Genomic DNA, 115,343 nt, shown 5'->3' with positions numbered 1-115,343 from the left:
AGGAGGAATGGAGACGCGAGCTGCCTGAGGGAGCACGACTCTGCGCAGTGCTTGCCAGTAGGTCATCCCCATGGAGTAGGCTGCTTCCCATTGCCCTTTGTGAATGGACAAGATCGCGGCACGTACCACCTCGGAGGAATAGGCACCGACGCTGAGAGAGAAGCCGATGATTGCCGACGGTATCGGATCGATCATCAAGCCGATGCTCGGCAAGCCATAAAAAATGATGAATAATTGGACCAATAAAGGAGTACCGCGAATGATCGATACATAAAAGCGGGCGATGGCAATCAGCGGCTTTATGCCGGATAGACGTGCCAGCGCAGTGAGAACCGCAATGATCAGACCAATGAAAAAGGACGCGATGGCGATTGTCAATGAATAGAGCAAGGCTCCTTTCAACAGAGGAAGAAAGGAGCTTTGCGCGATATCGATCCATCGGTTCAGGCGTTCTGGGTTTTCAAAGAAGCTACTTAGAGACATCTGCACCAAACCATTTCTCTGATATTTTTGCGAGGGTACCATCTTTCGTCATGTCGTCCAGTGCTTTGTTGAATGCATCAACCAGCTCTGTGCTGCCCTTGCGGAAGAGGAAACCGTTTTTCGCTACGTTCGGATCTTTTGCGATAATTTTGATAGGAACATCAGGCTTTTGCTTCATGAAGTCCAACAGGGAAATCCCGTCGTTGATCGTAATGTCTACACGCTTGGAAACAAGCAAATCGATCGCTTGGTTAAAGCCTTCCACACCGACGATTTCCGCTCCGTTTTTCTTCGCGATATCTGTGAGGTTGCTCGTCAATGTTTGGGCTGCTTTCAGACCTTTGATATCCTCGAAGCCTTTTACGGTCGTGTTGTCTTTATGGGTGACAAGGACCGCTGTGGATACGGTGTATGGATTGGAGAAATCGTATTTTTCCTCACGATCAGGGCGGATGCCTACCTGGTTCGCTACGACATCAAAGCGCTTGGAGTCGATTCCAGCGAACATCGCATCCCATTGTGTTTCTTGAAAAACAGGCTCTACTCCGATGCGCTTCGCTACCTCTGTCACGACCTCCACATCATAGCCCGTCAGCTTGCCAGACTGATCGTGGAACGTAAAAGGCGCATACGTGCCCTCGGTTCCAATCAGAATTTTTCCGTCGGCTTTTACTTTTTCCAACAAGTTTTGTTCTTTTTTCTCTTCTGTTGGGGCAGGAGTGGCACTATTTTGCGGTGGTTGTCCCGTTGAAGACGACCCGCAGCCTGCCAATGCGACTAACAGAGTGGAAGCGAGAAGGGAAAAAAATAGTTTTTTCATAAATTAACCCCCACTAAACCGATGTGAATTTGAATAGGAACATACTAAAAGGGACAGACAATTTTGTCAATGACTAAGAATTATTTCGTGATATCTTCGCCGAACCATTTGACGGAAATCTTGGAAAGGGTGCCGTCCTGCTGCATCTCATCGAGCACCTTGTTAATCGCGTCAGTCAGTTCTGTGCTTCCTTTACGGAACATAAAACCGGTTGGTTGGCCCTCTGCATTTTTCGCCACGACTTTGATGGGCGTATCAGGCTTTTGTTTCAGGAAATCAAGTACTGACAAATTATCGTTGAGCACAACGTCCACGCGTTTTTGTGCAATCAGGTCAATGGCTTGATTGAAATTGTCTACACCGACGATTTCTGCCTCATTGGCGCGTGCGAGGTTAGCGTAGTTGCTAGTCATGGATTGTCCGGCTTTTAACCCTTTGATATCCTTGAATTCTTTGACGGTGTCATTGTCCTTGTGAGTAACCAAAACCGCACGGGAAATCGTATATGGCTTGGAGAAATCGTACTTTTCCTGACGATCAGGACGGATTCCTACTTGATTGGCAATGACGTCAAAGCGCTTGGAGTCGAGTCCCGCAAACATGGCATCCCACTGGGTTTCCTGGAACACAGGCTCTACACCGAGCCGCTTGGCAACTTCGGTGATAACCTCCACATCATAGCCGGTTAATTTGCCCGACTGATCATGGTACGTAAACGGAGAGTATGTACCTTCCGTACCAATGACGAGTTTTTTCTCGGCTTTCACTTTTTCTAGCAAATTTTGCGAAGCTGCTTGATCAGCAGGCGGAGTCGTAGGATTCGGCTGAGAAGGAGAACCGGAAGTGCCGCAGCCAGCCATTCCCAGTAGCAGGCAAGATAGTAAGGTAGACAGAATGACTTTTTTCATGTTGTAATCCCCTTTATGTTAATCGGATTTCATGGATTCATAGTAGTGGTCGTTCATGCCTTTGTCAATCTTTAAATTGTTAAATCCTATTTGATTACTTTGAATTGGAGGGGACAAGGTTCTATGTAGCTGCGGTGGGGGGAAGAATATTTCCAGTCTAGGCTCCAGGCTCCGTCCTGCTGGGGGCTAAGACTGTTCGCTCTGAAGGGATTCGCGGGGAAACGCAAAAGTGGTAGCCGCTACGTCGCGTGGGCACGGTTGCGTTTCTGTTGCCCGCGAATCCCTTCTCTGCTCGGTAGGACTCCACAAGTCGCTACGTCTGGAAATATTCTTCTCTGTCGTAACCGATGACATTCTTCAATCTTTTAATGCTTTTAAGACCCGTTTAAGCACGGAAAACTCGTAGAGGAAACAGGAGAAAACAGCGAAGATCTTTGGTACACCGACCGAGACGGAATGCAAAAAGGGAAACATGCCCTTAAGCGTCCACCTCTGAATTACATCCTGAAATGACCACTTTGGACGCGGTTTCGCTTTTTGCATGGAGGCGGGCAGTCAATCCCACAGCGGGTGGGACAAGAAGCTGAGCGTTTTCTCCTGTTTCCTCCCCACCACTACAGTAACGTTTACACTTGTTATCTCTTTTAAGATTCTCCATTCATGCGGGGGCTATGTGCATGAGACGAAAACTTGGCGCAGAAGTAGTGGTTGAGGTTCCTCGTCAAGAAGCGTACAATTAGTACGAATTGAAAGGCCTACAAGCAATGACGTGCTTGTTCTTCATAGGAGAGCGCACCGATAAAAGGAGTCAATCAACATGTTAAACGACTGGCGTATGTATACAGATGGAAGTGGAATGGAGCAAAAGCATGTAGCTTGGCATGAAGTGCTGAAGGAAATCGCTCAATTGGACGGAGTAACGCGGACGTTGGTACACGCAGCGTATGGAGACCATGTGGATTTGGTCGTAGCAGGCGGGAACAACGGAAAAGTATTAGTGCAATGGAAAGAACACGAGCCGGTTGAGCAGCACTTTGTACTTGCGGCAGACAAGCAATCGGCGGTAATGTCCACGCTCGTCATCGAGGGTAGTGAAGTTGCCTTTCCCCTTTCCTGGTGCGTTCCGCTTGAGCAAGTTGTTCCTTTGTGCGGAGATTTGCTACGAACATGTGAAAAAGGGGAGCCGACCGAACTCGAATGGCTTCCGGTAGAAATGTAGGCAGGAGGGCAGCATGGAACTACAAACGTTGCAGCAGTCCATCCTCATCATGGCCGTCATCATTGGGATCGGTAGCTTAATCGGCTACCGGCAACCCTTGACTGCGGACTCCCGCCAACTCGTCATCACGATTATTGTAAATGTTGCCATGCCGTGCATTATTTTAGACGGGATCTTTCAGACAACCATTGATCAACAAATTTTATACCAAATTTTTGCAATATTCTTCATTTCAATTATCCTAAACTGCCTGGGCATTTTCATCGGCTGGCTAGGTGCGCGTGCACTTCCGCTTCCGGTGAAAAAACGTCGGGAGATCGCGCTCTTGTCCGGCTTGGGGAATACAGGCTTCATCGGTTTACCGCTTTGTGCGGCATTGTTTGGACCAAAAGGGGCGCTCTTGGCCGCTATTTTCGACGCAGGCGTGGATGTTGTGCTATGGACAGTGGGTGTGATGATGCTCCAGGAAAAAGGAAGCTTCTCCTTAAAAGGGCTCAAGACACTCATCAACATCCCGATGATTGCAATCGTTTTTGGACTCGGTTCTGCCATCATCGGGTTTGTGCCACCTGAGCCTGTGAAGCAACTGTTTGGAACGCTGTCCAAGCTTGCTTCTCCGTTAGCTATGATGTACATTGGTATGCTCTTGCCTATGTTTTTGCGCAATAAACCGCAAGTGTCATTAAAGCTTTTGAGTATGCCACTCACGTTTAAATTAGTTGTTTTTCCGTTGATGACGGCGTTTCTTTTGTCCGTTTTTTCAATCGACAGCGATATCGTCAGCGTTTCCCTTGTGCAAGTAGCAATGCCCACCCTGACATTGGCCTCGATCTTGTTCGGGCGCTACGCGGCAGATGAGGAGATGGGTGCCATGACGACGGTTTGTTCTACCTTGCTGGCGCTCTTGTCCATCCCGGTTGTTCTGGTCATGGGAAATTGGCTCTTGCACTAATCTCTCGCCAATCTCAGTCATAGTGAAACGAATCAGAGGTAACCTATGTCTAACAAGTAAAGAATGACGAAAATGATGATCAGGGATGGAGGAACAACAATGAAAGGCAAATCGATTTTGGCAGTTGCACTGACACTCCAGATGTTGGCGGTTTACCCTGTGCAGGCAGCAGGGGCTAGCACAGCACAAACAGCGACAACAGCGATCTTAGTAAACGGAGAGCAATCTACCTTGGCAAAAGCACCGATTCTCGTCCAGCAGCGTACGTATGTCTCTGCCGAGGATGCGAGCCGGATTTTAGAAGGCACTTGGAAACAAGACGCAACGAATGGAGAAATGAAGCTGGCAAAAGGTACGCTGACGTTTCAACTGGCTACAGGAAAAGTAGCGTTGAATGGCAAGTCGCTGCAAGATGGGCAGGGCGCAATCGTGCGTGACAAGCAAGTGTATTTGCCGTTGAGATGGATGGCAGAGCAGGCCGGACATCAAATCACGTGGAATGCCGAGAAAAAGGCGGTGGAAATTGTGATGGCCGGAGAAGAGAGTGGTTTTACGCTTGTCGATGCCGATAAGCTGACGGAACAGGAACGTACATTTATTGACTCGGTAAAAGAACAGCAAGGCATTCACAAGCAGGGAGATCTTTATGTCATCGCACGCGGGTCCTCACCGAATCCTGGCTACGGACTGCAAGTAACCAAAGTCGAGCAGAGCTGGGAGCAGCTTTTTGTGTATGTCAAACAAACGCTGCCTGATCCGGGGAGAATGTACCCGCAAGTGATTTCCTATCCGTACTTGGCGGCAAAAGTGAAGCTGCCACCTTACACGACGATTGTCTTCTTGGATGCAGAGACGAAGAAGCCGCTGTTTGCCACAGACGGCAACGGAAGTCGATAAGAAAATCGGGCAAACGACGTAGAGGATCTGCTATAGCAGGCCCTCTTGTTTTTGTGTGACTCCTGATGTAAGATATGGTTGTGATTTCCTATCCCTTGAGAAATGGAGGTGTGTGTACGTGTTCGGAACTCTGCAAGCATGGTTTGTGGTAGAAACTTCCAGTATGACGCATGATTTTGTATTCAACGGGACCAGTCTGTCCTTTTTTGCGCATACAACTGAACGGAGTTTCCATAGGCGTACCATGCATCGATCAGGGACGGTTTGTTCTTGTCTATAATGGGTAACTGACGTAAGGTCGGTCCCTTTCACGATGCCGCAGGTAATGGCCTGCGGCTTTTTTGCGTCCACTCGCACGTGCGGGGTGGTCTCAAAAATTGTGCCGGGGCCACCAGGAAATCCATTATTTTGAACCGTTACCAACATCCCAAGGAGGAAACAATCATGATTATTGTCGCGACGCAGCAATTGCAGAAATCGTACGGAGCAGATCCGGTTTTACAAGATATCACGTTGGAAATCAAGGCAGGAGAACGCGTTGGGATCGTCGGGCCGAATGGAGCAGGCAAAACCACATTGTTCAAGCTGCTGGCAGGTATCGAAGGTCCCGATTCGGGTGAGCTTTTTCGGGCAAAAGGAACGATTTGGGCGTACTTACCGCAAACGCCGCAGTATCCGGCTGAGTGGACGGGGACGGATGTTGTAGCCAGCGCGTTTGCCGATGTCATCAAGCTACAGGAGCAGATGCGCGAGCTCGAGCAGCAGATGGGGGTGCTTTATGAAAATGAACAAGAGCTAAACCGCCTCATGCTACGCTATCAAAAGCTGCAAGATGAATTTGAACAACGGGATGGCTATCAGTGGGAGACGAAAATGACCCAGGTGACACAGGGCTTGGGCGTTAGTGCAGAACTGTTAGCGACACCGTTTGCCCAACTCAGCGGTGGGGAAAAGACAAAGGCTGGCCTTGCAAAGCTACTCTGCCAGCAAAGCGATGTTTTGCTCTTGGATGAGCCGACCAACCATTTGGATGTGGAGTCGATGGAGTGGCTAGAGGAGTTTTTAAAAAATTATCAGGGTACGATCCTGATTATCTCCCATGACCGTTATTTTTTGGATGCGGTCGTCACGTCTGTCTATCATGTGGACGGAGGAGAAGCCGAATTCTATATTGGCAATTACAGCGCATTCGCTACGGAGCGTGAAGAACGATTGCTGCGCCAGTTTGCCGCTTATCAGGAACAGCAGAAGCAAATCAAGAAAATGAAAGAAACGATCAAACGGCTCAAGGAGTGGGGCAATCGTTCCAATCCGCCGAACGAGGCTTTTCACCGAAGGGCAAAAAGCATGGAAAAGGCGCTGGCGCGGATTGAGCGTATCGAGCGACCGAAAATGGAAGCGGATCGCATGGGCTTGCAGTTTATGAAAACCGACCGAAGCGGGCAGGATGTGCTGAAAGCGACGGGGGTACAGAAAACATTTGGCGGAAAACAGTTGTTTGCGGACGCTAGCTTTTTGTTGCGCTACGGGGAGCGAAAAGCGCTGCTTGGACCAAATGGCTGCGGGAAATCTACGTTGATTCGCATGCTACTAGGAGAGGTTGAGCCAGACGTAGGTACGCTCAAAATTGGCAGCAGCGTTAAGGTGGGTTACTTGTCACAGCAAGCTTTGGAAGGGGATCAAAATCAGCGGCTGATTGACGTTTTCCGTGAGGTAGCCAGAGTGACAGAGCCGGAAGCACGACATTTACTGGCACGGTTTATGTTTTACGGCGAACAAGTTTTCAAGCGGATCGGGCAGTTGAGCGGCGGAGAGCGGATGCGACTGCGCTTGGCCCAAATGATGCATCAGGAAATCAACCTGCTCATTCTAGACGAACCGACCAACCATCTGGATATTGAAGCGCGAGAAACATTGGAGGAAGCGTTGGCGGATTTTCACGGATCGTTGTTTATCATCTCGCATGATCGCTATTTCCTGCAAAAGATGGCAGATGGTGTGTTTTGGGTGGAAAATAAGCGGCTGGTTCACGATGTGGGTACCTATGAGGAAGCAAGGGAAAAGCAAAAGCAGCGGATCGCAGCTCGTGCCAGTAAGCTGGAGGAACTAGAGCGAAAGCAGCCAGCAGTCAAGCAAGTTCAAGAGACGGCCGTGACGAATGCGACAGCCAAACGTCCGAATCCATACAAGCTGGCAGAGCTTGAACAAAAAATAGCTTTGTTAGAAGAAAGAAAAGGTGAATTGACAGCCTTGCTCCAAAGTGAAGGGGCAGATTATGAGCAGTTAGTGGCTTGGCAACAATCGATCAATCAGGTGCAGCAGGAGATAGAAGGAACCTTTTCGGCTTGGATGGAGCTACAGGAACAGTAGGCTGCAATAAAAATAGCACCGCCAGCAAAGTGTTGAATGCTGGCGGTGCTTCATTTTGTATCGCTTACGATTGTGCTTGAGTGCTTGGTTCTGGCAGGCGACGATAGCCGCTGACGAACCAGAGAAGGAGTAATACCATCAAGACTCCTCCGAGGAAGAACGGACCGCTGTGGGAGACCTGGTAAACCGCTCCACCAGCTAATGGACCCAAGATTCGTCCAAGGCTGTCCATCGAGCTGATTGCCCCACTCGTTACGCCTTGTCCTTGCGTCGTCCGTTGGGTGATCATCGCTGTGGCTGTCGCTCTGATCATTCCTTGTCCCGCTCCGAATAACGAGAGGATCAGCGCCAGCACCCAAAAATTACCCGACAACGGAATGGCAAAAAATCCAATACCGTAAAGAATCATCCCAATGACGAGGACGCTTGCTTCCCCTAGCTGCTTGACCATTCTTCCGATGAGCCCGCCTTGTACTGCGGCAGCGATCAAGCCCATGACGAGAAACATATAGCCGAGGTCTTTGGAGGTAAAACCGTACAAATCACTTATGTACAGGGCAAAAGTCGTTTCCAGTCCGGAAAAAGCAAAGGAGACGGTGAACAAAATACCGTACAGCAAGGACATGGAACCAAACAAAGAGACAAGCGGATTTTGCCGCTGTTCTTTTTGCAGATTCGCCCGCTTTTCTTTCGGCAAGCTCTCCGGCAAGGCAAACAGGATCAGGAAAAACGTAAGCAACGCCACGATACCCGAAGCGTAGAAGGGAACGGCAAAGCCGAATTCACTGAGCAGTCCACCAATTACCGGACCGAAGACAAAGCTCAGTCCAATCCCGGCGCCAATGATTCCCATCCCTTTTGCACGTTCTTCTGAAGGGAAGAGATCCGCCACCATAGCGGTTACGGTTGGCAATGCGGCAGCCGAGACGATTCCACCCAAAATGCGATACAGGAGCATTTCCGTATAACTGTCAGCTAGTCCAAACAGGATAAAGGTGATGGAAAAGCCGAACAGCCCGAATGATATGAGTGGCTTTCGCCCGATTCTGTCTGAAAGTGCTCCCCAAATCGGTGCAAACACCAGCTGCATAATATTGTAGCTGGCAAAAAGCACGCCGATTTGAAACGATGTCGCACCCAATTTTTCCGCGAAAAAGGGAAGAATGGGGATAATGATGCCAAAACCGAGCATGATGAAAAAAGCAATAAAGAACAAGAGGGCAAGGTGCTTCTTATTCACTACGTCTACCTCTTTTCGCACAAAAATCTTTTCAAGCGGATTGTTTGCTTTTTCCACCTTACGTGAAGGAAAAGGTGAAGTCAAGCCAGCAACGTGGGCAGTTCTGGCGAGACGTGCTATAATAGAAAAGAAATAAGAATGGCTACTTATATTGTCAAGTATATATCCATGAGGTGTTTGTTACATGTCTACTGCGATGCTTTACTACCTAGCCTGGCATGAAGATGATTGGCTGGATGAAGTGCTCGATCGTTTTCCTGAGATCAACGCCCTTGTGCCTTCGGTCAAAACGTTTGAGTTGCTGGCTAAACAAAGAGAGTCCGGAGAAGTTGAGCGAGCTGTCCTCGTCCTGAATGCGGCTGTCGAACAGGAGAGATGCAAGGAGTTTTTACGCTTGTGTCAAGAACACCCACAGTTGTCCGTGGACCCTTTGTATATCGTCGGATTGAAACCGGAAGAGGAGGAGGCGTGGCAAGAAGCGTATCCACACGCGAAGATCATCGTCATTACCGGCTTTGCTGTCGAGTTTGATTACGATGCCGTCCTCGCCAGGATGGAAATCGATCTGGAGGGAGCTCATTGAAAATAAACCCGAATGAATTCGATTTGAAGGCGTTTCTGCACCGTTTCGGATTGGTTATTTATACTGGCGATCCTGAAGGGGATTTGCTGTTGATAGAAGATGAAATTCGGGAGCTATATGAGCTGAATGTCATTGACAAGGAAGAGTTCATAGAAGCCATGTCAGCGTTGCGCAGCAAGCGAAAGGTTGAGGGAATAGAATAAAGAGTAAGAACGTGTTTGCCAAGCCGTGTGTATGCGGGAGATGGTAAGCACGTTTTTTTATTTTCGATACCCGTTAGTGAAATGTAATTTCGCAACTTTCTACCTATTTTTTCTGATTAGTCCAGTTTCCGATATCTATTATGTGGGCATTATTTCCTTATTTATATATAGATTGGATTTCGGTCGTCATCTCTTAGCACAAGCATCTTCCATCTGTATAGGACCCTTACAGAGAGGAGGAGACTGTATGCCCAATATTGAAGGTATCTCCGTCCAGAAATCGAATGCGGAACGTAAGAGTTATGTGGTTGTTGGTGCCATTTTATCATGCAGCAGCGGAAGTCAGTTAAGTCGGCTGAAAATGCCGTTCAGTCATGGTGTTTTTGTAAAAGGGAAGCCGCAAATGAACATCATGGACTTTGTTCCCAACATTAATATCATGCCATTTGGAAAGTGCAGCAACTTGAAGAATCCCGCTGTCGCTTCTGCTACCGCAGCAAATAACGGTGTACTAACACCGATGCCGTGCACACCTGTGATGACCATGCCATGGATAGATGGCAAGCCGGATAAAGTGGTCGGTGGACACCCCGCATTGCTGAACAAATCCACGAATATGTGTTTCCATTGCGGACTGATCAAGATTGAAGATGATGGGCAGGATTTAGGTGGTGTAACGATAGGGAATCAGTCGTCAGCAAACAGTGGACCTTCAGATGTCGGTTTTGGACAAGGACCTGCTTGCGAGAAGCCACAGGAAAAGCCAACCATGTGGGACAACTTCGTCAAAGGAATATCAAAGCTGGGAGATGTTCCTGCTGCAATGCAAAAAGCGGCAAGTGAGCTGCCAGGAGCTTTGGAGAAAGCCGCAAATGATTTGCCGAAAGGTTTGCAAAAGGCGGCAGAGGATTTACCTAAGGGTGTAAATCTGTTTGTGCAAGAAAGCTATGTTAAGCCAATACAGGAAGACTTGGATACGTTGCGGGATGATCAGCTAAACCTCGCCGATGCAGATGCAGTCGGTGGGATTGTTTTTGCGGCACTTACGGTGGGAAGAAGTAAAAATGCTGAGGATTTATGGGATGGGTTAGCGAATGTAAATAAGAGGAAGGGTGATATTAATAAGAATACTAAATTTTCCGAGATGGGTGAAGAGCAACAACTGAATATAGCAAAAGAGTATAGGAAGAATGCACCGATCGAAATACCTGAAAATGCAAATATGAAAGCAAAGTCAATGAACGATGGCTATGAACAAATAACTTACAAGTGGAATGACGGGACATATAAGTATGAAGTCCGGTGGCATACAAGAACCTCTGGAGCGCCGGTTGATCAAGGAAACACCTGGGTAATTCAGAGAACTATACCTGGTAGTGGAGGACAAAAACCAAAGTCATTTTACAAAACTGGAGAAAATGAATGGGTGGAAGGGTACAAATGGTATGAAGCAATAGCTGCTAGAAAAGCGGGAACCGCTACACCTGAACAAGTAAGAATATTAGATCAAGGTCATTGGAAGGAGTAATATTATGAAATCAGAAGCGATAAATGATTTATATTATGTTGGATTTGAAGGAGAGCCTGAGATAATCTTTATGTATGAAAAATCAAATGAAGTGCAAGTGCTCAAACTTTGGAATGGGTATTTTGAATCATTGCTAGATTGCTTGGTCCAACAGGCTCCCGTTCAAGATGGAATATTACATGAATATTACGTTCATGAAGGATGGTATGAAGAAAGTCCTTGGGAAATCACAAATGTTGAAAAAGCAGTACAATTGTTTAAATCATTTGATGTTAAGAAAGTTACAGAAAATGAATCAAGTAATATTATTCCAGTGCTCCCGGCTATTACAATGGATATTATTATCTTTTTAGAGCAAGCAATTCAAAGTGGAAATAGAGTGTTTATTGTGTACGAATAAGTGCTTGTGCAGACCAGTTTCCAATTTTAATAGCTAGATCGTACAATACAATCCAAACCAAACAAAAAACTTGACAACCAAGCATGATTCATTTTCAAAGCTCATTCTACTTTAAACACAAAGGAGGAATGAGCTTTTTTGCGCACTTCGTAAGAAATTCTTCAGAAATCCTTATTCATTTCTTAAGGAATTCTGTCTTCTTTTGAAAGGTTTACCCGTTAGGATAGAGTGCAGAGAGAAAGGAGGCGGCACAGGTGGAGTTTACAGGGTATTACGAGCTATTCTGGGAGATGGTTACAGGCATGCTGGGAAAATTCATTCCTGATGAGATTACGGTCATGACCGTGGGGGCGCAGATTGCCAATACAGGAGCGGACTTTTTTACAGCATTTGCGGTCATATACCCCGTTTTTTTCCTTGTTTCTTACGCGGGGTACTTACTGGGAGCGAAGGCATTTAGCTGGATGGTCCGGAATCTGGGCTTGCGTGCTGATTTCCTGTCGGCATTGCGCGGGTCAATGGGCTGGCTACTTGTTTTTGGTATCTTTCTTCCGATTATTCGTCATATCGTGCCTATTCTCGCCGGTGGCAGCCGAATGCCGTTTCGGCAGTTCCTTCTATTCTTTTTGCCGAGCAGTATCGTTTGGACCTTGCATTACTTTGTCGCAGGCTATTGGTTCTCCGATCAACTGGAAATAATGGTTGCGGGAGTTTATCATTATAGCAAAATTACGTTGACGATCGTTTGTTTCGCAGGGTTTTCGTTCCTCATGATTCGCCAGTTGCAGCGTCTTGGTGGAATGAAAGAACCTCGAACGAATAAGCAACCACCTGTTTCGTAATCGATACGAATTCCTAGAGTATGGCGTCTACTATCCACGAACTTTTCGGATGGCAGGCGCCTTTTTGTTAGGTAGATTTATTTTCTTTATGTTCTGACGTTTTTAAAAGTTTGTAAAAAAAGAAGTTTACATATGGTAATAGTGGGGTAGATTACCAAATGTCGTCGTGTCATGAATTTCCATTTTTTCAATTTGTGTGATTGGAGGCTTTTGCATGAGGAGCATAAAAAATGTGCTGGTAACCATTTTGGCTGCCATCACCATCGGTATTTTTATTCTTCAGCTAGTGTTTGGTTTTCTCCAGTTTGAGCAAATTATCTCGAATGAAGTAGAAGCAAAGCTACAAATGCAGGTAGCCAAAGAGGCGGCTTATCTGAATGGTATGCTGGACAAGACAGGCAAGCTCTCGGAAACACTCACTTATTCTGTCTCTCATGGCTCGAAGGAAACCATCAAGCATCTCGAAGGGACGCTGGTCGATGTCGTAGCGTCTGAGCCGTTGATTGTGGGCGGTGGATTTTGGATGGAGCCATACAGCTTCGACAGCTCGCAAAAGCTGTACGGCAGGTACGCTATCCGCAATAACGACAAAGTAGAGCTCGATCCGGCTTACAGCGACGGTAGCTATGATTATCTTGCGCAGGATTGGTACAAAGCGGGGATGGTTGACAAACCATATGTGTGGACTGAGCCATATGCCGATCCGATTTCCAAAGTTCCTATGGTTACAGCCATTGCGCCCATTAAAGTGGGAGGCAAGATCAGCGGTACGACGACATTGGATATCGGACTTACGGAGCTTAACAAAAGCGTCGAAAATCTGAAGGTTGGCGAAACAGGTTACGGTTTTATCGTTTCCAAATCGGGCATTTACGTTTCCCATCGCGATGCACAAAAGAACTTGCAAGTGAAAATGACGGACGAGTCTGAGACGGGGCTTAAGGACATTGCCCAAAACATTACCGAAGCAACCGCAACGGGGATGATCCAGGCTACCATAGGTGGGCAAAAGCAATACGTCACCTTCGCTCCAATCGGGGAAACGGGCATGACGCTAGCTACTGTCATGCCCGCAGCAGAGATTAATGGGCCGATTACCCAATATCTTTACATCAGTCTGATTATTTTTGGTGTCTCCATCAGCATTTTCCTCGTGTTCTTGTACTGGTTCATTAATCGTCAGGTAGCACGTCCACTGCTGCAACTGAAAGCAGGCATCGTTAATTTGGTGGAAAAAAAGGATTTAACCCAGACGATCCCAATCCGGAGAAAGGATGAGATTGGCGACGTAGCGACTGCAGTGAATGCATTCATTGAAGATCTGCATGGAATGATGAAAAATATTAGCGGCTATACCGGTCAAGTAGGAACAGTCTCGGAAACCTCCACAAAGAAGGCTCATGAAGCAAGACTTGCCTTTGGCCAGGTGGCCTCGTCGTTCCAAGAAGTAGCAACCGGCACGGAGAATCAACAGCATAGTGCCGAAGAAAGTGCGCGGGCTATGGAAGAGATGGCGATCGGTATTCAGCGGATTGCCGAAGCCTCCTCCACGATGGCCGAATCATCGAAACATATGGCAAACGAAGCGGTGGCAGGCAACCAATCCGTAGAAAAGGTGTCAGGACAGATGGATTCGATTAATCGATCCGTAAGCCATTCTGCCGATGTCGTTCGTTCGCTGGATAGCCGCTCAGCAGAAATCTCACAGATCGTGGAAGTAATCGCAAGCATCGCATCCCAGACGAACCTGTTGGCACTCAATGCGGCGATAGAAGCTGCTCGTGCAGGTGAACAGGGCAGAGGTTTCGCTGTGGTAGCGGATGAAGTGCGCAAGCTGGCAGAGCAATCCAACGACTCGGCCAACCAAATTGCCAACCTGATTACCGAAATCCAGCGGGAAACGACGTCAGCGGTACAAGCTATGGATGAAGGAACACGCGAGGTTGAAACGGGAATCCAGATCGCCCATGAAACAGGGGAAGCATTCCGCCGAATCATGGATTCTACCCAGGATGTAGCGGATCAGATTCAGGAAATTTCCTCGGTTGCAGAGCAAATGTCAGCAGCTACGGAACAGGTGACCGCATCCATTTTGCAGTTGTCTTCCATTGCAAAGGAATCTGCCGCAAGTGCATCGAATGTGGCTGCTTCAACGGAAGAACAGCGCATCTCGATGAACCAGCTCTCTACATCCGCAGAGCAATTAAACCAGATGGCAAAGGAATTACAACAAATGATCAACCGTTTCACAATCTAACCACTGTTTGCAAAAAAATGCAAAATGATGAGCTGCTGCTATCATACGATGGGAGCAGTTCGTTTATTGACAGAAAAATACAAGTCAGAATATAATGAATACGAAATAAAGCAAACAAAAGCAATGTTTTGCAAACAAAAATCCGAGGTTGGTGGAACAGAATGCAAAACCATAAGTACGACGTTGTGGTGATTGGTGGTGGAGTAGTCGGTACAGCCATATTACGCGCCCTTTCGTTTTATCAACTGAAACTGCTTTTAATCGAGAAGCAGCCTGACGTTTGTGAAGGGACAAGCAAGGCGAACAGTGGGATTGTTCATACCGGGTTTGATGCAAAGCCAGGCACGGTTGAGGCAGAGTGCCTTCGCCGCTCCCGTAGCTTATGGCCGATATTGGTTGAGAATCTGAGAATCCCCTTCATTCCATGTGGCGCCGTAATGGTGGCGACAAACGAAGAAGAAAAGCAGATAATCGAAACCACCTATGTTCCCAATGCAAAGGCGAATGACGTAGATGTTCACTGGATGTCTGCTGAGGAGATTCTCGAGATGAATCCCGCTGTGACAGCCGAGGTAACAGGCGGATTGGCAGTGCCAGGTGAAGCGATCTGCGATCCATTCTGGGCCACCAGAGCCTTCGGAGAGATAGCAGTGCTAAACGGTGCGGAGGTTGTTCTTGGGCAAGGCGTCTCCGACATCGAGACAGTACCGGATGGAGAGGACTTGCGCCTTACGCTGGAAAATGGTGAAACGGTCACGACCCGATATGCGGTGAATGCTGCCGGATTATGGTCCGATGAAATTGCCCGGATGGTGGGAGATGAGAGCTTCTCGATTTCACCGCGTAAAGGCCAGTTTATCCTGACCGAAGAGGCGATATCCATCTCCTCGATCATCCTGCCTGTTCCTACGAAAACCTCCAAGGGCGTGTTGGTTTCACCAGTCGTGTTCGGCGGTTTTCTACTTGGGCCAACGGCGGAGGATCAAGAGGACAAATGGGATCGTTCCACCTCTCATGCCGGCATGGAATCGGTACTGGCAGGCTGTGAGAAGCTGGTTCCCGACTCTCGGCAGTTCTCTACGATTCGTCAGTTTGCCGGAGTCAGGGCAGTTTGCAGCGAAGGAGATTTTGTCATCCGTCCATCCGCTGTACAGCCACGCATGATTCATGCCGCCGGGATTCGTTCCACTGGACTCTCTGCTTCGCCTGGCATAGCAGAGCTGGTAGCGGCAACTCTCCAGAAAGCCGGGCTTGAGCTGCAAACAAACGAACAGGCACAGCATGCCCTGCCGGATCTTTTTTCAGAAGAGCAGGAAACAGGAGAAATCATTTGTCTGTGCCGCTCCATTACCCGGAGTGAGATCGTCAATTCCTTAAAGCGTCCACTCACCCCACAGACCATTGATGGAGTGAAGCGACGGACGGGCGCCACCTTAGGAGAATGCCAAGGAAACTGCTGTATTCCCAAAATCATCGATGTTATGGCCGAGACCTATCCTGAACACACCGGGAAGCAGCCTTTAAAAGGAGTAAGAAACTCCTATCTAGCTGTAGCACAAGGAGAGAAGCAGGCATGATGTATGAATTGGTGATCATTGGAGCAGGAATCTCGGGATTGACAGCAGCCCTTTCAGCGTGGGAAAGAGGAGTCAGCTCTGTTCTGATGATCGATTACCAGAAGAGAAGAGGTGGCTTCACCTTACCGTATTGGAGCTCTGATGAGTTTGCTCCAGAACGGGAACTGCTGGAAAAAGCCGCGTCCCTTCCCTACGAGATTCACGAACAATCAACTGTCGTCGGTTTTTTCCCAGGGGCAAGCGGTCAACTGCACCAGTTGTACGTCCAATCGCCGATGGGCACCTATTCTATTGAGGCAAAAAAGGTACTGATCGCCTCAGGCTCGCTGGAAAAACCGCGTGAGGCGCACAAAATTCCGGGGACACGTCCAGCAGGAGTCATGACGCCGATGATGGCGATGCAGTTGATCGAGCGAGGATATCAGCCGGGCCGCAAGATTGTGTTGATCGAGAATGGCAGAATCTCTCGCAGTACAGCGGTCCTTCTGGAAAAAGAGACGAGCAATCTAGTCAAATATGCTGAATCAGATTGGGAGCTTACCTCTATCAAGGGATTGTCCCGTGTAGAAGGAGTACAGCTGCGAAATCGGATGACGGATGAGATAAACGAAGTGGCGTGCGATACGCTCATTTTTGCAAAAGGTCGGGTGCCCTGCACGTTTTTCTTGAAAGGAGCGCCAATCGAGCGTGATCAACACGATGCCATTATCGTAGATGCCACGGGGAAAACGAATTTGCCAGATATTTATGCAGCAGGGAGCTGTACCTGCCTTGGCGACGATGATCACACCAATTCGATGGAATTGGCTAAAGAAACAGCCAAGCACCTCTTTTAAAGCGATCATCAGAAGGGAGAGTTCATGATGAAGCTATCCGACTCGTTTACCATTCAGGCAAGCAAAGCGGATGTATGGTCCGTCTTTATGGATGTTGAAAAGCTGTCAGGCTGCGTACCAGGCTGCAAAGAAGTAAAAATGAGTAGCCCCACCCGTTATGAAGCGAACATGGAAGTGAAAATACAGTTTATGACGATTCAATTCCGCGTCACGGGGGAATTAAAAGAAGCGGTAGATGGAGAAGCCCTGCAAGTGGAGATGACTGGTCAACCGGTAGCGTTGGCAGGATTGTTCCGCAATCAATTGTACCTTCAGCTAAAAGAGGAACAGCCGGGAACCACACGGGTGCAATATGAGATGGATTTGCAAATGACAGGACGACTGGCATCATTAGGAGATATACTAATGAAAGGGACTGTGAAGAAAAAGGCAGAAGAATTTGCGACGAACGTCCAGACCCTGTTCCAGTCTAGTCAGGAGATTTACAATTAAGAGAAGATGGTGATCATCCATGCTACAAGAAGAAAGACAGCAGTTGATCCTGCAAATGCTACAAGAAAATCAATCCGTTCGTATTGCGGAGCTATGCAGCCGATTAACGGTGACGCGCGAAACAATCAGGCGTGATTTGTATGAAATGGAGCAGCAGGGACTACTCAAGAAGGTGCATGGTGGCGCTATTCTGAATAAAACCAACGTGGAACCTCCTTATGCCAAGCGTAGTGGATTAAACTTGGCGGAGAAGGAGGCGATTGCGGTCGCCGCTGCCTCCTTGGTGGAGGACGGCGACGCGATCTATATTGATTTGGGCACGACGACACAATTGTTCGCCAAACACCTTTACCATAAAAAAGGAATTACGGTGATAACCAATGCGCTACTGGTGGCATTGGAACTATCTCATCACCCGGATGCGAAGGTGATCATGAGTGGGGGTGAATTGCGCGCAGGGGATCTAGCCATGTCCGGTCCGATCGCAAGGAAAAGCCTCGAGGGTTTGTTTGTAGACAAAGCGTTTATTGGTGTGGGGGGATTGGCAGCAGAAACTGGTTTTACGGATTACCATGTGGGCGAGTCAGACATCAGGCAGCTGATGCTTACAAACGCCAAAGAAACATATGCACTGATTGATCATTCCAAAATAAATGTAACCGCTTTTATGAGGGTGGCAGAGCTATCCGACATCGACGTAGTCATTACAGATGAGGAACTACCCCAATCTCTTGCTGGGCGACTCGCTCAGGAAGGATTGCAAGTCATCGTTGCTAAGACATCCGTGTAAAGCAAATGGTGAGGGAGGCAATCAATGGTGAAACAATCGGTACAAGCAAATGATTCGCAAGATATGCAAACGTATCATTATAAGCAAGAATTGAGACGGACATTAAAACTGTTCAGTTCGTTTGCCGTCGCGTTTTCTTTCATTTCCATTACCACAGGCATTTTTAGTAATTATGGATTTGTGCTTAGTACGGCAGGGCCGGCTGGTATCTGGACCTGGCCGATTGTAACCATTGGGCATTTGTTAGTTGCCATTATTTTTGCAGAGCTGGCTGGACGCATTCCATTGAGCGGTTATTCCTATCAATGGGTGACACGTCTTGCTAACCCGGGGCTTGGTTGGTTTGCTGGCTGGATTGCCTTTTGCTTTCTCGTTATCGTGGTTCCAACCGTTGACTATGCGCTGGCGCCCATCATTGCCGAGATGTTTGGCTGGGATTCAGGCGCAAAGACGCTGGTCTGGATCGTGATTGGTACACTGGTCGTACAAGCTTTATTAAACATTTATGGAGTGAAACTGGCTACTCGTATTAATGATATCGCGGTATACACCGAAGTGATCGGTATGGTTGGGATCGTTGTGGTGCTGGGGGCAGTGGTGATGTACAACGGGGCAAATTGGAGCATGCTGACCGATATCGGTACCGCTGCGACTCAATCGGACGGTTCATACCTAGGCGCTTTTATCATGGCTGCCCTGATGGGTTCCTTTACATTAGTAGGTTTCGAGGCTGCTGCAAATCTCTCTGAGGAGACGATCAATGCAAAGAAAACGGTTCCTCGTGCCATGATTTTATCCGTATTACTAAGTGGTATGATCGGTTTCTTGCTGTTGATCGTCATTTCAGTTGCCATCACGGATCTACCGGCCGTGCTCGGTGTAGCGAATCCGATTCCGTACATTTTGCAAACAAGTCTTGGCTCTGCTGTATCCAGCTTCTTTTTGGTGCTTTGCCTCATCTCCATCTTCGCGTGCGGCTTGATCATCATGGCTTCCGCTTCCCGACTCATCTATGCGTTGTCACGCGACAATGTATTCTTCGCTTCCTCCATCTTCAAGAAGGTATCACCCCAGACTTCCGTACCAACAAACGCAGTTTTACTCGTTTTAGTGCTAGGCATTCTCGCTGTGTTATTCGCAGATTCCCTAACCCTTCTGGTAGGGGCCACCTCGGTTCTACCTGCCCTTCTCTATCTGACAACGATTGCTGCTTATGCTTGGAAACGCAAGGAACTGCCCAAATCGAAGTACTTTGACCTGGGCAAGTGGCGCACACCGCTCACTTTCCTTGCTATCGCTTGGTTGATCTTTGAAATTGGCATCTTGACCATTCCGAAAAATTTCCATAGCGTAGCGATCGTCGCAGCTACCTTGCTGGCTGTTGGCGTCATTTTGTATCATCTGCTGTTCCGCAAAGGGATTATGGAGGGCCGTATCGGTATTAAAGACAGAACATTCCGATTTGATGAAGAGAAAGAAGATCATTCAGCCTAGAATAATGAAAAAGGAGTCTGCTGTATGGAGAAGTATTTGCTGTCGATCGATCAGGGAACAACTGGGACCAAGGTGCTACTGGTAAATCACCTTGGAAGGGTTGCTGCCGAAAGCTATCAGAAGCACACGCAATATTATCTACAATCCGGATGGGTGGAGCATAACCCGGAGGAGATATGGGAAAAGGTCTTGATGGGTGTCGCTGACGTGCTGCTCAAGGGACGTATCGAACCTGAGCAGGTGGAAGCGGTAGGCTTAGCTAATCAGGGAGAAACGGTCGTCTTCTGGGATTCGGTCAGCGGAGAGCCGCTTTATCCGGCTGTCGTCTGGTCGTGCCGCCGCTCCGATCAAATCGCCGAGCGTTGGAAGGCGGATGGTGTGTGGGCACAGAAGGTAGCTGAGAAAACCGGACTTTTGATTGACCCGTATTTTTCTGCGACTAAGATTAGATGGATGATGGAGGAAGTGCCTCTGGTGCAAGAAAAGATCCGACAGCGGCAGGCTTATTGCAGCACGCTTGACTCTTGGCTGATCTGGCAGATGACAGGAGGTGCCTCGTATGTAACCGATGCTTCCACCGCTGCCCGAACGCTGTTGTTTGCTCATCGGCAGGGGAATTGGGATGAGGAAATATTGCGGTATTTGGAGATAGAGGAAGACTGGTTACCGCAGGTTCGTCCAACAGTTGGCTCGTTTGGCCGTACAGATCCGGTTACATTTTGCGGCATTCAAGCACCGATTCTCGTCAGCCAGGTGGATCAACCAGCCGCCCTTTACGGTCATCTCTGCATAGAGCCGGGTATGTCCAAATGCACGTATGGCACGGGCTGCTTCGCTTATATGAACGTGGGAAACGAACCGCCTGCTACGAAAGAGAGCGGACTCTTGACGACGCTTGTCTGGAAACGCGGGGCCAAGCATACTTATGCGCTGGATGGAGCGATTTATGCGGCGGGGTCTGCTGTCGAATGGGGCAAGGAGCAGCTTGGGCTGTATCAGGATATAGACGAGCTGCAACGATGGTCGGAGCAGTGGTATGAAGAACTGCACAAAGGAGAAGCCCCAACCAATCTTTTATTTATCCCGGCATTGAATGGGATCGGCACGCCATACTGGAACTCGGAGGCGAGAGGGGTGTTTCTCGGACTCTCCCAGCATACTGACCGACCGCTGATGGCAAAAGCGATGCTGGAAGGGATCGCTCACCGTGTAGCGGATGTGTTTGTCACAATGGAACAGGCAGTCGCACAAAAGATTTCACTCTTGCGTGTAGATGGCGGCTTGACGGACAATCCGTATTTGATGCAGTTTCAGGCAGACCTGCTGGGTGTTCCGATTGAGGTGCCCCAGATCAATGAAACAACAGCGATGGGGATTGCGTTTCTACTCGGGGAAGAGTGCGGTTGGTGGTCGGTGAAAGACTTGGAAGCGCGAATGAAGGTAGGGCGTCGCTATGAGCCGCAGATGGACGAAGCGGTGAGGAAAAGACTGCGTACTCGTTGGAACAAGGCGGTTCACCTTCTGTTACAAATAAGCGAAGGATAATGTAAAAAAGCAACCAACTGCCAATGCGAGCACAATGCTTTTGGCGGATTGGTTGCTTTTTATTACTTCTTCAACTCGAATGCAGGCTCCCAGCCAAAGCTGTCAAACCACTGCTTTCGTCTAAAGTTCGAGAGAGCTTGTCTCACATAAGGAATGACGTTCGGGGGTAATTTATCCATGTCCGCCCATACGAGCTCATCGCATTTATTCGGCTCGGCATTGATAATTTCTCCGCGCCATTTTGTGGCAGCGACAAAAAAATCGATGCGCTCATCATTGGAGCGACGATGCATGACGCCTACCATCTCCAAGCTCGCTGGATCGATGTCAATTCCGCATTCTTCTTTTGCCTCGCGGATCGCGGCTGTCTTCACTTCTTCTTTCCCATCCAGATGTCCAGCGGGAACACTATAATTGCCGTCTTCGTAGCCGGTATTGTAGCGGCGTAATAACAGGACTTGCGCACCCTTCACTAGGAAAAGGTGAACGGCTACCTGCATCGCGAAGCGCTCTATCTGCATGCGAATTCTCCTCTATTAATGATATTCTTCCGGGCGATGATTCTCGGCAGCCTGTCTACGGCGTTCCAGTCTGTTTTTTTTCAATATAGGTGAGCTGGTCAAGCCCATAAGCAGCATAATAATTCCAGCAGCACCCAGGACGATTCCGATTATAAGATAAAGCCAATTCATTGAAAAAGACCTCCTTTATTCATGCAAAGCGAACATGATTCTAAATGGGAACTATGCTATAATGGCACAGTGTGTTTTTACCCGATACTCGGTAGTTATTTCTAGAAAACGCAGGGAGGATTTTGCGAGATGACTCAGCATACGTCTGTTGATCAGCTATCCATTAATACCATCCGCACGTTGGCGATTGATGCCATCGAGAAGGCGAATTCCGGTCACCCGGGAATGCCGATGGGGGCAGCCCCTATGGCACATGTACTGTGGAGCCGCTTTATGAAAGTAAATCCGAGCAATCCAAAATGGATTGACCGTGACCGTTTTGTCCTCTCAGCAGGACATGGCTCTATGCTATTATACTCGATGTTGCATTTGATGAAATACGATGTTTCACTGGAAGACCTACATAACTTCCGTCAATGGGGCAGCAAAACGCCTGGTCACCCTGAGTTTGGACACACGGCGGGTGTTGACGCGACAACGGGTCCTCTGGGACAAGGGATCGCGATGGCTGTCGGTATGGCGATGGCTGAAAAGCACATGGCAGCTGTTTACAACCGCGACAATTTTGACATCGTTGACCATTACACATACGTAATCTGCGGCGATGGTGACCTGATGGAGGGTGTATCCAGCGAGGCTTCTTCTCTGGCTGCTCACCTGAAACTGGGCAAAATGATCGTGCTCTACGATTCGAACGATATCTCTCTGGATGGGGAGCTTTCCCGTTCCTTCTCTGAAAACGTAGCGGATCGCTACCAAGCGTATGGTTGGCAATACATTCGCGTAGAAGACGGCAATGATCTGGCTGCTATTGACGCGGCTATCGCAGAAGCGAAAAAAGATTTGGATCGTCCTACCTTGATCGAAGTAAAAACCGTCATTGGATACGGAAGCCCGAACAAAGGCGGCTCCAGCTCTTCTCACGGCGCTCCGCTTGGAAAAGACGAAGTGAAGCTGACAAAAGCAAACTACGAGTGGCACCATGAAAGTGAGTTCCACGTACCACAAGAAGTGACTGACTTCTTTGCAGGCTTGGCTGATGCTGGAGAAAAAGCAGAAGCTGCTTGGCGCGACCAGTTTGCTGCTTATGCAAAAGCGTATCCGGAACTGGCGCTGCAATTTACGACTGCACAAGAAGGTCATCTGCCTGCTGGTTGGGACAACCATATGCCGACGTACGAAGTTGGCGCGAAGCTGGCGACACGCGTTGCTTCCGGTAATGCGATCAATGCATTGGCAAACAGCGTTCCGTTCTTCCTGGGCGGATCTGCTGACTTGGCACATTCCAACAACACGGTGATTAAAGAAGCGGGCAACTTCCTGCCAGGCTCTTACGATGGCCGCAACATTTGGTTTGGTGTTCGCGAATTCGCAATGGGTGCAGCCCTCAACGGTATGGCTCTCCACGGTGGTGTAAAAGTATACGGCGGTACGTTCTTCGTATTCTCCGACTACGTGCGTCCGGCGATTCGCCTCTCTGCACTGATGAAGCAGCCAGTTGTGTACGTATTTACACATGACTCGATCGCAGTAGGTGAAGACGGACCGACGCATGAGCCGATTGAGCAGCTCGCTTCCTTGCGTGCGATGCCAGGCTTGACCATTCTTCGTCCGTCTGATGCAGTAGAAACGAACGAGGCTTGGAAATATGCTGTATCCCGCACAGATGAGCCAGTTGTACTGGTGCTGACTCGTCAAAACCTTCCAGTCCTGCCTGAGACCGTTGAGAAAGCGTCAGAAGGCGTGAGCAAAGGTGCGTATGTTCTCGCAGACGCGCCAAGCGGCAACCCGCAGCTCATCCTGTTGGCAACTGGTTCTGAGGTATCCCTCGTGATGCAGGCGCGTGAACAACTCCTCGCGGAAGGTATTGAAACACGCGTTGTTTCCATGCCGAGCTGGAACCTGTTCGAGCGTCAACCGAAAGAGTATCGCGACGCTGTAATTCCACCGGCTGTAAAAGCACGCGTGGCGGTAGAAATGGGCTCTCCAATGGGTTGGGAGCGTTACGCTGGTGATAGCGGTACGGTCATCGCAATCGATCAGTTTGGCGCATCTGCACCAGGTGAGCGCATCATGAAGGAATACGGCTTCACGGTAGAAAACGTTGTGGCTGAAGCAGAAAAACTGCTGAAATAATCGTTAACCTATAGGAAAAGCCTATCTTCTGTTTCAGGAGATAGGCTTTTCCAGTGACAAACGGAATTTTGTATGGAATGATAGACTACAACCCAAAACAGAAACTTTTTTGAAATGGGACCGTCTATATAAGATGTGGGGGAGAGAGAGAAGACCAGGAGGTAAATAATGGCAGCAAAGGCCAAGAAGAAAGTCAGGAAGAAAAAGAACAACTTGCTGATGATTGCCGTATCGTTTGCAATATTCCTTTTCCTTAGTGTAATTGGGGGCTACTTCGCCCTGTTGTATGCGGGAGATCGGATGATTGAGCAAAACGTACAAAAGCTACAGGACTTAAAAGCAGAACCAACTGTCATTTACGACAAAAACGGGAAAGAAATGACGAGTCTGATTCGTCAGAAGAACCGTATATACAAACCGATTAATGAAATGCCAAAGACTCTGATCGATGCTTTCCTCGCCGTAGAGGATAAGCGCTTTTATGAACACAAAGGCGTCGATATGGTCCGGATCGGTGGCGCCATCGTCAATGACATCAAAAAAGGATCGTTAGCTGAAGGGGGAAGTACCATTACCCAACAGCTGGCAAGAAACGTCTTTCTCACCCTAGACCAAACGTTCTGGCGTAAAACAAAAGAAATGAGTATCGCGATTGGCTTGGAGCGCAAATATTCGAAGGATCAAATTTTAGAGATGTACTTGAACCGCGTTTATTTGGGCGAAGGGGAATTTGGGGTAGAGGATGCTGCCCAGTATTACTTCGGCAAGTCGGTAAGCGATGACAAGTTTACCGTTGCGGAAGCAGCGATGCTGGCGGCCATTCCAAAAGCACCGACCACTTATTCACCTTTTAACAATCCGGAAAAAGCGAAACTGCGTCGAGACACCGTTATTCGTCTGATGTATGAGCAAGGAATCATTACCGATGAGCAAAAAGAGGCAGCGCAAGCAGAGGCGTTGCCGACCGAACCGCATGAAGTGGCGGGTGCGAGCTTGAAAAAAGGCTATCGTGCGTTTTTTGACCATATGGTGGAAGAATCCGAAGCTACGTTTGGCGTGACAGAAGAAGAACTGTACCGCGGAGGCTGGAACATTTACACGACCTTCGATCCGAAAGTACAGGATGCCATGGTAGAGGAATATGCCAACGCCAAAAACTTCCCGAAAGACGGCGCCAAGCGCGGTGTAGAATCATCGATGATTGTCATCGACGCGAAAACGGGCGGAATTGCCGGGATGGTGGGCGGACGCAACTATGCGGCAAAAGGCTTTAACTTTGCGACAGACATGAAGCGTCAACCGGGCTCCAGCTTTAAGCCGATCGCGGTGTTCGCTCCAGCAGTCAATAAAGATATCAACAAATGGAACGCGAACTCGCAACTGAGCAACAAAAGGCAGAGCTTCAATGGCTACGAGCCGCGCAACTACAATAACCGATACACGGAAACGGTGAGCATGAGCCGGGCGATGATCGACTCTGCGAATATCCCGCCAGTATGGTTATTAAATGAAATTGGCGTACCAGCAAGTTTGGAATACCTCAAGAAAGTCGGCATTGAGCTGACTCCGAACGATCGAAACCTGGCAATTGCCCTCGGGGGCTTGAGTGTAGGTACGTCCCCGCTGGAAATGGCTCAGGCATATACACCTTTTGTGAATGCAGGGGTAGTGTCCGAGGCGCACTCGATCGCCAAGGTTGAGAACAAGGATGAGGGTGTCGTCCGAGAATACCAGCCAAAACAATCTGAGGCACTGAAGCCTGAAGCAGCGTGGGAGATTCACACTATGCTGGAGAAAGCGGTTCAGGAAGGCACAGGGAAGGCAGCGCGTATCTCTGGCCGCCATGTTGCAGGTAAAACCGGTACGACCCAATCGATAGCAGGCGACAGCAAAGCAAACAAGGATGCTTGGTTCGTCGGATATACACCGGAATACGTCGGTGCAGTCTGGATGGGCTTCGATCCGGAGGACAAACAGCATTTGATGCACCAAGGAAGTAGCATGACGGCGCAAATGTTCTCCAAAGTGTTGGGAACAGCCTTAAAAGGTGTGCCGTCATCGGACTTCGTTCGACCAGAAGGCGTCGTACAACATAAACAAGAGGAAGTTGAACCGGAAATCCAATTGGCTGCAGACATGACATTGGATAATAACCAATTGAAGGTAGTGCTTAGCTGGATTGGCGGAGCTGAAGGTGGTACGTACGATTTGTACCGCATTAGTGAAAACGGCGAAAGACAACTCATCTCTGCGGGTATGAAGGAAACCTCGTTCGTAGATGTGCTGGATAGTCCAAGACAATATCGTTATCAAGTTGTTCCGAGAAATGCGCAAGGTGAGGAAGGGACACCATCAAAAGAAGTCCCGATCAACTCCAAGAAGCTGGAGAATCTGATTAATCAAGATCCAGGTCATAACGAGGAAGGTAACGATCAGGGACAAAATCCGGGTGGTACGGAAAATGGCAATGGTGAAATTCCACCTGACCAAGGTACCGGAGGAACTGGTGAGCATACAAATAATGGAGATGGTGGGCAATCGCCAAATCCGGGAACAGGTGAGGTTCCACCGGATATCGTGAATCCAGAACCTAGTCAGACAAATGGTTCCTCCAACGAAATCCAATTACCGCCACCTCCACAAGAGGAGGGGCAGAACCAGTTCCCAGATGCATCAAACGGCTAAAGATTAGCCCAGCAAGAACGATTCAAAACCGATTCGACTATTTGCACAGGTTCTTTCGCGTGGTACAATACCAATAAATCGGGAGACAGGGGGGACAGTCCATGTCTGGCTACGCACAAAGAGATCTACCCACATTTTTCAAAGAACAGTTACGCCAAACCAAGGTGAATTTTGAGCGAGCTCTTGACTGTAAACACACCGATTTCGATGATCTTTACCCATACATGAACGAACAGCCACAGTTCTTCTGGTACAAACGTTACGTGGCTTGGTCAGAATTGCTGACCGTCGTACGTCTAGCTGAACAATTGGGTATTGAGTGGACAGAGGATTTCAGTGAGCAGCAGGTAGAATTCATTCAAGGCAAAGTTCTGCAAGGAAAAGTGCTCGATTATTGGAACCCAGAAGAAGAGCAAGAAGAATCGATGAGAGAATTGGAAGAAGAAAAATAGATGTGAAAGTAAAACATGGCGCGTTCCCACTTCCGGGAACGCGCTTTTTTGCGTGTACAAAGCAAAGTTCGCTTTTCATAGTAACGGTGTCCAATAATACATACATGTTTATGAATTTATGTAAAAAAATGTATACACACTCACTCTTCTTTTCTGTTATATGTATTGGCACCATAATTGCAATATTAACAGCGTGTATGTTATTGCGTTCCAAATGGAGAGAAGGTGAATCTGCACAAAACAAAATACAGTTTCCTCGCAACAAACAAAAATACGGTTACCATTCAAAGGAGGTTTGCTCATTCATGAAGAAAAAGCGTGACACGGTACACACTACTCGCATGATGGCTGGTGTCCTTCTCTCGACATCATTTCTATTGGGGACGGTTGGTAGTCCTGTCCAGGCCTTGGCAGTCAACGATTATGCAAGTACGATCGGTAGGGATGGGAGTCAAAACGTTCCGCCTTCTGGAAAATATGTGGAGAGAAAGCTGGACCCGATCACCTCGTTTCAGCATCAATCCAGTGACGAAGCAGGAGAATATCCGCATCCAGTGGAGCCGACCTGGAATGTAGAGGAGCAAGAGCCTTCTAACGAACAGCAACGGAGCATGAAGGCAAATGTCGAAAAGTACGCGATGTCCGATTTGAACAAGCTCAGCTACGACGAATTGGTCAATGTACTGGTGACGATCAACTGGGAGCAGATTCCTGAATTATTTGATTTTACCCCCGATTCGTATGCCTTTTACAACGATCGTCAGCGCGTTCAAGCCATCATTGACGCATTGCAAGTCAGAGGCACACAATACTCCAGCAGCGATTCCAAAGGAATTGACACCTTGGTTGAGGTGCTTCGCTCTGGATATTACCTCGGCTACTACCATCAGGAATTATCCTATCTCAATCAGAGAAGCGAGCATCAAAAAGTGTTCCCTGCTTTGCAAGCCATTGCAGACAATCCGAATTTCAAATTAGGGACAGATGCTCAAAATGAGGTAGTAGGTGCATTTGGTGGACTTATCGGAAACACTTTTGTAAGCGCTTCCCTCGTGGAGAAAGCTGCACCGATCATCCGTCAATACGAAGAACAAATGGATACTTTCATTACGCAGCGGAGTGCGGGTGATGCTGTTTTCCGTATCATGAGCCAGTTTAGCTATATTCTGATGTGGAGAGTGGATGAATCAACCAAGCAACAGGAGTTTTACGGCAAAATAGATACGTATCTGAACGAGTTGGGAAATCTCGCCTTGCATGGCGATACAGATGAAGCGAAAGAATGGGTCCTCGACAATGGTTTTTATCACAGTGCTTATTTGGGAGAATACCATTCCAATCCGAATAAGGGTAACGAGGTCCTCACAGAAGCGTTAGTGCTTTATCCGTATGTGGGACTACAGTATATGCAGGTAGCGAAGCTGATCCAGACGGTCTATGGCGGAAAAGATGCGCAGGGAAGGGACATCCAGTTTAACAAGATTCGTGAGGATGCCATCGAAAAATATCTGCCCAAAGAATATGCGTTTGATGACGGAAGCATCGTCATGAAAACAGGTGGAGATGTCACAGAAGAAAAAGTGAAACGGTTATATTGGGCGGCAAAAGAGGTAAAAGCTCAGTTTCATCGGATGGCAGGACGAGATGAACCGATGGAAGAAGGGAACCCCGACGATATTTTGACCATCGTCCTTTACAATAGTCCTTCAGAGTACAAGATGAACAACCCCCTGTATGGCTATGAAACAGACAACGGGGGGATGTATATCGAAGGGAGAGGAACTTTCTTCACTTACGAACGAACACCGCAGCAGAGTACGTACACACTAGAAGAATTGTTCCGTCATGAGTTCACGCACTATTTGCAAGGGCGCTACGCTATACCTGGTCTGTGGAATGAAGGCCCGATTTACAGAGACGAGAGACTGTCGTGGTTTGAAGAAGGAGGGGCGGAACTCTTTGCAGGCTCCACGCGAACAACAGGTATTCTGCCTCGAAAATCCATGGTCAACAATCTGATTCGCTTTGGACAAAAAAATTGGTACACGGCGTCTCAAACCTTGCACGCACGCTATGGCTCGTGGGACTTTTATACGTATTCATACGCCTTGCAGTATCACATGATGAAAGAGGACTGGAACAAGCTCGATGATATCATGGACTACATAGAGGCCAATAACGTTGACGGTTATGACCAGTTAATCCGCACGCTTAGCAATGATTCAGAGCTAAATCGGGATTACCACCGTACCATGGAATCGTTGGTAGACAGCTATCCTGATCTGACCGTGCCGCTGGTGTCGGATGATTATCTGGTAACGCCGGCCCCAAAAGCAAGTGCGGAAATCTTCCAGGAAATTGAAGATGTCACCGGATTGCAAAATGTGTCTAACAAAAGGCACGATTCAGGGTTCTTCCAAACCTTTACGTTAACAGGGACGTACACGGGTACGCAGGCAGAAGGGGAGAAGAAAGACTGGGAAACGATGAGTCGCATCACAGACGAGTTTCTAACCACACTTACTTCCCATCCATGGAACGGCTACAAAACCGTAACCGCCTACTTTACCAACTACAGAGTAAATGCGTCCAATCAGTTTGAATATGATGTCACCTTCCACGGGGTACTTCCAGAACAAGGAGATGGGGAGAATCAGCCGCCTGTTATTGTCATGAACGGTCCGTCAAAAGCAGCCGTAAACGAGGAGGTTGCATTCAGCAGTAACGGAAGCTCCGATCCGGATGGTAGCATCGTATCCTATCTGTGGGAATTTGGAGATGGCACAAGCAGCAGTGATGCCAATCCTACGCATGTCTACGAAAATAAGGGAGAATATACCGTGAAACTGCGAGTAACGGATGACAAAGGAGCGGTTACTGCGAAATCGATGAGCATCACGATCGAGGAGCAGGGTGGAGAAATTGGAGAAAAGGAACAAGAGCCAAACAACAGCTTTTCAGAGGCAAATCTGTTGAAAAGCAATGTGGAATTGAGTGGTCAAACAAGCAAACAAGACGACAAGGACATTTTTGCTTTGAAAGTATTGGGCAACGGAACAGTGAAAATCAACGTATCGAGTGAGCATGATTCTGGTTTGAACTGGGTCGTTCACCACGAGGATGATCTGAATCAATATGTCGCTTACCCCAATACCTCAGGAAAAAAGCTCTCTGGTGAGTTTGAAGCATCTCCGGGTACCTATTATTTGTCCGTGTACAACTTTAACGGTGAAACCATTCCATACAAAGTAACCGCTGAATTGCCAGAAGAAGAATCAGAACCATCCGAAACGGAGCCAAACAATTCATTCGATGAGGCTAATGTGCTACGATTGGGCGAAGAGATAAGTGGTCAAACCGATCGTACAGATGACAAGGACACGTACCTCATTCAGGTTAAAGAGGAAGGGATCGTTCAAGTTACGGTAAGTAGCGAGAAGGACGAAGGCTTAAACTGGGTGGTGTTCCATGAAGATGATCTCGATACGTATCTGGCCTACCCCGAAAACGCAGGTAAGAAATTGACTGGAGAATTTGAGGCAAAACCAGGGAAATATTATTTGTTAGTCTACAACACGAACAACACGACGATTCCGTACAGAGTTATCGTAAACGCAGAGTAATCCCCCAATCAAACGAAAAAAGCCCTTTCTCCCCCTTTTTTAGATGGGATAGAAGGGCTTTTTTCGTCTAATAAACGTCTGGTAAAAATCAGCGCGTAACGGGATAGCGTTCCGTACGTCTTTTCTTTACGTAGCCTAAAGAATCAATGGAGCCAATTGTAAATGACTTGTGGTGTCTCTTCCTCAGGGCCAGCCGGGAGAACGAATGGAACAGGGTTGCTCCAAGGCTGGGCAGAGGACGGGGCATTGGAGATAATGAATTCTGTCCCTAATGAAACAAAGCTGTACAGCTCCTCGACAGCGGCATTGTACAAGCGAACACATCCGAGCGAAACAGATGAGCCGATGCTCTCGGGATGGTTTGTCCCGTGGATGGCATACCCGTTCTCCTGAAAGACCATGCCCCTCGTTCCATAAATATTGTCATGTCCGCGGGGCTGATTGATTTTTTGTTGAATGGTATAGTAGCCTTCGGGTGTAGAACCGTTTTTGCCTATGGCTACGGGATAGCTGCGTACCAGATGGGAACCGCTGATGAGCTTCATCGTATGTGTCGAGGTAGTCAAGTGAAGCTGTAACGGTTCGAAAGGCGCCACTGGCTCCGGATAGCCGGGAAGCGGCAGCACATTGCGCAAGCTGTCCCATGCGGACTCTGGCAAGAAAGCTTTGGGATGATACGGATAGCTTTTGAGCAAAAGTCTCTTTGGTGGTACTGGAATTTGCGGCAAATAATTGCCTGGATAAGCGCCAGCCAGATCAGACAGCTGGGCAGGCAACGTACCCGTTTGCTGATAATAGCGATACAAGGCGTTTCGCAAGATCAGTACATGCTGGAGGGTTAGCTGCTCATCCGTGAGTTCTGTCTTACCTGTGGCAAGTGTCGGTTCTCGTTCCAACTGCACAGGTTTCTCCCACCATTTTTCACTGAGAACAGTCCGACTCGTCGGATTGTAACGCAAGATGCCTCGGACTTCGCGTGGCTGATAAAACAGCAAGGGACGAAACAACGGCGAACCAGGCACTTCTGGGACAACCATCACTGTAAAAGGCTGCGTAAGAGCAGGACGACGTGACTCTACATAGCGCCGGACCTGCTCAGATAGCTCACGGGCACTGAGTGTTGGAGGAACTGCGATGATCTCAACATGTGGCTGCGTTTGTGCAGTTGTCGGTACGGGCTGTTTGGCAGCCTGTGGCGTTGTCTTGGTTGACGCATCTCTCAACGGTCCTGGTGAAAAAGCGAATTGAAAATAGAGAAACAAGAGTGACGCCAAGAGTAAACGTGTTCGATGTCCCAACGTATTGCGTTGTCTATCCCGCAGTAGTCGTTGATAAGCATCACGGGTCTCGGTGTAGTACGAGCCTTGCTTGGATACCAGACCACGCCTGTACGCTTCGAGAGCCTGTTCTGTATTTCCTTGTGCCTCCCGTTCTTGGCCAAGGTGAAACCAGCCGATGGCTTCGGTTGGATACTGAGTCGTATACCACCGGTAAAAGGCGAGGTCGCTCTGATCCGGATATTTCATATGAAATGTACTTTTTTCCTGAAGAAAGGAAACCTTGTCCACGGATACTTCTCCCCCAAATAAATGAGCGTTTAAAAAGGCGCCCTTATAAGGATGTATCGGCGTGAGTCGGGAAAATAATGAGAGTGGAGGTAAAAATGGTTTATTTACGAACGATCAAGCTGCTGCGAGAAAAATTTCCCAACGCGAAAGAATATCCGTTTCACCTGCCCTCCTTGCGCAAGCTGGAAGAGATCGAGCTTGCGAGCAGTGTCACTTTTTTTGTAGGAGAGAATGGCTCGGGCAAATCGACCTTATTGGAATCAATTGCCTATCAATGCGGTTTTAACACGGCTGGAGGATCGCGTCACAACTTTTATGAGGTGCATCGCTCGGAGGCGATTCTGGGTGACTACATACGCCTTTCCTGGTTGCCCAAAATAACGAATGGCTTTTTCCTGCGAGCGGAGAGCTTCTATCAGTTTGCCAGCCATATCGATGAGATGGGCCCGAAAAGCTATCAACATTACGGCGGACGCTCGCTGCATGAGCAATCACACGGAGAATCTTTTTTCTCACTGTTTGCCAATCGCTTCAACGGCAGGGGCATCTACCTGCTGGATGAGCCCGAGGCTGCTCTTTCACCGAAGCGTCAAATCGCTTTTTTGTACTTGATGCGCGATTTGGTGGAAGAAGGAGCACAATTTATCATTGCGTCGCACTCGCCGATTCTATTGGGCTATCCGGGAGCGACTATCCTCAATTTTGACGAATCGCCGGTACAAGAGGTGAATTATCGCGATACGGAGCACTATCAATTGACGCGCCGTTTCCTGGAGAAGCCCGATCTATTTTTAGATGAAAAATAATTTTCATTCTTCCTGTCACAAAAATCGCCTTGGCGGTTTCTATTAGATTAACGAAGCAGTAGAGGCATTCGTCAATGGCGCACGCAGGAAGGAGGAATCCAGTGGAGGTGCAAGCAAACCTGGTGATGAACCATGCTCGAGTAGAGGATCAAGCAGATTCCTTTCAAGAAATGTTTACAACCTATTATCCGTTTGTGGTCAGACAGATCATGCGAATTGTGAAAGAGCAACAAACGGCAGAAGATATTGCACAGGATGTATTTCTCTCCTTTTACCATACGGATCGCTCGGTGATCGAACATATCCCGGCATGGCTGTCCAAGTCCGCGCTCTACGCAGCGTACAACTATCTTCGTTCAGAAAAACGCAGGTACGCAAGACAAGAGCGAAGTGCATCCGAGCAAGAGCATGTCAGCCCTTCTACAGAAGAGATGTGGCTTGCAAAAGAGTCCCAGAGTATCGTCCGCGATGTGCTAGAGGAGCTAGACGAGCGGGAACGAACCTTGCTGGTCATGAAGTATTCCGGATTTCCTTATGCGGAGTTGGCTAAAGCGACTGGCACGCAGATCAGCTCGGTGGGGACACTCCTTGCGAGAGCGAAAAGTAAATTTCGTACCATCTATGGCCGGATGAGGGGGGAAGAGGAATGAAATGTGCTGATACAGGCTTTATCCAGGCGTTCTTGGACGGTGAATGCAGCTCAAAAGAAAGTGAGCAATTCCTGCTTCATCTGGACTACTGTGAAACCTGCCGTACACAGCTGGACGAATTGTCCGAGTTGGATAACTGGACGCGTGAGAAGATGGAGCATGCTTTTTCCGAGAAAAACGATGTGAAGGTTAATACGGAAGCAGCGTGGCAGCGATTTTCGCAATCCATCGAGAAAACGACTGACACATATGCACAAGAACGACAAATGATAACCAATCGAGCAACAATCAGAAGGAGCTGGAATCAGATGAACAAGCAAACAAAAAGATGGATGACAGGCGCTTCGGCAGCAGCAGTATTGGCTGTGTCCCTGTCTTTCCCCCAAGTACAAGCAGCAGCGAACGATTTTCTGTCCATTTTCCGCATGGATAAAGTAGAGTTTGTCAAAGTGACGCAAGAGGATTTGCGAGAGCTAGAACAATGGATCGCAAACGGCAATGTGGGCGAGATGGAACTGAATGGGATCGGAAAAATCTGGATTGATGAAAATGATCAAGAGAAACTTGAGCAAAGAAGCTACTATTACAACAACAAGGAATCCGCTGAAAAGGCAGGCGTGAAGCTGCCACAGCTGCCGCAGGATGTCACGGTGGATAGCGTAAACGTCAATTCCCCTTACACCATGCACATGGAAATCGATGCCGATCGTGCAAACAAGCTACTGGGGCAATTGCAGGTAGAGGCGCGCTTTGATGAAAAGCTGAGTGGCAAACGATTCTCCTTGAAGATCCCACAGATGCAGAACGTCTGGATGACCGCAGGAAAAGAAAGCTATGGCTACTCTGTCGTGGACGCACCTGAGCTAACTGCTCCAGAGGGAGTTGATCTGGCACAGCTTCGCGAGACACTCTTGGCCCTGCCGTTCATACCGGATCAAGTGAAAAAGCAGATGATTAGCATCGAAGACTGGCAGCATACCCTCCCTGTGCCATACATGGCAGACGGCGAGAGCAAGATGAAGGAAGTAAAAGTGAATGGTCAAAACGGAATACTGATCACAGGTGAATACAATACACATTTGATGTGGCAGCAGGATGGACAGATTCACATGCTGGAAGGTAGCGAAAAGAACGCTGATAGGCTGTTGGATTTTGCGAAACAACTGAAATAAGTAAACAAATAGTGGGGCATTGGCAGAGTTTTCCTGAAGAAGGAAGGCTCTGCTTTGTCCCGTTTGCAATGGAGAAAGTGAGGTAAGCGATGTCAGATTATGTGATAGAGACTTGGGAGTTGACCAAACAATATAACGGGAAAGCTGGCTGCAAAAATATTACGCTACAAGTACCACGTGGCTCCGTATTTGGTTTCCTCGGTCAAAATGGAGCGGGTAAAAGTACCTTTGTCAGGACGATGCTCGGGTTATTGCACCCGACGGATGGCAAAGCAGTTATGCTTGGGGAGCCGATTGGCAGTGTAGAATCGCGAAAAAAGGTAGGGTACTTACCAGAGCTGTTCCGCTATCCTGATTGGTTGACGGGCCAGCAGCTTTTGGAGCATCATGCCGAGTTGTGTGGATTAACACATCGCGAGAGCAAATCAGTGATAAAAAATGTCGTCGAGCTGGTCGGAATGGCTGGACGTGAGCGTGAACGCATCCGGGGCTATTCCAAAGGTATGCAGCAGCGTATCGGGATTGCCTGCGCTCTCTTATCCGATCCAGAGCTGATCTTCCTCGATGAGCCGACCTCCGCACTGGACCCAATCGGGCGAAAGGAAGTACGTGAGCTGATCGCGCGGCTGCGTGACCAAGGAAAGACAGTTTTTCTCAACAGTCATCTACTGAGTGAAATGGAGAGTGTGTGCAACTACGTCGGGATCATTCACCGTAGTGAGCTGGTCGTACAAGGAGACTGGCGCAAGCTGAGCACCGTCCAACCACAAATTGAATTGACAGTGGACAAGGATAGCGAAGGCTTTCAAAACGCGCTTCCTTCCTTCGTCACAGAGAGTCGTCTCGTAAGACAAGAGGAAAACCGTGATACATGGTTAATGACGCTGGATCAGGACAATCGCGTACCCACTCTGTTGCAACAGTTGATTGTTTCAGGGGCTGGAGTACATGAAGTCGTGCGCAAGCAGCAATCACTAGAAGACGTATTTCTGTACTGGGTGCAGAGAAAGGAGGGGGAACGACATGTGGCCGATCATCAAAATCACGTATAGAGAAATGATCTCCAAGCGTATTTTCACGATTACGCTGATCATGTCGCTGGCCTTCCTGCTGCTGTTTGGACTTGCAACAGGCTATGCGGTCAAGGAAATGAAGGAATCGTTCGGTGGCTTAAGTCCAGATGCTTTGCTGCAAAAAAACTTCTTTTCCACGCAGCTCTTAGGGATGGGCTTGTACTTTGGCTCCGTCATTACCGCACTCTTGGCGATTTTGAGCAGTGTCGGGAGCATTGCCTCTGAAATCGAAAGCCATCAGATCGATACGTGGCTAGCACGAGCACTTCCTCGCTACAAATATGTGCTGGGGAAATTTTTCGGGTTGGCAAGTATGCTGGGGCTGTACGCGCTCCTGATGTTCTTCGGACTTTTGGCGATCAACCAATGGGTTGGTGGTGGTGCGTTGGCTGTTCAGGTAGGAGGAGGCCAAATCCTGAAAGCAGCAGCTTTCTTCGTAGGTATGCCGATCATCCTTGTTTGTGTAGCGATGTTCTTAAGCAGTATGACCACCACAGTGACGGGTGGTATTATCCTGATCATTCTGTATGGGATCAGCTTCGTTGGAGGCTTTATTGAGCAGCTCGGTGCGGTCTTTAGCAATAGCTCACTTACCAACATCGGGATTATTTCCAGTCTGCTCTTTCCGGCCGATTCACTGTTTAGGCAAGCGACGCTTTCGCTATTTGATTCTGCTGACGATCCGCTGTCCTTTGCTTCACAAGGCATTTTCGGTACGACTTCTCCTCCGAGTACTGCCATGCTCATTTACACCATTTTCTATGGCATCGTAGCGCTGGGGCTGTCCATTCGGGTGTTTCAAAAGCGAGATGTATAAGAAAAACAAGAGAACGGCTGATTCGTGCCGTTCTTTTTCTTTTCGAAAGCTGGGTCTATTGATCCAGCCGAGCAAACCACTGTCTATATGCTGGACTACACGCCGACAACGGGCGGAGAAGTCATGAAAACCATAAATGGTTTGTAGGCAGCGAGCTATCCGCTAAATAAGAGAAGAGAATTTCAACAACATATTTGTTTCGCGATCTCCCAGGCATGTCCTGCCGGATCGACGAATGAAGCTGTTCGCACTCCCCACGGCCGGTCGATCGGACCGTTCAGTAGAGCAACCCCACGTTTTTTCAATTCTTCACAGGCCTCATCCACGTCATCGACCCAAATGGTGAGTAGGAAACGGAATCCGGATTCACGCGTTGCGACTATTCCCGGTTTCATCAATTCGTGTGACTCGGAAATATCTAAAAGGTTCACGCTCATATTCCCGAAGTTAAACACCGACGAGACCTCGTCTTCATATACGGCTTGAAATCGCTCCATTCTTTCACATAAGCCGCGCATTCCTTTCGGATGGTGTCGTCGGCATTCAGCCTTCGAATCATCCCCTGTTAGCTTAATGAGTCTCATCTAAATTCAAGAGTTAAACCCACTCCAACCTCCAATACATTCGCCACATCTGATAATGCAATTTTCGATTTCAAATCTGTACAATGACAAGCATGTAAATATTTCGGTTTGACAGTCTGAAAATATTCCACGGTTTTATTCATCTGATATTCTCCAGGGTTTAGCAGATGAAATCCTCCGATTATATCGAGAATCCTATCGTCTCCACAAACTTTTTTGGCATATTCAATGGTATTGCAGATTCCTGAGTGTGAACATGCAACAACGATGACAAGTCCGTTTTCAGCTTTATAAACCAGTGCAGAATCATCCAGCAGGTAGTCCTCTGAGATTTCGCCATCTCTTGCAATGTGTCCAATAGCGTTATCTGCTTCAAAAGGCATAGTCCTTTCAATTTCACCTAAGAAGACCAACTTCTCCGTCAGCCACAACGGCTTTTTGGTATATTCCAATTTAAAATGCCTACTGATTTTCTCAGCAGATAGCAAACTCCCTATTTCTTCACCATTCAAGAGTTTGCTGTAGAATACATCGGGATGAGCAATAATGGTTGGAAGTCTGAATTCTAATTGTTCAAGTTTCGCTTCAGAAAACATTCGAATGAGCGGATCCAATCCCCAGGTATGATCGTTATGTCCATGTGACAGTGCAACGTAATCAAGTTTTCTCAAATCAATTCTCATCTTTTCTGAATTGCGAATGAACGCATCTGAGTATCCTACGTCGAACAGTATCCTCATATCTTCATCTTCGATTAAATAAGAAACAGCTGGCTCACCAACAAAGTAGCGGTCGATGTAAGTGTTATTATCAACCAGCACAGTTAATTTCATTGAGATATCCTCCTCTTCATGTCATAAAGATCTAATGTCCCTTCACAAAACCAAGCAATTATATTATACCGAAATTTCTGTCACTACATTTCATTCAACACTAAATACTTTATCCCAATTGCCGGGTGGATTATATTTCCAAACTATCTTATCAGGAACAGTTACTCGTGGTAGAATGCTGTCAGACAGCGCCTTGTAGACGAAACAGGCGCAGAGGAGGAATGATTCAGTGAAGCCTTGTCCTTCTTGTGGAGCACAAATCGAGGCAAACGAAGGATATCCGTTTTGGTGTGAACACTGTGACTGGAATCTAGCCGTTCCATCGAAAGAACGCCAAGGTAAAGCTTGGGAGCGCCTTGAGAGGAAAATGCGTGATACATACGGTCAAGCCTTGTTCAAAGAGCTAAAGGGCCGCACCGAGCTCGTAACCAAACAGGGGGTGAGCGAGAGAGTGGCATCCGCTTACTCACTCGTCGTTATCGGATGTTCCGTTGCAGGCTTTCTCTTTTCTTTGTACGGACTTGTCGCCTGGTATAGCAGCCCCTTTATCCTCATAAGCTGTCTGCTAGTCCTCCTGTTCGCATGGTTGTCGCGGCCTCGACCCCATCCGTTTCCGAAAATGGCCATTCTTTTGAATGCTGATGAACACCCAACCACCATGAAGATATTTGAAACCGTGGCGCAAAAGATGGGGGTCGAAAAAAGAATACAGTTCGCGCTCTCTCCTTACTTTGAGGCGTATACCACTGAATATGGATGGCGCAGAAGGCGGGTGGTTGTCATCGGTTATCCACTATTGTTTGCGTGCACACCGGGAGAGTTGACCGCATTGCTTGCCCATGAGCTGGCTCATTGCCGTAACAATGACATTAGGCGGAGCGCTCTGGTATCGCATGCACAGCGTATTCTCCTGAATTGGTGCGATTTGCTTGACCCAATCCAAGACGAGGATGATGAATACCATTTTTCATTCATCGCCACGTTCAGCAGAGGCATCATGCGGCTTCTACTTTGGATTCCCTATCGTTTGCTGGCTGTTCTCATTCATCTTTATTGGAATCAGAGTCAACGTGCTGAATATGAGGCGGATCGTATGGCGGCTCAGCTTGCAGGCAGCCAGCATCTCATTTCCCTGCTGCAGATCATCCACATGAACGATGTGGTGGAGCCACTGATCGCGAGACATTCCTTGCAGAAGCAAAGTATGACACTGGGTCAGCATTTGCATGAGACTTTTTCTAAGCTGCCTGGAAAGGAAAAAATGCGCATAGTGCGCATCCTGGAAAGAAGTCAACAAAGCATGGACACGACACACCCTGCGACTCATATGCGGATCGCCATGCTGCTGCATCAAGATGCTCCTCCTGCTTATAAGATATCCGATTGGGAATACAACCGGATATGCCAGGAAATGACCGACCACCTACAGGAAAAAATGGAGCATCGAATCATAGATGACTATCGCGCCAAGCTCGTTTAATTTGACGGACGAAAAGGCCTTGCCTGGGAGCTCTTCTCTCTCAGGTGGGGCCTTTTTTTATGTACTTGTATGGCCGATCACCATATGCGCATGTCGTGATTTTTATGATGTTAATAGAGGAAATGCGGTTAAAACAGTTTATGCGCATATTCTATTCGGATTTTTACGAACATTGTTATAATGACAGCACAATATGAAAGCGCATTCGTAATGGTTGCTACAACATCATTGTAAGCGCATTCTTGCAAGGGGGAACTAGCGTATGCTGGCATTACTTGGATTTCTCATGGTAGCCGTTTTCATGTACTTGATTATGTCGAGACGGCTTTCGGCATTGGTTGCTTTGATTGTTGTTCCTGTTATTTTTGCGTTAATTAGCGGATTTGGTGCGACAGAAATTGGCGACATGATGCTTGCAGGTATCAAGAAAATTGCGCCTACGGGAATTATGCTGTTGTTCGCCATTCTATACTTTGGAGTCATGATGGATGCGGGTCTGTTTGATCCATTAATTAAGAAAATCGTGAAAATGGTGAAGGGTGACCCACTGAAGGTGATTGTAGGTACAGCGATTCTCGCTACCTTGGTCGCATTGGATGGAGATGGAACCACGACGTATATGATTACCGTTACCGCGATGCTGCCTTTGTATCGCAAGCTGGGAATTAGACCGATGATTTTGGCAGTCATGCCGATGCTCGCACTCGGTGTCATGAACATGACGCCTTGGGGTGGACCGACAGCACGTGTCATGAGTGTACTCCATATGGATGTTTCTGAGATTTTCGTCCCTGTTATTCCTGTGATGATTGGCGGAATTGCGTGGGTTATGATCGTAGCCTGTATTTTGGGCAAACAAGAGCGCAAGCGTCTGGGGATTATTGAGATACCAGATGAAGATTTGCAATCGCTTGCAGGACAAGAAGTAGCGGCTACGGATGAGACTGCTGCACTGAAACGTCCGCGCCTGATCTGGTTCAATCTGTTGTTGACAGCAGCCCTGATGGTCGGTCTGATTACGAGCTTCTTGCCACTGCCGACGATGTTCATGCTCGCTTTTGCCATAGCCCTGTTTATTAACTACCCGAAAATGCAAGATCAGAAAGAGCGGATTGCATCCCACGCAGCTAACGCACTGGCTACGGTATCCATGGTTTTCGCTGCGGGAATCTTTACAGGCATCCTGACTGAAACGAAAATGATCGATGCGATGGCGAGCACACTCGTTTCCTGGATTCCAGATTCACTTGGTTCTCATATGCCTCTACTCGTGGCGCTGACAAGCATGCCATTCACGTATTTCATGTCTAACGATGCGTATTACTTCGGGATCGTTCCCATCCTGGCAAATGCGGCAGCAGCTTACGGAATCGATCCAGCGGAAATTGGTCGCGCTTCCATCCTGGGTCAACCGCTGCATGTACTCAGCCCGTTGTTTGCAGCACAGTACCTGTTGATCGGAATGGTTGGGGTCGATTATGCGGAAACCCAAAAGTTCATCCTGAAATGGGCGTTTGGAACATCGATCGTGATGATTGCGCTTGCTCTTCTTACCGGAGTCATCTCATTCTAGTCAACTATAAGAAGGAAGAAATAAGAAAAGAGGCCTGTTCATGGCCTCTTTTTTCGTCATCGAGCGAAATGAGATACAATGAGAAGAAGAGGGGGGAACGATGTGCGTTTTCACAGCAAGCTGATGTTGATTATTTGCTCGCTCCTTTTTGGTGTGACGGTCATACTCGGTACGATGTTTGAACAGATGCTGGCGGGCGTATTAGAGCATGAGATCGGGACGCGCGCGCTGCATACCGCCAAGACCGTCGCGCAGATGTCCGAGATCAAACAGGCGTTTGACGCAGAAGATCCTGCCAAGATTATCAATCCAATCGTGGAAAAAATACGCGTGGACACGAATGCGGCTTTTATCACAGTGGGAAATTTGCAAAGCATCCGCTATTCACATCCTGATCCAGAGCAGATTGGAAAAAAGATGGTGGGAGGCGACAATGAGGCAGTATTTGAGGGGCAATCCATCATCTCTGAGACAGTCGGTTCGCTTGGCCCCGGACTCAGAGGAAAGACACCGATCTATGATGAGGAAGGAAAGGTGATGGGGGTCGTTTCTGTCGGCTTTTTGTTTGAGGATATAAATGAAACGATTGAATCATATCGCAATCGAATCTTCGTCATCGGCATCGTCACCTTGCTCTTGGGTGTGGTGGCTACGCTCATTCTTTCACAGAATGTAAAGAAAGCGATATTTGGTTTGGAGCCTGAACAAATCGGGCGATTGTATCAGGAAAATCAAGCCGTGTTGGAATCGATTCGTGAAGGCATTGTGGCGATCAATAAGGAAGGGGCGATCACGCTCGCGAATCAGACGGCTCTCCATATGCTGGGGCAAGCGAAGGATAAAGACAGTATCATGGACAAACAGGACGAGCTGGTTCGTTCGCTGGGCCTTCATGAGGTGATTGAGACTGGGAAAGCCGAATTTGACCGCGAAACGAATGTGGACGAGCACGTATTAGTCGTGAACCGCGTCCCGATTATGGATAAGGAGCGCCATGTTATGGGCGCGGTAGCGAGCTTTCGCAATCGGTCCGAGCTGTTCGAGGTCACACAGGAGCTATCACGGGTAAAGGAGTACGCGGAAGTCCTTCGTTCCCAGACGCACGAGTATTCCAACAAACTGCATCTCATATCAGGACTCATCCAGCTTGAATCGTATCAGGAAGCCATTGAAACGATTTCTTCTGAGCTAAATGTGCATGTCCACAATACGACGTTTATTATGCAAGAAGTTCCCGACCCACTGATAGGTGGATTGTTGCTTGGGAAGCTGAATCAAGCCAACGAGCGCAAAGTGGAATTGAAAATAGATCCGGAAAGCAACTTCCGCGACATTCCTGCCTCGATTGATCGCTCACAGCTGATTGTCATTCTCGGCAATTTGATAGATAATGCGATGGACGCTGTAAAAGCTCCAGGTGCATTTGCACCAGAAATCACGATCTTTTTGCTCAATATGGAAGAGGTCTTGCTCATAGAGGTAGAGGACCTGGGGCCAGGCATCTCCGAAGAAAATGCTGAACGAATCTTTGAGCTGGGCTTCTCTACCAAACAGCAGCCGAATCATGGCTACGGATTGCACTTAGTCAAACAAGCTGTTTTACATGTACACGGCAATATTACACATACGGGAAATCCGGTAGGCGGAACGATTTTTACTGTGACGATACCAAAGGACGCACGCACGGCAGAACGGAAGGAGGCCGTTATTGATGATTCGGGTACTGATTATTGAAGACGACCTGAGAATCGCAGAGGTAAACCGACGCTTCGTGGAAAAAGTGGAGGGGTACGAGGTGATTGGCATTGCCACGAATGGGCAAGAGGCCAAGGACCAAATGGAAATTTTGCAGCCTGATCTCGTGTTGCTCGACATTTATTTTCCGGATATGGACGGCCTCGATTTTTTGTCGATCATAAAGGAGCAGTTCCCTACAACGGATGTCATCATGCTGACAGCAGCCAAAGAAGTGGATGCGGTCGTAGAGGCGATCCGCTATGGCGTATTCGATTTTATTACCAAGCCACTTATCTTTGCACGCCTGCAACAAACGTTACGGAATTATCAGGAGTTCAGGCAAAAGGTGAGTGATTGGAAAAAAGACACCGATCAGATCAGTCAAGCCCAAATCGATGAGCTCATTACCCGGACGGGACAAAAGAAGGCAACCGAGACAAGGGCAGTCAAAGGAATTGATCAAATTACGTTGGACAAGATTTCAGGCTTTCTCATGCAGATACAGGAGGCTACGACGGATTTGGTCAGCAAAGAAACAGGCATTAGCCGTTCAACAGCAAGGCGATACCTAGAATATTTAGTAGCCAAAGGAGACGCTATCGCAGACCTTTCGTACGGTGTCGTTGGACGACCAGAGCGCGTATACAAGAGCGTCGGTCGGCAAAAAGAATAATAAAAACCCTCCGTGCTCACAAGTAAGGTTCAAAGCCTACTTGAGAGTGCGGAGGGTCTTTTTGTATTAGATAGGCATTCAGAAAGTACCGATGAACAAACAAAGCTGGCGAGAAGAAAAAGCACAGATCTCGCAGACCTTGACAACGCCTACCTAGTCGGAACTTCAAAAAGGGGACCCGCTTGTCGAACACTTCTTCTTTGAAAAACTTCCGCCCGTAGGGTGGCTTTGGCTCGACGGTCCCCTTTTTGAAATGGAGACGGCCAGTCAATCCCCCATGCTGGCGTGTCAGAGTCGAAGAGAACTGTGCTTTTTCTTCTCCTCCCCTATGTTGACTCAAACCAGGGTCTACTTAATCACACAGCTCGCTTCCACCCGATAAATGCGCTGCCCACGAGAAGAAAAGCGCTCCTCGTACTCCGTCATTACATTATCTGCCGCCAGCTTGGACTGGTGCAGGTCAAAGGTGATATTGCGCATCTGGAAGCGTTCCGCAGCGAATTGGTTGAGTGAAAACTCAAAAAGGTTCTCGTTGTCTGTCTTCATATGAATCTCGCCGTCTGCTACAAGTACCTGACGATAGGTGTTCAAGAAGTTTTTGTAAGTAAGACGGCGTTTCGCATGACGGGTTTTTGGCCACGGATCACTAAAGTTCAGATAGATGCGAGAAATTTCATGATCGGCAAACAACTCGGTCAACTTGGAAGCGTCGTACTGGACAAAGGCCAGATTTGGAACCGTTTTGTACTCCGTACGCTGGACAGCGCGCAGAACGACCTCCGCCTTCAGTTCAACCGCAATGAAATTGATGTCAGGGTGACGCTCGGCCAGTGTATTAATGAAGCGTCCTTTTCCACAGCCGATCTCCACATGAATCGGATTGTTATTCCCGAAGCGTTCCTTCCAATTTCCTTTATAGGAAAGGGGATTGTCTACGAACGTCGGATATTCTCTCAGGGCCGCTTCGGCACCTGGAATGTTACGCAGTCGCATATGTGCCTCCTTCAAAACGAACTCCTATCTACTTTACGATGACTCCCTGCTAGTTGCAAGTAGAGAGAGAAGAAAGGAAAGAGAGATTCCAAATGCAGATTACGTGAAAAAGGAGGGAAAAGGGGTTTTTTGTAAACGGAACTAGGACGAAAGTCGCATGGGACGCGGATTTTAACAAATGGGGGCTGGATAAATTTTGCCAATTTGAGAGGGACATTATGGTAAGAAAATAGACTGAAAATTTGAGGAATGCCTGTTAAATCAAGCGCGAAGGCGTCAAGCGGTAATCGTATCCAGTTGGAAAAATAGTTTTTGGTAAGTTTTTGGTAATTTCATAGAGGGTGGGCTTTGGTAAAGTAGAGAACAAGTGAGAAGTCAGCCAAACTTTGCATAAAATGGTCCCTTGTTGAGCAGGGATCTTTTTCACAAGAAAAGGGAGGATGAACAGCATGAAATTACATAAAGCCCTCATAGGAATCGTAATGGGAGTAGCATTGGGAGTCACAGCGATTGTCGCTCCACTGCCAGGAGAGCAAAATGTAGCCGAGGCTGCGTGGACACAATCCAAGGCGGACAAGGTCATTGCCACGGGAAGAAAGTATATGGGTACGCCTTATAAATTCGGTGCGAGCAGTAATACCACAGCCGTATTTGATTGCTCTTCCTTTACACAGCGCGTATTGAAAGTCGCAGTTGGCAAGAGCATACCACGCACTTCTCGCGATCAAGCAAAGGTAGGAACGAGTGTGTCCAAGTCGAACCTGAAAAAAGGAGACCTGGTGTTCTTCAAGGCGAGTACAACGACGACGTCCAAACGGATTACACACGTGGCGATTTATGCAGGCAACAACAAACTCTTACATACATATGGAAAACCAGGAGTGACGTATTCGACCTTTAAAGGCACGTCCTGGGAGAAGCGCTTCGTTTCGGCACGGCGAGTCTTGTAATCTACTCGTTTGGCTCTCTACTTACTAATACGTCTCGCACACTGTAAAGTTGCGAAGAGTGAATATGCAAGTTTTGTAAATACGATACGGAAGAGGGATGATCCATTGCAGATCATCCCTTTTTGCTTTCGCGAATAATTCAATCGGATCTCTTTGCAGGCCGAGCGTACTTTTGCCGCCAATAAAAGAAACAGGAAGCAATGAAGAGAGGGATGGAGGCAAGCAGCATCACTTCCTTGGCCGTTAGTCCGCATGCGATCAAAAGACTCGTCATCGCCTGTGAAATCGGCTGCAAACCTAAAGAGGAGAGCGAGACCAAACTCATGACTTTCCCCAACGAGGCTTGTGGTACCTTTTCCTGAACAAAAGAGAGAATCGGAATATTAATGAGAGAAAACGTGACGCCAAGCGTAAAAAGAATAAGCAAGCTTAGCCAGAACTGTTGAGTGAGACTAAAAGCAAAGAAGACAAGCGCTTGCATCATCATGAAAAGAAAGGCGATCTGCAACCTGTTTTGACCCAGTGTCGTGAGTGCGAGCACGATTGCCCCGGCAAGCATGCCAAAAGCGAGTGCCCCTTCCAAAAAGCTGTACTGCAGGGTAGAACCAGACAACACCTGATCTACAAAAATCGGCAAGCCGATGTATAAGGGGCCCATCAAAAATACATTTAGGCAGATGATGGAGGTCAATAGCAAGGGAAGGAAATTTGATTGCCTGACATAACAGAAGCTTTCCTTTATCGATTCCTTGAGCCTTTGCTGTGGTTTTGAAAGAATGGCTGGTTCCTGTTTCGGCATGCACCATGCGGATACACTTGCAACCAGAAGAAGCAGCCCAACAAAGCCGTATAAAAAGGGGTAACTTCCCCACTCAATCACAAAACCGGCAAGAACAGGACCGAGCAGCTGTGAGGTTTGGTTTGTCGTTTGCAGCACCGAATTCGCACGCAAAAGGGAAGAAGAGGGTACGATTGACGGCATAAGCGAATTTTGAGCTGGCCAATAAAAGGCATCAATGGTACCGAAGAAGAAAGCGAACCAAACAAACAGCGCAAGCGAGGAATACCCCCACCAGATGATTCCTCCAAGCAACAGCATCAAACATGCTTTCAACATGCTTGTGATCGACAGGATTCTCTTTTTGCTCATCCGATCAGCGAGCGTTCCGCCTATGAGCATGAAGACGATTCTGGGAATGGTTGCCGCCATAAATACGATGCCTAATGAGGCTTCCTGAGATAAAACCTGGATGATATACCAGGTTTGCGAGAAAAGAAAGAGTGAGATACTGAGTCCGGAACAAAGGGCGGACAACCAAAGAAGGGTAAAGGGTTTCGTAAACAAGCGGGATGTATCCGCCGAGGGAAGGCTAGATTGCTTGGGGACAGCTTCCATGGAAATTCACTCTCCTTATTATTAACCGGTTAAAAAATATTAACCGAATATCCGAAAGAAAAACCTACTCGAATAGGTTTTTCATACACAGGTGGAATTATCGTATGACAGTTTCCTTTGTTACTGCTGTCCATCCTTTTTGAATAACGGTTCATCAATTTGAAATCCCGTAATCATCAGGTAGTAATCCTGCATGGAAGATGGGTCATCCAGGGAGCTTTGCTGCAATTCGTGGAGCAGGTTCCGGTATTTTTGCAAAAAGGACACAAACGCCTGCTCGCTGACTCTTACTTCAGACTGCAGGGAGATGCGCGGCCATTTCTCGACTTCCGTTGACGTCAGCGCAAAGGCTTCTTCAGGAGCACTGAGCGCTCTTGTTTTCGCACGTTGCAAGACTTCGACGTAAGATTGTCTGGTAGCCTCTTTCGATTCCGTATACGTGAGTAGATGATCAGCGGGTATGAAGCCTCTTGCCACCGCCTGATAGTACTTGAGAATGTTGCCGCCCTTTTCTTCTTTTTTAACCAACTGGATGATGCCGTGCTTCTCCAGCTCACGCAGGTGGTAGAGAATCTTCGCGCGGGACAGTCCAAAAAGTTGGGAGAGCTGTTGCCCTGTGTGCGGCTTTTCCACCAGACGCATCAGCATTTTCGTGCGTAACGGGTCACTGATCACTTTTAGCTGATCGTAGTTTTCGATGATAAAAATCGACTTTTGCTCCAATATACATCACAATCCTTTTTAACCAGTTAAAATTTATTAACTTGATTGTAGAAGGGAATAGCTGGAAAAGTCAATACAAAAACCCTTCCTGAGTAACGGTGATTTACAGAGGAAGGGTTTTGCCTTTACTGAAACACTAGATTTTCAAAATACCACCCATGCTCGCATTCGTTACCAGTTTGGAGTAACGAGCCAGATAGCCTGTTTTTACTTTTGGCTCGAATTCTTTCCAGTCTTCTTTGCGGCGAGCCAGCTCGGCTTCATCCACGAGCAGTTGCATCGTGCGCTCCTCGAGGTCAATGGAGATGATATCTCCGTCTTGTACGAAGGCAATTGGACCGCCTTCTGCGGCTTCTGGAGACACGTGGCCGATACTGATCCCGCGAGAAGCACCGGAGAAACGTCCATCTGTGACGAGAGCGACTTCTTTACCGAGGCCCATACCCACGATTTGTGAGGTAGGAGCCAGCATTTCTGGCATGCCTGGGCCGCCTTTAGGTCCCTCGTAGCGGATGACGACAACGTGACCGGATTTAATTTCGCCAGCAGCGATTCCTGCCAGAGCGTCCTCTTGGGAGTCAAAGCAGATCGCTGGACCTTCGTGCTTTTTAATAGAAGGATCGACACCGCCTGTTTTGATGATCGAGCCTTGCTCCGCCAGGTTGCCGAACAGAACAGCGAGACCGCCGGAAGCACTGTACGGGTTGTCTAGGCGACGAATGACTTGATCGTTTTTGATTTCGGCGTCAGCGATGTTTTCGCCAAGGGTTTTGCCTGTGACAGTGATACGGTCTGGATGGATCGCGCCTGCTTTTTTCGCGATTTCATTCAGAACGGCTGATACGCCGCCTGCCTCGTGGCAATCCTCGATATGATAGTCGGAGGAAGGCGCCAGCTTGCAAATATGCGGAATGCGCTTCGCTACTTCGTTGATGCGCTCGATCGGGTATTCGATGCCTGCTTCTTGTGCGATCGCCAGTGTATGGAGAACTGTATTGGTTGACCCACCCATCGCCATGTCGAGTGCGAATGCATCGTCGATTGCCTCGAGTGTCACGATGTCGCGTGGCTTAATGTCGCGTTCAATCAGATTTTTCAGTTTTTCAGCAGATGCTTGCACCAGCTCGCGACGTTCAGGAGAGACAGCGAGTACGGTACCATTGCCAGGCAGAGCCAAACCGATGGCTTCGAGCAGACAGTTCATCGAGTTCGCTGTAAACATACCAGAACAGGAACCGCAAGTCGGGCATCCATATTGCTCCAGCTCTTCGAGTTGCTGGTCGTTGATCAAGCCTGCTTGGTGAGCTCCGACACCCTCGAATACGGAGGAAAGTGAGATGGAGCGACCATCACTCGTTTTTCCGGCTTTCATAGGTCCACCGGTTACAAATACGGTTGGAATGTTGACACGAAGTGCGCCCATGATCATCCCAGGTGTGATCTTGTCACAGTTCGGTATACAGATCATGCCATCAAACCAGTGAGCAGCGACTACGGTTTCCAAGCTGTCTGCGATGATCTCGCGGCTCGGGAGGGAGTAGCGCATCCCGATATGTCCCATAGCAATTCCGTCGTCAACACCAATCGTATTGAATTCGAATGGAACCATGCCAGCAGCACGAACGGCTTCTTTGACCAGTTTTCCAAACTCCTGCAAGTGCACGTGACCTGGAATAATGTCGATGTACGAGTTGCAAATGGCGATGAACGGTTTATCGAAATCCTCATCCTTTACACCTGCTGCACGAAGCAAGCTACGGTGCGGTGCGCGGTCGAATCCTTTTTTGATCATGTCACTGCGTTGTCTGGCCAATTTGAAAAACTCCCTTCCCATACGGATAATGCCTGTCTTATGTTTTGAACTATCTTATCAATTTTTAATAACAGAAACAACCGTAAAAGTCTGAACATTTGCTCAGTCTCGAGTGGTTCGGACAGCTGCTCTCGATTGGCATAAGTTTAGGAATCATAGCGAAATCAACTTGTTTGGGATAAAATAGAAGAATCGATTCCATTTCGGTTGGAGTGAACAAAATGTTAGATGAGCTAAAAAACATCTGGTCGGACGGGAATGAAGAAGAGCGCCGCATTCTCGAGCTGGCTGTTGCTGCCATTCAGCAGAAGCGGGAAAGGAATAGCGCGTTTATCTCTGGATTTCTTGGATTAAAGGGAGAGTTCATCGACGAAGAAAGACAGTCGTATCGCTTCGAATTGCCTCTGACCCCTTTTATGCACAATTCAGGTCGAGTTGTTCATGGAGGGATTCTCGCGACTTTGATCGATTCAGCGATGGGCTCCTTGATCAATCGGTCCTTGCCACCTAGTCAGTATGCAGTGACCACAGAGCTGAAGGTCAATTATTTGCTTCCGGGAATAGGAGAGCGGCTGCGCGCAGAAGCGAGCTTTTTGCATCGCGGACACACGTTGGTCGTCATGGACGGCAGTGTCTACGATGATCGGGATAGGCGGATCGCCCATGGTACAGGAACGTTCATCGTGCTATCCAGAAATGATCGGAAATAAAAAGCCCTCGCTCCACACCAAAAAGGCGAGAGCGAGGGTTGACGGTGTTATTTGATGACAACGAGACCGCTGTATTCCGAAATATAAGCGAGCATTTTGGTGGAAAGCGGCACGATAAACTCCATGTTTTCTTTTTCGACGATACCGGATCGAGAAACAATCCGCGCCCATTTAGCTGTCAGCTTGTAGTAATCGGAACCAAATGAAGCATGAACCGCCTCACTCTGATGCCGAAACGTGACAGGGCTAACGTCCAGCTTCATCGGGACCATGCTAATGATATCCTGCAAAAATAAATGGTAGGTCATATGTGGCTTGAAAAAAACGAGCTCCTTCGTGGTGACAGAGAAGCCGTAGCTATTGTTCATTTGGGTGAATTTGAGTTCACCGTCCATATTTTTTAGCCGAATGAAGTCGGTGTTCATGTTTATCCCCCTCCTTCGGGTGTCTTTCTATGATAGTAATCTTTCCTGCACAAGTGCAAGTGGAAGGTTGTTCAAAAAGTCGTCTTTTGATCACGAAGTAGTCCAGAAAGCGATTTCGACATCGAATATGGCGTTCCCCTCCGAAGTCCGGTGCTCATGTAGATTGCCTACACTCCGCTCCTCCTTCGTTCGGTTCTCGCCATCTTCTCGGTGCTGAAAAGCCGACTTATTGAACTCTTATTTGAAAGGTTGTTCCAAAGAGAAAAAGGAGCGAAATGTCATGATCGAAATTGCAAAAGAAGCAGCAAGTGTCGCGGGTGCGTTTTTGAAAGAACGTTTTCTCGAACAGCTCGTGCCCGATGAGGAATTGCATAACGACGTGAAGCTGCCAGAGGATAAAGGCAGTGAAAAGCGCATCATTGAGGTCCTGCATCGCCACTTCCCGACACATACCATTTTTTCTGAAGAGGTCGGAATGGTTTCCCGCGCGGAAGAGTATCTGTGGATTATCGATCCTTTAGATGGAACGAATAACTATTTTATCGGCTATCCGTATTTCTCGATCTCGATTGCCTTGCAGCACATGGGCGAGCTGGTGCTTGGCGTCGTCTACAATCCGGTAGCGGGTCAAATGTTTTGGGCGGAAAAAGGAAAAGGAGCCTATTTGAACGGAAAACGATTGAACGTCAATAACCGTCAAGACCTCACACGTGCAGTCGGTACGTACATCCGTGGACGCGACACGGTAACGAAGGAAGAAGAGATGGCTTTTACAGAATCGTTTGTATTCCAGACCAAGCGTCTCATGCGAAATATTGCGCCTGCGCTGGACTGGTGCTTGCTGGCAAACGGATGGCTCGATTATATCGTGATGCAACGTTCCAATATTATGGATGTGGCCGCCGGAATTGTTATCGCCCAGGAGGCGGGTGCAACGATTACGGACTGGTCTGGAAAACCATATCAGCATGAGCCATTCCATCAAGATCACACGCCTTCATTAGTGGCGAGCAACGGACATTTGCATGAAACGATTCGCGGTATGATTCGACAGTAACGGGAACGAAAGAAGCAGGACTTATGTAGCGGTTTATGGCTCAGCTGGATTTCTTTTCATTTATTGGCAACCAAATGTTTCGGCGCACGTATAAAACTGTTGCGCATGATTTGTTATTCTGTGATAGGTAAAGAGGTGAGAAAAATGGCACGACTGGAATATCGGCTGCTGGATGAGGCGAGGGGATACCCTGTTCAGTTTTACTACGACAACGTGAACAAAGACGAGGTCTCCTTGCGTTTTGCTTGCGATTATTTGGTGAAGGGGCATGTCGTTTATGAAAAGACGTCCTGTGCAATCGAAAACGGCACGTATGTCATTTACGTCAAGCGCTCAACAGAAGAGCAAGCTGTCGATTACGCGGAGGCTGTGACTGCACGCTGGGGCAGCATCCAGATCGAAATGCGTGAATATCAAGAAAATGCACGCGTTTATCCGCTTGTACACACGTTTTACTTCAAGGACGATGACGATGCTCTCTTGCATTTGCAAAGCGACTATTTGTACGTGAATGGACGCGAATGGGAGAAGACATCGGCCGAAGTGGATGAAGATCGGCAGGTTTATGTTTACTACGCGAAGCCAGTGTAGGAGGAAGAAAGATGGCACAAACGAAATCGAAGAAAGTAGTCGGTCTGTTCGTCGCAGCTGCACTTGCGATCAGCGGTTGTTCTTCCGGGGACGACTATGATGATGATTGCTACGATAACGACAATGACGGCTATTGTGACGATAGCAGCAGCAGTGGGGGTTCGAGCTCTACTTACAGGTCTTACAAGAGCAAATCCGGAGTATCGAGTGGCATAAGCACGAGCAGCTCCAAGGGCGGTATCGGCAGCTCGGGCTATTCCAGCTCCGGGTGAGGTGATGGAAGTGGAAGACCATAACCGACGAGAACGAGAGGCGCTGTATGGCCCGATGCGGGAAGAGGGCGTATTTACCTGGGATTGGATGTATGGCGAGGAGTATGCGCTTTATGATATCCACCTGATCCCTCCCTCCTTTCGAGAGGAAATCGCGATGGCAACCGAGCGGCTTGGGCAAATTTTTACCAAGGTCGTTCCGGTATTGCAGCGTGCAGAGGACTCCCTGTTGTTGGAACTAGGAGTGCCAAAGCAGGCTTTGCAGGCAGTCAGGATTGTTGTTTCCCAAACAGTGCCGACTGTGATTGGACGCTTTGATTTTGCCCAGACAACAGAAGGATTGAAGATGCTTGAGTGCAACAGCGATACCCCTACAGGAATCGTCGAGGCTTTTTATGTGAACGGTCGTGCTTGTCGCCATTTCCAGCGCGAGGACCCGAATGAAGGGATGGAGCGGCAGTTGCGTTCGGCATTCAGCAAGGTGGTCGACGCGTATCGGGCACAGGGCTATGATACGGATTCTGTCTGGTTTAGCTCGCTCGACTGGCATGAGGAAGACAAGGGAACGACATTGTACTTATTGAACCAATCGGGTCTGTCTGCTCGGTTTGCCGCTTTGGAGCATTTGCGTGTTTGGCAAGATCGTCTCTATGTAAAGGAGAATGAGGAGCTACTGCCAGTCGATGTGCTGTACCGTCTGCATGCTTTGGAAAAGCTGGCGGTAGAACAGGATGAAGATGGGTACCCGACTGGTGAGCATGTGCTTTCGTTGATTGCCCGCAAAAAACTCGCCATTATTAATCCTCCTTCTGCGTTTCTCATTCAGACGAAGGCTTTGCAGGCGCTCATCTGGAACTTGCATGAGGCGAATGAGTTTTTTACAGAAGAGGAGCACGCGATCATCGAAGCTTATATGCTGCCGACTTATTTTGAAAATCGGTTTGCAGGCAGGGAGGACTACGTCACGAAGCCGATTTTTGGGCGGGAAGGTGGCGGTGTCATGCTGTTTGCATCAGATGGTACGCTGCAAGAGAAGGATCAGGAGGAGTTTTACTGGGAGCAACCGATGATTTATCAGAAACGTGTGGAGCTTCCACAGATAACGGTTCAGACAGTGAAGGGAGCTTATGCTGGGCGGCTGCTCTGGGGGTCCTTTTGGATCGGCACAGAGGCATCAGCAATTGTAGCCCGTGTCGGGGGACCGATTACAAACAACCTATCCTATTATTTGCCGGTCGGCATAGACAAGTAGCGAAAGGAGAGGACAATTTACATGTTGGGACAATTGGATTACGTATTGAATTTTTTGGCGTATTTGGCAGTAACCATTCCGATATTGGCTGTGGGAATTTTTGTGTTTACAATCACGACTCCTTACAAAGAATTTGATCTGATCAAGCAGGGAGCACAGACTGACGATCCGAAGAAAATGGCAGCGGCAAAAGCAGCCTCGCACGATTTGGGAGGGAAAATCATCGGTTTGGCAATCGTCCTCGCTTCGGCTGTATACCACTCCGTTAACTTGTGGGATTTAGTCATCTGGGGTATTGTAGGAATGGTATTTCAAGTCATCGTTTTTTATTTGTTCGAATGGGTCACACCATTTAAAGTCGTGTCTGAAATTCCGAACGGAAACGTATCCGTTGGTATTTTCGCTTCGCGTTTGAGTATTGCAGCGGGCTTGTTGATGGCTGCGCTGATCAGCTACTAAGCATGGAAAGAGGCGTTCACCTTAGAAGTCTGGTGCTCGTGTAGGTTCTCTACATTTGGCTCCTCCCGCTTCAGGTTCTCGCCTCTTTTTCGATGCGGAACAGATCATATTTTGAGCAGGCACTTATGAGCACAGGGAGGAGTCTTTTTGTTCTGGCGCGTCATGTATGAGATTTTTATCATTATGCTAGTAATTACGTATGCGATCCTGTTGTTCGCAGACTTCTCTAATCACCCTCTGTTGACTGATGAACTGATGGACAAGGTAGACAATGCGCTGATCATCATGCTGATTGTCGAGTATTTGGTCCGGCTATGGAGGGCGAAAGATAAACGAAAATTCGTATTTGCCAACTGGTTCGACCTGATCGCGATGATTCCATTGGACTCTTATTTGTATTTAGCCAGAATTATGCGCGTGCTTCGGCTAGTGCGTATCGTGCGTGCTTCGCCGTTTTTGCTGGGAATCATTCGATCAGGCCCGATGCGTCAAGTAGTTGGTGTCGTCACGATCATCATGCTGTGGAGTTCGACTGCTATTTATTTGCTCGAATACGGTGTAAACGAGAACATCAAAAGCTTCCCGGATGCGCTGTGGTGGTCGATTGTGACAACCACGACAGTCGGCTACGGTGATATTTCGCCCGTGACGGCAGGTGGAAGGATCATGGCGACGATCTTGATGATAACGGGGATCGGAATGCTTGGAGCCTTGACGGCGAATTTTGCTACGCATTGGACAGAGACACATGAAAGCAAAGGCCCGGATGAGAAAGATCGTTTGACCGAAGAGATCAAAAAGCAGGCGATCGCAAATATCCAACAGATCGAAAATTTGACCGAGCACGAGTATGAGACGTTCAAGGAAAGTATGGATTTGCTGTATCGTCGAACGAGGAAAAAGAGTGAGGAATAAGGGGGGAGCTGTCAGGCATTAGGCCTGGCAGCTTTTTTTATGTGATTTTCTCGAGAGCGTAATGCTGTACAACAAATTCACGAAAGGTCTGTGCAGCAAGTGACAAGTAGTGCTTTTCATGCCACACCAAATGAGGAGTCCATTGGCAAACAGGCTTCTCAATATGAAGGAGCGTAAGCGGAGGCAATTCTATTTTGGCGGCGATTGGTAAAAAAGCAACACCAAGACCAGCGCGTACCAAGCCGCTGATGGCTGCAGGCTCGTCCCCTTCACAGACGATATTGGGTAGAAAACCAGCCTCTCGACAGAAATCATCGGTGATTTCACGGAAGCTGTAGCCCGGTTTTAGACTAATGAACGGATCATTTGCTACTTCACTGAGGTGGATACGCTGGCGGTCTGCGAGACGATGTGTACTTGGTACAGCCAGTACGATCTCTTCCGTCAATAAGGGTAGATTACAGATTCCCGGCCGATCAATCGAGGAAGTAGCGAGGCAAAAGTCGATTTCACCTTTTTCGAGCAGTTGAACCTTCAATTCCTCTGTAGTTGCTTGGGTGATGCGAAAGCTGATGTGTGGATATAAGGATAGAAAAGGTGCCAGTAATTCAGATACTCGATTCAAGGTTGTCGTAGCTAACAAAACACTTCCACGTTCCAATCCAGCTAGGTCTGCAATTTCGCGTTTCCCATCTTCTAATGCCCCAAGAGCGATATCCACCTTCTTGAGAAAAGCTTTTCCGAAAACATTCAGGCGGATTTGTCGCCCAATCCGATCAAATAAGGGGACTCCTAATTCTTCCTCCAAGCGAGCGATGGTAACACTGAGAGCTGGCTGGGCTATACGGAGTTCCTGTGCCGCTTTTGTCATATGTTCCGTACGGGCGACTGTCTGAAAATACTTGAGTTGAAGTAATTCCATAGTACATTTCCACCTTATATTGATATATTCAGGGTTATTAATATGATATTTAAATATATATTTTTATTTATCAATGATCAACCTTACAATGAAAGTACAAATCGAAACATTATAAAAAGTTAAGTATATAAATGGAGGTAAAAGATAGATGGACACTCAAAAATATTTAGAACGTATTCAGGCGCAGATGCAGAGCGAGCTAAATCTCGCGTATTTGTCCCATCTTCAAAAACAACATGTACTCAACGTTCACTTTGAGAATCTCGACATTCTTGCAAGGAAACCTCTCTCTTTGCGTGAAGAGGATCTGTATCAAAAAATTGTCCAAGCAGAGAAGGGTGGCGTGTGCTACGAGTTAAACGGAATCTTTTATTTTCTGTTAAAGGAACTGGGATTTAAGCCTTATCTGATGGCAGGAACCGTCTATGTAGGAAATGGAGTCTGGGCTCTGGAAAACGCCCATTTGTTCAACATCTTATCGCTAGATAACGAGCCATACTTGGTGGATGTAGGATTTGGCGGAAATTCACCACGGCTCCCTGTTCCACTGAGTGGAAAGGAAGTTGTTGATAGTGATGGTATTTACCGCGTCTATAAGGATGAATCCGAATCGCTCTACTACATGCAAAAGAAGACCGATGAGGAGTGGGAAACCCAATATCGTTTTGAGGAACCTTCCAATCAGTGGAACTTTGAAAATATCCATCCAATTTGTGTGCTAACGGAAACATCCCCTGAGTCCATGTTCAACAAAGTGTATTTCCTTTCGAGAGTGACGGAAACGGGGCGTATCACCCTGTTGGGAAACACATTGATCATCGTCAACGGAAAAGAGAAAACAAAAGAAAAACTAGAAAAACATGAGATTGAGGAAACCGTTCGTCGCTACTTTCACTTCTCCATTTGATGAGAGGAGCCATAGTCTAAGAAGATACGATTAGATACAACAGCCATCCACGAAATGGGGTGGCTGTTGTTTTTACCATTCAAAAGATTTTGTTATTGACGGAGCAATCCATCCCAATTATAATTCCGAGTAAACATATATGAATTACAAAATAAGTTTGGATAAGGGGATTATCCGATGGCGAAAACAGCGGTTTTGGTAATTGCTCACGGTTCACCCGATCCTGACTGGTTGGCGTTGGTGGAATCAGCCGTTTGGCAGTGCCGCACTGATTTGCCAATTCGGGTAGTTTACTTGGGAGGAGTGGAAGGACGAAGCATCAACGAGGAAGTGAAACGTCTGGAAGCATCAGGAGCGACAACGATTGTCGTCGTTCCGCTATTCGCTACGGCAGGAAGCAATCACGTAGGGGAAATCCGCGCGATGCTTGGACTAGACCCATGGCCGACAGGAGAGACAGACCTGATTCGCGTTCCGGTTCAGGCAAGAATTCTCTGGTGTCCGCCATTGGAGGATCACGGAAACGTCGAGCAGATCGTGGCAGAGCGAATCGCAAGTCTATCACGCTTGCCTAGTCAGGAGGCTTTGTTGCTCGTCGGGCACGGCAGTGACTTGCCTGGATGTCATGAGCGGTGGGAAAAGCTGCTCTTGCGTCTGACATTCCGCTTGCAAAACCGCTATGCATTTGCCGCTGCCGGATATGCGACACTGAGGCCCGATACTCTGTACGATCAAGCCTGTTCACTGGCACAAAAAGGGGATGTCATCGTGCTTCCTCTGTTCGTCAGCCAGGGCTATTTCACGCGACAAGTAATCCCGAAACGGCTTGCGGGCTTGGCTTATCGCTATGAGGGCAGTGCGTACTTGCCCCACCCCCTGATTGCGGACTGGATGAGCCAATCGATTCGAATGGCATTGGTAACTGACATCTTCACACAAAGGAGCATGTACGAGCATGGCAGAGAGAAAGCAGTGGAAGTGGGCTGCTGATCCATCCCTCAACAAAATGGAGTTTACGAAGCTGGAAAAAGACGGTCTGGATGTCATCGAAACGATCGTAAACACCTATTCCAAAGAAGGCTTCGCATCGATTGAATCTTCTGACATGGATCGATTTAAATGGGCAGGCATCTATCAGCAGCGACCAAAGAACGGCCACTTCATGATGCGCGTGCGCATACCTGGAGGCATTTTGAGCAGCGAACAAGCTCGGGTGCTCGCCAACATCGCGGAAGATTATGGACGTGATCTGGTGGATGTGACCACACGTCAGGCCGTGCAATTTCACTGGCTCACGGTAGAATCGCTCGCTGACATTTTTGATCGGCTCGCCTCTGTGGGACTATCCTCTTTTGAAGCATGTGGAGACTGCCCGCGGCAAATCATGGGGAACCCACTGGCAGGAATTGATCCCAATGAAGTGCTGGATACGCGTCCCATCGTAGCGGAGCTGGAAAAATTCTTCTTGCTCAATCGTGACTTCTCCAATCTGCCACGCAAGTACAAAATATCGCTTTCTGCCAATATTCATAACGCCGCGCATGCGCAAATCAACGATCTGGCTTTCACTCCGGCTAAAAAAGTCATGGCTGGCGAGGAAGTAATCGGCTTTCATGTATGGGTAGGTGGCGGCTTGTCAGCGAAGCCATACTTGGCGAAGCAACTGGATGTGTTCGTTCGACCAGAGGAGGTCGTCAAAGTGGCGGCAGGAGTTACGACTCTGTTCCGCGATTTCGGCTACCGTCAAAAACGTACCCATGCACGTCTTAAGTTCTTGGTCGCTGACTGGGGACCTGAAAGGTTCAAGGAGCAATTAATGGAGCTGGTTGGCGAGCTTGAGCCGGGTGGTATCGATTTAACCTCGGGCTGGAATGGTGGATATTTTTACGGCATTCACGAGCAGCGCCAAGCAGGACTATATTACGCAGGTTTGTCTGTTCCCGTTGGACGAATGAATGCAGGGGAGCTAAATGAACTTGCCCGTCTGGCAGACGAATATGGCGATGGAACGATTGGCACCTGTAACACCCAAAATGTCCTGATACGCAACATTCCCGAAGCGAAGGTCGCAGCTTTCCGCAATGAGCCGATAATTGTGAACCGTTTCAAATTGCAGCCTAATACGTTTGTCGGGTATGCCGTATCGTGCACAGGTACGGAATATTGCAATCTGGCTATCGTGGAAACCAAGGAGCGGATGCGTTCGCTGGCTCAATATTTGGATGATACGGTCGTTCTCGAAACGCCGCTGCGCATTCATATGATCGGTTGCCCGAATTCTTGCGGTCAGCGCCAAATTGCGGATATCGGCCTGCAAGGCGCACTGGTCAAGACATCGAACGGAATGGTAGAGGCGTTTGACATCTACGTAGGTGGGACACTGGAGGAGCCGCAATTCAACCGCAAGCTCAACGCGCGGATTACTGTAGACAGACTCGGTCCGTTCCTTGCCCAATTGATTACGCTGTACAAGGCGGATCGTCAGGAAGGCGAACCATACTGGCGCTATGTGGAGCGGGTAGGACTTTCCCATATCCAAGCACAGGTTGACTCCATTCTGCAACCAGCGTAATACAGATGCGGGTATAGCCAGGTTAAGGGGGGACATGTCATGGCAGAGGAAACAGAGAGCTACCTTTACAAGCTGGAAGCCGTGCTAGAGGAAGGTCGATTACTGACGGTTGTGGTCATCGCCAAAACGGATGAGCGAGCCTTCACTTCAGCCGAGAACAATCTCTTGCGACATACGATAGTGCCACCTCGTATCAAAGAGCTGAGCTTGGTTGAAAAGAAGCCGTTCGGACGCCAAGGAGTCGGGTACGTAGTGGAAACCTCTACGTTTACTTAAATATGGTGAGGGCTCTTCCTGTGAAGGAACCAAGCAGCAAGGAGGACGGATTCGTAATGAACACAGGCAGAGTCGTTTTTGTCGGAGCAGGGCCTGGTGACCCCAAGCTGCTGACGATTCGCGGCATGGAGTCGCTTCGGCTTGCGGATGTGATTGTGTACGATCGCCTAGCAAGCCCGCAGCTTCTCTCGTACGCAAAAAAGGGAGCCACCCTCATCTATTGCGGGAAAGAGGCGGATCATCATACATTGCCGCAAGAAGAGATCAACCTCCTTCTCATCCGGGAAGCTCAAAAAGGGAAATATGTCGTTCGACTGAAAGGCGGGGACCCGAGTATGTTCGGGCGGGTAGGAGAGGAAGCACAGATGTGCCGTGACCATTCTATTCCGTTTGAGATCGTCCCAGGGATTACTTCCGGGATGGCGGCTCCGCTCTATGCGGGGATTCCGCTGACTCATCGTGACTACAACTCTTCCGTCGCTTTTGTCACCGGTCACTTGTGTGAAAAAAATGCGGGAAAGGAACCGGACTGGGCTGCCCTCGCCTCGATGGAAACGTTGGTCATCTACATGGGTGTGAAAAATCTGCCTCGCATCAGGGAGCGCCTTCTTGCGCATGGAAAAGACATCCATACGCCCGTTGCTCTCGTGCGCTGGGGGACGGTGCGTGAGCAGGAGACGTTGATCGGCAAGCTTGGGACGATAGATAAGGAAGTCGAGCAGGCTCGTTTTGCAGCACCCGCTATCATTATTGTTGGTGAGGTCGTTCGTCTGCGAGAATCGCTGAATTGGTACGAATCACGCCCCTTGTTCGGACAACGGGTAGCCGTTGCAGGAAGAGCAAGCGATGAAGGAAATAGCGAGCTCGTAATTGCATTGGAGCAGTTGGGCGCCGAAGTCCTACCGATTCCTTTGAGCGAACGCTGCACGTTTGACACACCATTGACAGAGCTTGCCACTTATCGTTGGCTCGTCTTCGAGAATGAGCAGCAAGTATCCTTTTTTACTTCTGCCTTGCGACAACAGCGTTTTGATGTACGGCGCTTGACGAGCAAGCTGGCTGTTTGTGGGCAACTGGCTTTTGAGGCTTTCGAGAAACGGGGGATATATCCGGACTTGGTGCTGGATGAAAACACATCACTGCTCGCATTCCCTGACCTGCTTGCCTTGGAAAAAGAAGAGCAGGTGCTTTATATAGGGGCAAGGAAGCCGCAAAGAATCACGTTGGGCCACGGCAAGGTGATTCAAGTGATCCAAGCAGGCACGGTGGAATGGGATGAGAAGCACGTCGGTACGAAAGAGGCAGGATTGTCATTTGATTGGCTAGCGACGGATGACGCTCATACGCTGTCAGCTCTGGCGCAATTCGCCGGCGATACCTGGTCAAAGACACCGATCGTATGTGTCGGGAAGGAAACAGCAGCTGCAGCGAGAGAAATGGGCTGGCAAACCGTGAGCAGCCATGAAGATAAAGCGATCCATATAAATGAGCTCATGGCGTGGCGCGACCATGCCAAGCGTGGGCAGACTCTTGTCTTGTCGACGACTAGTTCGCAGGAAGGATCGTACGCTGAATGATCAAGGAGGGGGCACATGAGCCAGCTGAATTTTGCGACAGCTACAGAGGAACAACTCGCTTCCATCAATAATAGTCTCGCAAAGGGCGACACCATAGATGTAATCAAATGGGCCTACCAAACGTTTTCAGATGATTTGATTTATTCTTGTAGCTTTGGGGCCGAGGCCATGGTGCTGCTCGATATGATCAGTGGAATAAAAAAGGATGCCAAGGTCACTTTTTTGGATACGAATCTCCACTTTTCCGAGACGTACAGCTTGATTGAGCAGGTGAGAGCGAGGTATCCTGCGTTGCGGATAACGGTCAAGCAGCCGGACATCACGCTGGCACAGCAGGCAGACCTCCATGGCGAAGAATTGTGGGGCAGGCAGCCGGATATGTGCTGCCATATCCGCAAAGTACAGCCGATGGAAAGTGTGCTGACCGGAGTGGTTGCATGGTTGTCAGGACTACGCAGAGAGCAGTCGGCCACGAGAGCGAATGTCGATTTTATCAATCGCGATGAAAAGTTCCAGTCGCTAAAAATTTGCCCGCTCATTCATTGGAAGTCGGAGGAAGTATGGCAGTACATTCGGGCATTTGAATTGCCGTACAACCCTCTTCACGACCAGAGCTATCCGAGCATCGGCTGCGCTCCTTGTACTCGTCCTGTAAAAGAGGGCGAGGATTCGAGAGCAGGGCGCTGGGCGCAAGCAGGGAAAACGGAATGTGGCTTGCATCTCGCAAGGTAACGAAAAAGAGAAAAACAAACCATGGATAGGAGGGGCTTTTGTATGAGTGGGAAACCTCACGGGGGAGAGCTGGTAAACCGTTTTGATCCACAGGCAGACCTGTCGGTGACTACGCATGAGGTAGAGATAGATGCATTTGCACTCGCAGATCTGGAGTTAATCGGGATTGGGGGCTACAGTCCGCTTGAGGGATTTTTGAATCGTGCGGATTATATTTCTGTCGTAGAGCAGATGCGACTGGTAGATGGTACCGTTTGGAGCATTCCGATTACGCTTCCGGTCTCGACCACTGTCGCAGGAGCCTTGCAGATTGGAGACAAGGTGCGGTTGAGCCATCAAGGTTCGGTCTATGGCATTCTTGCGATCACCGATATTTATTCACCTGACAAGGAGCGTGAAGCCCGGCTCGTCTATGGTACCGACGATACGAATCATCCCGGGGTGAAAAAGCTATTGGAGCGTCCCGCCGTTTATTTGGCTGGCCCAATTACGTTGGTAAGGCGCACCGAAAAAGGTCGCTTTGCCAGCTATCACTTCGATCCGGCACAAACGAGAGAAAGATTTGCCGAGAAGGGCTGGAGAACGATTGTCGGCTTTCAGACGCGCAACCCAGTCCACCGCGCGCATGAATACATCCAGAAGTCAGCACTCGAAATCGTCGACGGTCTCTTTTTGAATCCTCTAGTGGGCGAAACGAAGGCAGATGACATCCCTGCGGATGTGCGGATGAACAGTTATCAGGTATTGCTGGAAAAATACTATCCGGCTACCCGGGTAGAGTTGGCCGTATTCCCAGCTGCGATGCGTTATGCAGGACCGCGGGAAGCGATTTTTCACGCATTGGTGAGGAAGAATTACGGCTGCACTCATTTTATTGTAGGTCGGGACCACGCGGGTGTTGGTAACTATTACGGGACGTACGATGCCCAGCATATTTTCCGCCAGTTCCAGCCAGAGGAGCTAGGGATTACGCCATTATTTTTCGAGAACAGCTTTTATTGCAAGAGCTGCGAAAACATGGCCTCTACCAAAACATGCCCGCATGCTAGTGAGCACCATGTCGCGCTGTCCGGAACAAAAGTGAGGGAAATGCTGGCGCGCGGGGAGGCTCCGCCACCTGAATTTAGCCGTCCTGAGGTCGCGCTGGTATTAATCGAAGGGATGCGACCGGTGTCCGTATCATAATCGGCTAGAAGAAAGCGGTTGTAAGAGAGGAGAGAGACAATGAGTAGAGAGGGCACCGCGAATATCGTATGGCATCCAACGACGGTAACCAAACAAGACCGTCAAAAGCGTGCAGGCCACAAAAGCTGTGTCTTATGGTTTACGGGGCTGTCTGGTGCGGGCAAATCGACGTTGGCCAATGCAGTCGAACACGAATTGCATCAAAGAGGACTAGCCAGTTACGTACTGGATGGTGACAATATACGTCACGGCTTAAACCGCGGATTGGGGTTTGGGGCAGAGGACAGACGGGAAAATATTCGCCGAATTGGCGAGGTCGCGAAGCTGTTCGTAGATGCAGGCTTGATTACCTTGACGGCATTTATCTCTCCTTATCGGGAAGACCGGGAGCTTGCGCGTAATCTGGTAGAGGCAGGAGAATTCATCGAGGTATACGTAAAATGTTCATTGGATGAGTGTGAGCGACGGGATGTGAAGGGACTATATCAAAAAGCGAGAAACGGAGAGATTGGTCAGTTTACGGGGATTTCAGCACCGTATGAAGAGCCTGTTCAAGCAGAACTGGTCATTGAAAGCGACAAGCAGACAATTGAAGAATCTGTCCAGAGTGTCCTTACATACCTGGAAGAGCAGCAAATTCTCTAGTTTTATGGGGATGTAAAAAAGCACGACGCGAGAGGCGCCGTGCTTTCTTCGTGAGAAAAAATATTACTTCGTAGTGGTCGCTGCTTCTTCAGCTTCCAGATCCTCAGTCAATTCTTCCATCCATTTTTGTTGATCAACCATGCTTTCAGCGATTGGACGAACAAAGCCTTTGTCGCTAAAGCTGTTGATTGCTTTTTCATCTTTCACCAGCTGTTCTACAGTCAGACCAGCATCTTTTGCTGGTGCATTGAACTTGGTTGCTTTTCCGAAGTTGTATGCATATTGATCAGCAGCCAGACCGATTGTCACAGCTTGCTTCATTTCAGGAGCTTGGAAAGTTACGCTCAGATCGCTTGTTTGTTTCACAGGCATTTTGTTGCTGTCGATGTAGAAGTCGAGGTTCCAAGCGAGCTTGTGGAAGCCTTCTTTTTTCATTTCTTCTACGATTTTTTCAGGTGTGTATACTTTACCTGTTTCATCCAGCCATTTTTTCGCTTCAGCCATGCTTTCGTTGATCATTGCTTCTGCATTTGCACGCTTCTCAGCCTCTGTAGTTTTCTTGCCCAGTTCTGGATACAGATCTTCTGTCATGGAAGTGGTCAGTACCATCATATCGATCGCAAAATCTTTTACTTCTTTGCTAGCTACTGCATCGTTAGCTGTGAAGAAGAACATTTTCACGAGTTCTTTTGCGTCGATTTTTACAGTTACGTGAGTCGCTTCTACTTTTTCACCGTTCGGCAATGTAACGGATTGTTTGCCATGGTTTTTCGCGTCTGTCAATGTATAGCCATATTTACTTACATACTTTTTAACAAAGTTGAAAGTAAGGTCGTTCATTTTGTCTTGGTAGTCTTTCAGCTTCGCAGCGTTAGCAGCATCGGAGCCGCCAAACTCAGCCATGAAAGGATTGGATGCGCTCGAATCGATTACCAAGTACTTGCTGTCCAGTGGAGACTTCACATAGACTTTATCTTCGTCAACGATCGTTTCAACAGATGCTTTTTTGTCACCTGTCCACAGCTTGTTGTCGCGCAGGAGTTTGTCGTCTTTTACTTCTACTTCAAACTTCACAGTATCCATATCCAGCTGGGAGCCTTTTACTGTTACGCCTGCTTTCAAAGCGGACAACAACGCCGTTCCTTCTTTGTCAGCCGTTTCTCCGAATGCTTCAGGCAATTTCTCAACGTCGCCTGTCAGCTTCAAGGAGCCTTCAAAATCATAGTTTGGCTTTTCAATTGTCGCTACGATAGAATCACGCACCAGGGATGCCTCGCCAGCACAACCGGTCAGCAATACTGTACCTGCTACCAGAAGGGCGCTTCCTTTTTTCCACATGATGTTGTTCCTCCCCTATGTATATTATTTTTTTATTCCCCTCTTCTTCTACGCACAAATAGAGAAAAGGTTTCGCAAAAACGGAAAAAAATCACAATCCAGCTAATTCTGTCCCATTTTCGTGGTAAAATGAAGGGGAAAAGATGGTTAGTGAAGAAAGGGCGTTGCAACATGTGGTCGTGGCTTCAAAAGCTGATGAACTTTTTTCAGGGAGAAAGAGAAGAAGAAATAGAGGAAGAAGGCCGTCCAGCAGGTACCGGTAACCCAACAGGTAATCCCGTTCCCCGTCAGCCTCAGCCTCAGGCGAAAACAAAAAGCATCTACCCAAAAGAACGGGTAAGCAATCGAGATATAGAAGACAATGTGCGTCAAAGAAGAGAGCGTCAATTTCGTTTTCCAGTTGTCCCGGATGACTATTTGGACAAGAAGCGTAATCATAGCGTAAATCCTGCCGAATCGAATGAACGCAGTCGTCAGCAGGCACCTCGTGAGAGATTCGAGCCCAAGCGTGAAACGGTGCGGCCAGCAAATGATCGTGTGCTGGAAACAAAGACAGAGACTGTTTTCGAGAAAAAGAAACCTGAGCTTGTCAAAAACAACATCGAAATACCGCAGCGTCCAAACCGTACGCCGCAAAAAGAAGCGGAAAAAGTAACGAGACCCGTTTTTTCTACAGAAGAAAAGCGTGCCTACCAGCCGTCTGAAATCGTTTCCCCTGTTTATGGGAAGATAACCCCGGCGACGCGCGAGGCAGAGCATCGGATTCATACGACTGCGGGAATCATATATCCGCGTCTGGAGCAAGAAGAGCATTTGCAGCAGGTGAAGCAGTGGGAACAAGAGATGAGCGAGCGTTATTTTCCAGAGGAGCAAGAGACTGCTTCTTTTGAGCAAAATGAACCGCAGCATGTTGTTGGAGATGAATCTATACATAACGAAAGAGAAGAGACTGCTTCGGAGTCTGCTATGGCAGAAGCTCTAGATTCAGAACGAGAGGTTGCTGCTTCCATGCAAATGGAAGAGACGGTAGCAGAAGAAATAGCAGGGAAAATGATAGATACGGAGTTGCAAGCTACGGATCTGCAAGAGTCTGATGTTGATGCTTTTGAGCCAAAAGGCGAAGAGATTGTAGCTCGGGAGAATGAGGAAGAAGAGGCACAAACTGAAGAGATAGAACTTGCAGAATCAATGGCGAGCGAGAATTCCGAAGAGAAGGAATCGGAGTCTATTGGGCAACCAGAACCGACAGACTACTCTCAAACGATGGAAGAGCGACTAGCCCATGAGGAAGCCGAGCATAGACTGATCACTACACGCAGTGCGGTTGTGCAGGTGGAGAGCGAGAATGTTGGCAATCATGTGGAGTCTCCTTCTGTTGGGGAGGAGAATCAAGAAGACGAAACAGAGCTAGGGAGAGATGGCCTCGAAGAGCCTGCCTATGCATCTGCAATTAGCAGATTGCTAGAAAGGGCAGAAGTAGATTCACCACAGGAGCTCAGTTTTGCAGAAGTGGGTTCGGTTTCCGAAGATACGCTAGAGCAAACAGAACCAACTGATCCTGAATCTATTGTTCAACAAATTGTGGAACCAGTTGTGGAATCTGTAGAACCGATTGTAGAACCAGTTGCTGAATCTGAATCTGTTGCAGAATCCATTCCAGAATCCATTCCAGTCCCTGTCCCTGCTTCATCCGCTGCACAGCCCGTGAACATGTCTCAGGTATCCATGACGAAGCAACCTGCGTCTGCTCCGGTAAAAGACTCGTCCAATGAAGCGGACCAAGGAGCAGAGTCAGCACAGCCGCCATACGACTTGCCGGATTTGGGACTGCTGAATCCGAGCCCGCCGGTTAGCGATGACGACGATGAGCATACCCAAATTCAAAAGCTGTTATTGGAAGAGACGCTCGCGAATTTCAATGTCAGCGCTCAGGTAGTAGGGATTGTCAAAGGTCCATCCGTGACACGCTTTGAGCTGCAACCGGCTCCCGGCGTAAAAGTGAACAAGATTACGGGATTGATTGACGATATCAAGCTGAATTTGGCTGCCAAAGACATTCGCATCGAGGCACCGATTCCAGGTCGCAATGCCATCGGAATCGAAGTCCCGAATATGTCCAGCCAGCCTGTATTAATCGAAAAGATCATCAGCTCTGACAAGTTTCAGGAGCATTCCTCTCCGCTGGCGGTCGCACTCGGTATGGACATCGGCGGAGAGCCGATTATTGCGGATATTAAAAAGATGCCGCACGGTTTGATTGCCGGCTCGACAGGCTCAGGTAAAAGTGTCTGCATCAACTCTATCATCGTCAGTCTGCTTTACAAGGCGACTCCTGAGCAGGTGCGATTGCTCTTGATCGATCCGAAAATGGTGGAGCTCGCCCCTTACAATCATTTGCCGCATCTGGTTACGCCGGTCGTGACGGAGGCCAAGCAAGCAACGGCTTCTCTCAAGTGGGCCGTGGAAGAAATGGAGAAGCGCTATGCGCTGTTCGTAGATGCGGGTGTTCGCGATATTGACCGCTACAATCAGACGACAGATGATCAGCTTCCTTATATCGTAATCATCATCGATGAGCTGGCTGACCTGATGATGGTCTCGCCGCAGGATGTGGAAGATTGCATTATCCGGATCGCTCAGAAGGCACGTGCTTGCGGTATTCATTTGCTTCTGGCGACACAGCGCCCATCCGTAGATGTTATTACCGGAAACATCAAGGCAAACGTACCGACTCGTCTTGCTTTTGCCGTGTTCTCCCAAGTTGACTCACGTACGATTCTCGATCAGTCTGGGGCAGAACGACTGTTGGGTAGAGGGGACATGCTGTTCCTTGAGAGCGGCACGACTCCGGTTCGTCTGCAAGGGAACTTCGTTTCAGATGACGAGATCGAGCGAATCACGCACATGATCAAAAAGCAAAGAAAGCCTGCGTACATTTTCAGCAAAGAAGATTTGGATCAGCAGGTTGCATCGTTTGACAGCGGAGATGATCCGTTGTATCTGGAAGCGCTCGTGTTCGTGGCCGATCAAGGACAAGCTTCTGCATCTGGATTGCAACGCCGTTTCCGCGTCGGATATAACCGTGCCGCTCGTCTCATCGAAATGATGGAGGCAGATGGGTACGTCGCAGGACAAAGCGGCGGTAAGGCTCGCGCTGTCCTTATTTCCAAGGAGGACGCACAAGCCGTAGTGGAGGGATCGACACTCCTGTAATAAATGAGGGTCTTGCATGGAGCAAGGCCCTTTCTACACGGACGAGTTGCCTAAATATTCAGTAAGGTAGTATGCTATAGGATAGATGTGAGATGGAAAGGAACGATGACGATGAATCCGCTGGCGAAAAAGTATCAGGAGATTGACGACAAAATTGTCTTGTTCAATGAAGAGTATTATTTGAGCGTGGAAAAAATCGACATTACCGCAATGACGCTGGAAAAAAGGGAGTCTCTCTTTAACCAGCTGTACGATTTCGACAGTTCGGATATGGAACTGGAGATCGATGTCTCCGAGGAAGAAAAGGGCGTCTGGTACCTGCAATTACTCGTACCGCATGTATTGACGTTGCCTGAGGCTGCCAAAAGACGCATCGAAAATGGAACCAATCAACTCACCCAGCATTTGAGTGAACAGGCAGATGAGCTCGTGAGAACGCAATTGCTCGGGGAAGAAATTTATACCTATGTGAAACGCTACAATCCGGATTTGGAGCGTATTGCCTAATAACAAACATCCATCTATCCCACAACGAGGGGCAAGATGGATGTTTTTCATTCCCCTTAGCTTTTGGCCGTTTTGGTCGTTAGCCAGGTGCAGGCAGTTTTATTTGTCGTAATCGCAATCCATTCGCATGGTTGATTGTTTACAGGAGTGATCAAGCGCAGTGTATCGCCTTTGAGACCGCCGTATTTGACGGAGGCGCTGGGGGCTGTTGCGACATACACCACACGTTCGTTGATGGAAACAGTTGGGATATAGGTAGAGTTTTCGGATTTGTAGCCGCTAGTGAGGGAAACAGGAACAGGGAGGTTTTTCATGGAGAGGGTTATTTTATCCGAAGACTTGTGATAAAACATTTTTCCAGTAACCTGGCTGAAGTCGCCACCATCCACGGTGACTACCAATGGGTACGTTCCGGTGCCGAAGAGCATGATCGCGTGATCAGAACCGGAATAACGGTTGTTGATGAGGGAGACATTTCCGCAGCGGTTCAATGAAATGTTTTGGGTCAACCGAGGGTCAAACGAACAGTCTCTCACGGTAACCTGTCTTTCGGCGAGTACATCCCATGGTTCCAAGCTCAAGGCATAGCCGCCGATGGAAGTAGCTGTATCATCGGCCTCGAAGCTGCAGCCATCAAATACAAGACCTATATCCGAATAATCCACGGTCAGACCGGTACCAACCGTCTTTGTACTTCCTTGTGCGGTCGTATGCAATACCCAGCGACAGTTGCTGAAAGTCATGTTTTTCATAAAGTTCACCCGATTTTTCTGATCAGGTGCCGTATAAAAAACCGAGGAACTGATACAGCCTGTCATGCCAGTGAGACTGAAGCTGGCGAGCGAAACAAGCTGACTACCTTGCACGACCATCGGGGAGGACAGATCTCCTTCCAAGTCGAGCTGTTGACGGCAAGAGATATTGCTCAGGTTTACGAACATGGGTGTGGCTCCGTCGAACCCTGCATTGAGCTCGACCTCAAAACGATCACACGCTACATTCGCTGCATTCAGACGTTCCAGGCCACCCGTCACCGTAATATCTGAGCGTGTACGCTTGCGGTTGTCACTGTAAAAATCGGTAATTTGCACAGTGCGGACATAGGAGTTCGTTTCCCCGGCAAAGTAAAAATGGTCGGCGATTCCATCCGTACACCATACTTGTCGTAGCGCTACGTAATTGATATAGCTGCTAGGACCGCCACCACGAATGTAGAAATCGGCGCTATGCTCGTAATCGTAAGGATCGGGAGGCAGTGGGTTTGCTCTGGCATTGGAATCAATCTTTAGGTTGGTGACCACAAAAGAATCCGCATCACCACCTGTGGATGTAATTGAGAACAGCCAGCGCCAATCTGCGGCAGTTGAATTGGCTTTCCTTTTTAACACGGAATAAGGACCGATTCCCAGCATTACTAGGCTTTTTCCTGTCTCCAGGATGGCCTCCAGCCTGTTTGGTTCAATGATATAGGTGCCAGCAGGGAAAAACAGAGGAATTTGCAAGTTCAGAGCAGCAGTCAAGGCAGTCTGAATGGCTTGGGTATCGTCGGTCACTCCATCCCCCTTTGCTCCGTACGTTTTTACATCAATCCACATAAAAGCATTCTCCTCCAAAAAATGGGTAGACAAGATTGTCTTCTTTTCATTTCATTCAACCATTTCTCAAATGTTGACAACCATTTGGTAAAAAGGGCATGGACTACATAAAAAATGTGTTCCATAAACTTCGGGCAGCCACTGGCATATTTGTCCTAGAACCTCCGTATGAATAAGCAAAGAGGTGGATAGTATGTCGATTTTGGTGACAGGCGCAGCTGGATTTATCGGTTTTCATGTAGCACGACGGCTTTTGGAACAAGGACAGACGGTGTGGGGGGTAGATAATTGCAATGAGTATTACGACCCGGTCTTGAAGAGCAAACGACTGGAAATCCTCCAAGCGTATCCATCATTTCGTTTTTTCAAAGTGGATATTGCAGATCAGAGCAAAATGGACGAGTTGTTCCGAGAAATGGAGCCGGAGATTGTCATTCACTTGGCCGCTCAAGCGGGCGTCAGGTACAGTCTGGAAAATCCTCATGCTTATACGACTTCCAATATCACCGGGTTTCTGCACATTTTAGAAGGATGCCGACGGTCGAGAGTCAGGCATTTGCTCTACGCATCCTCAAGCTCCGTCTACGGAGGGAATACAAAGCTACCATTTGCTGAGTACGATCCCGTAGATGAGCCGGTCAGCTTGTACGCAGCAACGAAAAAAGCCAATGAACTGATGGCCTATACCTATAGTCATTTATACGGCCTGCCTGCAACGGGACTTCGCTTCTTTACGGTATATGGGCCTTGGGGACGACCCGATATGGCACTCTATACGTTTACCAAGGCGATTTTGTCGGGAGAGCCTGTCCGCATTTTCAACTACGGCAACATGACAAGAGACTTTACGTATGTGGACGATATCGTCGAAGGGATGCTGCGACTGATGAATCGAATTCCCCAAAGGGAAGGGGATAAGGCGCCGCATGAGGTGTTCAACATCGGGAATCACCAGCCGATCGATTTACTTACGTTTCTTTCGATTCTGGAAGAGAAGCTGGGTAAAAAGGCTGTTCGCGACTATTTGCCCATCCAGCCGGGGGATGTTCCTGCTACCTATGCGTCAGTGGAAGCTCTGTATGAGGCGACAGGCTTTCGACCGAAAACACCAGTCGATGTAGGGATATCTCGCTTTGTAGACTGGTACGTCAGCTATTATGGTGTGGCTCATGCGTAAAAAAGTGGGAGTAGTAGGTCTTGGATATGTAGGACTGCCTGTCGCGATTGCTTTTGGGCAAGTGCTTCCAGTAGTTGGTTTTGACATAGACGAAAGACGCATACGCAGTCTGGAGGGCGGAATGGATGAAACGGGAGAGATGTCGACGGATGAGCTAAAGCGAGCCAACATCACGTATACAGATGACCCCGCAAGTCTCGCAGCGTGCGATTTTATCATCATCACGGTACCCACTCCTGTCGATTCTGCGAAACGGCCCGATATGCGGGCACTCATTCTCGCATCTGAAAGCGTTGGGCAACATCTGACTTCAGGGACCATCGTCGTCTATGAATCGACCGTTTATCCAGGGGCAACAGAAGAAATTTGTATTCCTGTATTGGAACAAGCGTCTGGAAAGCTGGCGGGGACTGATTTTTTCGTCGGTTACTCACCTGAACGAATTAATCCGGGGGATCGGGAACGGAGATTGTCCCAGATCGTCAAGGTCGTTTCAGGGCAAGATCGCCAGACGTGTGAAACGATTGCCGAGATGTATGGGTTGATTGTAGAGGCGGGTATTCACAAAGCGCCTTCGATTCAGGTGGCTGAGGCAGCCAAGGTGATTGAGAACACACAACGCGACATCAATATCGCCTTGATCAATGAGCTCTCGATTATATTTGACCGCTTGGGCATTTCTACGGCAGATGTACTCGAAGCAGCAAGGACCAAATGGAATTTCCTTCCGTTCTCTCCAGGACTCGTCGGTGGTCATTGCATTGGCGTCGATCCGTACTATTTGACATACAGGGCGGAGAGTGTCGGTTATCATCCGCAGGTCATACTGGCTGGACGACGGATCAATGACGGAATGGGCAAGTTCGTCGCGACCTCACTCGTGAAGCAAATGATCTGGCAAAATATTGCGATTCAAGGCTCGCGAATTACGATCATGGGCATCACCTTTAAAGAAAACGTGTCGGACATTCGCAATAGTCGGGTCATCGACATTATTCAGGAACTAAAGGAGTTCGGAGTAGAGGTCCAAGTGACAGATGAATTGGCTTGTCCAGAGCGGACGAGAGAGGAATACGGTATTCAATTACGAGAGTGGGAAGACCTGCAGCCTGCCCACGGAATCGTATTGGCCGTACCACATGAACGATATCTGCACCTGGGATGGGAGGAGCTTGCAGGGCTCTTGTATCAGGGGCAAGGTGTCATCGCAGACGTGAAAAGCGTGCTAAATCGCGAAACATGCCCGGCAGAAATTAGTCTGTGGCGTTTATGATGACCATTCTTTGAATAACGATCACCTGGAGCGGATGAATATGAGCTACCGGAAGAGAAGATTCTGGTTAAGCTTATCGGACGCAGGAATTATCAGCTTGGCTGTCTGGTTGGCCTGCCTGGTTCGATTTGATTTTTCTTTCACGGAGATAAGCGAATATCAACCTATGTATTTGATGATGGGCCACGTACTGTTCGTCGTGACAGGCATGCACTTTGCTCAACTCTATCGACCTGTTTTCCGCTATGTCAGTGTTCGCGAACTGGTCTCGATCATTTTAGCTACGAGCTTTTCCGTTTTAGCTCTCTATCTGGTACTGAAAATGACGTACCTGCTTGGTTGGTCCATCCGATTTCCCACCTCACTTTTTCTCATGACGCTCGCCTTTGTCTTGTTCGGGATCACAGGCTCCCGGTTTGTATGGAAGTGGTGGTATGAAGAGCGGGAGAAAAGAACCCAGGATCGCAGGCGCACATTAATTATCGGAGCAGGTAGCGCAGGTGTGCTCGTAGCCAGGGAGATGAAAACCTCGCCTTTGTCGGAGCTACGTCCAGTGGCTTTTATCGATGATGAGCCCAGCAAACAAAATCTGCGTGTGTACGGCCTGCCAGTTGTAGGGAATCGGGCTGACATCGCCCGCGTCGTGCAACGACTTTCTATATCAGACATCGTGATTGCCATGCCATCCGCTTCCCGGCAGACGATTAAGGATATTTTCGACATTTGCAAAACGACGAGAGCGAGCGTCAAAATTTTGCCGCATGTAGCAGACATCATCAGCGGAAAAATCACGATGAACATGATTCGGGATGTAGCATTGGAGGATTTATTGGGAAGGGAGCCTGTTCAGGTCAATCTGGAAGAGATTACGGGGTACTTGCGGCAGCAAGTCGTACTTGTGACAGGAGCGGGCGGCTCGATTGGGTCCGAGCTTTGCAGACAAATAGCTAGATTTGGTCCAAGGAAACTGCTTCTCTTGGGGAACGAAGAGAACGGTATTTTTGAAATGAGCCTGGAGCTCTCGCGTTTGTTTCCTGAACAGGAAACGGTCAGCCTGATTGCAGATATTCGTGACAGACAAAGAATTGCTTCGATTATGCATGAGTATCGTCCTGCCGTTGTTTTTCATGCGGCAGCCCACAAGCATGTGCCGTTAATGGAGAACAACCCGTGTGAGGCATTAAAAAATAACATTCTGGGTACGAAAAACGTTGCGGAATGCGCGCTGGAAACCAGCGTTTCTCATTTCATCCTGATCTCGACGGACAAGGCAGTGAATCCAACCAGTGTGATGGGCGCCACGAAAAGGATCGCTGAGCTTCTGATCCAGGGTTATAACCATTTCGGACTTACCCGTTTTGCGGCTGTTCGTTTTGGAAATGTCCTGGGGAGCAGGGGGAGTGTCGTTCCTGTTTTTCTCAATCAAATCCGGGCAGGTGGACCGATTACCATTACGCATCCAGATATGGAGAGATTCTTTATGACCATTCCTGAGGCTGCCCAGCTCGTCATCCAGGCGGGAGCACTCGCTCAGGGAGGGGAGATATTCATTCTCGATATGGGGAAACCGGTCAAAATTGTCGATATGGCCCTCGACCTGATTCGCTTGGCAGGCTTGGAGCCCGGTAAGGATATTCCGGTTGTATTCACGGGAGTTCGTTCAGGTGAGAAGCTGTACGAAGAAATTTTGACAGAGGAAGAAGGCTTGTCGTCTACTTGCCATAATCGCATCTTCATTGGGAAGCCGCTCGATTTTTCCTGGAATGAGCTCTTGGCAGGGATCGCCCGGTTGGAGCAAATTGCAGACAAGGGAGCGACGATGGAGGACAAACAAACCATTATCGAGACTTTGCAAGGGATCGTTCCTGGCTATCAATCCACTTCTTACGTGAAGGAAGAGTCTACATCAGTCCCTTATCAAGTGGCGATCGGATGAGCGTCAGCAAATGGAAGGAAAAGATCGCCACGATAAAGTGGAAGCGGCTGCTTGTATGGGGAGGATTGATTTGTCTCATCAGCTTGAGTGGCTATGGTGTGTATGTCTATCTGTCGTTAAAAGAAACGGCCAGCAAAATGTACCTCCCTGTTCGCACGCAGAAATCTGTCGAGGTACCTGTAGCGACTGCACCAGCTACTGTGAGGCAATCGCCGACCGTGAATTCACAAGAAGCAACTACACCGCTTGCGGCTGAAGTGGAGAACTCCGCTATCTTGCCCAAAGAACCGATCACTCTGTTGCTTCTTGGTGTTGATGAACGAGAGAATGACAAGGGGCGCTCTGATGTCATCCTCGTACTCTCCGTCAACCCGAAAACGAAATCTGCGTTGCTCATCAGCATACCGCGTGATACGCGAACCGCTATGGCTCACAAAGGTACTCAGGATAAGATCAATCACGCATATGCATTCGGTGGAGTGCAACAGGCAGTAGACACCGTCGAACAGTTTCTCCAATTTCCCATTGATTACGTGGTGACCGCGAATATGGAAGGATTCGCAGGTGTGATCGATGCGCTGGGAGGAGTGGAAGTCAACAACAAGCTTGCCTTTACTTATGCGGATTACACCTTTCCAGTAGGTCCCATCCAGTTAGACGGGAAGCAAGCCTTGGTCTATGCTCGCATGCGCTACGAGGATCCGAGAGGCGACCTCGGGCGCAACGAAAGACAGCAGGAAATTATCAAGGCATTGCTGGACAAAGGTGTAACGCTTGCAGCGCCTACCCGATTGAATGACGTCCTTGCGACGATGGAGAAATACGTGAAAACGAACATGACCTTTGATGTGATGAAACAGCTTGCCTTAAGCTACAGCACGGCAGTTACCTCCGTCGAGACGATTCGTTTGGAAGGAAAGGGTCAAATGATCAATGGAATCTACTACTATATCGTCAGCCCGCAAGAGCGTGAGAGGTTGACCGAGAGTCTTTCAACTTTTCAAAAACAAATCGAACCTCCCGTACAACTGCCGAAAGAAGGAAGTGACAGCATGGCGGGGCAAAGGGGGAAGCAGGATGAATGAGGAGCTTAATTTTCGTGAAATACTCCTGATGTTGTTGAAGCGATGGAAGCTGATCCTTTTAATTACCTCTTTGTGCACCATCGGAACAGCGCTCGTGAGCTTCTATTTACTGACACCGATTTATCAGGCGAAGACGGAAATATTAGTGAATCGCTCACTGGATTCAACCGTAGAGAGCGTGCTATCCGTCGCGGAAATTGATTCCAATCTGAAATTAATTGAGACCTATCGCGTGATAATTGAAAGTCCGCGGGTGATGGAGCGCGTGCTCGAAGTGATCGGGGCGGGCGCTACGATGGAGGATCTGCTGCTTCAAACAAAGGTGGAGCCAGTCAAGGATTCGCAGGTCATTTCCATTACGGTAGAAGACCCGGATCAGGGCAGAGCAGTGCTCATCGCCAATACAATCGCGACGACCTTTCAGAAAGAAGTCGTCAAAATGCTTAGCATGAACAACGTGCATATTTTGGCAGAAGCCCGAAACAATCCGGCGGCCATTCCAGTGAGTCCAAAACCAATCCTCAATTCGGTGATCGCCTTTGTCCTCGGGTTGGCAACATCTATGGTCGTCGTCTTCTTGCTGGTGCAGATAGATACCCGACTTCAATCGGAAAAAGAAGTGGAGGAGTATTTAGGCTTACCTGTACTGGCAACGATTGCGGTGATTGACAAAAAAACGCGGAAGGCATTTCGCCAGCCCAAGGTGGAGGAAGTGAGGAATGAGTATGAGAAGGCAGAAGCCTGATGATCGTTACCAAAAGCTGATCGCCCATTGGGAGCCGCTGTCTCCGCTGGTAGAGGGCTACCGTACCCTTCGCTTAAACATTCAGTTTTCCATGGGCGACAAGCTGATGCAAACGATTTTAGTCACCAGTCCAGGGGCTTCTGAGGGAAAAACGATCACCGCTGCCAACCTGTCCTTGATGATGGCAAAGGATCGCAAAAAAACGGTGCTGCTTGATTTTGACTTGCGCAATCCGCGGGTACATTTCACCTTTGATATGCCGAATCTGTACGGAATTAGTTCTTACTTTTCGGATATGTGCCAGATTGACGATATTATTCAACCATCTGGCGTGTCAGAGCTGTCGATCATTACGGCAGGGCCAATTCCGCATAATCCAGCGGAAATGCTCGGAACGCCACGGCTCTTGGAATTGATGGCATACCTGCGCCACAATTTTGATTTTGTGATTGTCGACAGCCCGCCATTAATCGTAAGCGACGCAATGGTGCTGGCAAGGGAAATGGACGGCTGTGTCATGGTGGTGGATGCAAGCAAGACGAAGCGTGATTCTGCTGTCAAAGCGGTAGAGCAGTTAAAAGCGGCAGGAGCCAATCTGCTCGGTGTTGTTCTCAACAACAAAAAGGTAGGGAAGAGAGAAGGCTACTACGGATATGGGTACAACGCATAGCAGAAAGCGGGGCGTTTGTAAGCATGCATGCCCTCAAATTAGCTTGGCAACGACAATGGAACCGTCTGCATAAAGATCGCGATGTTCACGAAGTGATTCGCGGCTCGGCCTTCACGTTTTTGTTTCGGCTCCTTGGCTTCATGCTGCTCTATCTCTTGCAGTTCTACATTGCCAGAGAGTATGGAGCCGAGAGCCTGGGCATCTATTCGCTGACGATCACCCTGATGAACATCGGAATGGTGCTGGCCGTTTTGGGGACGGATACAGCCATAATCCGCTTTCTCTCGGAATTTCGCGCGAAAGGCTCGCTTTATCAGATTTCCGAAGTATTCAACAAAGTAGTGCTGTGGGCGACGCTGATTTCGATTGTGCTTGGTGTACTTTTGCATGTGTTCTCGGAGCAGGTGTCCGCCTACGTGTTTGCAGGGGAGCTGCCAGCAGAGGCACTGCGAGTCGTCGCGTGGATGCTTCCGTTTGTGTCGCTCGCAAGGCTGTATGCATCTGCGTTTCGGGCACTGCATCGGGTTGTCATCTCGATCACTGTCGATATCGTCGGTATGCGTTTTCTGCACTTGGCGTTTCTTTTCATCGCCATTCCTTTTTTCGAACCCAGTACGATGCTCTTGATTCAACTGCTCGCAGCTGCTGTTATCTTGAATGCTGTCTATGGGATGGGGAAGTGGTATGCGACGAGCCGAGGATTCCGTAAGGGTGTACAGCCGACTACGCGAGAACCTGGCGTTGGCTTGAGGGAAATTATTGCAGTCGCACTGCCCATGTATCTCAGTGCGTCGATGGAATTGATTATGACGTGGACAGATATGATCATGCTGGGCATCTTTACGGATGCAAAAACAGTTGGGGTATACAGTGTGGTCATTCGTCTGGCAATGGTGACGGGCTTTGCGCTGATTTCCATCAATACGATTCTCTCTCCCAAGTTCTCTGAGCTGTACGCACGTAATGATATGGACGGCTTGAAAAAGATGATTGCGTTTGCCAATCGTCTCATTTTCTTCACCTCTGCTCCTCTCAATCTGCTCGTAGCGATATTCGCCGTTCCGTTGCTTACTTTTTTTGGTGAAGAGTTTGCGAGTGAAAGCCTCGTCCTTGTGATTTTGTGTATGGGGCAGTTTGTCAATTTTTGCACAGGCAGTGTCATCCCCTTATTGACGATGACCGGACATCAAAAAACGGCCCGCAATATTCTTGTCTGTTCAGCTGCACTAAACATAATCGGAAACGCTTGTCTCATTCCGCTGTATGGAATTATCGGGGCCGCCATTGCTACTTCGATCAGCCTGATTTGTCGAGATCTTTGTGCTTCGTATTGGGCATCCAAATATTTTGGTTTTCGCACGTGGTATATCCCGTTTTTATCCGAAAAATATTCCGTCTCGCTCTCGGAGACGAGGTCATGAAGAAGGTGGCTTACCGTGAAGGATGAGCTGTATCCGTCTATGTTTTGGGATAGTGAAGAGACCCGCTATTGCCGTGTGCAGGTGCAGAAGCCATGGAGCAGGGAGGAATTTTGGTCGTACTACTTCACACGACGCATCTCCATCTATGTGAGTTTATTGCTGACCCGAAAAACACAAATATCCCCCAACGCGATTACGATTGGGGGGATTGTCGCCGGACTCCTTAGCGCTGGAGCATTTATGTACGGAACGGCGGCATCCTTTCTGCTCGGCTGCTTCTTCTGTCAGGTGTGCTACTTGGCGGATTGCGTTGACGGAGAAGTAGCCCGCATGCGCAACCAGAAGAGCAAGGGAGGAGAATGGCTGGACATCGGGCTCAACTATGCACTCTACCTGGCGTCATTCGGTGTGATATACGGCATCACGAATCATCACGCGATGTTGAGTCCGTGGCTGCTCTATTTGATTTTGCTCACGATTTTTGCAGAGATTTTGGCGACCAATGGCTCCGATCTCGTCTTTAGTCAAGGGAAAATCTCTCACGAAACAGTCTCTATGAGAAAGCGCAGCAAATGGATCGATGCTTTTGTCTTCCTTTTTCTTACCCAAACGGGCTATCAGTTGGGCGTGCTGGTTACCGCATTTCTGTGGGCAATCAGCGGTCAGATGCTATTTTTGCTCCTATGGTCCTTCTACCACCTGTTTGTCGGGCTGGCCAGATCGATGTACAAGCTGAAGCTGAACATCAAATACGTCATGCCATCTCTGAAAGAAGGAGGGGAGTCAGATGAAGGCACTGCTCATGGCAGCAGGTCTCGGGTCACGAATCAACGAGCAAATTGACGGAATTCCCAAGTGCACAGTGGATATCGGAAGCCAAGCGCTCATTGAAAATACGATAGCGGAGCTAAGGCGCCACGGAATTGAAGACATCGCGATGGTGGTGGGCTATCAAGCTAACGTGATTACCGAGTTGCTCAGAGATGAACCTATTCGTTTTTATCACAATCCTTTTTATGATCGGACGAATAGTATGGTGTCCCTCTGGTTCGCCCGCGAGTTTTTGCAAGGAAGCGACTGCTTGCTGTTGAACGCCGACGTTTACTTTGAATCGAAGGTACTGGAAGTCGTGTTGCAAGAGACCGCGTGTCCCGTCATGTATGCTGATCCAGCCCGCCGCTATGAGGGAGATTATAAATTTGGTTATAAAAACGGACTGCTGCTCCGCCACGGGAAGGGACTCTCGCTGGAAGAGACAACTGGCGAATACGTTGGAATTGCTAAACTACACGAGAGCTTTCTGCCGATATTTTTGCGTCGATTACAAAGGTTGATTCAGGAGAAGCAGTATGATCTGTGGTGGGAAAATGTCCTCTATTCTTTTTTGGGCGAAAGGAATGTATATGTCGCACAAATACCACCTGGATTGTTTTGGGCAGAGGTTGATACGTGGGAGGATTATCAACGAATCCTGCAATTCACCAACCATCTGGCGCACAGGTGAATGATGATCAAGGAGAAGCTCTCACCGGACAAGGTTCTACTTTTGCTATATGTGGTGCTCAAGCCCTTCTACTTCTTCCCAAGTGGCAATCCGCAAATCGCCGATTTTATTATGCTCATCTTGATCGGCTACAGCTTCTTGTTTCGCCTGGGTCGCATTAACCGCAGACTCGGACTTTTTCTCTTCCTTACCCTTCTGTTTTTGTACGACATTATGATGGTGAATGGCATATGGACGATTGCACTCGGCGGGGAAATGGATATATTCAGCTCGACCAAGTGGTATATGTACAACGGCGCCGTGATGCTTGCCCTGGTTATTTTGTTCAGGCGCAACCCTCAAGAGTACGTCAAATGGGTCTTCCTGGCTACGTCCACTTCCTTGCTCATTCAGGCATTCATTCTCGTGTCAGGGCTGTCACCGGATAGTGACGAGTTCAGGCAATCCTTGTTCTTCAACAATCCGAACCAGCTCGGCTATTTTGGGCTTTTGTGCATGGGGATATGCCTGCTGTGTGCGCGCTTCGTATCTGTGAAGACCCTACCTCTCTTTATTGCGATCGGCACGGCGTTCAGTATCATTGCCGCATCCTTGTCAAAAGCAGCGATCATTAGTGCTGTAGGGATGTACCTCGTTTTTTTGCTCCTCTCCATCAAAGAACGAACGGGCTTGTTTTGGATGAATCTGCTTTGTGTGCTCGTCTCGTCCTTCACTGTCTTCTTCATCTATTTGTACACCAACGAAAACGTACTGAGCGATGCATCTATTTACACACAAATCGAAGAGCGAATGGTATCACTCGGGGAAGATTCGGATGACAATTTGGCGGCGCGGGGCTATGACCGGATTGCCAACCATCCGGAGTACATTTTGTTCGGAGCAGGGGAAGGGATGTACGATCGATTTAACAGCAGCATTTCATTGGAACTCCATTCTACCTTAGCCAATCTGTTCTTCTCCTACGGTGTCATGGGCACGGTGTTGTTCATTCTCATGATTTATGGGGCGGTCCGTGGGCATCGATTGGTTGCTTGGTATCCACTTGTCTTCCAAATTTTGTACGGACTCACTCATAACGGAATTCGCGAAACGTTTTTCTGGATCATGCTCGCGCTGTATTTCGTGACAGCCGAAATCAATACGCGTCAGATCAAAAATGGCGGTGATCTGCTTGAAAAAAATCTTGCAAGTATGCGCAATTGACCGCTCTGTAGAAAGCTTGCTGTTTCCTCTGATTGAAAAGCTGATGGGTGAAGGCTACGAGGTGCATACCGCGTGTTCGGATACGGGGCGCTTTGATGTGTTAACAGCAAAGGGATTGACGCTCAAAAGTATCCCCATTAAGCGAAAGATCGACCCGATTTCCAATTTGGTGACAATTGGGGCATTGTATCGACTGATGAAAAGGGAGAAGTATGATGTCGTGCATGTCCATACGCCGATTGCCGCTGTTCTCGGGCGCGTGGCGGCAAGGCTGGCAAGAGTGCCACATGTCATTTACACAGCGCATGGCTACTTCTTTCATGAGGGCATGAGCAAAAGTACGTATCAGATGTACTACACGCTGGAAAAATGGTTTGCCCGGCATATGACTGACTATCTTTTACTTCAGAGTCGAGAGGATTACGAGTTGAGCGTGAAGGATAGCTTCTCCTCCCAGACGGAGCGGATTCTGCACATTGGCAACGGCGTTGATCTCACAGAACGCTTTCACCCGCGACACGTAACGAGAGAAAAGGTCAAGTCTATCAAGGCCTCTCTGGGGCTGCGGGATGAGCATGTGGTGATCACCTATGTAGGACGTATGGTCTCGGAGAAAGGGATTTTTGAGCTGTTGGAAGCCTTTCGCAAGCTGGCGGGCGAATTTCCGCGCCTGCGCCTCTTGTTGGTGGGGGATGTGTCTTCCAGTGAACGCGATCAGCGAGGTCAAGACTTCGTAGGGCTTTGCCGCCAGCATCCGCAAATCATTTTGGCTGGATTCCGCACAGACATCCCGGATCTGATGGCCGCCAGCGATATATTTGTTCTTCCCTCTCATCGCGAAGGACTGCCTCGATCCATCATTGAGGCGATGGCGATGGCAAAACCAATCGTCGCCACGAATATCCGTGGATGTAGGGAAGAAGTCAGGGACGGTGTCAACGGATTTTTAGTAGAACCGAAACAAGTGTGTCCCTTGTATGCAGCCTTAAAAAAGCTCGTAGTTGATTCCAGACTCAGAGAAGCATTCGGGCAGAATAGCCGCAGCATCGCGCTTGAGCACTTCGATGAGCGAACAGTCCTTGCGAAGCAGGCGGCCTTGTTTGCCCAACTGACTGGTCAGCTACGAGAAGAAAGAGGGCAGGAGAAAGGAGGCAGCGGAGAAGATTGGACAAGACGGGAGCATTCGTCATTTCCCTAGACTTTGAACTTTACTGGGGCGTCCGAGACAAGAGAACCATTCAGTCATATGAGCAAAATTTGTTAGGTGTTCGTCAAGTGATCCCCGCACTTTTGGAGCTGTTTGCCAAGTATGAAATGCACGTCACCTGGGCTACTGTCGGTTTTTTGTTTTGCGAGTCGCGCAAGGAGCTAGCAAGTGTCATCCCACGGCATCTCCCGACGTATTCCGATGATAAGCTGTCACCCTATCCCTATTTGGACACAGATGCGATCGGTGAGCATGAGCAGGTCGATCCGTATCACTTTGCTCCTTCCTTGATCAAGCTGATTTCCTCTTACCCGCATCAATTCATCGGAAGCCACACCCTTTCCCACTATTATTGTCTAGAGCCGGGACAGACTCCCGAAGCTTTTGCTGCTGACCTTGATACTTTTCACAGAGTGACTCGCAAAAAAGGGTACTCATCTTCCAGCATCGTTTTTCCGCGGAATCAGGTGCAGCCTGCCTATTTATCTTTGTGCAAGAAAAAGGGGTTCCGTTCCTATCGCGGCAACGAGCAGTCTTGGATGTATCACACAAGAGGGGCTGCCGAAGAGACATTGTTCAAACGAGCCATGCGACTGATGGATGCGTATGTAAATCTCTCCGGTCATAACAACTATGAATCATTGCGGCGTAGTCCAGAGGGAATGGTCGATGTTCCATCCAGCCGGTTTTTGCGTCCTTATTCTCCTCGCCTACAGAGGTTGGAAAAATGGCGCATGAAGAGAATCAAATGCGACCTGACTCATACGGCGGAGCACAAGCGCTTGTATCATCTGTGGTGGCATCCGGAGAACTTTGGGAGTCACATCGAAGAGAATTTGTCCTTTTTGGAGGAAATCCTCCAGCATTACGCCATGTTGCGCGAGAGGTACGGCATGCAGAGCCTCAGCATGGAGGAAGCGGCAGCGAAGTGGAATCAACAGGAGGTGCGGCATGAAGTCCTTGTTTGATCGTTGCGTTTCCTTCCTGATGCTCGTCATTCTGTCCCCCTTGATTTTGCTAGTGAGTCTGCTCATCCGCTGGAAGTTGGGCTCTCCGGTTTTGTTTGTACAAGAGCGACCAGGTTTGCACGGAAAACCATTTTTCATCTATAAATTTCGCACGATGACCAATGAACGCGATGAGAGTGGAGAGCTTCTCTCTGACGAGCAGCGACTGGGATCATTCGGAACGCTTCTGCGCAAGTATAGCTTGGATGAACTGCCGCAAATATGGAATGTGCTTCGTGGTGAAATGAGCCTCGTAGGACCGAGACCGCTACTGATGGAGTACCTGTCCCTGTACACGCCGCGGCAGTTGAAGCGACACGACGTAAAGCCGGGGATTACAGGCTGGGCGCAGGTCAATGGGAGAAATGCGATTGACTGGGAGCAAAAGTTCGAGCTGGACGTCTGGTATGTAGAAAATGGCAGCTTTTTTCTGGATATGCGGATCATCGGTCTGACGATCAAGCGCGTTTTCCAATCGACAGGCATAAATCAGCAGGGCAGCGTCACGGTAGAAGACTTCAGAGGGAGTGAAAACACAGAGCGCGCTGGGAGGGAAGCATGTGAGCCTGATCGTACTTTCGGAACTGGATGATTGGACCGAATATTTGCGACGGTTTTTAAAATTAGACGTGTCCTACACGAAAGAATACGTACAGCTGTACGCCAAAATGGAGCAGGGCACGCCAGAAGCTGTTTTTTTCAAGAGTGGGGAGAACGAGGTTTTCTACCCGTATTTGGTCAGACGTCTAGATGAGTGGATTCCTGGCTATGCCGATTTGGTTTCGATTGGATACGGAGGGCCATTCGTCGTGGGGGGACAGACGGCTGCTCGATTGTTCCAGGAGCAATTCCATGTCTACTGTCGGTACAAAAACTACCTGACCGAAACGGTTCGCTTTCATCCGTTGCTGGGGAATGCGGAGCTGTTCGTGGGTCAAATGCGACTGGATCTGGTGAGAATGGTAACGGCAGTCGATTTGCGCCCCACACTTGCATACATTCGTGCCCACTATACGCAAAACGTGGGACGAAATATGAGGAAGGCCGCAGCAAACGACGTCCGGGTTACATTGGGCGGAACTGATTGGCTTCCTTCTTTTATCCAGTTGCATCGGGAGACGATGGACCGCAACCAAGCCGCGGCGATCTACTACTATGCTCCAGAATTTTTTTTAGGACTCATGAAAAAAACAGCACTGTGCAATCCGCGGCTTCTGCTTGCCATGCATGAGGATCGGCCGGTGGCGGGAGTGCTTTTGCACAGTGGAAATCAATTCGCCCATTATCAGCTAGGGGCATCACATACGGAAGACATGGCGCTTGGCGTCAACCACCTCCTCTTCGACGCCATGATCCAGCAGGCAAAGCTGGATGGAGCGGAGCTGCTTCTCCTTGGAGGAGGGAATCTGGACGGAGATGGCTTGTTCCGTTTCAAGTCCTCGTTTGCAAATGGCAATCATTTTGCTTACTGGATGGGCAAGAAAGTTCACGATGAGGAAGTGTATTTGGCTTTGTGCCAAAAACTACAGGTCGATCAGGCTGGCGAGCAAGATTTTTTTCCTGCCTATCGCAATGGGGGGACGTCGAAATGAGTGTGCAGCAGCGGATCTTTTTATCACCGCCACATATGGGGGAGGACGAGCGGGACTTGGTGGCAGACGCCTTTGCCTCCAATTGGATCGCGCCGTTGGGGGAACACGTCGATGCTTTTGAGAGAGAGATTGCCCAGTATGTGGGCGTAAAAGCTGCACTGGCTGTTTCCTCTGGTACGTCTGCTATCCATCTCGGGCTTAGGTTAGCAGGCGTCGCTCCGGGTGATACGGTGTTCTGCCCCAGTCTCACCTTCGTTGCCAGTGCCAATCCGATTCTGTACCAGGGAGCAGCTCCGGTATTCATTGATTCCGAGGAAGAGTCTTGGAATATGTCACCGCTGGCATTAGAGAGAGCCCTGCGGGAAGCGGCAGCAGCGGACAAGTTGCCCAAGGCGGTGGTCATCGTTAATTTATATGGGCAGAGCGCGGAAATGGGTCAGCTGATTGCGCTTTGTGAGCAGTATGGAGTGTACGTGGTGGAAGATGCCGCAGAATCGTTAGGGGCTGTATACAAAGGGAGAATGAGCGGTGCCTTTGGTCATGTTGGGACTTTTTCGTTTAATGGCAATAAAATTATGACGACTTCAGGTGGTGGAATGCTCGTCTCCGATGACGTTGAGGCGATCGAAAAGGCTCGCTTCTGGTCGACGCAGGCGAAGGAGCCAGCCAGGCATTACCAGCATGAAGAGATGGGCTACAACTATCGGTTGAGCAACGTATTGGCGGCAATTGGTCGGGGGCAGCTGCACGTTTTGGAGGAGCGAATCGAGGCAAGGCGAGGGATTTACAAGCGTTATGAACAAGCTCTCGGACAATTGCCTGGTATTTCGTTTATGCCAGAGCCGGCGACAGGGCGATCCACACGATGGCTGACGGTGATGACACTGAATCCAGCGGACACAACCCTCTCTGCTGCACAACTGATCGATGCACTGGGCAAAGCAAATATTGAAGCCCGTCCCGTGTGGAAGCCGATGCATCTGCAACCGTTGTTCGCGCAGTGCCAATACTATCCGCACCAACCTGATGAGAGTGTATCAGATCGGCTATTTGCCCAAGGTGTTTGCTTGCCGTCTGGTTCCAGCTTGACCGCTGAACAGCAGGAGCGAGTCATTGGTGTTATCACGAACTGCCTCCTGAACCAGGAGCAGGGGGTGCGCCATGTATAGTTATGAGCAGATAGAAAAATGGCGTAGTCTGTGCTCGTCTTCTTTTTACGTACTGGACACAGTGAAGCTCTCCGAGAACTATCGTCGTTTCCAACGGGCTTTTACTCGACGCTATGAGCATGTGGTCGTCGCGTATTCGTATAAGACCAATTATTTGCCGTTTTTATGCCAAAAGCTGCATCAGTTAGGGGCGCATGCAGAAGTCGTTTCTCGACTGGAGTACGAATTGGCACTGAAACTCGGCGTCGATCCTGCGTCCATCATTTTTAACGGCCCGCTCAAAACGGAAGAGGACATTCACCTTGCCCTGGAGCAGGGGAGCCTGATCAATCTGGATTCCTTTTCGGAAATTCCGTGGGTGGTGGCCTACGCCAAGCGGTATCCCGAGAAGACGTTTCGGATTGGGCTACGGATTAATGTGGATTTGGCCAGGGGTGGAGTGAGTCCTCTGCAAAATGGGTACGAGGTCAGCCGATTTGGTTTTTGCGTCGAAAACGGCAATTTGGAAAAAGCCCTGAGCTATTTGGCTGTCGCCCCGAATGTGCATGTAGTCGGGTTGCATGGACACTTTTCCACCAATCGCAGTGTCGGTGTGTATCGTCAAATTGCGCGCCATCTATGCCGTGTGGGGAAGCAGCTTCTGGGCGAACGGCTTGCTTTTATCGATATGGGAGGCGGATTCTATGGCGAGCTCCCGACCTCGTTCGGGATGACGGCTGCACCAACCTTTGAGGAGTACGCCGAAGCGATTACGTCAGTTATGAAGGAGGAGCTGGCAGAGCTGGATCATGCGCCGTTGCTAATTCTGGAGCCAGGTATTTCACTCGTGGCAGATGCCCTTGATTTCGTGTGCCAAGTCATTGATGTAAAAGAAAACAGAGGAGAGCGGTTTGTTCTCGTGGATGGAAGCATTCACAATGTCAAGCCGACGATGCACGCGCACCTCTTGCCAGCCCGACTTGTGTGCAACCGCAAGTCAGTTCCCGAAGCGAGCTATCATGTTGTCGGGTATACGTGCATGGAAAAAGATTATTTGCTTCAAGGCTACACGGGGCCTCTGCCTGATATTGGGGATTATTTTGTCTTCGGACACGTAGGGGCGTATACGCTTGTCTTTAATCCGCCTTTTATTCGGGAGAGGCCGCCGGTTCTCGCCATCGACGGAAAAGAAGCGATCATTGTCAGAGGAAAAGAGACTCTCCAACAATTCATTCCCGAATCGGTTTATCGTTTTCACGTTGACAAGCAGGGGGTCGTGAACTAAATGAACATACTTGTGACCAGTGTAGGCAGGCGAGTCAAGCTGCTCCACTATTTTGTACGAGAATGGGGTGACACTGGCAAAATCATCGCAGTCGACTGTGACCCGACGGCCCCCGCCCTGTACGCTGCTCATTATCATGAGCAGGTGCCACGTATCGATGATCCTGGTTATCTCGATGCCCTGCTACAAATTTGCCAACGGTACGAGATCAAGGCAATCCTCTCCTTAATTGACCCTGAGCTGACACTGTTGGCTGCGCAGGCAGATCGGTTCTACATGCAGGGCATCGAGGTAATCGTGTCCAGCCGGGATGTAATCGAGATGTGCTTGGATAAATGGGCAACGTATGAGTTTTTGTCCGCGCATCAGATTCCCGCCATTCCCACCTTTATGAAAATGGACGAGGTACAAGCAGCGCTTTTTGCAGGGCAGATTATGTATCCATTGATCGTCAAGCCGCGGTATGGAAGTGCCAGTTTGGGCATCACACGTGTGGAGAATGATCAAGAATGGTCTGTGCTCATGGAAAAAACGGAGGATGTCGTCATTCAACCGTTCTTACAGGCAGAGGAGTACGGAGTGGATGGCTATGTGGATCTGATCTCGGGAGAGCTGGTGACACTTTTTACCCGCAAAAAGCTGCGAATGCGGGCAGGGGAGACAGATCGCTCCCTCGCGGTAAAAGATCCGCGTTTGCTATCACTAGCGAAGGAACTCATTCGTGTCCTAGAGCCGCGTGGGGCAATTGACATCGATTGTTTTTTGGTGGGAGATCAGTACGTTGTGTCGGAGATCAATCCCCGTTTTGGCGGCGGATATCCGCATGCGCACGAAAGCGGAGTGAACAGCGTGCGTGCGCTTCTCCAAAACATAAAGGGTCTGGTGAATGTGCCAAAAGTGGGGGAGTACAAGGAAGGAAGCATCATGATGAAATACGATGAGGTCATGCTGCTGGAATGAACGCAACCATCGTCATTCATGAGCGGAGCATGGGCAGGAAGCAAAACGGAGTTCCTGCCCTCTCCCTGCATTCCGGCACCAACATATTATTGTATCAGTATATTTCTCTACTGTGCTACAATCATAGTTGGGCGAGTCGCTCATTCGATTGAAGGTCAGGAGTGTTACTTGGTATGGTTATGATCCAGTTCGTTCGTAATCGGTAATGTGAGGTACAGATCAACGTAATCCCGCATTTTTTGAAAATGCTTGGGGTTTATTTGACTGTGCCTTTTTTCATTCACCGAAATACGAATGAATGGGGTGCTTTTTTTGATGTCTACAGCTATCTCTCAGCATGTGGAGATTTTTCGTTGTCCAATTTGCCAGGCGGCTATGCGCAACGTACCTGCAACCAGCTTGGTATGCAACAATCATCATTGCTTTGATTTATCCAAGCACGGCTACGTGCACTTGGCTACGCGAACCTACAAAACAAAGTATGACAAGCAAATGTTCGCAGCGAGAAGGACGATAATGAAGCAAGGTTTTTTTGATCCATTGTATGACGTGTTAAGCGAAGTCATCCTGCATACGACAGAACCCGAGGAAAGCCAGATGTATGTACTGGATGCAGGATGTGGCGAAGGCTATCATCTGTCGCAGGTTCGGCAGAGAGTGATGCAGACGAGCGAAGTCCCCTTTATCGGAGTGGGTGTCGATCTCGCCAAAGAGGGAGTTATGCTCGCGGCGAAGAGCGATCCAGAAGTAGTTTGGTGCGTTGGCGATTTGACGAAGGCGCCGTTTGCGGACAGACAGTTTCCGTACATTTTCAATCTGTTATCTCCATCCAATTCGGATGAGTTTCATAGACTCCTGGCTGATGATGGACGGATGATCAAAGTCATTCCCGAGGCCAACTATTTGCGAGAACTACGAGAAGTCTTGTATCAAGAGACACCAAAAACAAAATATGCGAATCATCGTACGATCGATCACTTCAAAGCCAGCTTCCAGCTAATCGGCAAAGAACGGATTCAGTATCAGTTCCGACTGGATGAAGGGAGTCTTTCTTCCCTGCTCCAGATGACTCCGTTGGCATGGGGGGCGACACCTGAGCAGTTGGAACGGGTGTCTGACTTGGCAGGAGCGGACATGACGATAGATTTGGTTGTGTTGATTGGCAGGAAATAACGTAGCGACTGTCCTGAACGGGAAAAATCCGTTCTGGACGGTCGTTTTCTTTTGTTTGACAGCGTTCCTTCTTTTATCGAAAATAAGTGTGAATAGTCAGAAAGGTTTTGGGGGGATAGTATGGGAGCGGATCAGGAAGAGGCTTCCTTTTTGCGCGTAAAACCTTTTCTTGCGGATATCCAAAAGCATTGCTTGTCCCTCACGAAAAACGACTGGGATGCGCAGGATCTCCTGCAAGAAACATTGACGAAGGTGTATCGTTCCTTGCAGAAGGCTCCAGGCAGACAACTGACCAAGGCATTTTTGAGGCAAATTGCCACGAATGCTTGGATCGATCATTGCCGGAAAGGAAAGGCGAATGAGCACAGGATGAAAGCCCATCCAGCAAAAAGAAAATCGACAAAGCTGGACGTCGTGGTTCGTCTGGATTGGTATCAAAAGAAGGGTTCGAGCAATTTTTGGCTGCTTTTCGTGCGGGGGATGCCTATGCGATTTGTCAAACGTACCTACGCCTCGCAGAGCAGGGCGTGAGCGTGGAAAAGGTTTCGGTAGCAGGCGATCGCCTTTTCTTTGCTGTTCGTGACCCGGATGGACATTTGCTGCATTTTTTTCAGAAATGGTAGAGGAACCCGTTTCTTTTTGTTGGTTTCTTTCGTTCATGAGGGTGAACGTATATTGGAAATAAAGGAGCGAACACAAATGAGTATTCATGTACGTAATTTTGCGGTTGTACAGCTGCCAGTCAAAAACTTGGAGGTATCCATAAAGTGGTACCGCGATGTGCTCGGCATTCCGTTTACTTTTGAGTTTTCACCTGGAGATAATGAGGCTTGGTTGAACGTAGGCGGAGTAGGTCTCGGACTCATCCGTTGTCCGGAAGTTCCGCGTTTGGACTTTACTGATATGGCCGGACAAGCCCAGCCGATCCTCTCTTTGCAGGTAGACCGAATCCATGAGGTTTATGAGGAACTGAAAAGTAAAGGAATCGAAGTAGGTGAAATGACGTATAAGAGAGGCGGGGGCTATAGCTTTAGATTTCGTGATCCAGATGGGCATTTGAACCACCTATGGGGTGGATGGCCATCTGCTGAAGATGAAGAGAGAAACGCATAGAGTCATTCTGTTCGAAAAAGCCACCTGTAAGAGGTAAGCAGGTGGTTATTTCTATATACGGGGCTGCAGTGGAGAGAAGAATATTTCCAGTCTACGCTCCGGGCTACGTCCTGCTAGGAAGTGGAGACTGTCCGCTCCGCAGTGATCCTGCGGTTCAATTCGGCCAGAAACGCAAGGGAATGTTCGTAACAATTTTTTTCGGTCCTTCATTAGCGAAAAGGTGGTGCTTGCCATTATGCAGAACATATAGAATAACTGCAGATATCTATAGATCAATGAAGCACGTAAAGAGGGAAGCAGGTGATCACCAAATGAGAGCAAACCGGATGGAAGCGTTCAGCGATGGCGTACTGGCGATTATCATTACGATCATGGTGCTAGAATTCAAAGTACCAGAAGGACACGACTGGTATTCGTTAATCGAACTAGGCCCAAAAGTACTTAGCTACATCTTTAGTTTCGTTTATGTCGGCATCTACTGGAACAACCATCATCATCTGTTGCACATGATTCGAACAATGAACGGGCGGCTAATGTGGCTCAACTTGATATTGCTTTTCTGGCTATCCTTTATTCCCTTCACGACCGCCTGGATGGGGGAAAGTCATTTTGCCCCCGCCCCGATGGCATTGTATGGGATCGTTCTTCTGCTTGCAGCGACTTCTTACAGGTTTCTCCAGCTCGCAATCATTAGCCAGCATTCCGGCGATTCCGCATTCGTAAAGTCAATGGGCAGAGACTGGAAGGTGAAAGTATCTCCTTTTCTCTATTTGCTCGCAATATTGACCGCGTATGTGGGTCCATGGGTTTCCGGTTTCTTTTACGTACTCGTTGCTGTGATCTGGGTCGTGCCGGAAAAGCGAATCGAGCACATCTTGAGAAGCGAATAATTGGGCCGAAGCAAAGCCTCCAAACCGGAGGCTTTGTTTCAAGTAAATCCGAAATGAATTATTTTTCGAAAAAATAGGTTTCTTTACAGCTTGATTAAACGAACGGAGAACGATCGTCGAATACAACGAACTCAAAAATGGCCATCCCGCAAAGGATGGCCTTAAAACTTATTATCAACATTGCTTCACTTTATTCAGTAATCGCGTGCTGCGTCGAACCAGCGTTGAGCCATCTCCTCCGTTATAGGCTGGCCGATTTGGTGGTCAGACTGGCTTAGTTGCCATACAGCTTCACCAAGGTCTTCTCGTTCAATGGTTTCGATACCTTTGAGGGTGTTGAAACGCACGGTGAAGGCGGTAATGGCTGCCTCCGCATCAGCAAGGCTGCGGGCTTGAGCCAAGGCCGCTTGTGCAACGTCATAAGCTTCATTAGCCAGCTTGGCCAGACGTTTCGGCCAGGACGAAAATGGGCGGCCAAACTCGGTCGTCCACCACTCAGACTTCCGTAATTGGCTCACTGAAGCGTAGCCCGTCCACGGGCGGGTCTTAGCTCGCGCTTTCATTTGCTGTCTCAGTCGCTTGCCAGCAATCTCCTCCACGTTATAGGCGATAAATCTGTCAAGCAAAGGCCACACATGTAATGGCGGCAAGTCACCCAGATCAGGCATGAAGCGCAGCTCCAAATTCGTTAACTGGGACTGACGAGCTAGCAAGTCCAAATCGCAGAAATTCCCCCACAAACTCAGTGATGTAAGATTCTGAAATCGACTTAGGCACTCCAGTGAGATAGGCTGCGCCAGCGGTTCGTTTCGAAGTGTCAGGCTCGTGACCTGGTGCAGCTCGCCCAGATCGGGTAGCAAGAAGGGATCATTATTCTTGCGGCGGCTGGTGCGCGGCTTCAGTGTTAGAGAGTAGGGCATGTCGCCATCGACAGAGAAGCGCGATAGATCGCCAGCTACACTCAGACGGAAATATTCAGAGACCTGGTGCTTCGGGAGTTTTAGATGCAAACGGCTTTCAAACTTGTCCAGCTCGATAGACAAGTCGTGCAATTTGGAATGGCTGGCGTCCACGACTATGTCATTAGGCAAGATCGGAACCCATGACATTCCTTCAATGGGGCGTTCTTTGGCCCAGTCGAAGAAGCCCACGTCGCTACCTGTGTAGTACAGAACTCGCGGCCAGGGCGATCCAGCTGGTGTGGCAAAAGAATCGAATACGTTCCAATTGATAGGTGTATAGGGATCGATGTGAAGGTCTGCTTTATTGCCCAATTGTGACGGTCCGATGGAGAGGCTCCCTACGCCGGGCTTGAGAACAAGCGTGTGGCTCTGTGGGCCAGTCAGGTCGATGGGATAACGACCATCTTCTCTAATAGAACCAATAGGAGAACGAGATTGCTTATGAATTGGCATTTCCTTCATCCTTCCTTCTTAACTCCTGACTTCTGTGCTATGTATCAATCCATCTCAGTACTTTGGAGATTAATAAAAATATAGCATATAAATCCAGACTGAACTTGTAGTTGCTGCGGTGGAGAGAAGAATATTTCCAGTCTACGCTCCGGGCTACGTCCTGCTAGGAAGTGTGAGACTGTCCGCTCCGCAGCGCTTTGCGGGGAAACGCAAAAGTGGTAGCCGCTCCGTCGCAGGGGCACGTTGCGTTTCTTTTGCCCGCAAATCGCCGCGAAGCTGGGTTGGACTTCGAAAGTCGCTAGGACTGGAAATATTCTTCTCTGGCGTAGCGAATGGTTTGTCCTCAATCTTTCAAAGCCTATCTGAAAACCAACAGCTTGTAAGGAAACAGGAGGAATAAGCGAAGATCTTTGGGGCACCTACCGAGGTGCAATGGAAAAAGCGAAACACGCCTTTAAGCGTCCACCTCTGAAAAGCATCCCTGAACCTCTACTTTGGACGCGGTTTCGCTTTTTCCATGGAGCCGTGCAGTCAATCCCCCAAGCTGGTGACCCAAGAAGCTGGAGCGTTTTCTCCTGTTTCTTCCCACCACGACAGCTAGAATGACGAGTATCAAAACAAGACTTAAAGTATCAAATTGATACAATCGAATCTCATTTTGATACGATTGCCACCAAACTAATAAGCCATCGACGCCTCGAACCGTTGGCACGATCCTTGCTCTATCAAAAAGGATGAAACCACCCGAGGAGGAACCCATCGATGGATAAACGCCCACCAATCTACGTTGTGAAAAATAATAGAAAAAATAGCGAGACTTCTCTCATTCCTACCTATTTGACTGAAAAAGAAACCCGTTTTGCCAAAGCCTTTCACCAATCTCTTGCAAACTACGAGCCGACTCCCCTCGTTACATTGCCTGTACTAGCACGTGAGCTGGGAGTAGATCAGGTACTTGTAAAAGATGAGTCCAAGCGATTTGGTCTCAATGCCTTCAAGGTTCTGGGAGCTTCTTATGCGATGGCTCGTTTCTTGTGCGAAAAGCTGGGGAAATCGACAGAAGAGATGACCTTTGAAGCATTATGTTCCCAAGACATGAGAGACCGAATCGGAGAAGTCACCTTCGTCACTGCGACAGATGGCAATCACGGACGGGCAGTTGCATGGGCTGCTAAGGCGCTAGGACAGCATGCCGTTGTTTATTTGCCCAAAGGCTCCGCCCAGCAACGGGTAGATGCGATACGGGAGGCGGGTGCACATGCCCACGTCATCAATGGAAACTACGATGAAGCTGTGCGTCTCTCAGAACAAATGGCGAAGGAACGTGGTTGGCAAGTGATTCAAGATACAGCATGGGAAGGCTACATGACCATTCCCACGTGGATCATGCAAGGCTATACGACGATGGCAGCAGAGGCCATGGAACAACTCACAGCCCTCACTGACGCCAAACAGCCGACGCATTTGTTCTTGCAGGCAGGGGTAGGCTCCATGGCCGCCGCAGTCTTGGGACATTTCGTAGCAGCACAAGCAAATAAAGACCTAACGACCGTGATCGTCGAGCCGCATAGCGCCAATTGCATGGTCCTCTCAGCAGAAAAGAACGACGGACAACCACATGCAGCTACGGGCGAGCTAGGAACCATTATGGCGGGTCTAGCATGTGGTGAGCCGAATCCGATGGCATGGGAGATCTTGCAGGAGCATGCAGACTTCTTCGTCAGCTGTGCCGACTACGTGGCGGCAAACGGCATGCGTCTACTTGCGGCACCGACTGGAGCCGACCCTTCCATTGTGAGTGGGGAAAGTGGAGCAGTCGGGGTAGGGCTTCTTGCTGCCTTGATGAGCAAGCCTATGTATCATCAACAGCGTGAGCAGCTCGGCTTGAATGAAAATTCCGTTGTTCTGTGCTTTAGTACGGAAGGGGATACGGATCGGGATATCTACAGACGTATCATCTGGGAAGGTGCATGCCGAGAAGAGGAGGAGATGACAAAATGAACGTGACGATCAATCGAGACGAACTGATTTCATTGGTACAGAATTTGATTCGGATTGATTCGGTGAACCCGTACCTTGATGAGGATGGACCGGGCGAGAAAGCGATCGCCGCATTTATTCGAGAGCGTTTGGAGGCGGCAGGACTGGAGGTTCATGTCACGCCTATTAACGACACCGCAGTCAATGTCGTCGGGATCCTACGGGGAGCAGGCGGAGGCAAATCCCTGATGCTAAACGGACATATGGATACGGTGAGCGCCAAGCGCATGGAGATTCCGCCGTTTGAGCCTACCCTTGTGGACAACAAAATTTACGGTAGAGGCAGTCAGGACATGAAGGGTAGTCTGGGGGCCATGATCGCCGCAGTAGAGGCGATCGCACAAGCAAAGGTTACTTTAGCAGGAGATGTCATTTTGACTTTTGTCGCTGACGAGGAGTATAAAAGCATCGGCACAGAGGAGCTGGTAAAGGCGTACAAAGCAGATGCGGCGATATGCTGTGAGCCTTCCGATCTGGCGATTGGCGTCGTTCACAGAGGATTTGCCTGGGTCAAATGCGAGGTGCTGGGCAAGGCAGCTCACGGAAGTCGTCCAGCAGAAGGGATTGATGCAATCGTTCGTGCGGGCAGGGTTCTGCAAGAGCTGGAGCGTCTTTCAGACAGATTGGCTCAAGGCACGGCTCATCCGATACTCGGTGCGGCATCTGTCCATGCTTCACTCATTCAGGGTGGAACAGAGCTGTCCACCTACCCAGATTATTGCCGCATCGACTGGGAGAGAAGGACGTTGCCGGGCGAGACAGAGGCAGACGTGGCCAATGAAATAGAAGCAATCCTACAGAAGCTGCGCGCTGAAGATGAGACGTTCCAAGCAAGCGCCGAGCTGTCATTTTTGCGAGAGCCGTTTGAAGTCGGGCTGGATGAACCTGTTTATATCGCTCTTCAGGCAGCGTGTAAGAGCGTGATGGGGAAAACACCCGAAGTATGCGGATTCTCGGGGTGGACGGATGCGGCATTATTGCAGGAAGCGGGAATCCCTACTGTCTTGTTCGGACCAGTGGGAGCCGGTCTGCATGCGGCAGTCGAATATGTAGAGGTAGATAGCTTGGTAGACATGAGTGCCATCTTGGTGGAGACAATTTGCGATTTTTGCCAGTAAAAAAATGCATAAGGGCTGGCTTCCCCTGTGATGCGCTATAATGTAGGCAATAGATTGACGGGAGGGGAAGCCCGATGCCCTTGCGAGATATTCAAGAAAGTGTGCAACAGATTGCTTCGGCTGTTGCATCCGTTCTGCGCGTAGAGGTAGAGATTGCGGACAGTCAGTTTTTGCGAATCGCAGGGACGGGGAAGAATGAGGCTGGCGTTTTGCGGACGATGGCAGGAGAGGACCATATATACCGGGAGTCGTTGCTCGCCGGGCATCCTGTTGTGATCATGCATCCAGGGCAGGATGAGCGGTGTCGTCCCTGTATGCATTATGGAAATTGCACGGAGACGGGAGAGATTTGCTGCCCGATACAATTAGACAATGAAAATATAGGTGTGATCGGCCTGCTCGCTTTCGATGAGGAGCAGCGCGAGCGGTTGTTTGCGGATGTGGATGCAATATTGACCTATTTGCAAAAAATGGCCGAGCTGATCGCCATTAAGCTAAAAGAGCATTACTTGTACGTCGAGCAGTTGCATACGGTAGAAAAGCTGCGTGTCGTCATGGATGAAATGGACAAAGCCATGTTTCTCGTCGATCAAGACAATCGGATCATTCAGGCGAACCAGCGTGCCCGTCAGTATTTGCAGCTCGATCACGACGACAGTCAAATGGCAGGATGGATAGACGCTATTCGCGATGCAGATGCCGCGCAGTCTGCGCCAAAGCAGGTCGTTTTGTCCATCGGGCAGGAAGAAAAGACATTTTTGTTTGCCATCAAGCCCATTCTCCTGGCAGGAACGGTCAAAGAATGGGTGATTACGCTAGATGATGTACAGGAAGTCGTGCAAATCGCAAGGCAGGTGAGTGGATACTCGGAGCCCGACGCTTTTCGGATGATCGGTGGAAACAGTCCTGCGATTGTACAGGCAAAGGAAGTGGCAAGACGTGTAGCAGCCAGTGATTCGACTGTCTTGCTCCAAGGTGAAAGTGGAACCGGAAAGGAGCTCTTTGCTAGAGCCATTCATCAGGCAAGCCCGCGCCGTGACGAGCCGTTTCTCTCGATTAATTGCGCCGCAATCCCTGAGCATTTGATGGAGAGCGAGCTGTTCGGTTACGAGGAAGGCTCATTCACAGGAGCGCGAAAGGGTGGAAAACCGGGGTTGTTTGAGGTCGCAGGAAAAGGCACACTGTTTCTCGATGAAATCGGGGATATGCCCATGCACTTACAGAGCAAGCTGCTGCGCGTGTTGCAAGAAAAGGAACTGTATCGAATTGGAGGTAATGGCAAGCCCATACGCTTAGCGGCAAGGATCATTGCAGCAACCCATCTGGATTTGCAGGAGCGGGTAGACGCGGGGTTGTTTCGCTTGGACTTGTACTATCGATTGCATGTGATTCCCATTCACTTGCCCTCGCTGCGAGAACGTAGAGAGGATATACTTCCTTTGGCGAACGATATCCTTTTGGCGCATGCGAATCGGGTGGGGAAGAAATTGCACGGCTTTTCCCAAGAGACGCAAAACGTCCTGTTTCATCACGACTGGAGAGGAAATGTCCGAGAGCTGGAAAATGTAATCGAGTACGCAGTCAATATGGAAGCAAACGCTTGGGTTCAGCCTTCGAGCTTGCCGATTCGAACGGGAATGCTGCGTGAATCTTCCTCGCATTCCAATAAAGAAAGTCAGGGGTCATTCGACTGGCAAAAGCAAGGACTTATGCTGAAAGAACTGGAACGAGCAGCAATCGATACTGCGATGCAACAAATCCGGGATAGAAACGGACGAAAAGAAGAAGCAGCTGCACTATTAGGCATAAGCCGGGCAACGCTGTTTCGGAAACTGCGCGAGTATGGTCTCACCTGATCTTGCTTCTAGCTGATTTTTTGGGATTGAGCGGATAATGTGGTATGATGGTTTCGATGAATGAAAGAGAGAATGGTATAAGGAAGGAGTGCCAAAAGAAAATGAGAGAAGTATTAGGATGGATTCGATCGATAACCTTTGCTGTCGTTTTCGCTCTTGTCCTCGGAATCTTTGTATTTCAACCGTTCAAGGTTGATGGGCATTCCATGGACCCTACCTTACAAGACGAACAGCGCATATATGTGTCTAAACTATCACACACGTTTTCTTATTTGCCAGATTACGGCGAGATTGTCGTGATCGACAGTCGGGTAGAGCGAGACCGTACATTGATGGACGATATCGTGGGGCATCCCTTGGTGTCGCTGGTCACTGGTCAAGGCGATGATCACACGATGTATGTCAAGCGGGTCATTGGAAGACCAGGCGACGTACTAGAGTTCAAAGACAACAAGGTGTATCGAAACGGTGAGGCATTGAACGAACCATATATCAAAGAAACGATGGAATATGTAGCAGACGGAAAGATCACGGTTCCAGCCGATCATGTTTTTGTCATGGGAGATAACCGGAATCACAGCACGGATTCCCGCGATATTGGTTTTATTCCGCTGGATCATGTGATGGGAACCATGATCGAAAATCCTCTCAAAAAGTAAGAACGTGAGTGAGAAAAGGTTGTCCAATTATGGGCAACCTTTGTTTCATAGAAAAAGATGTCCCACTCTTCTGATAGCTCTAAAAAGGAGGACGGCTTATGCCCAGCATTTTGATAGCGGATCGGGACCAGAACGAACGAATCGGAATCGGATGGCTCGTCACCAGCTATGCCATTCCGTATGACAAGGTGCATAGTGCCGGGACCATGGAAGACGTTTACGAAATGATGGAAGCGCATACACCGGAAGTGATCTGTATTGAACTGGACATGATTGGACGCGGGCAGTGGGATCGGCTGAAGCTTCTGGTGGATCAGTATCGTCCGACTGTTGTGGTGACCACATCAGAGGCGACATTCGAGCGTGCGATGCAGGGGATTGGACTTTTTGCACGCGATCTATGGCTGAAGCCACAGACACCTGAATACATCAGGAGAATCCTGACGAGATGTTGCCAGGAGCGCTTGGATCGGAAGCGAATGAACGAAGAGAAGGGAATGGGAGCGGACAATGACAGGGATGTCTCGTATCTTGACCTGTTTTTCCCTGGGCATGCTCAAGCCAAGTCTTTTTCGCTCATGCTGGCTCAATTGGAGGATCCGAAGCGGCATCCGGAACTGCTGCGCTTTTTTGAGGAATATCCGTTTCGCGACAAACCCGATCTTTTGCCGCTAGGGGAGACCATTGTGGGGGTTTTTCCAATGGATGCTGCGGTCTCGCCTTCTACGCTCCACCAAATGGGCAAGCGCTTGCTGATGGACTGGGAAGCAAACAATGATGCGCCGCTCTTTTTGGTCATGTATGACGCAAGCAACTATGAGCAGAGCTTGAACGAAACGTATGCGGAAGCGAGCCAAGCGCTGCAAGTCCGCTTTTTCAAAGGATATCGGCAAGTGACGGTCATTGATAATCGTGTGAATTGGACGATGATTGACCCATTTTTGACCCCCGCCGAACAGCGTGCGTGGGTTGAAATGCTGGATGAAGGCAATCGGGAAGAGTTGAAGCAGTGGCTGTATACACACTTTTTTTTCAAGGAAGAGCCTTATCCGGAGCCGGGACTGTTGCGTATTCGGCTGACGAGTATTTTGGCCCAAGTCAGGAGATACATGATATCACGTGGTCTTGACTCTGCACCTTTGGAAGAGGAGTATCACCGGGTTTTCGAAACGATTCTTTATTCGCCGATCTTGTATCGGATCGTAGTGGAACTGCTGCTGTTCATCAATCAGCTTCTTGATGTCGCTCATCATCCCATCGACGAATCCCGTGCAGATGTTGTGGAACAGGCGATTCGCTATATAGAAGGCCGCTACACCGATCCAGCACTGCGCTTGGAGGAAGTCGCACGCTATATCGACCGCAGCCCTTCCTATTTCAGTACGCTGCTCGCACAAAAGCAAGGAAGCTCTTTTCGCCAAATACTCACATCGTTGCGAGTAAAAGAAGCACGCCGATTGCTTCTCGAGACATCCTTGTCTGTCCAAGAAGTGGCAGAACGATGTGGATTCATCAACGCCAATTATTTCAGTAAAATTTTTAAGGAAAAGACCGGGACAACTCCACGTTTGTTACGAAATCAGAGAAAAAGATAGAAATCGAAAGAAAAGACAGATTTTTTTGTCAAACCATGAATGCGGTTGCATGCGAATCGAAAATAGAGGCACCAAATCGAAAGTGCGGTGCCTATTTTGTCTTTCCTTGCTTTTTTACAATGGAGCTAAGAAATACATCCTTTTAGAAAAGCAGGTGGAAATGATGACGACGACACAATCCGTTGAGCAATTGATCCAAGCCTTTTCAGGTACCCAATTACATACAAAGGGATGGGTGCAGGAAGCGGCGCTGCGCATGCTTTTGAACAACCTCAATCCTGATGTAGCTGAGCGTACTGAGGATCTGGTCGTATACGGCGGAATTGGCAAGGCGGCACGGAACTGGGAATGCTTCGATGCGATTGTCAAAACATTGCAAACGTTAGAGGGTGATGAAACACTCCTCATCCAGTCTGGGAAGCCGGTTGCTGTATTCAAATCGCATACCGATGCACCGCGTGTGCTGCTGGCAAACTCGAATCTGGTGCCTGCTTGGGCGAATTGGGAGCATTTCCACGAGCTAGACAAAAAGGGTTTGATGATGTACGGACAAATGACAGCGGGAAGCTGGATTTATATTGGCAGCCAGGGCATCGTGCAAGGGACGTACGAGACGTTTGCAGAACTGGCACGCCAGCATTTTGAAGGCACGCTGACCGGAACGATTACCTTGACAGCTGGCTTGGGCGGCATGGGTGGTGCGCAACCGTTGGCCGTATCGCTCAATGGTGGCGTCAGCATCAATATCGAGGTGGACCCGACTCGTATCCAGCGCAGACTGGACACGAAATACCTGGATGTGATGACAGAAAGTCTAGACGAAGCGATCCGTTTGGCGGAAGAAGCGAAACGCGACAAAAAAGGCATTTCCATCGGACTGTTAGGCAATGCACCGGAAGTGCTGAATGCCATGCTGGCTCGCGACTTTATCCCGGATGTGCTAACGGACCAGACCTCCTCGCATGATCCACTCAACGGCTACATTCCCATCGGCATGTCACTTGCGGAAGCAGCCGAACTGCGGACACGCGATCCGAAAGCGTACGAATCCCGTGCAAAAGCAAGCATCGCTGAACACGTTCGCGCCATGCTCGCCATGCAGGAAAAAGGAGCAGTCACTTTCGACTATGGCAATAACATCAGACAGGTGGCAAAAAACGAGGGTGTAGAGGATGCATTCCGTTTCCCTGGCTTTGTGCCAGCCTACATCCGACCGCAATTTTGTGAGGGCAAGGGGCCGTTCCGCTGGGTAGCGCTATCCGGCGATCCTGAGGATATTTACAAGACAGACGAAGTCATTCTTCGCGAGTTCTCCTACAATACCCATCTGTGCAACTGGATTCGCATGGCGCAGGAGCGCATTCAGTTCCAGGGACTGCCTTCCCGCATTTGCTGGTTAGGCTATGGCGAGCGTGCGCGTTTTGGTCAAATCATCAATGAGATGGTAGCGCGTGGTGAGCTTTCGGCCCCTATCGTCATTGGGCGTGACCATCTGGACTCCGGTTCTGTCGCTTCGCCAAACCGTGAGACGGAAGCGATGAAGGATGGCAGCGATGCGGTTGCAGACTGGCCGATTCTCAATGCCATGATCAATGCAGTAGGCGGAGCGAGCTGGGTATCTGTGCACCACGGAGGAGGCGTTGGCATGGGCTACTCTCTCCACGCCGGAATGGTCATCGTGGCAGATGGTACTCCAGAAGCAGCACGTCGTCTGGAACGAGTCCTCACGACCGATCCAGGCATGGGCATCGTCCGACATGTCGATGCAGGGTACGACCTCGCAGTTCAAACAGCCAAGGAAAAAGGCGTCCACATTCCGATGATAAAGGAGTAAGAGCCATGACTAAACCTGTATGGATTCGCCACGCCAGTCAGCTTGCTACGCTGGCTGGCAGCTCCTCTTCCCCGGTAGTAGGAGCGCAAATGAATGAGCTGTCGATCATCGAGGACGGAAGCATCTGGCTGGAAGACGGCGTTATCCAGCGTGTGGGAACAGATGAGGAGCTGGCGCTTTACTATCGAGACCGTGCGCATGAGGCGCAAATCATCGATGCTTCGGGTAAGCTGGTCACACCAGGGCTGATCGATCCGCATACACATCTGGTGCACGCGGGCAGTCGGCAAAACGAGTTTAACATGCGGCTAAACGGTGCGACGTATATGGAGATTATGAACAATGGCGGGGGAATTCACTCGACAACCGCAGCGACGCGCGCAGCTACCCACGAAGAGCTGTTTGCTCAGAGTAAGCAGCGCCTTGACCAATTTCTGTTGCATGGGGTTACAACTGTCGAGGCGAAAAGCGGCTACGGCCTGACATTGGAAGATGAGCTGAAGCAGCTGGAGGTCGCCAAGCAGTTGCACGAGGAACATCCCATGGACATCGTCAGTACCTTCATGGGTGCACATGCGGTGCCGCGCGAATACAAGGAAAATCCGGATGCATTTGTAGATGAGGTCATCGAGGAAATGATCCCAGAGGTCGCTCGTCGCAAGCTGGCTGTTTTTAACGATGTGTTTTGCGAAAGAGGTGTGTTCACCCCTGAGCAGTCCCGACGCATTCTCGAAGCAGGGGTCCGTCATGGGTTGCTGCCGAAGATTCATGCGGACGAAATCGAACCGTATGAAGGGGCAGAGCTGGCAGCTTCGGTTGGAGCGGTATCAGCGGATCACTTGCTACGAGCCTCTGACAAGGGGATTGAACAGATGGCAGAAGCGGGTGTCATCGCTGTGTTACTGCCCGGTACGGCATTTTTCCTGATGGCAGAGTCAGCAAATGGCAGGAAAATGATTGATCGTGGGGTCGCTGTCGCGATTTCGACGGATTGCAATCCGGGCTCGTCTCCAACAGTTTCGCTCCCACTCATCATGAATCTGGGTTGCCTGAAAATGGGGATGACGCCAGCCGAGGTGCTGACGGCAGCTACCATCAATGCTGCTCACGCAATCCGCTGCGCGCATGAAGTCGGCAGCCTTGAGGTAGGGAAAAAAGCAGATGTCACGATTTTTGACGTCCCTGATTTCATGACTTTGCAATATCGTTACGGAATCAACCACGTAAACACAGTAATCAAAAACGGAGCGATTGTCGTTGCTGGGGGCAGACTGGCGTAATATGACCCTCTCCGGACTTCCTGCTTCTGCCATGAGCAAGAAAAGTGGTATGATGGTGGCAGGCTTGAACAAGCAGAGGAAAGAGGGGTTATTCATGTCAGGATTCGGAATTTTCCGTGATGTGGTCACGTCAGAACAGCAACTGCGCGAAATGGTTGGAGAACCAAGTCGTCTCGTACAGAACAAGGCGATAACCCAGTTGGATGACCATAGCCGCAACTATATTGCCCAAGCGCCATTTCTCATCATTGCCACAGCAGACAAAGATGGCCATTGCGATGCTTCGCCACGCGGAGATGCGCCTGGTTTTGTGCATGTCATCGATGATCATCATCTCGTCATCCCTGAGCGCCCAGGAAACAAGCGGATGGACACCATCACGAACATTTTGGTCAACCCGCATATTGGGCTTATCTTTTTGATTCCTACGCTGGAAGAGACGTTCCGCGTGAACGGCAAGGCTTGCATTATTCGCGATGAAGAAATACTGGCGAAGATGGCGGTCAACGGGAAGGTGCCTACGCTTGGGATCGGTGTGAAGGTAGAGGAGTGCTTCGTTCACTGTGCGAAGGCATTTATGCGCTCTGGTCTATGGAAGCCGGAGTCATGGCCGGCAGAGGGGACGACTCCTAATGTCGCACAAATGCTGGCGGACCATGTGAAGCTTCCGGGTGTGACGGCAAAAGAAGTGGCGGAGGGCTTGCAAGACAGCTATACGAAACGATTGTACTAATCATGTCGAAAGAGAAACGGCAGCCATCCATTGAGCGTGGCTGCCGTTTCGTCATGTTATTCGCGAACAGGATCATCTACCAGCCACCCTGCACCGATTTCACCCCAGTAGTAACACTCCAACGAATACGATTGCATATTCGAATAGCGGATGTGTTCCGGGATAAGGAATGCGGGATTTACGCCACCTGTTCCGCCTGTGGGCGTTCCTTTGGTGATCCCGCGGAAAATGACCTTGATATTATAGGTGGGCAGATTGGTCATGCTCCTCAGTCTATTAATAACTCTTTGCTTGAGATCGCCTAGTTCGGCAGCCGCATTGTTTTCCGTTTTTGTGTAAGGCCAAGGATTTTCCGAATGATACTTTTGAATGACGATGACGTATTCATCATAATTACCAGTGTCGCGCCGTTTGTCCAATTGGCCGATCGCTTCGTGAATGCGGGCGTTAATTTGTAAATCATCATGGGAGCTGATCGTTTTGATCTCCATCGCAACGCGTTTATTTACTTCTAAAACGTTGGAATGATCCTCGTCTTCGTCCATCATGTGGACTCTCTCATCGTTGGCGTTTTCCTGCTTCTCCAAATAGTTGTAATCGATGTCAGGATCGTTGTCCTTATCTTGACCGAAATATGGCGTGATCTCCTGTCCGAAAAGACGCTGTGCTTCTTCTAGTTCTGTATAGTTCCCACCTGTAACAGAGAAAATGTCCGAAATTTTGGAGTGCAGACTGTAGCTGTATTTCACTTTGTTAAAGTAAGACAAGTAGTTTGTCTCGTCAAAAAGTTCATTGATTGTTCCTTCATGCAAATCATTGGTTTTCGCCACATGCTTATTCCACATTCTGCGTGCATCTAACAAGGCTTCATCCCACGTTCCTTGTATGATTGGGGATGATACAGAACTTGTTGTGTTATGCTCCGTGCTGTCCAGCTTGGTACCAGAAGCCGCAACAGATCCGTAGCGATCAGCTTCCGCTTCGAGAGCAGGATCGTCATTGATCGGCAGGCTGGCATCCGGAGCGTTCGCTTTTACCCGTCCTTGTCGTTGCTGAACCACATGTGTCAGTTCATGACCGAGCAGTTGTTGACCACTTCGCGTCTCCGGCTGATAAGTGCCGGGAGCAAAGTGAATGTCATTCCCTTGGGCAAAGGCAACAGCCCCGATTTGGGAGGCGACAGACGATTCTGGATGAATCTGTACATCTGAAAAATCAGTGCGAAAAGCCTTCTCCATTTTTGCTTGGACGGAATCGGGGAGTGAGCGACCGCTGCCGGAAGAGAGATTCTCCGATTTTTGCAAGGGAGTCCTCGATAACATGCGCTGCACAGCCTGATTGCCAAGAGTCTTTTGCAGAGAAAGGATGTGGGAAGAGTGACTGGCCTTTCTTTGGACCTGGCTCGGTTGGAGCAGGGGCCTGGAAGCAGGTGCTTTCGTTTTTTCATGAGTCGCATCCATAGATGGCTTGCTAGATTCATAGCGTCGCATGATTACACCCCCTCTGCTTTTGTCACGTCCAATTGAATGGGTTCCTTTTGCTGTGCTTGATAGAAATAGAGATACAAATACGGGTCGACCAAATAGCTCGTGATAGCTCCAGTACGGTTAGAATACGTGGTGGACGTCTTGGGCAAAATGGCAGATTTGCTGTCGAGCTCATTCCGATCTTCTTTGACGATAGAGATGATCTGTGGGTGATATACGTGGACGGCAGTGACAATCTGCTTGCTAGGGTGTCCAGGTGCTGGTTCAAGTCTAAAAGCCATGTTCATGTCACGGTAGGTAAGCTTTTGAGACGATAAGATGGCCTCGTTTGCTGGTGGAGCTTCGGGTACTTTTTGATCAGCAGGAGGAGTGACAGCTCCCTCGGCTTGTTTTGGCGCGTCATCGTCGGGCTTGCCCATAATCTCTTCCAGCTTGCTCCTGGAGATGCCGATGAATCCAGGTAAATAAATACGTCCTTCACGGAAGTACCCCTTGTACAACGGCAGGCCTTCCTTGTCGTAGAGCACCCCGATGCCATCGTAGGAACCTGCGCGAAATTGCCCTTGATACAACAGAGCGTCTTCGGCAGAACGAAGCTCTCCCGTTCCGTGATAATGCCCTTCGGCAAAGCCGCCTTTATACAGCGTTACGCCACTTGCATCACGAAGCTCGCCCTGCCCGTGATATACACCCAGCAAAAAATCACCTTGATAGACGATGCTACCACTGGTGGAGAGTTTGGTTCCGGCTCCATTGAAGTGCCCATTTCGAAAATGACCCTCATACACGAGCTTGCCGTCCCGATCAAAAAAACTTCCGGTTCCATTGTATCTGCCGTCCACAAATTGCCCTTTGTACTGCACGAGCCCGTTTTCGTAGTAATCGGTACCTTCACCGCCGTAGAAGCCATTGTCAAGCAGTCCGTCGTAGAGCAGCTTTCCATCCTTCGTAAAAAGCCTGCCAGCTCCGTTGTACACGCCATTTTTAAAAGCGCCCTCGTATTTGATTGCGCCGTTTGTGTACAATTCCTGACCGGCTCCATCGAGCTTCCCATTCTTGAATTCTCCCTGAAAAACGACTTGCTGGTTGTCGTTGTACAACGCTCCCTGACCAGCGTAAACGCCATTTTCAAACCCACCTTGATAGACGAGAACGCCTTTCCGGTATCCTTTGCCTAAGCCTTGTGGAGTGCCACTTTTGAACTCGCCATTGTAAAGGAGTTTCCCATTGTCGTCATAGAGCTCGCCTTTTCCGTCATACAGACCATCTACGAGCTGGCCATGATAAATCATCGTGCCTTCCGGGTTGTAGATAATCGCCAGACCCGTGTCGGAAATCTGTTGATTTGGAGTTTTTAGATGAATGACGATGGGACGCTGCAAATAGCGGTTAAGCGCATCGGGAGGATTGATGAACAGGAAGTAGACCAGGACAAGGAGGAATAGTCCTGTCAAAATGAGAAAGCGTTTGGCGATGTAAAAACGGCCGATATGCACGTAATCGTTGAGTGAAGTTTCTTTTTTGGCGAACAGTCCGGCAATGCCGTTCTTGATCCAATCGAGGGCTTGCTTGGGGAGGGCGGCTCCTTTTTTTATCCAATCCTGCACCCATTTTTTAAGCGGATTGATGAGCGGGTCGACAATCGTTTGTTCCGTTAGCTTTTGGAGTTGTTTGTCCATATCGTTTCCTCCCTATCTGTCAGGGAACCTGAATCGTCGCTTGACCGGGGTTCGTGATCTGGATGACGCCACCCCAGCTGCACATGAGCTTGGAGGTTTGATTGAGGGCAGGCATGTTGGCGACGAGAACAGTAGGGGAGCCAGGAACCCAAGGGGCGGCGGTGACAGGAACGCAGGGGACTGGAGTGAAAACACCCAGCTTCGCCGCTGTGGCTGCTGCGACCTGAGGGTTGGACATCGTATTGCACATCCCGAATGGAAGGACGTTTACCATCGGTTTATTGTCCATGATGTTTGCGATCGGCATACTGGTTGTGACGCGGTTCACTGGGAGCACCATGAGTGAGCTGGGAGCTGCCCCGAAGCTGCACTGTAGCATGGCTCCTCCGCAGACGAGTTGTCCCATAAAGCCAACTCCTTTGCATAAGTCATCTGGTAAGATATTGAAAATCAATCTGTATAGTAGTATAAATGTCAAATAGAGAAGATGTATAGCGAAATTTGTAATTTTTAGTATAATGTTGCTTGGTATCATTTTCGAAAATATGTTTTCGAGAGATGGGAGAACCGCAAACGATGGGAAATAACAAGAAGTATTCCTGGTTGACCGGACTGCTGATTGTGTTTGTTGGGATCGGCTTGCTGCTCGTTTGGAACGTGGATAGAAGCGGGAAGCAGGGCGTACCGTTTCGAGGGATCGACAGCATCGCGGTCAATAGTCAAAAGGATGTCATCCTCATAACGGATGGACATCAAAAGCTGACTAGCCTGTCCCCTGATCGGTCGCTAAGGTACCAACAAGTATTGGAGCAAAATCCAGAAGAAGGCTTGGAAAATTTCACAGAGGTAGCCATCGACGAAGAAGGTTATGCGTACGTGCTGATTACAAAGCTCGATAGCTTTGGTTTGCGAACCGTATCCGAGAGAATCGTGCGAATGTCGCCAGATGGAGAAATCGTACAAGTCGTGTATGAAGATTCATACGGAGCGAACAGCTCGTACAAGCGCATTGGCAAGGTACGCTCCCTGCAAGTCGCGAAAGATCGTCTTTCCTTTTATGTTTATCAACACCCTGAAGTGATTGCCTATCAATTTGTACCCTCTGATTCCCCCCCCACACAACTCTATCAAATCCAATTGCCTAATGAAGTATACGTCAATGAAATCATAGGAGTAGATCCGCAATATACCTATGTCACTACCAAGCGCGGAGAGGTTTTCCAGGTCGACGTTCCCCTTGGGAGCCGGGAAGCTCAAGTGAAGGGTCCGCTCTACATTCACTCCGAACGGTCCGAAAAGAATCAAACCGTCCCCAATCATGTAAAAGTGGGGCCAGCAGGTCGTCTCCTTTTCTACAATTCCGATCAAAATGTCATGGAACGCTTCGATCCCGCACACCCAGATGAAATCGCCTTGATGGTGCCTTCCAAAACATTCGAGCAGATCAAGTCGAGCGATAGCAGTGCACTAACGGCGTTTGCTGTAACCCCCAATTATGAGTTCGTAGTAGCCACAGATAGTCAGCTCGCCTTCCTAGATCAACAAGGAAATGTGATGACCAAGCTCACGTCCCCGTCAGTATCCGAAAAAGACCGCTTGAAGGAATGGACCTGGTGGACAGGATTGGGCGTGGAAATTCTCCTGTTTGGCGTCATTCAGTTTCTGTTGTTTCGCCTCTTCCGGATTCCGTTGATTATCAAGCAAACGATCGTGATAGCTCCACTAGTTGTTGTCCCCGTATTCCTTCAACTGGAGGGAACGAAGCTGACCTTTGCGTTTATGGAGCAGGAAAATCAAACCGATCTTCGCCTCCAAGCCTATGTTATTTCTACCCTGATCGAAGGGGACAAGCTGGATGGAATCAACGGAGCCATTGATTACATGAATGCGGATTATCAAGCAGTACAGGCCAACCTGAAAAAACTGGAGGTCCCAGATGATGTGAATGTGAACAGGGGGCTGTACAAAACGATTTACAAATACAAAGATGGCGAATTGTTTCTCATGATGGATGACAATGACAGCGCAGAAGTGTTTGAGAATGTGCCCATTGATGACGAGTTCCGCAGTGTGGTCATGAAAAGGGAGATCGTCTCCGGTAAAGCACAGGATCGGACAGGCTACTGGATGTACGCGATGGCCCCGATATACAACTCCTCCGGTAAGCTATCCGGTGTGTTGGAGCTGGGCAGAGAAATGAACGGAGTCCGTATGCAGCACACCGACATGTCCCGTGAGCTCGGAAAAGGCGCTGCACTGGTCTGGTCTATTTGTGCGAGTCTATTTTTCCTTTTCTCGTGGCTGACATACCGAAACATCCGTAATCTGCAAACGAACGTCTCCGATATGGGAAAAGGCGACTACAGTGTGGTGGCGAGGGTTCGCTCCATGGATGAAATTCAAAAGCTGGCAGAAAGCTTCAACCAAATGGCAAAGCGCATTCGTCAGTACATCTCGAATATCACGAGGATGAGCGAGGCGAACAATCGTTTTGTGCCGCAGCAGTTTATCCATTTTCTCGGGAAGGAAAGCATACTCGACGTGGAGCTAGGTGATCAGGTGGAGCGGGAAATGGCGATTATGCGCATGAGTCTGCAATCGTTTCATGACATCTCTCATCGTCTGCGACCAGAGACCACCTTCCGCGTCATCAATGCGTTTCTCAAGCGCTTTGCTCCGATTGTGAACGAGAATCAAGGAATGATTACCGAATATCTCGATCCCGGCGTGCTTGCTGTTTATCCAAAAGAAGCGAAAGACGCGCTGGATGCGGCCGTACAAATGCGCCGTACATTAGCGGACTATAACGAGCAACGGGCGGAAAAAGGGTACGATCCGATTGATTTGCGGGTTGCGCTGCATCACGGTCCACTGATGCTCGGAATTATTGGCGAGTCGACGCGTCTGGAGGCTGCGATCATATCGGATCACGTCCGCGTGGTGGAGAAAATGGAAAAGATGGCAGAAACGCTCGGAGCCTGCATCCTAATGTCCGATTCGCTGTTTGCCAAAATGGGAGAGAGCACGCCGTACCGATTTCGTGATTTAGGCTGGGTGCATATGGAGGGAGAGGCTCAGCCGATGCATTTGTATGACGTCTACGAAGGGGACACTGACCAGATTCGTGCACACAAGGAGGAGACGAAGGAATTGTTTGAGCAAGCGATTGTGATGTATCAAAATGGGAGGTTTCACGATGCACGCTCCGCTTTCCTGTCCGTCATCAAGCAAAACCGCTGGGATCAGGCGGCGCGACAGTATTTCTACTTATGTGACGAATACGCTCAAAAAGGGGCCGAACGAGATTGGTCTGGCGAATTGAAAATATCGTAGGAGCGGTGAAAAAGCGAAATGACTAGTCCCGAATCGAATCACAACCAGTGGAACTATTACGAAGAAATGCTTCGATGGCTGGATGTTCATCTGATGCGCTTGCTGGCAGTGCGAGCACAGCAGGGGGATGATTATCCGCTTGATCAAATGAGGGGGGTGATTGTCACAGAGGAAGAAGTCGTGCAATTGCTCGAGGCAGCCCCGCCAGCAACGCAGCTATGGGAAGCTTTCACAGAGCGGGTGGCAGCATGCGAGGAACGACTGGATGCCCTGCACATGCAAGAAGCAGGTAGCGTACCGATTCTGGCAGTGGCAGAGGCTTTTTTGCTCAATCGCTTCGAGCTGGGATGTTTATTTCTTTGCCTGGCAGTCGAGCTGGATCGGAAGTACGAAAAGCTGTTTGGCTACCTCCTTGATGATATTACGTGCAAGTCACCTACTCCCGAATTAGCGATGCAGCTATTTTGCCAGACAGCTGCTGAGAGAATAGAGGCCTGGACAGCGTTTACGCAAAAAAGCAAGCTGGGCCGATTGCTGCTTTTTACCGAGGCGGACATGGGTGGAAGCGGCTCTTGGCTCTCTCGGCCGTTAAAGCTGGATGAACGCATGCTGCACTTTTTGACGACAAGGGATGGAGGTGATGCCAGTCTGCCGCCTTGGCTATCCTGGAGCTTGCCAGATCAAGAGTTGGAACCATTTGTAGGGGAGAGCGCGATTCATTTGCAGGAGCGCTTTGAAACATTGTGGGAAACAGCAGGAGCAGATTCAGAGCGACTTCTCCTGCACTTGCATGGTCCGACTGGCGTTGGTAAAAGGCATCGCGTTAAGCATTTGTTTCATCGCGTCAGGCGGCCGGTGCTGTTCGTCGATGCAGAGCGCTTGATCCGGGAGGAAGCTTTTGCACGAAGATTACAGCAGGTATTGCGGGAGGTGCAGCTGCGGCGGGGTGTACTGTGCTTGCATCAGTTCGAGGTTTTTCTGACAGAAGAGGTACAAACAGCTGTGCGCAAGCAGCTGGTAATGGATGAACTCGAAAGCTTTTCAGGACCCACTGCCATTGTGGCGAAAAGTCAATGGAAGCCGAAAAACGCTCTGGGGAAGCGGATTTGGCTGGAAATGGAGGTGCCTAGTCCAGATGAAACGGAAAGGAGGCGATTATGGGAAACGGGCAGTGCAGGCATGAGCTTTTCTCAAGAGATTGACATAGGCGTTTTCGCAGGGAAATTCAAGCTGAATGCGGGGCAAATCAATCAGGCGCTTCACAGAGCAAATGAGATGGCGATGCAGACGAAAGAAAGGATCATTACGAAAATACACCTGCATGACGCTTGTTTCCTGCAAATGAGACATGCGCTAGAAAAGCACGCTTCTCGATTGAGACCCAAATACAGATGGGAAGATCTGATTTTGCCTGAGGAGCAACTGACTTTGTTGCGAAACGCCTGCAATCAGGTGACCTATCGAAATGTTGTTTTTGGGGAGTGGGGCTTTGGGCGAAAGCTTTCTTATGGCAAGGGCGTCAGCATGTTGTTTGCAGGTCCTCCGGGTACGGGCAAGACGATGTCGGCGGAAGTCGTGGCAAATGAACTGGGTCTGGAGCTTTTTAAAATTGACCTGTCGCAGGTGATCAGCAAGTACATTGGGGAGACGGAAAAAAACCTCCACCACATTTTCTCAGAAGCGAGAATCGGCAATGCCATCCTCTTCTTTGATGAAGCCGATGCCCTTTTTGGCAAGCGCTCAGAAGTGAAAGATTCGCATGACAAATACGCGAATGTGGAAACGGCCTACTTGCTGCAAAAGATGGAGGAGTACGAGGGGGTCTCCATTTTGGCGACGAATCTCCTGCAAAATTTTGACGAGGCCTTCATGCGCAGAATCAACTACGTGGTGAAGTTTCCTTTTCCCGAACCGTTCTATCGCGAAGAAATATGGCGCAGCATGTTCCCGGCCGATACGCCGCGAGCTGCTGACATCGATTTTGAGTTTCTCGCGTCCAAGCTACACATTGCTGGGGGCGGGATCAAAAATGTGGTTCTCGCTGCCTCTTTCTTGGCTGCATCGGAAGGCACGCCCGTTTCCATGAGTCATTTGATTGCGGCTGCAAAGCAGGAGTTAAAAAAGACGGGTAAGCTGCTATTGAAAGAGGATTTGGGGGAGTATGCCATCAGGTAGTGCGTATCAGAAGAATGCATGATTTTACAAAATTAGATAAAAATTCATGCAAAACCATTAATTTCAATGTTATGATAAGTATATTCTGTCAAATAATGTCGAGGTGAACGGGTATCAGCCAGTACACCGCCATTGCTGAAGTAGGAGAGACGCTGCTCACTCTTTTGCGCAAAGAGATGACGCCGGAGCCGATTAGTCAGCCGGAGTTGATTGGCCTAAGCTCGCCTGCTCAGCCAGGAGATTTGGCGCTAGCCTTGTTTTTATACGAAATCCGGGAAAGTCAGGAGAGGCAGCACATGATGATCAGTGAAGGTACTGATCAGTTGCGATATCCCCCAATGACGGTCAATCTATCCTACATATTGACCGCCCATTCCCCAGCAGAACAGCATACCCGCATGCTGGACGAGCATCGCATCCTCGGGCGTGCCATGCAGGTTCTCTACGACAACGCCATTTTGCGTGGCGATCAGCTTCAAGGCTCCCTCGCAAACATGGATACAGAGCTTCGTGTCGTCGTGGAGCAGCCTCCCGTTGATAAACTCATCCAACTATTTCCACATGTTCCGTACAAGCTATCCATCGGCTACTCGGTAGGGCCGGTTCATATCGATTCAACCCGAGTTCGTTCAACGAAGCGCGTACTGGAACGGGATATTCGCATACGAGGGGAAGGTCATGGTTAATGGATCAGCATTTCCAGGTGCGCATTCGTTCCGTCTTCTCGTATGCCGTCCGTCTGGTGGACATGTATACAAGAGGAGCCCCTTTTCGCTCGAGCTTGTCTGTTCGCTTGGCGAATCATCCACAAGTGCCCGTATGTAAAGGGGACGGATGGTATATCTTTACGGACTTGCCTGATGGGATTTACACGCTCTCCATAAGCAGCCGGGAGTATATGGATCACTCCATGTCCTTCTCCGTGATCACTGGGAGTACATCTTACACGGAGTCCATCATTTACTTGCAACCGAGTCCAGCCTATCCATTCCAGGCAGGAGACTCCCTTGTTCGAGGGAGAGCTTGCGTGGAGGATGGTTCCCCAGCTGGCGGAGCCTATGTGCAGGCTGTCATCTCGTATGAGCGAGATGCCCCGGTGAGATTGGCCGAGGACGCTGACAAAGAGGCCACGGAGCTAATCGTAGCCAGTAAAAAAGGTCAAGTCGATTTGGCTGACGCTTTTCTTCTCGAAACACCCACATGCAAAGGGACGATCATTCGTTTTGCAAGTCCCCCAAAAGGTCGGGTTTATCCCTTGACCGAACCTCTTTCTTTTGCCTACCCAAGAGGCACTGTCTTACTCCCCCTGCTCGAAACGCATTGCGACGACAGAGGAGAATTCGTAGTTGCCCTTCCGTTGTTTCTGGAAAAAACTCATGCTCGTATGAATATTGAAGTGCGGCGGGAAGAAGCCGCTGGTTTTGCCGAGCTTTCCATTCAAGCCGGTACGACCCAATCCATAGGTATCATCCAAATGAACAGACCCAAATAGGGTGATCCGGCAGTTGTTTGGCGTCGGTCCATGACATCCTGCTGCCTGATTATAGAGCAAGACTCACGTATCAAAACGGCTTTTTTCGTAAGTGGTAAAGCCAGTGATGAAATTATTCGGAGGGAGGGACTGATTGCAGGTTTCTGCTGTCTGATACAAGCGGAACTCTCCAATCAGGTTACGATGCCAGAGTACTTATCACCAGGGGTGTATGTCGAGGAGTTTGATAGTGGCCCCGTTCCC

At 49.0% G+C, this 115,343-nt stretch carries 102 protein-coding genes and 2 pseudogenes (2 of these 104 cut by a window edge); 82 read left to right on the top strand and 22 right to left on the bottom strand.

Annotated features, from left to right (window positions below; genetic code table 11):
• The 3 genes from POF51_RS14965 to POF51_RS14955 form a co-directional block, all read right to left on the bottom strand.
• On the bottom strand, positions 1 to 483 hold the 5' portion of the coding sequence (locus tag POF51_RS14965) for an amino acid ABC transporter permease (protein WP_017250607.1). 213 nt of this gene lie to the left of the window's left edge; only the first 483 of its 696 coding nucleotides appear in the window; its start codon is at positions 481 to 483; its stop codon lies beyond the left edge, outside the window.
• Positions 470 to 1,303: an amino acid ABC transporter substrate-binding protein gene (locus tag POF51_RS14960; protein WP_069847815.1), complete on the bottom strand. Its 834-nt coding sequence runs from the start codon at positions 1,301 to 1,303 to the stop codon at positions 470 to 472. The genes POF51_RS14965 and POF51_RS14960 overlap by 14 nt, the downstream gene beginning before the upstream one ends.
• A gap of 80 nt (positions 1,304 to 1,383) precedes the next feature.
• The gene (locus tag POF51_RS14955; protein WP_271755664.1) at positions 1,384 to 2,211 is read right to left on the bottom strand and encodes an amino acid ABC transporter substrate-binding protein; all 828 of its coding nucleotides are present in this window, start codon (positions 2,209 to 2,211) and stop codon (positions 1,384 to 1,386) included.
• A gap of 817 nt (positions 2,212 to 3,028) precedes the next feature.
• Between POF51_RS14955 and POF51_RS14950 the strand changes: the two genes are divergently transcribed.
• The 4 genes from POF51_RS14950 (at position 3,029) to abc-f (ending at position 7,649) form a co-directional block, all read left to right on the top strand.
• The gene (locus tag POF51_RS14950; RefSeq protein WP_017250604.1) at positions 3,029 to 3,430 is read left to right on the top strand and encodes a hypothetical protein; all 402 of its coding nucleotides are present in this window, start codon (positions 3,029 to 3,031) and stop codon (positions 3,428 to 3,430) included.
• 13 nt (positions 3,431 to 3,443) lie between these two features.
• Positions 3,444 to 4,382, top strand: coding sequence for an AEC family transporter (locus POF51_RS14945; RefSeq protein ID WP_069847811.1), 939 nt, complete (start codon positions 3,444 to 3,446; stop codon positions 4,380 to 4,382).
• Positions 4,383 to 4,481: 99 nt separating this feature from the next.
• The gene (locus POF51_RS14940) at positions 4,482 to 5,279 is read left to right on the top strand and encodes a stalk domain-containing protein (protein ID WP_069847809.1); all 798 of its coding nucleotides are present in this window, start codon (positions 4,482 to 4,484) and stop codon (positions 5,277 to 5,279) included.
• Between the two features lie 444 nt (positions 5,280 to 5,723).
• Complete coding sequence (gene abc-f / locus POF51_RS14935; RefSeq protein ID WP_271755663.1) at positions 5,724 to 7,649, top strand: ribosomal protection-like ABC-F family protein; 1,926 nt, start codon at positions 5,724 to 5,726, stop codon at positions 7,647 to 7,649.
• Positions 7,650 to 7,713: 64 nt separating this feature from the next.
• Here abc-f and POF51_RS14930 read toward each other — a convergent pair whose 3' ends face one another.
• Positions 7,714 to 9,009 (bottom strand): MFS transporter, encoded by a 1,296-nt coding sequence (locus POF51_RS14930; protein ID WP_244195817.1) that lies wholly within the window; start codon positions 9,007 to 9,009, stop codon positions 7,714 to 7,716.
• A gap of 64 nt (positions 9,010 to 9,073) precedes the next feature.
• Between POF51_RS14930 and POF51_RS14925 the strand changes: the two genes are divergently transcribed.
• The 12 genes and pseudogenes from POF51_RS14925 to POF51_RS14870 all read left to right on the top strand — a co-directional run bounded on the left by POF51_RS14925 (position 9,074) and on the right by POF51_RS14870 (position 21,436).
• Positions 9,074 to 9,472 carry a hypothetical protein gene (locus POF51_RS14925; protein ID WP_069847806.1) on the top strand — a complete coding sequence of 133 codons (399 nt, stop codon included), beginning with the start codon at positions 9,074 to 9,076 and terminating at the stop codon, positions 9,470 to 9,472.
• Positions 9,469 to 9,675 carry a YqgQ family protein gene (locus tag POF51_RS14920; RefSeq protein WP_017250598.1) on the top strand — a complete coding sequence of 69 codons (207 nt, stop codon included), beginning with the start codon at positions 9,469 to 9,471 and terminating at the stop codon, positions 9,673 to 9,675. The genes POF51_RS14925 and POF51_RS14920 overlap by 4 nt, the downstream gene beginning before the upstream one ends.
• A gap of 247 nt (positions 9,676 to 9,922) precedes the next feature.
• A pseudogene (locus POF51_RS32115) lies at positions 9,923 to 10,342 on the top strand (DUF4280 domain-containing protein); the annotation flags it as partial.
• Between the two features lie 865 nt (positions 10,343 to 11,207).
• Positions 11,208 to 11,603, top strand: coding sequence for a hypothetical protein (locus POF51_RS14910; RefSeq protein WP_069847804.1), 396 nt, complete (start codon positions 11,208 to 11,210; stop codon positions 11,601 to 11,603).
• 254 nt (positions 11,604 to 11,857) lie between these two features.
• On the top strand, positions 11,858 to 12,445 hold the full coding sequence (locus POF51_RS14905; protein ID WP_069847802.1) for a DedA family protein: 588 nt from the start codon (positions 11,858 to 11,860) through the stop codon (positions 12,443 to 12,445).
• Positions 12,446 to 12,659: 214 nt separating this feature from the next.
• A complete protein-coding gene (locus POF51_RS14900) occupies positions 12,660 to 14,702 on the top strand; it encodes a methyl-accepting chemotaxis protein (protein ID WP_069847800.1) in 2,043 nt (680 codons plus the stop codon).
• Positions 14,703 to 14,863: 161 nt separating this feature from the next.
• Positions 14,864 to 16,279, top strand: coding sequence for an NAD(P)/FAD-dependent oxidoreductase (locus POF51_RS14895; protein ID WP_069847798.1), 1,416 nt, complete (start codon positions 14,864 to 14,866; stop codon positions 16,277 to 16,279).
• Positions 16,276 to 17,115, top strand: coding sequence for an NAD(P)/FAD-dependent oxidoreductase (locus POF51_RS14890; RefSeq protein ID WP_069847796.1), 840 nt, complete (start codon positions 16,276 to 16,278; stop codon positions 17,113 to 17,115). Before POF51_RS14895 ends, POF51_RS14890 begins: the two co-directional genes overlap by 4 nt.
• 24 nt (positions 17,116 to 17,139) lie before the next feature.
• Positions 17,140 to 17,607, top strand: coding sequence for a CoxG family protein (locus POF51_RS14885; RefSeq protein ID WP_244521748.1), 468 nt, complete (start codon positions 17,140 to 17,142; stop codon positions 17,605 to 17,607).
• A gap of 19 nt (positions 17,608 to 17,626) precedes the next feature.
• Positions 17,627 to 18,397: a DeoR/GlpR family DNA-binding transcription regulator gene (locus POF51_RS14880; RefSeq protein ID WP_017250589.1), complete on the top strand. Its 771-nt coding sequence runs from the start codon at positions 17,627 to 17,629 to the stop codon at positions 18,395 to 18,397.
• A 24-nt stretch (positions 18,398 to 18,421) separates the two neighbouring features.
• On the top strand, positions 18,422 to 19,891 hold the full coding sequence (locus POF51_RS14875; RefSeq protein WP_069847793.1) for an amino acid permease: 1,470 nt from the start codon (positions 18,422 to 18,424) through the stop codon (positions 19,889 to 19,891).
• 24 nt (positions 19,892 to 19,915) lie between these two features.
• On the top strand, positions 19,916 to 21,436 hold the full coding sequence (locus tag POF51_RS14870) for an FGGY family carbohydrate kinase (protein ID WP_069847791.1): 1,521 nt from the start codon (positions 19,916 to 19,918) through the stop codon (positions 21,434 to 21,436).
• Between the two features lie 62 nt (positions 21,437 to 21,498).
• On the opposite strand, the gene POF51_RS14865 is transcribed toward POF51_RS14870, so the two are convergent.
• Positions 21,499 to 21,957, bottom strand: a complete 459-nt coding sequence (locus tag POF51_RS14865) for an NUDIX hydrolase (protein ID WP_069847789.1) — start codon at positions 21,955 to 21,957, stop codon at positions 21,499 to 21,501.
• Between the two features lie 15 nt (positions 21,958 to 21,972).
• Positions 21,973 to 22,128: a hypothetical protein gene (locus tag POF51_RS14860; RefSeq protein WP_167403233.1), complete on the bottom strand. Its 156-nt coding sequence runs from the start codon at positions 22,126 to 22,128 to the stop codon at positions 21,973 to 21,975.
• Between the two features lie 129 nt (positions 22,129 to 22,257).
• On the opposite strand from POF51_RS14860, the gene tkt reads away from it, so the two are divergent.
• The 4 genes from tkt (at position 22,258) to POF51_RS14840 (ending at position 31,024) form a co-directional block, all read left to right on the top strand.
• A complete protein-coding gene (gene tkt, locus POF51_RS14855) occupies positions 22,258 to 24,264 on the top strand; it encodes a transketolase (RefSeq protein WP_069847787.1) in 2,007 nt (668 codons plus the stop codon).
• Positions 24,265 to 24,432: 168 nt separating this feature from the next.
• Entirely contained in the window at positions 24,433 to 26,949 is a 2,517-nt protein-coding gene (locus tag POF51_RS14850; protein WP_069847785.1) for a PBP1A family penicillin-binding protein, read from the top strand.
• A 101-nt stretch (positions 26,950 to 27,050) separates the two neighbouring features.
• Entirely contained in the window at positions 27,051 to 27,401 is a 351-nt protein-coding gene (locus POF51_RS14845) for a hypothetical protein (RefSeq protein ID WP_007721499.1), read from the top strand.
• 305 nt (positions 27,402 to 27,706) lie between these two features.
• The gene (locus tag POF51_RS14840) at positions 27,707 to 31,024 is read left to right on the top strand and encodes a collagenase (RefSeq protein ID WP_271755661.1); all 3,318 of its coding nucleotides are present in this window, start codon (positions 27,707 to 27,709) and stop codon (positions 31,022 to 31,024) included.
• A 143-nt stretch (positions 31,025 to 31,167) separates the two neighbouring features.
• Here POF51_RS14840 and POF51_RS14835 read toward each other — a convergent pair whose 3' ends face one another.
• Positions 31,168 to 32,592, bottom strand: a complete 1,425-nt coding sequence (locus tag POF51_RS14835) for a L,D-transpeptidase family protein (protein ID WP_069847781.1) — start codon at positions 32,590 to 32,592, stop codon at positions 31,168 to 31,170.
• 95 nt (positions 32,593 to 32,687) lie between these two features.
• Here POF51_RS14835 and POF51_RS14830 point away from each other — a divergent pair, with 95 nt between their 5' ends.
• The 6 genes and pseudogenes from POF51_RS14830 to POF51_RS14805 form a co-directional block, all read left to right on the top strand.
• Positions 32,688 to 33,398, top strand: a complete 711-nt coding sequence (locus POF51_RS14830) for an AAA family ATPase (RefSeq protein WP_069847779.1) — start codon at positions 32,688 to 32,690, stop codon at positions 33,396 to 33,398.
• Positions 33,399 to 33,499: 101 nt separating this feature from the next.
• Positions 33,500 to 34,048, top strand: coding sequence for an RNA polymerase sigma factor SigX (locus POF51_RS14825; protein ID WP_083261639.1), 549 nt, complete (start codon positions 33,500 to 33,502; stop codon positions 34,046 to 34,048).
• Positions 34,045 to 35,220: an anti-sigma factor family protein gene (locus tag POF51_RS14820; RefSeq protein ID WP_069847777.1), complete on the top strand. Its 1,176-nt coding sequence runs from the start codon at positions 34,045 to 34,047 to the stop codon at positions 35,218 to 35,220. Before POF51_RS14825 ends, POF51_RS14820 begins: the two co-directional genes overlap by 4 nt.
• An 89-nt stretch (positions 35,221 to 35,309) precedes the next feature.
• Positions 35,310 to 36,272 (top strand): ABC transporter ATP-binding protein, encoded by a 963-nt coding sequence (locus POF51_RS14815; RefSeq protein WP_271755660.1) that lies wholly within the window; start codon positions 35,310 to 35,312, stop codon positions 36,270 to 36,272.
• Complete coding sequence (locus POF51_RS14810; RefSeq protein ID WP_069847773.1) at positions 36,244 to 37,110, top strand: ABC transporter permease subunit; 867 nt, start codon at positions 36,244 to 36,246, stop codon at positions 37,108 to 37,110. The genes POF51_RS14815 and POF51_RS14810 overlap by 29 nt, the downstream gene beginning before the upstream one ends.
• 54 nt (positions 37,111 to 37,164) lie before the next feature.
• A pseudogene (locus POF51_RS14805) lies at positions 37,165 to 37,280 on the top strand (DUF1541 domain-containing protein); the annotation flags it as partial.
• Positions 37,281 to 37,292: 12 nt separating this feature from the next.
• Here the strand turns inward: POF51_RS14805 and POF51_RS14800 are convergent.
• Complete coding sequence (locus tag POF51_RS14800) at positions 37,293 to 37,628, bottom strand: VOC family protein (protein ID WP_271755732.1); 336 nt, start codon at positions 37,626 to 37,628, stop codon at positions 37,293 to 37,295.
• Positions 37,629 to 37,690: 62 nt separating this feature from the next.
• Positions 37,691 to 38,527, bottom strand: a complete 837-nt coding sequence (locus POF51_RS14795; protein WP_069847771.1) for an MBL fold metallo-hydrolase — start codon at positions 38,525 to 38,527, stop codon at positions 37,691 to 37,693.
• A 229-nt stretch (positions 38,528 to 38,756) separates the two neighbouring features.
• Between POF51_RS14795 and POF51_RS14790 the strand changes: the two genes are divergently transcribed.
• The 4 genes from POF51_RS14790 (at position 38,757) to POF51_RS14775 (ending at position 43,990) form a co-directional block, all read left to right on the top strand.
• On the top strand, positions 38,757 to 40,007 hold the full coding sequence (locus POF51_RS14790) for a M48 family metallopeptidase (protein ID WP_069847769.1): 1,251 nt from the start codon (positions 38,757 to 38,759) through the stop codon (positions 40,005 to 40,007).
• Positions 40,008 to 40,269: 262 nt separating this feature from the next.
• Positions 40,270 to 41,580 carry a CitMHS family transporter gene (locus tag POF51_RS14785; RefSeq protein WP_017250568.1) on the top strand — a complete coding sequence of 437 codons (1,311 nt, stop codon included), beginning with the start codon at positions 40,270 to 40,272 and terminating at the stop codon, positions 41,578 to 41,580.
• A gap of 102 nt (positions 41,581 to 41,682) precedes the next feature.
• A complete protein-coding gene (locus POF51_RS14780; RefSeq protein WP_069847767.1) occupies positions 41,683 to 43,314 on the top strand; it encodes a sensor histidine kinase in 1,632 nt (543 codons plus the stop codon).
• The gene (locus tag POF51_RS14775; protein ID WP_017250566.1) at positions 43,292 to 43,990 is read left to right on the top strand and encodes a response regulator; all 699 of its coding nucleotides are present in this window, start codon (positions 43,292 to 43,294) and stop codon (positions 43,988 to 43,990) included. The genes POF51_RS14780 and POF51_RS14775 overlap by 23 nt, the downstream gene beginning before the upstream one ends.
• Positions 43,991 to 44,338: 348 nt before the next feature.
• Here the strand turns inward: POF51_RS14775 and trmB are convergent, their stop codons facing one another.
• Positions 44,339 to 44,983 (bottom strand): tRNA (guanosine(46)-N7)-methyltransferase TrmB, encoded by a 645-nt coding sequence (gene trmB, locus POF51_RS14770; RefSeq protein ID WP_069847765.1) that lies wholly within the window; start codon positions 44,981 to 44,983, stop codon positions 44,339 to 44,341.
• Between the two features lie 449 nt (positions 44,984 to 45,432).
• Between trmB and POF51_RS14765 the strand changes: the two genes are divergently transcribed.
• On the top strand, positions 45,433 to 45,933 hold the full coding sequence (locus tag POF51_RS14765; protein ID WP_017250563.1) for a C40 family peptidase: 501 nt from the start codon (positions 45,433 to 45,435) through the stop codon (positions 45,931 to 45,933).
• A gap of 139 nt (positions 45,934 to 46,072) precedes the next feature.
• Here the strand turns inward: POF51_RS14765 and POF51_RS14760 are convergent, their stop codons facing one another.
• The 3 genes from POF51_RS14760 to ilvD form a co-directional block, all read right to left on the bottom strand.
• A complete protein-coding gene (locus POF51_RS14760; protein WP_069847763.1) occupies positions 46,073 to 47,329 on the bottom strand; it encodes an MFS transporter in 1,257 nt (418 codons plus the stop codon).
• A gap of 120 nt (positions 47,330 to 47,449) precedes the next feature.
• Entirely contained in the window at positions 47,450 to 48,052 is a 603-nt protein-coding gene (locus POF51_RS14755; RefSeq protein WP_017250561.1) for an ArsR/SmtB family transcription factor, read from the bottom strand.
• 136 nt (positions 48,053 to 48,188) lie between these two features.
• A complete protein-coding gene (gene ilvD / locus POF51_RS14750; protein WP_069847761.1) occupies positions 48,189 to 49,865 on the bottom strand; it encodes a dihydroxy-acid dehydratase in 1,677 nt (558 codons plus the stop codon).
• Positions 49,866 to 50,086: 221 nt separating this feature from the next.
• Between ilvD and POF51_RS14745 the strand changes: the two genes are divergently transcribed.
• The gene (locus tag POF51_RS14745; protein ID WP_069847760.1) at positions 50,087 to 50,575 is read left to right on the top strand and encodes a PaaI family thioesterase; all 489 of its coding nucleotides are present in this window, start codon (positions 50,087 to 50,089) and stop codon (positions 50,573 to 50,575) included.
• A gap of 47 nt (positions 50,576 to 50,622) precedes the next feature.
• Here the strand turns inward: POF51_RS14745 and POF51_RS14740 are convergent, their stop codons facing one another.
• The gene (locus POF51_RS14740; protein WP_069847758.1) at positions 50,623 to 51,000 is read right to left on the bottom strand and encodes a hypothetical protein; all 378 of its coding nucleotides are present in this window, start codon (positions 50,998 to 51,000) and stop codon (positions 50,623 to 50,625) included.
• A 280-nt stretch (positions 51,001 to 51,280) separates the two neighbouring features.
• On the opposite strand from POF51_RS14740, the gene POF51_RS14735 reads away from it, so the two are divergent.
• The 6 genes from POF51_RS14735 to POF51_RS14710 all read left to right on the top strand — a co-directional run bounded on the left by POF51_RS14735 (position 51,281) and on the right by POF51_RS14710 (position 55,546).
• A complete protein-coding gene (locus tag POF51_RS14735; protein WP_069847756.1) occupies positions 51,281 to 52,057 on the top strand; it encodes an inositol monophosphatase family protein in 777 nt (258 codons plus the stop codon).
• A 144-nt stretch (positions 52,058 to 52,201) separates the two neighbouring features.
• Positions 52,202 to 52,648: a hypothetical protein gene (locus POF51_RS14730; protein ID WP_069847754.1), complete on the top strand. Its 447-nt coding sequence runs from the start codon at positions 52,202 to 52,204 to the stop codon at positions 52,646 to 52,648.
• Positions 52,649 to 52,659: 11 nt separating this feature from the next.
• Positions 52,660 to 52,920 carry a hypothetical protein gene (locus tag POF51_RS14725; protein ID WP_047071752.1) on the top strand — a complete coding sequence of 87 codons (261 nt, stop codon included), beginning with the start codon at positions 52,660 to 52,662 and terminating at the stop codon, positions 52,918 to 52,920.
• Positions 52,921 to 52,924: 4 nt separating this feature from the next.
• Positions 52,925 to 54,172, top strand: coding sequence for a glutathionylspermidine synthase family protein (locus POF51_RS14720; protein ID WP_271755659.1), 1,248 nt, complete (start codon positions 52,925 to 52,927; stop codon positions 54,170 to 54,172).
• Positions 54,173 to 54,193: 21 nt separating this feature from the next.
• On the top strand, positions 54,194 to 54,631 hold the full coding sequence (locus tag POF51_RS14715; RefSeq protein ID WP_069847749.1) for a DUF350 domain-containing protein: 438 nt from the start codon (positions 54,194 to 54,196) through the stop codon (positions 54,629 to 54,631).
• A 147-nt stretch (positions 54,632 to 54,778) separates the two neighbouring features.
• The gene (locus tag POF51_RS14710; RefSeq protein ID WP_271755658.1) at positions 54,779 to 55,546 is read left to right on the top strand and encodes a potassium channel family protein; all 768 of its coding nucleotides are present in this window, start codon (positions 54,779 to 54,781) and stop codon (positions 55,544 to 55,546) included.
• 37 nt (positions 55,547 to 55,583) lie between these two features.
• On the opposite strand, the gene POF51_RS14705 is transcribed toward POF51_RS14710, so the two are convergent.
• Positions 55,584 to 56,468 (bottom strand): LysR family transcriptional regulator, encoded by an 885-nt coding sequence (locus POF51_RS14705; protein ID WP_271755657.1) that lies wholly within the window; start codon positions 56,466 to 56,468, stop codon positions 55,584 to 55,586.
• A 148-nt stretch (positions 56,469 to 56,616) separates the two neighbouring features.
• Here POF51_RS14705 and POF51_RS14700 point away from each other — a divergent pair, with 148 nt between their 5' ends.
• The 8 genes from POF51_RS14700 (at position 56,617) to cysC (ending at position 64,362) form a co-directional block, all read left to right on the top strand.
• Positions 56,617 to 57,375 carry an arylamine N-acetyltransferase family protein gene (locus POF51_RS14700; RefSeq protein WP_069847745.1) on the top strand — a complete coding sequence of 253 codons (759 nt, stop codon included), beginning with the start codon at positions 56,617 to 56,619 and terminating at the stop codon, positions 57,373 to 57,375.
• A 177-nt stretch (positions 57,376 to 57,552) separates the two neighbouring features.
• The gene (locus POF51_RS14695; RefSeq protein WP_271755656.1) at positions 57,553 to 58,365 is read left to right on the top strand and encodes a sirohydrochlorin chelatase; all 813 of its coding nucleotides are present in this window, start codon (positions 57,553 to 57,555) and stop codon (positions 58,363 to 58,365) included.
• Positions 58,331 to 59,947: a nitrite/sulfite reductase gene (locus POF51_RS14690; protein ID WP_069847741.1), complete on the top strand. Its 1,617-nt coding sequence runs from the start codon at positions 58,331 to 58,333 to the stop codon at positions 59,945 to 59,947. Before POF51_RS14695 ends, POF51_RS14690 begins: the two co-directional genes overlap by 35 nt.
• 39 nt (positions 59,948 to 59,986) lie before the next feature.
• Positions 59,987 to 60,223 carry a DUF3906 family protein gene (locus tag POF51_RS14685; RefSeq protein WP_271755655.1) on the top strand — a complete coding sequence of 79 codons (237 nt, stop codon included), beginning with the start codon at positions 59,987 to 59,989 and terminating at the stop codon, positions 60,221 to 60,223.
• A 56-nt stretch (positions 60,224 to 60,279) separates the two neighbouring features.
• Positions 60,280 to 61,800, top strand: coding sequence for a uroporphyrinogen-III C-methyltransferase (gene cobA / locus POF51_RS14680; protein WP_271755654.1), 1,521 nt, complete (start codon positions 60,280 to 60,282; stop codon positions 61,798 to 61,800).
• 15 nt (positions 61,801 to 61,815) lie between these two features.
• The gene (locus tag POF51_RS14675) at positions 61,816 to 62,532 is read left to right on the top strand and encodes a phosphoadenylyl-sulfate reductase (RefSeq protein WP_069847736.1); all 717 of its coding nucleotides are present in this window, start codon (positions 61,816 to 61,818) and stop codon (positions 62,530 to 62,532) included.
• A 42-nt stretch (positions 62,533 to 62,574) separates the two neighbouring features.
• On the top strand, positions 62,575 to 63,717 hold the full coding sequence (gene sat / locus POF51_RS14670) for a sulfate adenylyltransferase (RefSeq protein ID WP_271755653.1): 1,143 nt from the start codon (positions 62,575 to 62,577) through the stop codon (positions 63,715 to 63,717).
• A 39-nt stretch (positions 63,718 to 63,756) separates the two neighbouring features.
• A complete protein-coding gene (gene cysC, locus POF51_RS14665; RefSeq protein WP_069847731.1) occupies positions 63,757 to 64,362 on the top strand; it encodes an adenylyl-sulfate kinase in 606 nt (201 codons plus the stop codon).
• A 63-nt stretch (positions 64,363 to 64,425) separates the two neighbouring features.
• On the opposite strand, the gene POF51_RS14660 is transcribed toward cysC, so the two are convergent.
• The gene (locus POF51_RS14660) at positions 64,426 to 65,700 is read right to left on the bottom strand and encodes a hypothetical protein (RefSeq protein ID WP_069847729.1); all 1,275 of its coding nucleotides are present in this window, start codon (positions 65,698 to 65,700) and stop codon (positions 64,426 to 64,428) included.
• Positions 65,701 to 65,871: 171 nt separating this feature from the next.
• Here POF51_RS14660 and POF51_RS14655 point away from each other — a divergent pair, with 171 nt between their 5' ends.
• Both POF51_RS14655 and POF51_RS14650 read left to right on the top strand, forming a co-directional pair.
• Positions 65,872 to 68,913 (top strand): DNA translocase FtsK, encoded by a 3,042-nt coding sequence (locus POF51_RS14655; protein WP_442869573.1) that lies wholly within the window; start codon positions 65,872 to 65,874, stop codon positions 68,911 to 68,913.
• A 111-nt stretch (positions 68,914 to 69,024) separates the two neighbouring features.
• On the top strand, positions 69,025 to 69,420 hold the full coding sequence (locus POF51_RS14650) for a hypothetical protein (protein ID WP_026043245.1): 396 nt from the start codon (positions 69,025 to 69,027) through the stop codon (positions 69,418 to 69,420).
• A 56-nt stretch (positions 69,421 to 69,476) separates the two neighbouring features.
• Here POF51_RS14650 and POF51_RS14645 read toward each other — a convergent pair whose 3' ends face one another.
• Positions 69,477 to 71,015, bottom strand: coding sequence for a glycosyl hydrolase family 28-related protein (locus POF51_RS14645; RefSeq protein WP_069847727.1), 1,539 nt, complete (start codon positions 71,013 to 71,015; stop codon positions 69,477 to 69,479).
• A gap of 193 nt (positions 71,016 to 71,208) precedes the next feature.
• Between POF51_RS14645 and POF51_RS14640 the strand changes: the two genes are divergently transcribed.
• The 21 genes from POF51_RS14640 (at position 71,209) to POF51_RS14540 (ending at position 92,404) form a co-directional block, all read left to right on the top strand.
• On the top strand, positions 71,209 to 72,192 hold the full coding sequence (locus POF51_RS14640) for an NAD-dependent epimerase (protein WP_069847725.1): 984 nt from the start codon (positions 71,209 to 71,211) through the stop codon (positions 72,190 to 72,192).
• Entirely contained in the window at positions 72,185 to 73,465 is a 1,281-nt protein-coding gene (locus tag POF51_RS14635) for a nucleotide sugar dehydrogenase (protein WP_271755651.1), read from the top strand. Before POF51_RS14640 ends, POF51_RS14635 begins: the two co-directional genes overlap by 8 nt.
• Positions 73,466 to 73,505: 40 nt before the next feature.
• A complete protein-coding gene (locus POF51_RS14630) occupies positions 73,506 to 75,401 on the top strand; it encodes a polysaccharide biosynthesis protein (protein WP_271755650.1) in 1,896 nt (631 codons plus the stop codon).
• On the top strand, positions 75,398 to 76,486 hold the full coding sequence (locus POF51_RS14625) for an LCP family glycopolymer transferase (protein WP_069847719.1): 1,089 nt from the start codon (positions 75,398 to 75,400) through the stop codon (positions 76,484 to 76,486). Before POF51_RS14630 ends, POF51_RS14625 begins: the two co-directional genes overlap by 4 nt.
• Positions 76,479 to 77,231: a YveK family protein gene (locus tag POF51_RS14620; RefSeq protein ID WP_271755649.1), complete on the top strand. Its 753-nt coding sequence runs from the start codon at positions 76,479 to 76,481 to the stop codon at positions 77,229 to 77,231. Before POF51_RS14625 ends, POF51_RS14620 begins: the two co-directional genes overlap by 8 nt.
• Positions 77,206 to 77,901 carry a CpsD/CapB family tyrosine-protein kinase gene (locus tag POF51_RS14615; protein ID WP_017250532.1) on the top strand — a complete coding sequence of 232 codons (696 nt, stop codon included), beginning with the start codon at positions 77,206 to 77,208 and terminating at the stop codon, positions 77,899 to 77,901. Before POF51_RS14620 ends, POF51_RS14615 begins: the two co-directional genes overlap by 26 nt.
• 23 nt (positions 77,902 to 77,924) lie before the next feature.
• A complete protein-coding gene (locus POF51_RS14610) occupies positions 77,925 to 79,322 on the top strand; it encodes a flippase (protein ID WP_069847715.1) in 1,398 nt (465 codons plus the stop codon).
• A gap of 15 nt (positions 79,323 to 79,337) precedes the next feature.
• Positions 79,338 to 80,165: a CDP-alcohol phosphatidyltransferase family protein gene (locus POF51_RS14605; protein WP_017250530.1), complete on the top strand. Its 828-nt coding sequence runs from the start codon at positions 79,338 to 79,340 to the stop codon at positions 80,163 to 80,165.
• Complete coding sequence (locus POF51_RS14600; protein WP_069847713.1) at positions 80,110 to 80,826, top strand: phosphocholine cytidylyltransferase family protein; 717 nt, start codon at positions 80,110 to 80,112, stop codon at positions 80,824 to 80,826. The genes POF51_RS14605 and POF51_RS14600 overlap by 56 nt, the downstream gene beginning before the upstream one ends.
• Positions 80,827 to 82,029 carry an O-antigen ligase family protein gene (locus POF51_RS14595; protein WP_069847711.1) on the top strand — a complete coding sequence of 401 codons (1,203 nt, stop codon included), beginning with the start codon at positions 80,827 to 80,829 and terminating at the stop codon, positions 82,027 to 82,029.
• Entirely contained in the window at positions 81,989 to 83,227 is a 1,239-nt protein-coding gene (locus tag POF51_RS14590) for a glycosyltransferase family 4 protein (RefSeq protein WP_244521760.1), read from the top strand. The genes POF51_RS14595 and POF51_RS14590 overlap by 41 nt, the downstream gene beginning before the upstream one ends.
• A complete protein-coding gene (locus POF51_RS14585; protein ID WP_069847706.1) occupies positions 83,194 to 84,204 on the top strand; it encodes a polysaccharide deacetylase family protein in 1,011 nt (336 codons plus the stop codon). The genes POF51_RS14590 and POF51_RS14585 overlap by 34 nt, the downstream gene beginning before the upstream one ends.
• A complete protein-coding gene (locus POF51_RS14580; protein WP_069847703.1) occupies positions 84,188 to 84,835 on the top strand; it encodes a sugar transferase in 648 nt (215 codons plus the stop codon). The genes POF51_RS14585 and POF51_RS14580 overlap by 17 nt, the downstream gene beginning before the upstream one ends.
• A complete protein-coding gene (locus POF51_RS14575; protein WP_069847701.1) occupies positions 84,804 to 85,835 on the top strand; it encodes a GNAT family N-acetyltransferase in 1,032 nt (343 codons plus the stop codon). Before POF51_RS14580 ends, POF51_RS14575 begins: the two co-directional genes overlap by 32 nt.
• Positions 85,832 to 87,004, top strand: a complete 1,173-nt coding sequence (locus tag POF51_RS14570) for a DegT/DnrJ/EryC1/StrS family aminotransferase (protein WP_069847699.1) — start codon at positions 85,832 to 85,834, stop codon at positions 87,002 to 87,004. Before POF51_RS14575 ends, POF51_RS14570 begins: the two co-directional genes overlap by 4 nt.
• Entirely contained in the window at positions 86,997 to 88,268 is a 1,272-nt protein-coding gene (locus tag POF51_RS14565) for a hypothetical protein (RefSeq protein ID WP_069847697.1), read from the top strand. Before POF51_RS14570 ends, POF51_RS14565 begins: the two co-directional genes overlap by 8 nt.
• Positions 88,269 to 89,228, top strand: a complete 960-nt coding sequence (locus tag POF51_RS14560; protein ID WP_069847695.1) for an ATP-grasp domain-containing protein — start codon at positions 88,269 to 88,271, stop codon at positions 89,226 to 89,228.
• Positions 89,229 to 89,543: 315 nt separating this feature from the next.
• Positions 89,544 to 90,401, top strand: a complete 858-nt coding sequence (locus tag POF51_RS14555; RefSeq protein WP_244521746.1) for a putative RNA methyltransferase — start codon at positions 89,544 to 89,546, stop codon at positions 90,399 to 90,401.
• A gap of 120 nt (positions 90,402 to 90,521) precedes the next feature.
• On the top strand, positions 90,522 to 90,932 hold the full coding sequence (locus POF51_RS14550) for an RNA polymerase sigma factor (RefSeq protein WP_244521745.1): 411 nt from the start codon (positions 90,522 to 90,524) through the stop codon (positions 90,930 to 90,932).
• Between the two features lie 168 nt (positions 90,933 to 91,100).
• Positions 91,101 to 91,514 (top strand): VOC family protein, encoded by a 414-nt coding sequence (locus POF51_RS14545; protein ID WP_069847690.1) that lies wholly within the window; start codon positions 91,101 to 91,103, stop codon positions 91,512 to 91,514.
• Positions 91,515 to 91,825: 311 nt separating this feature from the next.
• Positions 91,826 to 92,404, top strand: coding sequence for a TMEM175 family protein (locus tag POF51_RS14540; protein WP_017250517.1), 579 nt, complete (start codon positions 91,826 to 91,828; stop codon positions 92,402 to 92,404).
• 194 nt (positions 92,405 to 92,598) lie between these two features.
• On the opposite strand, the gene POF51_RS14535 is transcribed toward POF51_RS14540, so the two are convergent.
• Both POF51_RS14535 and POF51_RS14530 read right to left on the bottom strand, forming a co-directional pair.
• Positions 92,599 to 93,819, bottom strand: coding sequence for a hypothetical protein (locus POF51_RS14535; RefSeq protein WP_069848286.1), 1,221 nt, complete (start codon positions 93,817 to 93,819; stop codon positions 92,599 to 92,601).
• Between the two features lie 454 nt (positions 93,820 to 94,273).
• Positions 94,274 to 94,531 carry a hypothetical protein gene (locus POF51_RS14530; protein WP_170831591.1) on the bottom strand — a complete coding sequence of 86 codons (258 nt, stop codon included), beginning with the start codon at positions 94,529 to 94,531 and terminating at the stop codon, positions 94,274 to 94,276.
• A gap of 50 nt (positions 94,532 to 94,581) precedes the next feature.
• Between POF51_RS14530 and dpaL the strand changes: the two genes are divergently transcribed.
• The 8 genes from dpaL (at position 94,582) to POF51_RS14490 (ending at position 104,934) form a co-directional block, all read left to right on the top strand.
• Complete coding sequence (dpaL, locus tag POF51_RS14525; protein ID WP_069847686.1) at positions 94,582 to 95,820, top strand: diaminopropionate ammonia-lyase; 1,239 nt, start codon at positions 94,582 to 94,584, stop codon at positions 95,818 to 95,820.
• Positions 95,817 to 96,977: an ArgE/DapE family deacylase gene (locus tag POF51_RS14520; RefSeq protein WP_271755648.1), complete on the top strand. Its 1,161-nt coding sequence runs from the start codon at positions 95,817 to 95,819 to the stop codon at positions 96,975 to 96,977. Before dpaL ends, POF51_RS14520 begins: the two co-directional genes overlap by 4 nt.
• Positions 96,978 to 97,051: 74 nt before the next feature.
• The gene (locus tag POF51_RS14515) at positions 97,052 to 98,833 is read left to right on the top strand and encodes a sigma-54 interaction domain-containing protein (RefSeq protein ID WP_069847684.1); all 1,782 of its coding nucleotides are present in this window, start codon (positions 97,052 to 97,054) and stop codon (positions 98,831 to 98,833) included.
• A 101-nt stretch (positions 98,834 to 98,934) separates the two neighbouring features.
• Positions 98,935 to 99,492 (top strand): signal peptidase I, encoded by a 558-nt coding sequence (lepB, locus tag POF51_RS14510; RefSeq protein WP_017250512.1) that lies wholly within the window; start codon positions 98,935 to 98,937, stop codon positions 99,490 to 99,492.
• A gap of 98 nt (positions 99,493 to 99,590) precedes the next feature.
• Positions 99,591 to 101,087: a helix-turn-helix domain-containing protein gene (locus POF51_RS14505; RefSeq protein WP_069847682.1), complete on the top strand. Its 1,497-nt coding sequence runs from the start codon at positions 99,591 to 99,593 to the stop codon at positions 101,085 to 101,087.
• A 163-nt stretch (positions 101,088 to 101,250) separates the two neighbouring features.
• Positions 101,251 to 102,921, top strand: coding sequence for a urocanate hydratase (gene hutU / locus POF51_RS14500; protein WP_069847679.1), 1,671 nt, complete (start codon positions 101,251 to 101,253; stop codon positions 102,919 to 102,921).
• A 5-nt stretch (positions 102,922 to 102,926) separates the two neighbouring features.
• Positions 102,927 to 104,201: an imidazolonepropionase gene (hutI, locus tag POF51_RS14495; RefSeq protein ID WP_069847677.1), complete on the top strand. Its 1,275-nt coding sequence runs from the start codon at positions 102,927 to 102,929 to the stop codon at positions 104,199 to 104,201.
• Between the two features lie 94 nt (positions 104,202 to 104,295).
• Positions 104,296 to 104,934 carry a pyridoxamine 5'-phosphate oxidase family protein gene (locus tag POF51_RS14490; protein WP_026043241.1) on the top strand — a complete coding sequence of 213 codons (639 nt, stop codon included), beginning with the start codon at positions 104,296 to 104,298 and terminating at the stop codon, positions 104,932 to 104,934.
• A 56-nt stretch (positions 104,935 to 104,990) separates the two neighbouring features.
• Here the strand turns inward: POF51_RS14490 and POF51_RS14485 are convergent, their stop codons facing one another.
• From POF51_RS14485 to POF51_RS14475, 3 genes are read right to left on the bottom strand one after another with little or no spacing between them, the layout of a single operon-like run.
• The gene (locus POF51_RS14485; protein ID WP_271755647.1) at positions 104,991 to 106,424 is read right to left on the bottom strand and encodes an eCIS core domain-containing protein; all 1,434 of its coding nucleotides are present in this window, start codon (positions 106,422 to 106,424) and stop codon (positions 104,991 to 104,993) included.
• Positions 106,425 to 106,426: 2 nt separating this feature from the next.
• Positions 106,427 to 108,100 (bottom strand): MORN repeat-containing protein, encoded by a 1,674-nt coding sequence (locus POF51_RS14480; protein ID WP_271755646.1) that lies wholly within the window; start codon positions 108,098 to 108,100, stop codon positions 106,427 to 106,429.
• 19 nt (positions 108,101 to 108,119) lie between these two features.
• Entirely contained in the window at positions 108,120 to 108,506 is a 387-nt protein-coding gene (locus tag POF51_RS14475) for a DUF4280 domain-containing protein (RefSeq protein WP_007721356.1), read from the bottom strand.
• A 170-nt stretch (positions 108,507 to 108,676) separates the two neighbouring features.
• Here POF51_RS14475 and POF51_RS14470 point away from each other — a divergent pair, with 170 nt between their 5' ends.
• The 5 genes from POF51_RS14470 to POF51_RS14450 all read left to right on the top strand — a co-directional run.
• Positions 108,677 to 111,433, top strand: a complete 2,757-nt coding sequence (locus tag POF51_RS14470) for an adenylate/guanylate cyclase domain-containing protein (protein WP_069847673.1) — start codon at positions 108,677 to 108,679, stop codon at positions 111,431 to 111,433.
• Positions 111,434 to 111,451: 18 nt separating this feature from the next.
• Complete coding sequence (locus POF51_RS14465) at positions 111,452 to 113,608, top strand: ATP-binding protein (RefSeq protein WP_271755645.1); 2,157 nt, start codon at positions 111,452 to 111,454, stop codon at positions 113,606 to 113,608.
• Between the two features lie 113 nt (positions 113,609 to 113,721).
• Positions 113,722 to 114,294, top strand: a complete 573-nt coding sequence (locus POF51_RS14460) for a DUF4255 domain-containing protein (RefSeq protein ID WP_041749556.1) — start codon at positions 113,722 to 113,724, stop codon at positions 114,292 to 114,294.
• A complete protein-coding gene (locus tag POF51_RS14455; protein WP_271755644.1) occupies positions 114,294 to 115,100 on the top strand; it encodes a hypothetical protein in 807 nt (268 codons plus the stop codon). The genes POF51_RS14460 and POF51_RS14455 overlap by 1 nt, the downstream gene beginning before the upstream one ends.
• Before the next feature lie 183 nt (positions 115,101 to 115,283).
• Positions 115,284 to 115,343, top strand: the start of a protein-coding gene (locus POF51_RS14450) for a phage tail sheath subtilisin-like domain-containing protein (RefSeq protein ID WP_069848284.1). It continues 1,701 nt past the right edge of the window; 60 of the gene's 1,761 nt are visible here — the first part of the coding sequence; its start codon is at positions 115,284 to 115,286; its stop codon lies off the right edge, out of view.

The organism is Brevibacillus sp. AG (assembly GCF_028369215.1).
In the GTDB taxonomy this organism is placed as follows: Bacteria; Bacillota; Bacilli; order Brevibacillales; family Brevibacillaceae; genus Brevibacillus; species Brevibacillus porteri.
This window is presented reverse-complemented; position numbering and strand designations above follow the sequence as displayed.

Coding starts and splice junctions, on each gene's coding strand:
- POF51_RS14960 (WP_069847815.1), bottom strand. CDS start 1,303: ATGAAAAAACTATTTTTTTCCCTTCTCGCTTCCACTCTGTTAGTCGCA.
- POF51_RS14955 (WP_271755664.1), bottom strand. CDS start 2,211: ATGAAAAAAGTCATTCTGTCTACCTTACTATCTTGCCTGCTACTGGGA.
- POF51_RS14950 (WP_017250604.1), top strand. CDS start 3,029: ATGTTAAACGACTGGCGTATGTATACAGATGGAAGTGGAATGGAGCAA.
- POF51_RS14945 (WP_069847811.1), top strand. CDS start 3,444: ATGGAACTACAAACGTTGCAGCAGTCCATCCTCATCATGGCCGTCATC.
- POF51_RS14940 (WP_069847809.1), top strand. CDS start 4,482: ATGAAAGGCAAATCGATTTTGGCAGTTGCACTGACACTCCAGATGTTG.
- abc-f (WP_271755663.1), top strand. CDS start 5,724: ATGATTATTGTCGCGACGCAGCAATTGCAGAAATCGTACGGAGCAGAT.
- POF51_RS14925 (WP_069847806.1), top strand. CDS start 9,074: ATGTCTACTGCGATGCTTTACTACCTAGCCTGGCATGAAGATGATTGG.
- POF51_RS14910 (WP_069847804.1), top strand. CDS start 11,208: ATGAAATCAGAAGCGATAAATGATTTATATTATGTTGGATTTGAAGGA.
- POF51_RS14900 (WP_069847800.1), top strand. CDS start 12,660: ATGAGGAGCATAAAAAATGTGCTGGTAACCATTTTGGCTGCCATCACC.
- POF51_RS14895 (WP_069847798.1), top strand. CDS start 14,864: ATGCAAAACCATAAGTACGACGTTGTGGTGATTGGTGGTGGAGTAGTC.
- POF51_RS14890 (WP_069847796.1), top strand. CDS start 16,276: ATGATGTATGAATTGGTGATCATTGGAGCAGGAATCTCGGGATTGACA.
- POF51_RS14885 (WP_244521748.1), top strand. CDS start 17,140: ATGATGAAGCTATCCGACTCGTTTACCATTCAGGCAAGCAAAGCGGAT.
- POF51_RS14880 (WP_017250589.1), top strand. CDS start 17,627: ATGCTACAAGAAGAAAGACAGCAGTTGATCCTGCAAATGCTACAAGAA.
- POF51_RS14875 (WP_069847793.1), top strand. CDS start 18,422: ATGGTGAAACAATCGGTACAAGCAAATGATTCGCAAGATATGCAAACG.
- POF51_RS14870 (WP_069847791.1), top strand. CDS start 19,916: ATGGAGAAGTATTTGCTGTCGATCGATCAGGGAACAACTGGGACCAAG.
- POF51_RS14865 (WP_069847789.1), bottom strand. CDS start 21,957: ATGCAGATAGAGCGCTTCGCGATGCAGGTAGCCGTTCACCTTTTCCTA.
- POF51_RS14860 (WP_167403233.1), bottom strand. CDS start 22,128: ATGAATTGGCTTTATCTTATAATCGGAATCGTCCTGGGTGCTGCTGGA.
- tkt (WP_069847787.1), top strand. CDS start 22,258: ATGACTCAGCATACGTCTGTTGATCAGCTATCCATTAATACCATCCGC.
- POF51_RS14850 (WP_069847785.1), top strand. CDS start 24,433: ATGGCAGCAAAGGCCAAGAAGAAAGTCAGGAAGAAAAAGAACAACTTG.
- POF51_RS14845 (WP_007721499.1), top strand. CDS start 27,051: ATGTCTGGCTACGCACAAAGAGATCTACCCACATTTTTCAAAGAACAG.
- POF51_RS14840 (WP_271755661.1), top strand. CDS start 27,707: ATGAAGAAAAAGCGTGACACGGTACACACTACTCGCATGATGGCTGGT.
- POF51_RS14830 (WP_069847779.1), top strand. CDS start 32,688: ATGGTTTATTTACGAACGATCAAGCTGCTGCGAGAAAAATTTCCCAAC.
- POF51_RS14820 (WP_069847777.1), top strand. CDS start 34,045: ATGAAATGTGCTGATACAGGCTTTATCCAGGCGTTCTTGGACGGTGAA.
- POF51_RS14815 (WP_271755660.1), top strand. CDS start 35,310: ATGTCAGATTATGTGATAGAGACTTGGGAGTTGACCAAACAATATAAC.
- POF51_RS14810 (WP_069847773.1), top strand. CDS start 36,244: ATGTGGCCGATCATCAAAATCACGTATAGAGAAATGATCTCCAAGCGT.
- POF51_RS14800 (WP_271755732.1), bottom strand. CDS start 37,628: ATGCGCGGCTTATGTGAAAGAATGGAGCGATTTCAAGCCGTATATGAA.
- POF51_RS14795 (WP_069847771.1), bottom strand. CDS start 38,527: ATGAAATTAACTGTGCTGGTTGATAATAACACTTACATCGACCGCTAC.
- POF51_RS14785 (WP_017250568.1), top strand. CDS start 40,270: ATGCTGGCATTACTTGGATTTCTCATGGTAGCCGTTTTCATGTACTTG.
- POF51_RS14775 (WP_017250566.1), top strand. CDS start 43,292: ATGATTCGGGTACTGATTATTGAAGACGACCTGAGAATCGCAGAGGTA.
- trmB (WP_069847765.1), bottom strand. CDS start 44,983: ATGCGACTGCGTAACATTCCAGGTGCCGAAGCGGCCCTGAGAGAATAT.
- POF51_RS14765 (WP_017250563.1), top strand. CDS start 45,433: ATGAAATTACATAAAGCCCTCATAGGAATCGTAATGGGAGTAGCATTG.
- POF51_RS14760 (WP_069847763.1), bottom strand. CDS start 47,329: ATGGAAGCTGTCCCCAAGCAATCTAGCCTTCCCTCGGCGGATACATCC.
- POF51_RS14745 (WP_069847760.1), top strand. CDS start 50,087: ATGTTAGATGAGCTAAAAAACATCTGGTCGGACGGGAATGAAGAAGAG.
- POF51_RS14740 (WP_069847758.1), bottom strand. CDS start 51,000: ATGAACACCGACTTCATTCGGCTAAAAAATATGGACGGTGAACTCAAA.
- POF51_RS14735 (WP_069847756.1), top strand. CDS start 51,281: ATGATCGAAATTGCAAAAGAAGCAGCAAGTGTCGCGGGTGCGTTTTTG.
- POF51_RS14730 (WP_069847754.1), top strand. CDS start 52,202: ATGGCACGACTGGAATATCGGCTGCTGGATGAGGCGAGGGGATACCCT.
- POF51_RS14725 (WP_047071752.1), top strand. CDS start 52,660: ATGGCACAAACGAAATCGAAGAAAGTAGTCGGTCTGTTCGTCGCAGCT.
- POF51_RS14720 (WP_271755659.1), top strand. CDS start 52,925: ATGGAAGTGGAAGACCATAACCGACGAGAACGAGAGGCGCTGTATGGC.
- POF51_RS14715 (WP_069847749.1), top strand. CDS start 54,194: ATGTTGGGACAATTGGATTACGTATTGAATTTTTTGGCGTATTTGGCA.
- POF51_RS14705 (WP_271755657.1), bottom strand. CDS start 56,468: ATGGAATTACTTCAACTCAAGTATTTTCAGACAGTCGCCCGTACGGAA.
- POF51_RS14700 (WP_069847745.1), top strand. CDS start 56,617: ATGGACACTCAAAAATATTTAGAACGTATTCAGGCGCAGATGCAGAGC.
- POF51_RS14695 (WP_271755656.1), top strand. CDS start 57,553: ATGGCGAAAACAGCGGTTTTGGTAATTGCTCACGGTTCACCCGATCCT.
- POF51_RS14690 (WP_069847741.1), top strand. CDS start 58,331: ATGGCAGAGAGAAAGCAGTGGAAGTGGGCTGCTGATCCATCCCTCAAC.
- POF51_RS14685 (WP_271755655.1), top strand. CDS start 59,987: ATGGCAGAGGAAACAGAGAGCTACCTTTACAAGCTGGAAGCCGTGCTA.
- cobA (WP_271755654.1), top strand. CDS start 60,280: ATGAACACAGGCAGAGTCGTTTTTGTCGGAGCAGGGCCTGGTGACCCC.
- POF51_RS14675 (WP_069847736.1), top strand. CDS start 61,816: ATGAGCCAGCTGAATTTTGCGACAGCTACAGAGGAACAACTCGCTTCC.
- sat (WP_271755653.1), top strand. CDS start 62,575: ATGAGTGGGAAACCTCACGGGGGAGAGCTGGTAAACCGTTTTGATCCA.
- cysC (WP_069847731.1), top strand. CDS start 63,757: ATGAGTAGAGAGGGCACCGCGAATATCGTATGGCATCCAACGACGGTA.
- POF51_RS14660 (WP_069847729.1), bottom strand. CDS start 65,700: ATGTGGAAAAAAGGAAGCGCCCTTCTGGTAGCAGGTACAGTATTGCTG.
- POF51_RS14655 (WP_442869573.1), top strand. CDS start 65,872: ATGTGGTCGTGGCTTCAAAAGCTGATGAACTTTTTTCAGGGAGAAAGA.
- POF51_RS14650 (WP_026043245.1), top strand. CDS start 69,025: ATGAATCCGCTGGCGAAAAAGTATCAGGAGATTGACGACAAAATTGTC.
- POF51_RS14645 (WP_069847727.1), bottom strand. CDS start 71,015: ATGTGGATTGATGTAAAAACGTACGGAGCAAAGGGGGATGGAGTGACC.
- POF51_RS14640 (WP_069847725.1), top strand. CDS start 71,209: ATGTCGATTTTGGTGACAGGCGCAGCTGGATTTATCGGTTTTCATGTA.
- POF51_RS14635 (WP_271755651.1), top strand. CDS start 72,185: ATGCGTAAAAAAGTGGGAGTAGTAGGTCTTGGATATGTAGGACTGCCT.
- POF51_RS14630 (WP_271755650.1), top strand. CDS start 73,506: ATGAGCTACCGGAAGAGAAGATTCTGGTTAAGCTTATCGGACGCAGGA.
- POF51_RS14625 (WP_069847719.1), top strand. CDS start 75,398: ATGAGCGTCAGCAAATGGAAGGAAAAGATCGCCACGATAAAGTGGAAG.
- POF51_RS14620 (WP_271755649.1), top strand. CDS start 76,479: ATGAATGAGGAGCTTAATTTTCGTGAAATACTCCTGATGTTGTTGAAG.
- POF51_RS14615 (WP_017250532.1), top strand. CDS start 77,206: ATGAGTATGAGAAGGCAGAAGCCTGATGATCGTTACCAAAAGCTGATC.
- POF51_RS14610 (WP_069847715.1), top strand. CDS start 77,925: ATGCATGCCCTCAAATTAGCTTGGCAACGACAATGGAACCGTCTGCAT.
- POF51_RS14600 (WP_069847713.1), top strand. CDS start 80,110: ATGAAGGCACTGCTCATGGCAGCAGGTCTCGGGTCACGAATCAACGAG.
- POF51_RS14595 (WP_069847711.1), top strand. CDS start 80,827: ATGATGATCAAGGAGAAGCTCTCACCGGACAAGGTTCTACTTTTGCTA.
- POF51_RS14580 (WP_069847703.1), top strand. CDS start 84,188: ATGAAGTCCTTGTTTGATCGTTGCGTTTCCTTCCTGATGCTCGTCATT.
- POF51_RS14570 (WP_069847699.1), top strand. CDS start 85,832: ATGAGTGTGCAGCAGCGGATCTTTTTATCACCGCCACATATGGGGGAG.
- POF51_RS14565 (WP_069847697.1), top strand. CDS start 86,997: ATGTATAGTTATGAGCAGATAGAAAAATGGCGTAGTCTGTGCTCGTCT.
- POF51_RS14560 (WP_069847695.1), top strand. CDS start 88,269: ATGAACATACTTGTGACCAGTGTAGGCAGGCGAGTCAAGCTGCTCCAC.
- POF51_RS14555 (WP_244521746.1), top strand. CDS start 89,544: ATGTCTACAGCTATCTCTCAGCATGTGGAGATTTTTCGTTGTCCAATT.
- POF51_RS14550 (WP_244521745.1), top strand. CDS start 90,522: ATGGGAGCGGATCAGGAAGAGGCTTCCTTTTTGCGCGTAAAACCTTTT.
- POF51_RS14545 (WP_069847690.1), top strand. CDS start 91,101: ATGAGTATTCATGTACGTAATTTTGCGGTTGTACAGCTGCCAGTCAAA.
- POF51_RS14540 (WP_017250517.1), top strand. CDS start 91,826: ATGAGAGCAAACCGGATGGAAGCGTTCAGCGATGGCGTACTGGCGATT.
- POF51_RS14535 (WP_069848286.1), bottom strand. CDS start 93,819: ATGCCAATTCATAAGCAATCTCGTTCTCCTATTGGTTCTATTAGAGAA.
- dpaL (WP_069847686.1), top strand. CDS start 94,582: ATGGATAAACGCCCACCAATCTACGTTGTGAAAAATAATAGAAAAAAT.
- POF51_RS14520 (WP_271755648.1), top strand. CDS start 95,817: ATGAACGTGACGATCAATCGAGACGAACTGATTTCATTGGTACAGAAT.
- POF51_RS14515 (WP_069847684.1), top strand. CDS start 97,052: ATGCCCTTGCGAGATATTCAAGAAAGTGTGCAACAGATTGCTTCGGCT.
- lepB (WP_017250512.1), top strand. CDS start 98,935: ATGAGAGAAGTATTAGGATGGATTCGATCGATAACCTTTGCTGTCGTT.
- POF51_RS14505 (WP_069847682.1), top strand. CDS start 99,591: ATGCCCAGCATTTTGATAGCGGATCGGGACCAGAACGAACGAATCGGA.
- hutU (WP_069847679.1), top strand. CDS start 101,251: ATGACGACGACACAATCCGTTGAGCAATTGATCCAAGCCTTTTCAGGT.
- hutI (WP_069847677.1), top strand. CDS start 102,927: ATGACTAAACCTGTATGGATTCGCCACGCCAGTCAGCTTGCTACGCTG.
- POF51_RS14490 (WP_026043241.1), top strand. CDS start 104,296: ATGTCAGGATTCGGAATTTTCCGTGATGTGGTCACGTCAGAACAGCAA.
- POF51_RS14485 (WP_271755647.1), bottom strand. CDS start 106,424: ATGCGACGCTATGAATCTAGCAAGCCATCTATGGATGCGACTCATGAA.
- POF51_RS14480 (WP_271755646.1), bottom strand. CDS start 108,100: ATGGACAAACAACTCCAAAAGCTAACGGAACAAACGATTGTCGACCCG.
- POF51_RS14475 (WP_007721356.1), bottom strand. CDS start 108,506: ATGGGACAACTCGTCTGCGGAGGAGCCATGCTACAGTGCAGCTTCGGG.
- POF51_RS14470 (WP_069847673.1), top strand. CDS start 108,677: ATGGGAAATAACAAGAAGTATTCCTGGTTGACCGGACTGCTGATTGTG.
- POF51_RS14465 (WP_271755645.1), top strand. CDS start 111,452: ATGACTAGTCCCGAATCGAATCACAACCAGTGGAACTATTACGAAGAA.
- POF51_RS14455 (WP_271755644.1), top strand. CDS start 114,294: ATGGATCAGCATTTCCAGGTGCGCATTCGTTCCGTCTTCTCGTATGCC.